This is a genomic window from uncultured Abiotrophia sp. (assembly GCF_938010525.1).
Lineage (GTDB): Bacteria > Bacillota > Bacilli > Lactobacillales > Aerococcaceae > Abiotrophia.
Genome location: NZ_CALLVK010000020.1, coordinates 57,147 through 172,489 on the forward strand (window position 1 = coordinate 57,147; position 115,343 = coordinate 172,489).

The window sequence follows — 115,343 nt, forward strand, 5'->3', positions numbered from 1 at the left end:
TATAAAGGCAATAAGGTCGCCCTCTATAAACTTCTTGATTTTCAAGATTGTCTACCCAGTTCGACTTAACCCGAACTGGGCCTGAAATGTTGAAAAGCAAGATAACAACAGCCCGCCCTCCAGTCTCCTAGCAAGCCTCCCTTTTCTTTCCTTGAAGGTCCTGAATCTTCAAGGTATAATGATAGAGACACTGATAGAAAGGGATCGCCTACTATGATTCTACTACAAGCCAATGACCTGGCTCGGCGCTTTGCCGATGACACCCTCTATGAAGGGGTCTCCTTCAATATCCAAACACAAGACCGTATTGCCCTAGTGGGCCGTAATGGGGCCGGCAAGTCCACCCTGATTAAGCAAATCATGGGCGAGGAGCCAATCTCGGACGGTTCCATCACCAAGGCCAAGGGCCTAAAAATCGGCTACCTGGCCCAACATGTTCGGACCGAATGGAACGACAGCCTGTCCATCTGGGATACTATGCTAGCAGTCTTCCAGGAGACTTTGGCCCTGCGCCAGACAGCTGAAGAAGCCGCCATGCGACTAGCTGAGCTGTCTCATGACACCCAAGCGCCAGCCTACCAGGCTGCCTTGGAGCGTTACGATCAACTCCAGGAGGCCCTAACCCAACGCAATGCCTATGCCATTGAGTCCGATATCCGGACGGTCTTACACGGTTTTCGTTTCTACGAAGCCGACTACGCCACGCCGGTCAGCCAATTGTCTGGGGGACAGCGGACCCGCCTGGCCCTGGCCCGCATCCTACTCATGGACTATGACCTGCTGATTCTGGACGAGCCGACCAACCACTTAGACATGACCACCCTAGCCTGGCTAGAAACTTACCTGACTGGCTACAAGGGCGCCCTCCTCCTGGTTTCCCACGACCGTTATTTCCTAGATAAGGTGGTCAACCAGGTCCTGGAACTGCGCCATCATCGTCTCCACACCTACAAGGGTAATTACAGCTACTATGTGGAAGAGAAGGCCCTGCGTCTGGCGGCTGAAGAGAAGGCCTATGCCGCTCAACAAGCCACCATTCAAAAACTGGAAGACTTCGTCCAACGTAACCTAGTTCGGGCTTCAACAACCAAACGGGCCCAAAGTCGCCGCAAGCAGTTGGAGAAAATGGACCGCCTAGAAAAGCCTAAGCAAGACAAGCAGGCACCCCGCATCCAGTTCCTGGCAGCTAAGGACTCTGGTGAAGATGTCCTCGCCGTCGACCATTTGGCGGTGGGCTATGAAGCCATGCCTGTCGCCCAGGACCTCAACCTCCAGGTCCGGCGCCAAGAAGCCATCGCCCTAGTGGGGCCTAACGGGGTCGGCAAGACCACCCTGCTCAAGACCCTAATTGGCCAACTGCCTGCCCTGGCAGGGACCTATCGCTTTGGCGCGGGCGTCCAAATCGGCTACTACGACCAGAACCTGGTCTTGCCTGACGAGAATTTGACCGTCTTAGAAACTCTCTGGCAGGCCCATGACACCACCGACGAGAAGGTCATTCGGACCATTTTAGGTAGCTTCCTCTTCTCGGGCGATGACGTCCTCAAGAAGGTCTCCATGCTGAGTGGGGGCGAGAAGGCCCGGCTCAGTCTAGCCCTGCTAGCCACCGAGCACGACAACACCCTGATTCTGGACGAACCGACCAACCACTTGGATATCGACAGCAAGGAAGTTCTAGAAGATGCCTTGATTGCCTTCGATGGCACTCTACTCTTCGTCTCCCACGACCGCTATTTCATCAATCGATTGGCGACGCAAGTAGTTGAAGTCACCCCACAAGGCGTCAAGATTTACCTAGGCGACTATGACTACTATCAAGAGAAGAAGGCCGAAGAAGCCTTAATTGCCCAGAGCCAAGCTAGCCAGGCAAGCACTGAACCTAAGGCGACCAATTCAGCTAATCCGGCCCAACAAGACTATCAAGCCATGAAAGAAGCCAAGCGTCAACGCCGCCGCTTGGAAGAAGCCGTGGATCAGGCAGACTCTAGCCACGCTCAATGGGAGGCTCGCATCGCCCAACTCCACGCCCAGATGGAGACGGCTGCCTTGGCCAATGACCAGAGCCAGCTAGCCCAGCTCCACCAAGACCTGCAAGAGGCTGAAACTGCCCAACTTGAGGCCTTAGAAGCCTGGGAAAGCGCCAGCCTGGCCTTGGAAGACTTTCTAGCCTAGGTTTAGCATTTGCCCAATATATCATATATGATATATCGGGCAATCAAAAAGGCACAGAGACTTAAATCTCAGTGCTTTTTTTCATTGGCTTAAATCGATTTAGTGACCCTTAGTGCGCAAACTTTGGCCCCCAAGAAGAAAAAATAGCCCAGCTTATAAGAATAAGCCAGGCTTAGCATTGAGGGTCAGTGGACTAAATCTTTTTTGTAAATACAGCGGATAGGCGGCCGCCCCAATCATGGCCGCATTGTCCCCACAGAGGGATAGAGGCGGAATCAGAACTTCAAGCTCAGGATAGCGACTGGCCAATTCTTGACTAAGACGTTGGCGGAGCCCAGAGTTAGCGGCCACACCCCCGGCCAGAATAAATTGCTTAACTGGATATTGCGCCAAAGCCTTGAGGGTCTTACCTACCAAGACATCGACAACCGCATTCTGGAAGCTAGTGGCCAAATCAGCTGTCACTAGCTCCTGGCCCCTTTGCTTGGCATTATGAACCAGGTTCATGACCGCACTCTTCATACCACTGAAGCTGAAGTCCAAGTTATCTTCTTGCAGCATGGCCCGTGGCACCGGATAGGTGTCCTGACCCTGATGGGCCAAGGCGTCCACATGCTTGCCGGCCGGATAAGACAGGCCCAGCAAGCGCCCGACCTTGTCATAGGCTTCGCCGACCGCATCATCCTGGGTCTCCCCTACAACTTGATAAGTGGAATGCTCAGGCATATAAACCAACTCGGTATGGCCACCCGAAGCAATCAGGGCCAGCAGAGGAAAGGCTAGTGGCTGGCCGATTTGACTGGCATAGATATGACCGGCCAAATGATTGACCGCAATCAAAGGCTTGTCGTGGACCAAGGCCAAGGTCTTAGCAGCTGTAATCCCGACTAGGAGAGCGCCGACTAGGCCCGGTCCCTGGGTGACTGCAATGGCATCAATGTCCTGCCAAGTGACGCCTGCTTGTTCTAAGGCCAGACGGGTGACCTGACTAATTTGTTCCACATGATGGCGGCTGGCGACCTCTGGCACCACCCCGCCAAAGCGGATATGGCTTTGGACCTGGGAAGCCACTACATTGGCTAAGATGGTCTGGCCGTCTTCGACGATGGCCACACTGGTCTCATCGCAAGACGATTCAAAGGCCAGAATCCGAACTGCTTGACTCATGAAGGCTCCCCCTCCTTTTCTGGTCGACTTAGTAATTTTTGCATAATGACCGCATCATCCACCGGATCTTGATAGTAATGTGGCCGAACGATTAAGGTTTCAAAGCCGGCCTGCTGGTAGAGGCCCAGGGCCGCTGCATTAGCCTGGCGCACTTCCAAGAAAACATGGCGGATGCCCCGATGGGCTAGTTGATTTAAGACGAAGTCTAGGAGTTGACGACCTAGTCCTTGGCCCCGTAAGTCGGGTTGGATATAGACTAGGTTGAGAGTGGCTTCATCCAAGACATGGTGTAATCCGACATAGCCCAAGACCTGATCATGGTCTAGCAACAGGTAATACTCGGCCTGGTCCAGTTGGAAGTCGTCCCGACTCTGAGCTTCATTCCAGTGCAAGGCCTGATTGCCTTCAATAATAACCTGACGGAAGGCCTCGGGTAGCTGGGCGCCGGTGAAGGGCACCACCTGATAATGTTTGCTGTCCATGCCGACACCTCCTATTGCTGACAGTCGTAGACCATGAAGAGGGCGTCCTCCTGCATGGTGTGGTAGTAGTTGGGCACTAGGCGTTCAATTTCAAAGCCTAGCCCCTGGTAAAGGGTTTGAGCAGCCTGGTTGGTCGCCCGGACCTCTAAGGTCACGCGCGGGCTACCAATTTGGCTGACGCAACGACACCAGCGTTGCACCAAGCGACGGGCATAGCCCTGGCGCCGAAAGCGAGGGTGGATGAAGAGATGGCTGATGTGGGCGGTCTTTTGCTGGCAACGGCCAGAAATCAGGCCCTGGATATGGCCATCAATTTCTAACACCCAGTAGATGGCATAGAGATTATAACGGAAGTCGGTCCGGAAATCCTTGAGGGTCCAGGCCAGAAAACCGTCGTAGCAGAGTTCTTCCAAGGCCACTAGCTCAGGCAAATCCTCTTCGACTAATGGCCGTAGATAGGCCCCTGCGCCCAAGGGTTGGGGCGGGAACTGGCTGATGTCAAGCGCCGCATGACGCTTAGGTGGCGTCTGACTCGCTTGCTCAGGCTTGTGGCCTAGCACCCGCTCCTGCCAGAACTCACGAATAATAGTGGATAAGTGCTGCATGGTCGACACTGGTGCCTCCTTCTTTGGCTAGCCATTCCTGTTCCGCTAGGGTCAAATGGCCATAGACAGGCTCCAAGAGGGCCGGCTCTGCCACCCGCTCATGGGCGACTTGCTGGAACTTGTCGGTATGAGGATAGGCGGTCCAACCTTCCAGGGTCTTGAGGCTGACATCTGGCAAGGCCTGGCCAAAGGCCTCAGCAAATGGCGCCAGATTCTGGCCAATCATCACGACCTGGGCTCCGGCCTGCAAATGCTGGCGGGCTTTACTAGTCAGCCAAGTCTGCCAATCGGCATGGCAATCCCCTGCCACCGCCACCAGCCCTTGGTCTGTCTGCTGATAGAGGGCCGTGTAGGCTGACAAGCGGCGGGCATCCATGAGGGGAATAATGTAGTCCCCTACAGGAACGCTGGCTTGCGCTGCTAGCAGGGCTAGGGAAGACATCTGATAGAGGGCCAGATCCAGACTGTCCGCCCAGGTTTTAGCCAGAGTCACCCCAATCCGCACGCCGGTATAAGATCCGGGTCCTACCCCCACATAGAGGCTATCCACGGCTTGGCGGTCCACATTGCAATCCTCCAGCAATTGGGCCACAACCGGCACCAAACGCTCCCCATGCTGTTTGCCAGCCGCTAAGCTGGTATGTCCTAGCACCCGGTCCGCATCATCTATGACTGTCACTGACAGTGCCTCCGTCGCCGTATCTAATGCAAGCTTGGCCATGCCGCTCGCCTCCTTCTCTGAATTTATCACCTATCTATTTTAACACAATGTGACCAGCAACTGAAGAGGCCAACTGGACTCTGTGCTGTCTTTCTAACATTCTTACCCTCCCCCTCTTAGTCGACTTCTAGGACCTGAGACCTGTTCTTAGACGATAAAGCTTATTGTTGTTCTAGTCTTCCTCTGGTATAATGAAATTAATTATTGAAGCCATAGAACGAATTTAAAGTGACGTTAAAAACACCTTGAAGGCTCCCACGATAAAAACAAAATTTTAAGTTTATTGGGATGCTAGCTAAGATACCCTTATGTTTACTTTCTATTTACGGTTTATCATGATTGAGTCTTCCAGTAGTTTTTAGTTATCAGGCAATACTACCGCAAGTTACACGGTGCCTATAGATGAAATATGTAGTTTTACTAGTCGATAGAGGATAACGCATAACAATATAACAATTTGAGAAACGGAGAACTCTGAAGGAGGGCGTATAATGTTTAAGCAAACTCGAAAGATGGTTACCATCAGCCTTTTAATATTATTCGCCATTATCTGCTTTCCTCTTTATCAATACCATCAGACTCAACAAGAGATTGAGGTAGAAATCAATCGCACCATGCATAGTCCCGCTGTACACGCGGAGATTGAAGGTTTCTTGCTCAAAGAAGACAAGCAAGCCCTAACCAGTAAAGGAAAAATCCAATCCTACGAGATTGACTACTCCTCTGCCAGACCAAATCCTATGGGCGGAATCATGTTTACAGTCTATATTAATGGAGACCGAGAGATCTATCTAAAATTCGCCCTATCGAAACACACGAATAGGGAGGACTCTTCTCAATCCTCTGAAGATATATTTAGCTATAGCGTATCCATCTCAGAAAAATTCCAACAGTTAGTAGGCAAATAATAAGAAAAAGCGCTGGAGCCCTCAGGCTACCAACGCTTTTTTTATCTACTTTATCAATAGACTGGCTTATTTTACTTGTGCTGCTAAGGCATCGTGAACAAATTGTACTTCGGTCCCGATAATGACTTGCACGTTCTTTTTGTTGAGGACACGCGTTGCAACAGCACCGGTAGATTTGATCTTAGCTTCGTCAACCTTGCTAGTGTCAGCTAGGGTTAAACGTAAGCGAGTAGCACAGTGGTCAGTTGCTTCAATGTTGTCCTTGCCACCTAAACCTTCAATTAATAAAGGAATGTTGAAGTCGCTAGCTTTAACGGTCATGTTAGGATCATTTTCAGTAGACTCGTCATCTTCACGACCTGGTGTAGTGAAGTTGAATTTCTTGATTAAGAAGTCGAAGACCAAGAAGTAAACAACGAACATTACCACACCTAAGACAATCAAGAGCCAAGGATTGTTAGCCATTGGCAAGCGGCTAGTTAAGATAAAGTCAATCAAACCAGCACTGAAGTTGAAGCCTGCAGTAGCATGTAACAAGGCTGCAATTGTCAAGGATACCCCTGTTAAGACTGCGTGCACCAAGTAAAGAACAGGTGCTAAGAACATGAAGGCGAATTCAAGTGGCTCGGTAATCCCGGTTAAGAAGGAAGCCAAAACAGCTGCTACTAAGAGGGCTGCTACAGCTTTTTTCTTGCTGTCTTTGGCATTGCGGTACATTGCCAGAGCGGCCCCTGGTAAACCAAACATCATGACTGGGAAGAAACCAGCTTGGTACATACCAGTTTGACCTAGAACCCCAGTGTTACCCCAGAAGTTCCCGATATCGTTAATCCCAGCTACGTCGAACCAGAATACAGCGTTGAGGGCATGGTGTAAACCAACTGGAATCAAGAGACGGTTGAAGAAACCATAGATACCAGCACCGATAGCACCCAAGCCAACAAATGACTTACCAAAGGCAACTAAAGCACTGAAGACTGCTGGCCATACGAAGAGCAAGACAAGGGCAGCAAGTGATGCTACAAGACCTGCCATGATTGGCGCAGAACGACGACCGCTGAAGAAACCTAGAGCGGTTGGTAATTTAACATCTTTGAAACGGTTGTACATTTCCCCACCGATGATCCCTGATAAGATCCCGATGAAGGCGTTAGTGCTCTTAGAGAAAGCCAAAGCCACTTCTTCTGGTTTTACCCCTTGTAATTGAGCCACAACATCCTTAGATAGGATAGTCGTGATAATTAAGAAGGCTACCAAACCACTGAGACCGGCTGCCCCGTTCTTGTCTTTGGCTAAACCAACAGCCAAACCAACGGCGAATAAGAGTGGAATTTTGTCGATTAAGACTAAACCTGCTTGAATCAAGAAGACTGCAACTGGGTTGGTCCCGGTTTGGCCTGGAACACCTAAACCAGCAGGGCTAATCCAGTAACCAATCCCCATTAAAATGGAAGCCACTGGTAAAATGGCAACAGGTAGCATCAATGAGCGACCCATTTTTTGTAAATATGACATCATTGTTTTTTCCTACTTTCTATCTATCTTAATACTGATTGTCCCATACGGAAATAAGTATGCCGCTTCCCTCTAATTGCTAGCGACAAGGCCAGAATATTCTCAGGATCTGGCATGCGTCCGTAGGAACCATCGCCAATGTGATGAATATCTGTACCCACGCGTTTGTTGGCTAGCGCAAATTCGCGAATGGTCCCACTATCGGCACTTTCCTGACTGGTGCCAATGGTTGAGATAACTAAACCGCCCAAGTCCTTGACCTGATCGGCAATCCGCGCCACCTGGTCTTCTCTGACTCCTGGCACGGTCCCCACACTTGGAATCAAGACGCCATCTGCACCTGCTGCCATATAGGCTAACAAATGCGCTTCAGAGACCACCTTCTCGCCGGTCCCGGCACTGTGCATCTTACCTGCAAAGACCAGTCCCTTGAAATGCTGCTTAGCTAGCCGCACCGTGGCTTCAATGGCCTGATGACTAACCCCTGTCGAAGGGTTACCCGTCAAGACCAAGAAATCAAATCCCTCTCGGTTAGCGGCTTGGAAGTTCTCTACGGTGGCACGTCGGCCCTCCGGTAGGTCAATCCAATCTTCTAGCGCTTCAGCACTTGGGTCAACCGGTTCTAAATTCAAGCCCATAGGTCTACCGGTTAATTCCTTGAGGTAGGCAATGGGCGCGTCCATTGCGGGCAAACTATGGATAAATTTGGTGGATAGATCATATTCATTCAATAATAGCATATCCGCACTAAATGCCCGCATCATCTCCGCATTGCTTACCCCTTCAATTAGCGGCGCCTTAGTGACCACTGTTTCCGCCAAGATAATCCGGCCTTCACTGGCCTTAATGGCTTGTTTTAGTTGCGCGGCTGTCAAAGTTTTGACCTCACTGGCTGTGCAAGACAACAAACGTTTATGAGCCATGCTTCTCCTCCTTTCCAGATATTTTTGAAACGTATTCTAGGATACGTCATGCCTTCATTATAGTCCTGAAACCCCTTAATGTAAAGCCTTTCTTCCCTAAATTCAGCATATCACTAATTGAGATAAATTTCAGCTTAATTTTGACTATCATTCTTAAAGGCAACACTTGGGCGATAAAACTATAAGCTATCTAATCCGCACTATTATGACACTTTTTTGTCTAGTCCAATTACAAAAATAAGGTTAGGACAAAATCCTAACCTTATGGGCTTATTGATTAAATTGACTTTGATAGAGCTCGTAGTAGAAACCCTTGGCTGCCAAGAGGCTGTCGTGATTGCCTTGTTCTACAATCTGGCCGTCACGTAAGACCAGAATCTTATCGGCTTCCTGAATGGTCGACAGACGATGGGCAATGACGAAGCTGGTCCGGCCCTCCATCAGACGGCTCATGGCCTTCTGAATGAGGAGCTCCAGACGGGTATCCACTGACGAGGTGGCCTCGTCCAGAATCAGAATCTTAGGATCTGCCAGCAAGGCCCGGGCGATTGTCAGCAGTTGCTTCTGACCCAAGGAAATATTGCTGGATTCCTGGTTCATCTTCATATTGTAACCACCCGGCAAGGTCCGAATAAAGTGGTCCACGTTGGCGGCCTTAGCTGCTTCCACGATTTGTTCATCCGTGGCATCTAAGTTACCGAAACGTAGATTGTCCTTAATGGTCCCTTCATAGAGCCAGGCATCCTGGAGCACCATGCCAAACTGCTGGCGCAATTCCTGACGTGGCAAGTCCCGGATATCCAAGCCATCCACTAGAATGGCCCCCTGGGTCACGTCATAGAAACGCATAAGTAAGTTAATCAGGGTTGTCTTACCGGCGCCCGTTGGCCCGACAATGGCAATCATTTGGCCGGGTTCAACTTCTAGGTTGAAGTTACGAATCAGAGGCTTATCTTCCTGGTAGTGGAAGGCCACGTCCTGGAAGCTGACCCGTCCGGTCAACGGCCCTGCCAAATGAGCCTTAGCACTCACCACTTCTTCGGGCGCATCCATCAATTCTATAATCCGGTCCAGGGAAGACTTAGCTGACTGCAAGGCACCTGTCAGCTGGGTAATCGTCTGAATCGGTTGGTTGACCTGCCAGACATACTGGACGAAGGCTTGCAGGTTCCCGATAGTCAGCACCCCTTGCAAGACGGCCAAGCCCCCCAGCAGCGCTAGGAGCAAGTAGGTCATATGAGAGATGAAGCCTACCAGCGGCATGACCATCGAAGACACCATGGTCGCCTTAAAGCCTACTTGTTGTAGGTTGCGGGTAATGTCATAAAATTCCTTGGCGGATTGTTCTTCCCGGCCATAGAGCTTGATGACATTGAAACCCGTTAGGTTCTCCTGGACAAAGCCATAGAGGCGACCTAAGGCGTCGGCCTGGCCCTTGAAATAAGGCTGAGATAGAACCAGGACCTTCTTAGCCACCCAATAAGACAGCGGCATGGAGATGATGACAACCAAGGCCAAGCTTGCGTTAAGCCAAATCATCATGGCAATCACCAAACCAAGGGTGAAGACGGCATTGACAATTTGGAGCAGGCTCTGCTGCAAGGCATTAGAAACGGACTCCACATCACCGGTCATACGGCCCAAGAGGTCACCAAATTGATGTTGGTCCACATAGGAGACCGGCAGGCGGTTGAGCTTCTGATTCATGGCCTGACGCAGATCCCGAGTAGTCCCTTGGACAGCATTGGTGATGGCCACGTTGGCGAGATAAGCAGACACCTGATAGGTCAAACCACGGAAGAAATAGATGACCAGAATCCAGCCAATATAGGGGTAATTGAGGCTAGCGCCCGGCACCTTTTGCAGGATAGCCACGCTACCCCGCGAGATTTCTGTCAGGGCCAAACCCAAAATGAAGGGTTCCAAGACGGAGGCAATGTCGCTCACAATGGTCAAGAGGATTGCCCAGAAATAAGACAAGCCATAAGGCTTCATATAAGGCAGGAGGCGCTTGATACTGGATACTTTTTTATTCATCTTACATGGCCTCCTCATCTAAACTGGCTTGCTTAAGCTGAGAATTGGCGATATCACGATAAATCTCGTTGCTAGCCATTAATTCTTGGTGGGTCCCGCGACCCACGATTTCGCCCTTGTTGAGGACGATGATTTGGTCAGCATTCATAATGGTCCCCACGCGCTGAGCCACAATTAAGACGGCGGCCTCTTGGGTCACTTCCTTGAGCCGCTTACGCAGTTGGGCGTCAGTCTTATAGTCCAGGGCCGAGAAGGAATCGTCGAAGATATAGATATCAGGACGCTTGACTACGGCACGGGCAATAGACAAGCGTTGCTTCTGGCCCCCAGACAAGTTGCTGCCACCCTCTTCCAGGAAGGCTTCATAGCGTTCAGACCGGCTATGAATAAATTCCCGCGCCTGGGAGATATCGCTGGCCTTCTCCAACTCGCCTTCGCTGGCATTCCATTTACCATAGCGCAAGTTCTCGCCGATAGTCCCGGTAAAGAGCAGGGACTTCTGCGGGATAAAACCAATCTTCTGGCGCAAGGCCTTGAGGTTGTAGTCGCGGACATCGACGCCATCCACCAGGATTTTTCCTAGGGTGACATCATAGAAGCGCGGAATGAGTTGCACCAGAGAGGACTTACCACTCCCGGTCGACCCGATAAAGGCGATGGTCTGGCCAGGCTTAACTTCAAAGCTAATATTATGAAGAACCGGGCTCTCCGTCTCACCTGGATAGGCAAAGGTCACATTCTCGAAGCTTAGATAACCTCGCGTTTCCGTCTCGGTCACCCCGTTTGGATTGGGGTCAATAGAAATGGGTAGATCCATGACTTCCTGCAGCCGGGCTGCCGATACGGCCGTCCGCGGATACATCATGAAGAGGTTGGCGAAGAGCATGAAGGAGAAGAGGGCATGGAAGGCATACTCTACAAAGGCTACCAGGTTCCCCACTTGGAGCGAACCCTGAGCGATTGGCTCCAAGGCAAACCACACAATGGCCACAATCATCCAAATCAAGATATGGACGAAGAGTGGGTTGGCCCAGCCCATTAATTTGAAGAGACGGGCTGAGGTCTCGGTATAGGATTGGTTTTGCTCATCAAAGCGTTTCTCTTGGAAATCCTCGCGCGCAAAGGCCCGAATGACCCGCAAACCGGATAGGTTCTCGCGGGCATACTGGTTAATCTTATCTAAGGTCTTCTGTTGTTGCTTAGACAGGGGTGTTGACTTTCTGGCCAAGAACCAGATGGAAATGGCTAGCGGTGGCACCGCCAATAAAATCAACCAAGCCAGGGACGGGCTGGTTACCAGAATCATGACCATGGAAGATGCTATCATAAAGGGGGTAATCATCCCCAGACGCAGACTTTGGTCGGCAAACTGCATGAGCGCGAAGGCATCCGAAGTTATCCGGGTTACCAAACTGGAAATCCCAATCTGCTCATATTCATGGTGGGAAAACTGCTGGATTTTGTCATAAAGATCATTACGCATCTCCCGAATCATCTCGGTAGTCAGCTTGCTGGCGGTGTAGGAGAGCAGGATGCGCCCTGCCACCCCGGCCAGAATCACTAGGAACATGATGACAGACCAGTAATAGAGACGGCTGACATCGTGAGGTAGGATGGCTTCGTCTACCATCCGAGCTAGGATGGTCGGCAGGCCCAAGTTAACTAAGACAAAGAAGAAAGCCCCTAAGAAATCTAGAAACAAGAGCTTGGGATGCTTGCGTAAATAACGCCAAATGTACTGCATATAGAACCTCCTTTTTGTTATTGATTGATTAAAATTCAAAAAATAGAGGCATCGACCGACCGGTCCTGCCTCCATTTATCTTCTTAATCCGCTTCTTATAAAGCTTTCTTAGCTTGTTCTACTAAAGCAGTGAATGCTGCTGCGTCGTGAACTGCTAAGTCAGCCAACATTTTACGGTTCACTTCAACGCCAGCTTTCTTCAAGCCGTTCATTAAGACGCTGTAGCTGATCCCGTTCATACGAGCTGCCGCGTTGATACGGGTAATCCATAAACGACGGAAGTCACGTTTTTTCTGACGACGGTCACGGTAAGCATACATGTAAGATTTCATTACTTGTTGCTTAGCGGTCTTGAATAAGAGATGTTTGGCACCGTAGTAACCTTTAGCTAATTTTAATGTACGTTTACGACGTTGACGGGTAACGTATCCACCTTTAACACGTGGCATAGTAAATTCCTCCTTGGTTCTTCTCTAGTATTATAATTGCGAAATTTGTTGTTTAATACGTTTGTAGTCTGAATTAGATACTAAGTCAGCTTGACGTAATTGACGACGTTGTTTCTTAGTTTTACCATGGAAACGGTGGCTAGTGAAAGCGTGTGAACGTTTCAATTTACCTGAACCAGTCTTCTTAACGCGTTTTGCTAAACCGCGGTGTGTTTTTTGTTTTGGCATGGGAATTCCTCCTATAAAAAGATTAGTCTTGTTGCGCCGCTTGGGCTAATGGGGCTAGCACGATGAACATGCTGCGACCTTCCATTTTTGGTCGAGCTTCAACCGTTGACACATGGCTTGTGTCATCAATGAAGTCTTCCAATACGTCTTGACCCAATTCCTTGTGGGTGATGGCCCGCCCGCGGAAACGAATGCTGGCTTTGACCTTGTCACCATGTTCGAGGAACTTGATGGCCTGGCGTAATTTGGTTTGGTAATCATGGTCTTCGATACCAGGAGAAAGACGAACTTCTTTGACGGTTACGATCTTCTGATTCTTCCGTTGTTCCTTTTCCTTCTTCTGCATCTCATAACGGTATTTACCGTAGTCCATAATCCGAGCAACAGGTGGCTTGGCATTTGGTGAGACAAGTACTAGGTCAAGTCCGAAAGATTCTGCAATAGTGAGCGCATCATTAAGTGATTTGACTCCGATTTGTTCACCATTGTCTCCAATCACACGTAATTCACGTGCGCGGATATCTTCGTTAATGATCATTTCTTTAACGATGGTAGTCCACCTCCAGTTAGATTTCGAGCCTTACAAGAAAAAAAACTAGCTTGTGTACACAAACTAGCCGCTACTTATCCCCGCGCCGAGACGCAAAGGAAACTCTCTATCGGCCAAGCACCTAAGGGGATTGGCGAGAAACGGCTGGTTTCTACTTGTTTTACTCAACTACGATAGTATAGCACAGCTTAGACCGGGATGCAAGGGGAAATTTTTTGTTTTTTCCGGCCTCTTAGTTAGGTTGTGGGGCGTTGGAGCGTGGCTTTTCGGAGCTTTTGGCCAGGTTGCTGTACTTTTCTGAGGAGCTAGTGGTCCACTGGCTCATGACTTTTCGAGACTTTTGCCGTTTTTCTGCCCTTTCCATGAAGCCAGTGGTCCACTCTTCAAAGTGGACCACTGGCTCACGGCTTTTCGGGGCTTTAGACCCCTTTTCGGCGATTTCCCAGGGAGCTAGTGGTCCACTCGACGGAGTGGACCACTGGCTCACACCTTTTCCTAGCTTTTGCCCCATTTTCGGCACTTTCCCAGGAAGATAGTGGTCCACTCGACGGAGTGGACCACTGGCTCCGGCGATTTCCGATTAAGTCCTTATAATTGTGTAAAAAGCCAGGTAATCTCTGGTACAATGTAGTTGTCGGAAAACATTGAAAGAGGAGATTACCATGACTTACCTTAATATTAACCTAAAACTTGAAGAATTAACAGAGGCAGTTTTAAACAGTGACATGAACACGCTCATGAAGTCGCTGGCTATTACCGTCTTTAATGCCTAGATGGAAGAAGAAGTCCACACTATATCTTGCGAAACTTTGGCCTAGTTTTGGCTGTCAAAGTTGCCTTGTCTAGACCGGACATTGGCACAGTTTAGGCTAGCTGTTTTGGCTATAGAGCAGGCGCCAACCAAGTTAGCACCCTAACACCTCAAGACCCAGGCAGAAACACTATATATAGTTGTGGAACAAATTTATAAACACTATATATAGTGTAAAGTCTATTGACTTTACACCTAGACTAGGGTAGCATAGGCTTTGAGGTGATAAGTATGAATCCACAAATTAGAGCGGCCCAAGATATTCAAGCTGTAGTTGACCGCCTGCACCAACAGGAGTCAAGTATTGTTAACGAGAATGCCAATAAAGACAGCCAAGTCTACAACACCCAACGAGACTTGACTGCCAGGCATCGTTGCTAAAGCCATCGGCATTGGCATGTTGCCGGAAGCAGTCGCCCTAGCCCATTTGAACGGCGACTTGCACTATCATGATTTAGACTACCATCCCTACCAGCCTATGACCAACTGCTGCCTGATTGATTTCAAAACCATGTTCAAGCTAGGCTTCAAGATTGGTAATGCAGAAGTCGATTCCCCTAAATCCATTCAGACCGCCACCGCCCAAATGGCGCAGATCATTGCCAACGTGGCGTCTAGCCAGTACGGGGGCTGTAGCGCCGACCGCATTGACGAGGTGCTGGCGCCTTACGCCCAGCTCAACTACGAGAAGCATCTCAAGCTGGCGGAAGATTGGATCCCCGACACCACCCAACACCATGACTTTGCTACGGCTCGGACTAAGAAAGATATCTATGACGCCATGCAGAGTCTGGAGTACGAGATCAACACCCTCTACACTTCCCAAGGTCAGACGCCCTTTACCACCTTGGGCTTCGGCCTGGGGACTTCCTGGATTGAACGCGAAATTCAGCGCGCCATCCTTAAGGTTCGTCTGGGCGGTATCGGCAAAGAGAAAAGAACGGCTATCTTTCCTAAGCTAGTCTTCTCCCTTAAACGTGGCGTCAACCTAGCACCCAAAGACCCCAACTACGACATCAAGGAGCTAGCCGTCCGTTGCGCCACCAAGCGCATGTATCCCGACGTCCTCATGTATGACAAGCTAGTCGAACTGACCGGCAGCTTCAAGGCGCCTATGGGCTGTCGCTCCTTCCTGCAAGGTTGGTGGGACGAGCACGGTCAGGAAATCAACGCTGGCCGTATGAACCTGGGCGTGGTGACCCTTAACCTGCCCCGGATTGCCCTCGAGAGCCAAACTCTGGATGAGTTCTGGCAGCACTTAGAAGCCAAATTAGAGATAGCCCGTCAGGCCCTCTGCTACCGCATCGAGCGGGTCAAGGAGGCCAAGCCTTACAATGCGCCAATCCTCTATCAACACGGGGCTTTCGGTCGCAAGTTGAGTCGCGACGGCAAGGTCGATGACCTCTTCCGCGACAAACGGGCCACCATCTCCCTGGGCTACATCGGCCTCTATGAAGTGGCTACCCGCTTCTTCGGTCCCGACTGGGAGACGGATCAAGAAGCCAAAGCCTTTACAATCGACATTGTCAAAAAGCTCTACCAACACACCCAAGACTGGGGCAATCAATACGGCTACCACTTCTCCGTCTACGCGACGCCAAGTGAGAGTCTGACCGATCGCTTCTGTCGCCTGGATCTAGAGCGCTTTGGCTCGGTGCCCGATATCACTGACAAGGGCTACTATATGAATAGCTTCCACTACGATGTCCGCAAGAAGCCGACGCCTTTTGAGAAGATTGATTTTGAAGCGGCCTATCCGCCTTATTCTTCAGGCGGCTTCATCCACTACTGCGAGTACCCTAATATGGTTCAGAATCCTAAGGCTCTGGAAGCCGTCTGGGACTTTGCTTATGACCGGGTCGGCTATCTGGGCACCAATACACCGATTGATAAATGTTTTGAATGTGGCTACGAAGGGGACTTTAACCCGACCGAACGGGGCTTCGAGTGTCCTTACTGTAAGAACCGCAATCCCGAGACCTGCGACGTGGTCAAGCGGACCTGTGGTTACCTGGGCAACCCTCAGGCTAGACCCATGGTAGCGGGCCGCCACAAGGAAATCGTGGCCCGGCAGAAGCACTTGACCATCCGCATTAAGACCTCCGACAAAGACCAGGACCCAGCTGACGACAAGGAGGTCTAGTCATGGCCATTCCTGAGACGACTACCAAGGTGGCCGACTACAAGCCCTATAACTTCGTGGACGGCGAAGGCGTTCGTTGTAGCCTCTATGTCAGTGGCTGCCACTTCGCCTGCCCGGGTTGCTACAACAAGGTGGCCCAGAACTTCAACTACGGCACCCCCTACACGGAGGAACTCAAGGAAAGAATCCTGTCCGACCTAGGCGCCAGCTACTGTCAAGGCCTGACCCTACTGGGCGGCGAACCCTTTCTCCATACGGCGGTGCTGATTGACCTCTGCCAGGAAGTCAGACGACGATATGGCCGCAGCAAGGATATCTGGTCCTGGACAGGCTATGACTGGGAGGAACTCATGCAGGAGACGGCGGACAAGTTGGAACTCCTGTCCTATGTCGATATTCTGGTCGACGGTCGTTTCATTCAAGAACAGTTAGACCTAACCCTGCAGTTCCGGGGCAGCCGCAACCAGCGCATCATCGACGTCCCCAAATCTCTGGCAACTGGTCAGGTCGTCATCTGGGATAAGTTAATCCGCTAAATACTAGACGATTTTTTGAAAGCACCCCATAAGTTGGATTTTGATTGTCCAACTTATGGGGTGCTTTTCATTTGATTGATTCTTTCTCAAGTCCTTATCTTCCATTGTAGAAACTGAGATTTTTTAACCCTTAATATTATAGTTTAACGCAGAGCGTCGCGATATAGTCATTCCCATAACGTGATAGTCTATTTCTTTTATCACATGATTCATAAAAATCGATCATAGCGAGACCATTTTTAAGTTGTCCTCTAATCTGACTTTCTAAGGTATGGCTAAATTCATAGCCATATGCTGGATCTATGGTTATTTTGCCTTCCGCTTCAAGCTCTTTTGAATTAAAAGGTAGTGTAAACTTCAAAAGTAATTCCTCATCGGGCTTGTCCCATACAATGTCGGCATCATACATGTAGATCCAAGGATTCATAAATCCGACCATTAAGAGTCCACCCTTTTTCAATACTCGAGCGGCTTCTTTATACATATTTTCTAAATCTTCTATATAGACATTTGAAACCGGGTTAAAAATAATATCAAAAGTTTCATCCTCAAACGGAAATGGTTTGGTCATATCGCCTTGAAGCGTCTTGATTTTTAAGCCTTCTCTTTCAGCAACCATCTCGTCTCTTTCTAATTGTGATTTAGAAAAATCCATGATGGTGACATCATACCCTTTTATAGCAAAAACTGGACCCTGCTGGCCACCACCACAAGCTAAACCTAATATCTTTTTTCCCTTGGCTTTTTCAAACCATTCTGTCGGAACTTTTTTCCCAACAGTTAAGGCAACAGAAATTGGATTATGTCTAGCTTCTTCTAGTTCTTCATGTGTCAATGGCTCAGTATAGGCATTTTTTACATTATTCCATCGATCTTCATTTAATTTTATATAATTGTTCATCTTATGATCTCCTCGTTATTTTGTGCTATTTCGACTTAAGCATTAGATCCTTTTCCCCTGTCTATAGATCACTCATGTTCAGTTCATATTATGCAACCTAGGCCAGTAGTCCATCGCTTTTTTAATTATCTTATCGGTGTTGGGCGTTAAGCCAGTGGAAGACATCTTGATAGGGCTGGCCGGCCACTTGGACCTGGGCTCTGCCACCACCGCTGGCATTATCGACCTCAAAGCCGCTCAAGCCCGGGCTTTGGCGAATGACTTCCGGATCTTGCACGCCCTGGACCTGCTGATTGAAGAAGGGAATCCAGGAGAAATGGCCAGAATAGCGCATATTAGGCAGGTCTTGGCCTTGCACCGATTGGAAGAGGGACAGCCAGATATTCTGCCCACCCGCATCGACTAGGTCCTTGTAAATCGGCAAGACATAGGCATTGGCTGGCACGGTCGGATCATCCAAGCTATGGACAAACCAAATGGCTTGATCCTTGAGGGCAGCCACCTTGTCCTGGTCGAACCATACTTTTTGGGTTGGCACATAGGTTTGAATACTGCCCCGTTTCTTAGGGTCTTTGATCAGATAGTGACCGTTGTCTAGACGCTGGAATTCATAGTAGGAATAGGCTGTTGCCTGGGGCACCAAGCCGGCAAAGTAGTTCGGATAGTGCAGGGCCATGTTGAGGGTCATATAGCCCCCGTTGGAGCAGCCCATGAGATGGACCCGATGCGGGTCAATCTGGGGATGGCTGGCCACATAGTCGCCAATGACCTGCATGAGGGACTCGGTATAGCGGGAATGGCCCGCCCCTGGCCCATTCAACCCATCACCCTCGTCCATCCAGTAGGTCGGCGTCTGCACCGCCAGGACGTAGGCGCCCTTAAGAGCGGGCTGGTCGGTCGCCGTAAAAATCTCTTGAACTTGCGGTCGACTGAGGGCGGTCACCTCATTGCCTAGCAGGGTAATACGAGGATCCTCGCCTCCTTCGGCTTGGCCATGCAGCCAAATCAAAAGCGGAAACTTGGCCTGGGACTGGTCCTTGGCGGCAGCCGGCTCAAAGGCTCCATAGTGCAGAGTCTGGCTCTCCTCTTGGCCAGTCAGGGGATTGGTCACCCCGTCTACATGGACTTGCTCAAATTGATAGCCCGCCAAGTCCGGCAGCTCCAGATGGGGCAGGGCGTCATAGTCCGTCAAGCGAATTTGGGCCGACTTGCCCTCTTGGGTCGTCGCCTGCACTGGCCCTACCGCGATGAGATAGCTAGCCTGCCATTGACTAATCAACCGTTCCTGGTTGTAGCCAAAGAGACTACCTAAATCCCAAGAGTCCACCACCAAGTCCAAGGCCAGCCATTGACTGGCTTGTCCCTCTGGCAAGGCCTGGCCCTGCTCATCAGCTAGATAGAGGGCACTCACTTGGCGCCCTTTACCCTGGGTGGTGACCTCTAGCTGGGCATCACGGTCCACTGCCGTCACGGCTTGACTGAGCTGAAGGACAATTTTGTTAACGGCCGGGCCAAACTCATAGCCCTGGGCCTGAATCTTGGCTTGGACCACCTGCACCTGGTCCGAATCTACCTGGGCTCGCGCCACTTGGCTGGTCCACCAGCCCCTAAAGACTAATAAGGCGCCCAGGCAACCCACTAGCAAGGACCACCAGTATTTGGCTTTCTTCATGACGACAACCTCCCTTTTGACTCCTATTCTAGCAGAAAAGCTCGAACCGCGCAAAAGCCCCCTTACCAGCCAGTAAGGGGGCTTGATTCTTGATTTAGTCTACTTTGGCTGCCAATTGCAAGGCCAGGCCGATGACATGGTGCATGTCATAGTAGCGGTAGTGGCCCAAACGGCCGGCGAAGGTCACCTGTGGCAGGGACTTAGCCAAGTCAGTATAGGCCTGATAGAGCTTGGTATTGCGCTCATCATTAATTGGGTAGTAAGGCTCATCCCCTCGTGACCAGTTGGCTGGATATTCACGCGTTACCACGGTTTGTGGCTGAGTGCCGTACTCGAAGTGTTTGTGCTCAATAATCCGGGTATAAGGCGTCTCGCGGTCGGTATAGTTAACCACCGCATTACCCTGATAGTTGGCCTGGTCCAAGACCTCGGTCTCGAAGCGCAAGCTACGGTATTCCAATTCACCCAACTCATAGTCGAAGAACTGGTCGATCATACCCGTGTAGAAAACTTTAGGAAAGGCCGCCAAATAGTGGTCCTTATCCGCGAAGAAGTCTGTCTCTAGGCGCACTTCAATGTTAGGATGATCCAACATCTTCTCCACAATCTGGGTGTAGCCCCCGATTGGGATACCTTGGTAACGGTCATTGAAGTAGTTGTTGTCATAGGTCATGCGGACTGGCAAGCGGCGAATGATGAAGGCTGGCAATTCAGTGGCTGCCTTGCCCCATTGCTTCTCGGTATAGCCCTTAATCAGTTTCTCGTAGATATCGCGACCCACTAGGGACAGGGCTTGTTCTTCCAAGTTGCTTGGCGTCTTGCCTGCTACTTCGGCCCGCTGTTCTTCAATTTTGGCGGCCGCTTCTTCCGGCGTCACCACACCCCAGAGCTTGTTGAAGGTGTTCATATTGAAGGGCAGGTTGTAGATTTCCCCATGATAATTAGCGATTGGGGTATTGATATACTGGTTGAATTCCGCAAATTGATTGACGTAATCCCAAACGGCCTTGTCGTTAGTATGGAAAATGTGGGCGCCAAATTTGTGGACTTGAATGCCCGCGATTTCTTCCGTATAGATATTGCCCGCCACGTGGTCGCGCTTCTCAATAACTAGGACGCGCTTGCCTTTCTTGGCAATTTCGTGGGCAAAGGTAGCGCCAAAGAGGCCGGCGCCTACCACTAGATAATCATATGTTTGTGTCATAAGTTTCTCCTTTTCTTCTTGAAAGCGAACCTATTGGCCGAGTACTTGCTTAATTTGAGCTTGACGCTCAGCCAAGCTAGCCTCATCCACTTGCATCATATAGAGTTCAGCGCCCGGCATAGCATAAGATGGCAAGCCAGTTGAACCGTGGCCAGTCAGGGCGACTGAGGTAACTGTGTAAGCTTGACCGCTCTCAAGTTGCTCGTTGACCAGTTCCATGACCTTAGCCAGTGGCAGATTGGTTTGCACCGACTGGCTCATGCGGTCCATGACTTCTTGGGCTTGGAGCAGGGTCTGGCGACTGCCTAATTTCTTAATCAGGGCCGTAATAACCTTCTCATGGTTCTTGCCGCGGTCATTATCCCCACCTGAAAGGGAGTAGCGTTCACGCACGAAGCCTAGGGCTTGGTCGGCATTAAGGTGAAGTTCACCAACCGGGAAATCGTATTTGCCGTAGAGGGAGGTAAAGGCTTGGTCGTTGTAGACATCAATGCCCCCTACCGTATCGATGATATTGAGGAAGGAGGTAAAGTTGAGGCGGACATAATAGTCGATTGGCGTGTCGTAGAGACGGGCCAAGGTATGCATGGAAGCCTCCACGCCATAGATCCCCGAGTGAGTCAACTTGTCCTTCTGGTCTGCCCCGCCATCCGCAATCGGCACATAGGCGTCACGTGGCGTAGTGGTCAGAAGAATCTGGTGAGTCTTAGGGTTGATAGTGGCGATAACGTTGACGTCTGACCGAGAGACGGAGCTGACTGGCCCGAAGGTATCAATCCCTGAAATGTAGAGGTTGAAAGGCTGGTTCTCAGCTGGCGTCTGGCTGGTCTGCTGGGTTTCCGTCGCTGGCTTAGCCGGCTCTTCGGCTACTTCGGTCACATGATTGTACTGATAGAGCTTCTTGATCTTGCTGCTGAAGTCGCTAGCCATGCCTTCTAAGAGGGACTCATAGCCTGAGTTGAGGACCATGGCTTGAGCCTTGCCGTCCAGGAGTTGTTGGTAGGCCGCTAGGTAAGATGGCACTTCCTCAACGGTCACACTTACCTGGCGTTTGGCCTTGAGGTCGTCGACTAGGGCTTGGACATTTTCGCGATCTTGGCCCAGCGGCGCTAGGACCACTTTGCCGTCTAAGGCCGACACATCTGCCACGCCACCTTCTGCTAGGGTAGCCAGGCTCATGGTCAGTTCCTTCTTCTGGGTATTGGTATTGAGTTTGTTGAAGAAATTGACGGTGGCATTCATTTGGTAGGCGCCGTAGCTAGCCCCCAAAATGACGATCGTGGCTAGGATCAGGGTGGTTTTGCCCAGACGCTTGAGGCCGTTAAGCAGAATCAGGAGCAGTAAGACTGCGCCCAAGCCGCCCAAGACCCAGAGATGGTAGCCGCGCCCGGCCAGAATCTTGTAGGTTAAGAGGAAATAGGCAACCAAGCCACTGGCTACCGCTGCCAAAATAATAAAGAGCCAGTTAATCCGCCAGAGCACTGACTTAGTCCGCCCATGGCCATGGCGGGAGTGACCGTGACGCCGGCCCTTTGAGTGATGTGATGCTGTCATTGTTAAGTTCCTTCCATAAATTGGATATCATTTCGTCGTTACTTTTTGCACTAAAAGTTATTATAGCAAAGATTCCGCCCCGGCAAAAGCCCCTAAGGGGCTTTTTTTCTAGCTAGAGGTCCAGGTTTTTGGCCTTTCCATTCTAGCTAGTGGTCCACTCGAAAAAGTGGTTCACTGGCTCATGACTTCCTCCCTGTTTCCCGCACTTTTCCTAGCTTGCCAACCGAGCTAGTGGTCCACTCGAAAAAGTGGTCCACTGGCTCTCGACTTTTTCCCCGGTTTCAGCCTTTTCCGGCCTTTCCAACCGAGCTAGTGGTCCACTCGAAAGAGTGGTCCACTGGCTCTCGACTTTTTCCACGGTTTCGCCCTTTTTCCATGCTTTCCATCCCAGCTAGTGGTCCACTCGATGGAGTGGACCACTAGCTCTCGGATTGGACCACGTTTTCTGCCTTTTTCCCAGCCCCCCACATAGCCAATGGCCCACTCAAAGGAGTGGGCCATTGGCGCAAACTATATTAGCGATGAATATCGGTATCTTCCTGGGTCCACTGGGTTTCTAGGTGGCTGACATAGCGGAAGTCTTTGGTATAGAGTTGCATGCGCTGGCGAATAATCTCGTACCAGTCGGCACCCTCGGTGACCGCGTAGCGATTGTAGTCGGCCATAGGCACCGTTTCGTAGAACTCGGCATTCTCGGCACCCGTAATGTAGATTGGCATGAACTTGGGATCCGTGACCGTCACTTGGCCGTCCTCGCCGCGTTTGAACGTCACCTCGGTGATGCCCCCTTGCTTATTAGCCGGGTAAATTTGGCCCGACATGAAGCTAGCCTGGGAGTAGATGGCAAAGGTCTGCTTGCCGTTAAACCACTGCATAGGTTGCAAGACATGCGGGTGGCCGCCCAAAATCAATTTGACGCCAGCATCGCTCAGGGCTTGGAAGACTTGCTCCTGAGTTGGATCTGGAGTAGTGTCATATTCCTGACCTAGCTGCAAAGTCACCACCACAGCATCGACCTTGTCTTTGAGGGCTTTGACATCTTCTACCATCTGAGGCAGGTCTACCAGGTTAATCAAATAAGGCTGGTCTTCTGGCACGGGCACGCCGTTGGTGCCGTAGGAATAGGTCAGAATCCCTATCTTAATGCCATTCTTCTCGATAATGCGCGGGGTATCGTGATCCTCCTGGCTCTCAAAGCTCCCCACATAAGGCATCTTGGCCTCTTTGAGGTTAGCAATAGAGGCTAGCGCCCCACGCGCCGAATAGTCCAAGGTATGGTTAGTCCCGTTGGTCACCATGTCCACACCGATGGCCTGAAGGGCCTTGAGAATCTGCTTAGGTGCATTGAAGGAAGGGTAACCAGTCACCGGATACTGAGGGTTGGCCACAATAACTTCCATATTAGCCAAAGTCACGTCAGCATAGGACATGTATGGAGCAATCTGCGCCAGCATTGGGTAGAAATCATAGGCGCCCCCTGGATTTTCCCAGCTGATGCCGTCCTTGTGGAGCCGATCGACCGCTGATTTGTAGAAAGGATTCTTAACGCTGGCCATCTCGCTGACAAATTCATGCAATAAGACATCGCCAACTGAGCGCAACTTGAGCTCTCCCTCTTTGCCTTCAAAAGGCGTTTCTTGATCCTTAGCCTTCAGACCTACCAGAGGCTCTGCCAAGACCAGAGGCTTGGACTCACTTGAGGAGCTCTCGCTGACCACTGACTCCGATTCTATGTTCTGCAAATGATCATGGGGCTGGCCCGCCAGGAGGCCAATCATGGCGAAACCGGACACCAGGAAGAGAACAAAGGCAAGCGCAATAAGTTGCGGACGATACTTACTTAAAAACTCTGATTTCATAAACAAGACCCCTTTGTAGGAAGATAAGTGCTATAATTACAGAAATAAGACATTTATATTACATATTTTACATCCGCCCGGTCAACCCCGTCAAGCCATTCCCCTAAAAATATTAGAAAATTTACTTGAATTTTCGTCCTTCACCCGCAAAAGCAAAAAAACGGCAGAAGCCTAAGCCTCTACCGCTATCATTTTTTCCTAAGCCTTACCGAAGTAAGCCTGAATGCCTTGAACCAGACCCTTAATGAGCTTGTCCTGGTAGGCAGGTTGATTAAGTTTCTTGAACTCCTCGGCGTTATCCATGAAGCCTAGCTCCACCAAAACAGCTGGCATGTCCGTCTTACGAGTCACATGCAGGTTCTGAGGACGTGCCCCTTGGTCACGGCCGCCTGTCATCTTAACCATTTCGCGTTGCAGAAGTTGAGCCAGACGCTTCCCTTCTGTAATCTTGCTTTCTGGGTGATAAGGCATGGACATGAAGCCTTCTTCCTCAATGCTGTGATCGTGGAAGAGGGACACAATCCCCTGCACCTTGCCAGACAGAGCCGCCGGCATAGCGTTGTGGTGAACGCTGACGAAGATATCCGGCATGAGTCGGTTAGGCTCAAGCTCGCGTTGGCCTAGCGGAATTTCCTTGTCGTCCACGCGCGACTCATAGACCTCATAGCCTAGACGGCGGAGTCGGTCAGCCAGTGGCCGGGTAATGTCTAAGTTCATGTCCTTCTCGGCACGACCAAAGGCCACCGCCCCGGTCTCGGCACCACCATGACCTGCGTCAATGTAGACGGTCCGCTTGCCCATTGGTACTTCCACTAAGTCAGAACGTTTAGCATAAGCAAAGACCTTGTTATTGCGAATCAGCGCCACTTCAGCGTTCTTAGAGCCTGGTAGACTCGCCACGCCAAAGCGTTGGCCGAAGTAGTCCTTAACCGGCACGGTCTGGCGCTTGCCATTGGCGTCTAGGACTTGAAGGGTGGTGCCAATGCCGCGAACCTTGACTTCGTGGTTAACTAGACGCTCTTGGTATTGCAGCTGGAGACGACCACCTGGCGCGGTCAGCAAAAGGTTACCTCCTTGTTGGCTGAGGCTCCGGTCACCATGCCAGATGACTTCACTAGCATTGCCTACGCCACCTACTACTTGATAGACTTGTCCCTTGCGTATTTGGCTGGCGTCGAAGAAGAGTTCGAAGAGTCGCGGATTTTGAGTGGCTTTCACTTGGACATTGACTTTATGACGGCCATCCTGAGATAGGACTTGGGCACTCACTTCCTTAGCTGGCGCCGCTTCTCGATAGCCGGCCGCATCATAAGCCCCGTAAGACAAGTGAGCCAAAATCTTGGCTACCCCGTCTACTAGAGAGAAGTCATAGAAAGAAGTCGAAATCCCCTTGTCAACTGGCTTAGCAGGAGCCGCCTTCTTAACTAGGAAGCGTTGCTTGGCTACCATGGCGGTCAAGTCCCCTGACTCTTGCTTGTAGCTATTGTCGCCTGCCCAGAGGGCTTCTTCCTTATTAGCCACACTAATCAGCACCCGGTAGGTTTGGTCGGCCTTAAGCGCCGTCCGATCAAAGTCTAGGTTGAAGAGTCGTGGATTTTGGCTAGCCCGCACCCGCAGGTCGACTTGATGCTGACCCTTAGTGGCTTCTAAGCGAGCCTTGATGACAGCTTGCGGCGCCACCTCGCGGTAACCCGTCGCATCATAAGTCCCGTAGGCAATATGGGCTAGGATAGTCCCCACCATATCAGTCGCCGAAAACTCATAGAAAGAAGTGGAAATCCCCTTTTGCACTGGGGCTGCCTTACGTAGGCTGACGCGTGCGCCTTGGGCATTGAGTTCTAAGCCGGCCACTGCCTGCTTATACTGGCGGTCGCCATACCAGAGTTGCTCCTGGTTATCAGCTACCTTAATCATCACCCGGTAAGCCATATCGGCCGCAAGGGCTTTGGAATCGAAGCTGAGCTCGAAGAGCCGTGGGTTCTGGCTTGCCTTAACTTCTAGAGGCACATGGCCTTGGCCAGTGGCGGACTGGAGTTGCGCACTAATCTGGCTCTTAGGGGCCACCTTACGGTAGCCAGCCTCATCGTAATCCCCGTAGGCAATATGAGCGAGGAAGGTCCCACGCCCGGCTGATTCGGTAAACTGATAGAAAGAAGTCGAGATGCCTTGGTCAACCGGCTTAACTGGCGGCTGGCTATTAGCCTTAGGGGCTAAATCCAGGGCAGGAACTGCAGGCAAGGTCGCCGGCTCTGACTCATCAGCTTGAAGCAAATCGGAACTAGCTTCTTTGGCACTAGATTCCTGATTTTGGGACGCCGACGTCTCCTGGGCTGCTTCTTGGCCTGCTGCAGCGGGGGCCACTGCTGGGGCCGATTCTTGTAGGGGGTCCTGGACTTCATGACTGGTAGGTGCTACTGGACTGACTGATTCAGCATGCACCTGATCCAAAATCATGACAGAACCTAAGGCAACGACCACTAAGGCCGCTAAACCATGTTTCTTCATTTTGGTGATTCCTCCTAAAAAATACACATTTGTGGCTTGTAAATCCTTGTCTATCATACAAGTAAGCCATTCAAAAAGCAATAGATTTTTGCTGGATTGGCACCAAGAAACCAAAATTTCATCTTCTAGTTAAGCCAGTGTTATTGAATGTCATCACATGGTGATAGACGTCATAGCCCCGGCCTATTAAAAAATCCTTCGCGACTAGCCATAGCCACGAGGGATTTTTGAAATTTGTTTATGGTAGAGCACGTATTTTGGCTGACTTCTACCCTATCTATTAGTGTAAACACTAATAGATAGGAAGCCTTAATTAAGCCTTGCGTCTTTTTAAGAAGCTTAGGGCCATCTGGCCTAGATAGCTGACAAACTGCTCGCGACTGAACCAGAGAATAGCCAGATAAATCAGAACCCCCTGTTTTCAAGCTTTAAACTAATCATTTAAGGAAGACAAGAATTGTTGTAGGGCATCACGCCAAGTAGGTATAGTAAAACCTAATCGCTTGGCCTTTTGCAAGCTCATTACGGAATGTTTAGGGCGATAGGCTTTTTGCGGAAATTCATCCGAAGTCACTGGCAAAACCTCAACATCCGTGTCTTTCAAAATTTCTCTAGCAAATTCATACCAAGTACAAGCATCATCATTGGATAAATGGTAGATGCCATATGGCGATTGATTTTGAAGTAGGAAAACCACAAACTCTGCCAGTGTCCGAGTCCAAGTCGGACGGCCATACTGATCATTAACAATTGTTAACTGCGGACGTTCCTTAGCTAGGCGTCTCATAGTGTAAACAAAATTATGCCCATATTTCCCAAAAACCCATGAAGTTCGGATAATGTAGTAATTCGAGAGCAAATCTCGAACAACCTCTTCGCCTTGCAACTTAGCTTTACCGTATTCATTCATGGGATTAGTAGGTGAATCCACCAAGTACTCACCGTCCGCTAAATTACCGTCAAACACATAGTCCGTACTGATATAAACTAACGGAATTCCTAATTCTTTAGCTGCAGTGGCTAAATAGCGAGTGCCGTCGACATTAACCTTATAACTTAATTCCCGGCCTTCATCTTCTGCCTTGTCCACAGCAGTATAGGCTGCACAATGAATAATATGGCTAGGTTGTACTCGACGAAGTGTCTCAAATACTTGTTTTTGATTAGTAATATCCAAGTTATCTAGCGTTGTGGCCTCATATTTCAGCCCCATATCATCAAGCAAATAACATAATTCTGTTCCTAGCTGACCATTTGCACCTGTGATTAAGTACATTGTTTCTACCCCTTACTGCCCATTCTTGGCATAATTCGCTTCAACTTCTTCTTTCTGACCTTGCCACCACTCTTGATTCTCTCGATACCATGAAATAGTATCTTCTAACCCGGCTCGGAAATCAGTGAATTGAGGCGTCCAACCTAATTCATCTCTCAACTTACTTGCGTCAATAGCATATCGCAAATCATGGCCTGCTCGGTCATTGACATGCTCATAAGCATCTTTAGGTTGTCCCATCAATTCCAAGATAAGTTCAATCACTGTCTTGTTGTCTTCTTCTCCGTCAGCGCCAATCAAGTAGGTTTCCCCTATCTTACCTTTAGTTAGAATCGTCCAAACCGCAGAAGAGTGATCTTCTGTATGAATCCAGTCACGAACATTCTTACCTTGGCCATAAAGTTTTGGCTTAATCCCACTTAAGATATTGGTAATCTGGCGAGGAATAAATTTCTCAATGTGCTGATATGGTCCATAATTATTGGAGCAATTTGATAAGGTTGCTTTCAGGCCAAAGGAGCGCACCCAAGCCTTCACCAGCAAATCAGACCCCGCCTTAGTAGAAGAGTATGGGCTTGAAGGATTGTATGGTGTTTTATCTGTAAATTTTTCGCCTTCCCCTTCACCGTGACCTGGGAGATCTTCTCTAAGAGGTAAATCTCCATAGACTTCATCGGTTGAAACGTGGTGAAAACGAACATCATATTTGCGACAAGCTTCAATTAAAGTATATGTCCCTATCAGGTTAGTATGTACAAAAGGGTAGGGGTCCTTTAACGAGTTGTCATTATGAGACTCTGCTGCGTAATGAACTACTGCATCTGCGTCTTTTACTATTTTATCTACTAACTCTGCATCTGCAATGTCTCCTACTATCAATTCACATCGATTTTCTGGTAGGCCAGCCAAATTGGCCCGATTACCTGCGTAAGTTAGCTTGTCAAGTACGGTTACTTTAACATCTGGATGGTGGTTAATCACGTAATGTACAAAATTTGAGCCAATAAATCCGGCACCACCCGTTACTATAATATGTTGCATATATACCTCCACTAGTAAATCTTGACTATTTGCTTCTGGGTTGTTGACTGTCCCAATGCCCCAAACACCAATTCTGATAACCCGTCGACTAGACGCAAGAATTAGATTTCTCCATAGACAAAATCATTCAGTTTTTCGAATTCTTTAAATGTTGGATGTTTAGCATCCTTTTCAGATGTAATGGCCTGACTCAAATCCATTTGCCAATCAATTCCTAGTTCAGGATCATCAAAGGCAATACCCGCATCCGCATCTGCCTGATAATAGTTATCACACTTATATAGGAAGTTAACATTAGGCGTTAAGGTCGCAAATCCATGCGCGAAGCCTCTAGGTACCAATAACTGACGGTGATTATGTTCAGATAGAATAAAGCTTTCCCATTGGCCGTATGTTGGGCTTCCCTTGCGTAAGTCCACTATGACATCTAAAACTGCCCCAGTCACAACTCGAATTAGCTTGGTCTGTGCAGCTTGTCCCTTTTGGAAGTGTAATCCTCTCACGACACCTGCCTGAGCAGACAAGGAGTGATTATCTTGGACAAATTCATGATGAATGCCCAATTCATTGAATTTAGTTTGAGAATAACTCTCCATGAAAAAGCCTCGATGATCTCCATATACATCCGGCTCGATAATTTTCACATCTGCTAATTTTGCCTCTCTTACTAACATTGGCTCTCTCCTTACATTTTTTCTTGAGCAATACGTAATAGGTACTGCCCATAGCTGTTCTTCTTCAATGGCTGGGCGAGCTCTAACAATTGCTCACGGCTAATATAACCCATACGATAAGCAATTTCCTCTAAACAGGCTACTTTTAAATTCTGCCGTTTTTCGATAGTTTCAATGAAAGTGCTAGCTTCCAGTAGGGATTCATGAGTCCCTGTATCCAACCAGGCATAGCCACGGCCAAGTAGCTCTACATTTAGTTGTCCCTTAGTTAAGTAAGCTTTATTGACATCGGTAATTTCTAGTTCACCACGCGCAGATGGCTGAATATTCTTTGCAATGTCCACCACCTGATTATCATAGAAATATAACCCCGTTACCGCATAGTGTGACTTAGGAACTTGTGGCTTTTCCTCAATTGAAATAACACGCATGTCTCGATCAAATTCTACAACGCCAAAGCGTTCAGGGTCGTTGACATGGTAACCAAAAACTGTGGCACCTTGCTCGCGTTTAGCCGCACGTTGCAACATCTTAGATAAACCGCCACCATAATAGATGTTATCTCCCAGAATCAGGCAGACTGAATCATCACCAATAAAGTCTTCACCAATCAAGAAGGCCTGCGCTAATCCATCCGGACTTGGTTGGACTTTATATTGGATAGATAAACCTAAGTCACTCCCATCTCCAAATAATTGTTCAAAACGCTCAGTGTCAGTAGGTGTTGAAATAATTAAAATCTCACGAATCCCAGCTAGCATTAAGATTGACATAGGATAGTAAATCATAGGTTTGTCATAGATAGGCATTAACTGCTTCGAAACAGTTTTAGTGAGCGGGTATAGTCGAGTGCCACTTCCCCCTGCTAGAATAATTCCTTTCATTTGAGTCCTCCTCCTACTCAGGTTAGTTGTCAATAACAACCTACACTTTAGCTTTCTTTAAAAATCTTAGAATGTTCTCTTCTCGCAAAACTATTAAAACAACCAAGTAAACGCCAAAGAACAGACTAGCACTAAGTACTAAGTTAACAAGTGGAGCAAAATGCAACGTTCCTATGATTAAACACATAGTTGCTGAGGCACTGACCACCGATAAAACAATATTTCGGATAACAACATATGAGATTTGTCCTCTTAGATATTCCTTTGAATAATAGTATTGGATTGCCATCTGAGTAGCTTCAGCAACTAGTGTAGCAATAGCCGCTCCAACTATACCATATGGTGGCATTAGAAGGGCATTGAGTATTAGATTTACACAAGCACCTACGCTAACTGCTATCATAAATAACTTATCCTTATTATGCGGGATTAGAATTTGATTCCCTGTAATATTAGAGAACCCCGAAATGATGAGTATCGGCATCAGTATTTGCATACATGTAGTGGCATCAACATAGTTATCGCCGCCCAGTAAAAGTACACTATCTCTCGCCATAAATATAAAATAAACGGATAAAGGGACTGCTATTAGCAAAATAAGGGCTGAAGACTCACTCAAAATCTTGTTAAATTGGTGCGACTCTTTCTTGCTTAAATGATAAGTTAAGCGCGGTAAAAGTACAGCACTAGCTGAAGTAATCAACATCAGCAATAACCACTTCATTTTTGATGCTACTGAGTAAAGTCCTACTGCAACATCACCACTTATGAACCCTAACATTACTGCATCTAGATTCGTATATACATTGACAGCGAGCATTGAAGCAAACAAATAGAGCATCGGCTTGATGTGTGGTCTAAATGTTAGCCCCTTCGTAGGAACAAAAGAAATAAACTTGCGACTATAAAAAACATTCAATATATTAGAGCCTAGTGATGAAAACAAGGTTATCCCCGCATATAGAATATAGTCACTCGGTTTTCTCACTAGTATAAAAATCAATACCAAAGAAATAACTTTGAACAGAATTGAGCGCTTCGTAATATAATCATACTGCTCTAACCCACTATACAGCCAGTTTAAAGAAAATGCGGATGTAACTATTGAAATAGCCGTTATGAGCACAAGTCCTATTTCACTTTGAAACTTATCAACAAATAGTACTGAAACTAATAATAAACTAGCGACTAATATAGCCATAAGCACGTTTATCAATGTTAATTCTTGTACAACTTTGGTTAACTTCGACTTGTCTTCTCTAACAGACGCAACCACTCTAATTCCATATGTAGAAATTCCTAAAGTCGCGATTAATATTGCATAATTACCTATTGATGAATAGAAATTTACAACTCCCATTCCACTAGGGTTTAAGATTCGAGACACATAGGGAAAGGTAACCAAGGGGAAAATAATATTTGACAGAGTCAGTATTACATTAAAAATAATATTGTACTGTATCGACGCTTTCTTCACTTCTTACTTCCACCCTTTTATTGCGTACCCTAAACGTTTTAGTCCATAAACAAAACTTGTATACATTTTAGGGATGCATTTTACTCTATCAAACGGCTTATAGGCATAGTCTACCCATAGAAAATCACGTTTATCTTTAATTTTTCTCTTTATAGATATCTTATGCGGCTTTTTTACAATTTCTCCGAAATTTTCGGTTGATTTGTTTCGGATTTCCTCGCGTAGGGGCAATAGCTGCGGAAGAAACTTACATTCTTTCTTCAATGCCATTCGCAATAACAATTCTTCTAACTCGTAAGGAAGCCATTTTGTATACTGATAAGCATCTACTAATTCACAAAATCCTTTTACCAAAGCCTCTTGATAGTTTAATACCAATCTATACAATTGTAGATGCTCTTCTTTCATGTCAAGTACTGGTTCTATCATATCATCCTCTAGGCGATGATATGATAGTGTTGGTCCGTGATCAGCGACAAAGATATCTTCGTAAAACTCAAAATTTCTGCTCAGTAAAGAATAGCCCTTCGATTTTACCGGGTAATCAGTAAATAACATTCCATACTTCTGGTTTTTATTCTTTACTGGATATGCATTCAACATTAATCCTAAGTAATAACCGTAAATTATTTTATCAGGTAATGCTCGTTGGATGTTATCTTGAATGCTACCCTTCCAACCTATATCGACAAGATAAATCGATTCTTCATCTCCTACGAGGCCTTCAATATAGCTCCGGAAATCTTCCCCTTGCTTTCTCTCTAATTCATATCTATAAATGAACGTTGGATTTTGACGTAATTTGGACAATAGTTCACCGTCACTCGTTACAATACTTTCTGATGTAGCATGTAAATCCTCGAAAATTTGTGCAATTTCTTTTGTTTCAAAATTGAGATTTAAAAGGAAGTTATTCAAGGATATATGTTGATACTGCCTAAAAATTGTCTCGAAACTTTCTTCCTTGGCACTTAAAAATGAAGGATATAATGTTGACCTCCTAGATACATAAAAATATACGGACTCAATCAATAATTCATTAGACACCGAGGCTTGATAAATATCGAATAGTCTTTTAAGTAGCTGCCCTTCCCTTGCACAGAATAATACTTTTTTTGCCCCTTGGGCTACTAAATGACAATGTAGTTTTGAAACAAAGAATAAAATATCAGCTAAATATCCATTAAATGGTTCACCGTCTGGATTTTTAAACAATATTTGTTGATACTTTTTAAATAATCCAGAGTAATCTATCATAGAATGAGGATCCTCATATGGCCGCCAAATTGCTTTTATTCCCATGTTACGCGGTACTTTAACGTCTGATTGCTCATTATCTCCAAGCATCGTTAATTCATCATAGGAAAGATCTAATTGTTGGCACACATACTGATACAGTCTTCCTGTAGATTTTCTACAACCTGTTGAGCTAGAAACGAAAATCTGAGAAAAATATTGACCGATATCTAACGAAGTCATGATATTTCGTAAAAAGTTATAATCCGCATAGAAATCTGAGATGACTATCAGTACTTTTCCCTCTCGATAGAGTTTCTCTACCAATGCTATAGTTTCAGAATCTATTGTGAGATGCGCTAATTCAGCCTGAAGTTCTATTGACTTAGCAGCGTCTACCCACTCATTTTTCAAGTCTATATCTTCCAACTCATTCGGCAGTAACCGCGAGTACGTGTCTCCTAGTAGAGAATCATACGGCATTTCTTCGCCACTCTGCTGTTTAAATCGAAATTCTACTTCTTTCCGGCAATCATATATTTGAGATGGCGATACTCTGTACTTCATGTAAGCAGCCACTTCTTTAGCCCATTCATATAGTACGACCTCAGGATGACAGTCTCGATGAACAAGCGTATCAAAAAAATCGAAAGCCACAATCCTAGTATTTATTACCATATTTCCTGCATTTGTCATGCCGAGACTCCTTCCAAATCAAATCTCACTTAATATTCGTGCGATTTGTGCACAAGCAGTTCCATCTCCATATGGGTTACTAGCAAGTGTCATTTTTCTATACTCCTCATTATCTTCTAGCAAAGATTTAAATGCAGTATATATCGCTTCTTCATCAGTGCCAACTAACTTAAGTGTACCTGCATCAACGCCTTCAGGTCTCTCAGTTGTATCTCTAAGTACTAATACAGGGATACCTAAAGATGGTGCTTCCTCTTGTACACCACCCGAATCAGTAAGAATGAGGTAACTATTTGCCATGAAATTATGAAAATCAATAACTTCTAATGGCTCAATAATTTTCATGCGACTATTTTCACCAAATATCTCATTAGCAAGTGCCCTTACTTTAGGATTCTTATGTATAGGGTAAACAACTCTTACATCTTCATGTTCTTCCAACACACGTTTTATAGCACTAAACATATGTCTCATAGGTTCGCCTAAGTTCTCTCTTCGATGAGCAGTTAACATGACTAATTTACTATCCCCTACCCAAAATTGGATGAGAATATGCTTCAGTAACAGTAGTTTTTAATGCATCAATCACGGTGTTCCCTGTAACATATATTTTCCCAGTTCCTGGGCCCTCTTGTTCAAGGTTCTTTTTGGCTACTTCAGTTGGTGCAAAATTATAATCTGCAATAATCGAAACCGCTTGTCTATTAAACTCTTCTGGGTAAGGGCTCTGAAGATTGTAAGTTCTTAGACCGGCCTCTACATGTCCTACTTTAATACCCAAATAAAAAGCGGCTAAAGCAGTTGCAAATGTAGTGGAAGTATCCCCATGTACAAGAACTATGTCTGGTTGTTCTTTTTCAAGGATATTTTTAATACCCTCTAATATGCTAGTAGTAATACTAAATAAGGTCTGGTTTTGTTTCATAATCGCTAAATCATAATCAGGAACCACATTAAACGTCTTCAGTACTTGTTCTAACATTTCTTTATGTTGCCCCGTAACACACACAACCGTCTTAAATTCCTCATGTTGATTCAATTCCTTAACTAGAGGGCACATTTTAATAGCTTCTGGTCTAGTTCCAAAAATAAGCATAATCTTTTTCATTTTACATTACACCCCTACACACCATATTTAATCTTACTTTGATCCGAAACATATAAATGGAAATCTTTTATCTATTCTGTTAAACACTCCATCAAAATAGTATCGATATTTCTTTAGATTTTTTTCCTTACCCATGCAGAAGCGTACCGTCGTCCTGAGTAGTAAGTATATTAAAAATCGATAATAACCTAATCTTGTTCTACTATTTCTTTTAACAAAAACTACACGATTACGTTCCATCAAGTATTCCTGTAATCCTGAGACAGCTTTGATAGATACAGAACCTTTATGATATATATATGTATTGGTTAAACAGATATTTTTATAGCCTGCAACTTTTGCTTTGTAACACCATTCCGTCTCTTCAAAAAATAAGAAGTAAGCCTCTGGAATATATCCTATTGTTTCCACTACTTTAACAGGGAAAACCATGCAAGCTCCACCTATATAATCACTCTCAACTATAGGGGGTAATTCATTTAAGAATTTCCCATTATTTTTTAAATTAACATACCCCTTAGATACATAGATATCTCCCCCTGTTGATTGAACGCGGTGGCTACGATCATAATCCAATAAAGTTGGACTAACAAAGACGGTTTCTTTATGACTTTCCAAATAACCAATACAAATGTCTAAAAAATCTTCTGTAATTATCGTATCATTATTTAGAACACATATATATTCATATCCTTCTTTTTTTGCATATTGAATACCTAGATTATTACCGTACGCATAGCCCCTATTTTGATTTGATTGAATAAAAGTTACTCCATTCAACTTATTTTGCATAATAGATATACTATCATTATTAGAGTTATTATCAACAATAACAATATCATATTTAGCCGGGTCAATGGCCATTTGTAAGCTGCTTACACATTCAATAGTATCCTCATAATTATTGTAATTTAAAATTACTATACAGATCGTCTTCAATACTACACCCTTTGCTTTTTAAAACTAACACCCTCAACATATCTTTGTTCAAGGAAAAATAAGATGGCGAGAATAATCGATAATGAAAAACTCCTTTGAATACCATATGCATTTAACGAAACTGCCGTCAACACAATATAGCTTGCCAATCCAATAAGCAAAGCTTTTTCAATCCGATCTTCTTCTTGGTTATACTTTCTATAAATTTGAATTGTTTTCCACACAAGATAACCATACATGAATATAGATACAAGTCCGAATTGGAAGAACAGTTCAAACATCCCTAAATCATCTAGGTACATTCTAGTATCCCAATGCCCATATAGCACAGCATAACTCCGTGGATTCGTCGCCGTTAATATGCCTAACCCACTCTTCCAATTACCGTCAGATAGGAGGCCTAGGTAGTAATTTAACTCCCAGTAGCGATAGCCTATCCCCATATCTGATGCTCTAGAATTTTGCATAAAGAATCGATATCCATATATAGACACCACGAAAACACTCACAATAATAGCAGTGTAGGTTACAAGTTTTTTTAGCGTTATCTTTGAATCTATATGGACTGCTAAGTACATAAAAAATACTGATACCAAAATCGAAAAGGCTAACACCCTAGTTTGGTTAACCATTAAAATGTAAAGCAAAATATAAAAAGTAGAAACAAGGTATTTCGCTTTTTTTAACTTGAAATATAAATATACAGAGATTAAGACTCCTACCATGATCAGGGGGGTTCCATCTATTCGGATAGATGAATCATTACGATACCATAAATCACCAAATTCACGTAATATAGTCGGGAAAATCTCAATACGTGCTAATGTATACATTGCCCAGGTTAGCGTTCTGAACAAGAGAGAAATGTTCAAAATAGTAAGAACATTCCCTAATGCTTTAATCATGTTATAATCTTTTGCTTTAAAAATATAAAGCACTGGAAAATACAGGAAAATCCATACATATTGTCGCAAGGCATAAAACATATTTTTCAGGCTATAATGATATAGGTTATATGCCCGAAAAGCCCCAAAAATTATACACAGTATCAAAGCGCCTAAATAGAAAAAGCTAGATTTAGAAAGCCGTGATTTATTTAAGGCTACCACAGGAATAGACAAGGCAAGAATGCACAATGATAAAATTGTCATATAATTACGCACAGTATCTAGACTAAGGAAGAAGACCTCTGGTAACCCCACCGCGAAAGCTACTAGAAGATAGTACCCCCACTCAATGACATCAAACTTACTACTTAGTTTCATTTACCTCCCCTTCCTAACTATAATTTTTTAATTAAGTCTACCAGTTGTTTTACCCTGCTTTTCCAGGTATTATGCTTTAAAAAAGTAATTCGTTTATCAAAAGAATACTTAATACCATCTGATAATTGAATATTGCGTATTGCCTCAACAAACTCATCTTTTGTGTTATAAAAGTATACGAAGTCCTCAAAGCGCTCTACTTCATCATATCGTATGCTTATAATATTTTTATTAAAGTTGATATACTCATACAATTTAACGGGATCTACTGCTTCTACGATATCATTAAGCTGAAAAGGCATGATTAGAGCATTAGCATCTTTTATAAAGTTATACAATTTAGTATGCTCTACGCTTCCAAAATATTTGATTCTTGGATGCTCTAATACAGAAACCTTACTTTGCGGGCCAATGATCCAATACTCTATATTTGGTAACTGCTCAAGACTATACCGCAAGGCATCAAAATCAAACCAATGACTAATCGTTCCGATATAAGCAAGTGAGAACTTTTCCTTTTTATCAGTCTCTGACTCTAACACATTATCCAAAACTTCACCATTATACCCATTACGCACAACACTAATCCTCTTAGATAATCCATCTAGTTGGTAGTTCTGGGTAAGATTAGCTTTTAACTTGTCGCTCGATACTACGATTAAATCAGCTCGATTTACTAGTTCTCTTTCAAATTCAATGAGTTGCTTCCGTTCCATGTTATCTTCAATAAATGCACTATGATAATCCATGCAATCATAGGCTATTTTCCCCGCATAACTAGATGGCACGCCTGCAATATGTTCTGGGTTTGTAACATATACCAAATCAGGTTTAGTTAGTCTGATTAGAAGGTTAATCCAGCACTTTATGATCCAATCATTAATCCGTTTTAGTGTCTTCTGCTTATTGATGAAAGGAATCGTGTATATTCTAGATAGCTTATAGTTATGTGCTTGGTTATCTGCTGTTAAACCTTTACGATTGTATTTATAGCGATATAAAATCGACACCTCAAAACTACTTGATAACCCTTCAGCTATAAACTGAGGACGTTGCTTAATCCAATTCCAATCCACATTCATAAGATACAGTATCTTTTTCATTCAGCACTCTCTTTCTATCTTATAAACTAATCAATTCGTATATTGTCTATATAATTTAGTTAACAAAAGTAACTTTCGACTAATATTTTTCACTGGTTTTCCCCAATCAACCTTAGCCATTTGGACATGGTACAAAGCAAACCACCCTCCTCTTTTTATGATTAACTCTACTTGTATCAATAATTTTTGTTGATTTTGAGTGAGGGGTAAGCTTCTCATTCTATTAATAGTCACTAAAGTTTGATTGTATGTAAGTGCATGATCCTTTGCTAGAGAATCAATTCTGCTGATTCTTTTCAAAATGCGCTTCAACTTAAAATCATAAGCATGTTGGCTCGTTACATTTGTCCCATAACGTCGATAACTCATCATTGGTCTAGGTAGGTAGTAAACTTGACCTAATAGAGCAGCAAACTTCGTATAGTAATTATCGTGTGAGACATATTTAGCTTCTGGCTCTTCCGGTGATAAGGGCAAAGCCAATTCAAATAAGCAACGATTGAAGAAACTATTGCATCCATGGACCTTATGAGCGAAGAAGGTTGAGATAGCATTAGTATAGGCAATGCCTAAATTAGCCTCAAGGCTGTTAGATATTACCTGTCCATCACCATCAATAATTCTCATATCCCCATAAACAAGTAGCGGTTCATTTAATCCCTTGTCTGAACAAAAGTCCATATAAACTTCTAACTTATCTTTATCCCACACATCGTCTTGGTCAGCAAACATATAATAATCATAAGCCTTGAGTTGCTTGCAATAAGCTACTAGCCCCCAAAAATTAGGATACGCGCCATGATAGTCGGTCTGGTTCTGAACAACTTGAATACGAGCATCTTTTTCTGCATAGGCATTAAGAATAGCTAAAGTTTGATCACTTGAACCATCATCTCTTACCACTAATTGCCAATTACTATAACTTTGTTGGGAAATACTCTCTATCTGCTGGATCAAAAATTCTTCCCCGTTATAAGTTGTCATCATGATAAGAATAGTCGGATTAGCGATTGCCATCAATATAGCTCCTTCAATTGGTTAATGGTATGTTCTAGGCCAACTTGCGGACTTAAAAGACATCTCCAACCTAAATCCATTAGTTTCTGACCGTCTAAAGTCGAATTCTGCATAGGGTTAGCTACTTTACGATCAAGGTTATTAGGTAATTCAAATACTAACTCAACACCCGTCTTTTGAGTAATTAAGCTTGTAAATTCCCTAATAGACAAATTAGCATCACTATGCGCAATATTATAAGCTTCATTGGCGTGACCATTTATAAGTACTGTCAACAAAGCAGCGGAACAATCCAAGGCATGGCAATAAGACCGTAGTTGACTACCATCGCTCTTCATCACAATATCCTTTCCTTTCAAAGCTTCAAAGATGAAAGATGAAGAGATACGAGCATCATTAGGTCGCGCACTCGGACCGTATATATAGCCAGGGCGAACAATGTTTATTTCTAGCCCATATTGCTGTCCGTAAGAAATACACAAAGTTTCTGTCGCACGCTTAGAAGAGGCATAGGAAGAACGTACATTCAGTAAATCCACAAAACCATAGTCATCCTCAGCAATCGCTCGATTTCCTTTTACTTGACCGTATACTTCACTCGATGAGACATAGAGAAGACGCTTGGTTCCTACTTTTCTCGCAAATTCTAAGAGTTGGTGCATGCCCTCAAAGTTAGCCAACATGGTATCAACAGGTGCTTCTACATAGAGTCTAGGATTAGCATTACTAGCAGCGTGAATAATATAATCTACCGGTTCATGAAAACCTAGTGTTTGAGTAGCATCATATGAGACGAAATTAACCATAGAATGATCTAAATAATGGCCAAATCGGCGCTTAAGTGTGGCTTCATGTCGTCCAGCCAAATAAAGAGTCATGCCAAAATCATCCTGCTCATTTAAATAGAGAAGATGATCTACTAGGGCAGAAGCAATCAAACCACTTGCCCCTGTAATTAAGAACGTCTTGCCCTTAAGTAGCTCTAGATTAGCAATTCCTTTTAATGTCAGAGCTAAATCTTCGCGATAAGATATATTATCCAATAAAATCATGGGTTATCCTTTCAACCAGTCATCAGCTTTTGACTTAAGTAGGGCTTTGAAAATCTCTAAATCCTCCAGGGTAGTAATCTTTAAGTTTTTCTCAGACCCTAATGAAAAATAAGTCGGATTCCCAAACAATTGCATGAGTTGACAAGAAGCCGCCACCTCAGAAATCCCTTTCTCTAAGGCTTGATTGTGTAAATCCAAAATAGCATCTAAGTCATAGACATGTGGTGTCTGTGTCCGTCTTAAAACATCCCGATTAAGAGATTCAGTAGACTGTGTTCCCTCTACTGATTCGAGAACAAAAACAACTTCTGTACATGGAATAGCAGCAACGGCATTACCATATTCTTTATAGGTTACTAGCGCATCGCTTATTATCTCATTACTTACAAGCGGGCGGTTACCGTCATGAATTACTACAGTAACTGCTTGATTCGGACGTTGCTTTTTAATTTCATTCAATCCATTGTAGATTGATAACTGCCCAGAAGCTCCTCCGTTGACTATGTACTTGAGCTTTGTAATATTAAACTGACGAGCATAGGAGCGTAGCATCTCCTCCCAACCTTTAAGGATGACCACACAAATCTCATCAATCTCAGGATGATATTGGAATTTCTCTAGCGTATGAATGATGATTGGCTTGTTATCTACATGAATAAATTGCTTAGGTATATCTTGCTTGATACGGCTCCCTACACCAGAAGCCGTTAATATGGCGATATTCATCACTTTACTCCTTTAATCGTGATATTCTAATTCTAAGAATAAATGCTTTTCTCTCTGATTAACTGGGGGTAGTTCCAAGTAATTTTCGCCATAAAAAAGGCGCAGATAAGTCTCTGCCCAAATAGGCACCTTGAAGCTCGTATCTTCAAAAGCTTGATCTTTAAACACACACATGTTTTCGCGTAGATAAATTTCCCCAGTAAAATGTTTGCGTCCTGTTGGAATAGCTACATACTTACTCTTGTTATTTCGACACCAGGCATTAACTTTAGTAGCCCACTTTATCCAGTATCGATTCGGAATGAGCTTGAAAAAGCGCCCCACGGCTAGCTTGAGTCCCGAGTAATTAAGTGGCCGGCCTTCTAGTTCGAAAATTTCCTTAGGTAATTCCTGCATTTGAATTTCTCTGATAGATGATAAGGCAAAGGATAGTGCCAAACTTACGTATTTTTGAATAAAACGTAAGACGGGATTATTAAAGGTATTTTCTATGATATAGAGATCTATCGAGATTCCACAGTCTTCTGAATTCCAATCATATTTTCGCCGCGCTACAGTATGCTTTTTCCGGATTTGCGTTACAAGCAAGCCTAACTCAGGGTGCATAGTTGGAGTCTGTAAGTAGTACTTATCTCCCAGAGCCTGATCAAAAATGTCAAGCAACTTGTTATAGCTTGCTCGTGGGATGTTCAGATCGATATCGTCATCCCAAGGGATGAAACCCTGATGTCGGATAGCACCTAGAATACTCCCTCCACTTAAGGAATACTCAATCCCGTAATTCTCAAAAGCCTGTGCCACATCCTTACCAATCTTAAGCAATTCTGCCTGATACCGTTGCAGTTGCTGGTCGTCTAGAATAATAATATCCTCTTTACGAAACTGATACTGACTCATACTTATTGTCCTCTCAATAATAGGCTTTCATAACGATCCACAATATAATCCCAGGTAAAACTTGTTGTCACTCGTTGTTTGGCCTTATCAGCTAGCTGATTAATGTCTTCTGGAGACAATTCTTCTGCTTCTTGAATGACCTCTTGTAAGTTATCTTTTGGCCAGTATAAAGCACCTTCTTCAGCTACTTCACGGTTAAACCCAACATCTAACAATAAGTTGAGATGGGTCGAACCGAGTGCCTCTAATAGAGATGGATTTGTACCGCCTACTTCATGGCCGTGGAAATAGGCAAAAGCTTGTTCTCGAATATACTTTAATAATTCCTGATCATAAACCGTACCAACAAATTTAACGCGTGGGTCTCGGTCAAACCCAGTTTGAGCCTTTAGTTGCTCATAAAACTTATTAGTTTCAACATTAGTAATTAACACAAAGTCTTTTTTAGACCTTGACTGCATAAAACCACGTAGCATCGCTTCGTAGTTGTTTTCTGGAACAAAACGTCCCACTACTAAGTAGTAGTTTTTTTCTTTGACTCCTTTAGCTTGGTACCAGTCTCTCACCTGTTGATCGTGTTCCTTTAATTGTGATGGCGTCAGATCAGTACCATAAGCAATGTAGGTGGTTTTTGGGTGAAATGCTTGGTATTCTTTCTCAATATAGGACTGGATATTCAAACTATCACATACCAATAAATCCGCATGTTTAACCATCAGTTTTTCCGAAAATTTCCAATATTTGCGGACCGGCAAGCTCCATTTCTTTCTTAGCCATTCATGGCCATCAGGATTTACATAGAGCAAGCCACCGAGAGCATGAATTTTCTTTTTTAGTCTTCCAATAAAAGGTCCGATTCTGCAAGCTAGGACATAAAAAATAGGTCGCTCATAGCCTTTATTTTTGGCTATTTTAATAGCCATCTCCAAGGCCTTGACATCATAATAGATAGCTCGAGCCGGTCCAACATTTGGGACTTTAACATTAAAACAATGGGCACCGTTATATTCAAATTCTTCTGCATCAATCTCTGATTTCCGAGAATTTTCATCCATACAGGCCACATGATATATGAGCTCTTTACTCTTTCTATATTCAGTTAATTTTTCAACAAAAGTCTCGAACCCACCATATTTGGCTGGGATTCCTTTTGACCCGATAATAAATACATGTTGTTCAGCGACCATAATTCTATCCTCCTATTTATACACTAAGAAAGAGATTCACCCTCTCTTTGAGAATCTGAATCCCTTCCCGGATAGCGCTGATTATTTGGTTTTGTTTAGATAAAAATCACAGGGATTCACTCTCCCCCTTGAATACCGAACACAATAGCCAACCTATCCTAGCTTACTCTGCCTTCTTACCATAATTGCCATAGTTCCCGTAAGAACCATAGGCACCATAGTGACTTGCCTTAAGGTCTACCTTGTTGAGGATAACCCCTAAGAATTTAGCTCCTGTATGTTCTAGGAGTTCCTGAATTTTCTTAACCGCACGGCGCTTAATCGCACCCGCTTCAACCACTAAAATGCTGGCGTCACATTGATGAGCCACGATAGAGGCATCGGTGACTAAGCCCAATGGTGGCGTATCAACAATCACATAATCATAGTGATGACGGCAAACATCAATCAGCTCTTGGAAGGAATCCCCCTGTAAGAGGGCCGTTGGGTTAGGTGGCACTGGGCCAGACAAAATCATGTGTAAGTTAGGCTCCGTAGTCCCGAAGACAATCTCCTTAACAGTTGCTTCACCTGCTAAATAGTGGGTCAATCCCACCACCTTGGAGCGAATCTTCATTCGACCGACGAAGACGGAATTACGAGTGTCTGCGTCGATAAGTATGGTGCGCTTACCTAACGCTGCAAGTGAAGAAGCAATATTCATAGCCACAGTAGACTTACCTTCATTATCCTTGGTTGAGGTAATGGCAATCACCTTAATATCCTTACCTGAGAAGAGAATATTGGTCCGAATGGCGTTGTAATATTCTTCTGTCTCTGCAGAAATGAGTTTTTTATTTAATCGTGGTTCAACTTGTTCCATAGGACACACACCTTTCTACTTGAGCTTAACTTGAGGGACAACCCCCAAGAGGACCATACCTAAGCCGTCTTCCACGTCTTCCGCATAACGCACGCGGTCGTCTAAGAGTTCTCGCACCACGATATAACCTGCTGATAAGAGGAAGCCTAAGGCTGCCGCCAAGAGGGTGTTACGGCGAGTTTTTGGTGAGGATTTAATATTAGTTGGTTTAGCTTCCTCCAAGGTGGTCACATCGTTAACCTTGGTGACGCGTTTAATTTGTTCAGAAGCCACTTCACGGACCCGGTTAGCCAGGTTGCTGGCTTTTTGTGGGTCGCGGTCAGAGACAGAGATGGATAGAATCCGCGTATCGCGAGGAGAATCTACCTTAACCACACGTTTGAGTTGGCTTGGAGTCATGCTGAGGTTCTCAGAATTGATGACTTCCGACATAACGGTGTCAGATAGGATAATTTCTTTATAGTCCTTAACTAGGAAGTTACCTAACTGTAAGTCCTGGGTGGTTACTGCCTTGTCTTCGGTCTGGTTAACCACATAGACACGGGTAGTCGATTGGAAGGTTGGTCGAATGACAACCAAGTTAACCAATAGGGTCGCAACTGCCAACACAACCGTGACAAAGACAATAATAAACTTAGCCGCCCAGAGCTTGCGCAAGAGGGCCATCAGATCAATTTCAACAAATTCTTGCTTTTTAGTTTCCATGGGGGTATGAACTTCCTTTTCCTATTATTTTTTCAGGCTTGCTGACAAAGAGTTGGTGGGCATAGTCGGTTCCATATTTTTTGGCTACAAAGGCATAGGCTTCAGCCATATGATAAGGACGGCTTTCTACGTGATGAGCATCACTGGCAATGATGTCGATTAAGTCGGCATCTAAGAGTTGGCGTGCTCGCTTCTTGAGTACCTTGTAACGGTCAAAGAGCCCCATTGGCAAGAGACTAGCAGCATTGACTTGGATTAGACAGCCTAGTCTTCTCATTTCTTGGACTCGTTCCGGATGCTTGTGGAAGGCGTCATAACGCTCAATGTGCGCAATGACCACATCATAAGCCAAGCCTTGAATGGCTCGAATGGCACGTACAATTTCCCGGTAAGGGAGCCCATAATCGAATTCCACCAAGACATAATCACTGCCGGCTAAAGTCAAGATTTGCCCCTGCTCCAGCCGGTCAAGCATACTATTAGAATAGAAGACTTCTGTTCCTAAATGCACAGTCAGATCTGGCGCTACTTCTCGGGCAATGGTTTGAAGGTCCTGGAAATGCTTGTCAATCGTGGAGCGACTAGCCTCGAAGCGCCCTTTGCGTTGGTGAGGTGTCGCGATGAGGGTCTTAATACCTTGGTCATAAGCTTGATGCAAAAGTGCCCGCGCCTCATCCAAGGACTGAGCCCCGTCATCCACGCCATAAAGCACATGGGAATGTATATCTATCATGCTTATGCCACCTTATCCTCTCACTCAATATCATTGGCGCCCTAGGGCGTCAAATTTGTCCAACCTATTGTAACATAGCCGCTATTAAAAGTATATAGACCTGTAAAAGTTAATCGGTTTCTTCTATACATTTTGCTCAATTATGTTAAAACTGAAAGTAAATCCGCTAATTACTCTCCCTTATACTCCTACTAAAAGGCTTGATAAATTAACGATTCAGCCACCTTCAATTAGTATAAGAACTTCTTCTAGCTTCTATAAGCTAGCTTTAAAATTTTTTGTCTCCTCTGATATTAATCCTCTATATAATCAGATTCTGATGACAACTTTTGTGCCACCACCACGCTCTTAACTAAGTTGCTTGTGCTAAGGCCTAGCAGTCAACATACCAATTACCTAGTCGACTCTAGCTAGCGGAAGTTCCCTTGTTAAGCTAACACACAAACAAAGCGAAAGGCAGGGGATAGACCCCTACCTTTTAAGTTGACTTTATGCTATTGTGCCTCGCGTTCTTTCTTCAAACCTAGGCCGACCATGAGGCTACCTAGACCGGCCATGACCGCTGCCCAAAGACTGAGTGGGGCTTGGCTCTCACCGGTTGCGGGCAGTTGGCCTGCTGGCGCTTGGGCCACATCGCCGCCAAAACCACCAAAACCGGCCCGCGCCACAGACAGAGGATCAATTCGGTCTGGCGCTTGGTTTTCTTGCTCAGGTTCAGACTGAGGCGCTTGATCTGGCTTGGCCTTGATCCGCAAGATAGTCGCCGTTAATGGTTGCAAGGTGACGGATTCCGCATCATAGGCTACCCCTACCAGATCCGTCAGGACTTGGGTCCCGGCACGGGCCCCGTCCACCAAGGCTTCCGCCTTATCTAAACCAGGGAAGCGCTCAGGGTTGAAGCGTAGCTTACGCACCTTATTATCTGCATTGACTACCACCAGGTAGCGGTCGCCATTAGAGTCCACCGCCTGATAGGCAATGACATTATCGCTATCCGCAATGTCTGGCGACGTCATCATGGTCACTTGGTCGGCGATTTCCTTAGCCGTTCCTTTGCGGAAAGCATCAGTAGACTTACGTAAGGCAATCAAGCCGCGAGTATAGGCTAGCGTCGCTTGGTTGTGAGGATATTGGCCATCTTCCGCAACCTTACTCCAATCAAAGCGGTTAATGATGTCGGAAGAATCATAGGAATCGTGAACAAAGTATGGATAGTCGAATGGCTTGCCCTGCTCATCGACTAAGAGATGGGTCTTATAAGGCGCCTTGTCGTCATCCACCTTATTCTTGTAGGCAGGGTCCAACAATTGCTTGGTCCGCCCCATTTCCTGACCGGAATGGATAAATGGCGTCCCTTGGGAGGTCAGAATCATGAGGTTGCCCAGATGAATGCGTTGATGAATCTCAGCCGCATGGGTCTTAGGATCCTTCTTAATAGATTGGGCGATAATATCATGCAAGGTCAAGTTGTCGTGGGCAGCAATGTATTGAATGACATCGCCCGGTGCATCCGCAATAAAGTTACTTGGGTTGGCAATAATATTATTGAAGATTTGGTAGACATTGCGTGGTCCGCCTGTCAAGAAGCGCGGTTGCCCTTCAGATGGGTAGCCGGACTTGAGCTCGTTACGGATTTCATCGGAGAAGACCGCCACACCGTCAGTCGACCGCATCCAGTCTTGGTCGGCCGCTTGAACAGGATCCCCTTCGTCCCCGACAAAGGTCCGCCAACCTTCCCCAAGCATGAAGACCTTAGGATTGAGGGCGCTGGCTGCCCGGTAAGCCTGGGCAATGGCTTCAGCATCATGGTCCCCCATCATGTCGAAGCGGAAGCCGTCCACCTTGAAGGTGTCGGTCCAGTATTTAATAGAGTCCACCAGGACCCGACGCGCCATCTTATGGGTAGTCCCTAGACGACCGCCCCCGAAGCTTTCGCGTGGGCTACCATCAGCATTCATGAAGTGGTAGTAGCCTGGCTCAATGTCTTCAAATATATGAGTCTTAGCCGTGTGGTTGTAGACCACGTCCATGATAACCCCCATGCCTTGGTCGTGGATAGCCTTGATTAATTGTTTGAATTCTTCAATACGGGCTTGCGGCTTGCTTGGGTCGCTAGCATACATACCGCTGAGACTGAAGTAGGATTGTGGGTCATAACCCCAGTTGTAGTTATTGTTTTGGGTACTTGGTTGGAGCTCACGCTGAGCACGCGCACTCTCATTAGCAAAGTAGTAACTCATGACTGGCAAGAGCTGGATATGGGTCACACCCAATTGCTTGAGGTAGCTGAGGCGTTCAGCAAAGGCTGAGAAGGTCCCAAATGGTGACTTGAGCTGGCCTTCTAACTTAGGATCAGAGGTGAAGTCACGCACATGGGCTTCATAGATGACCGCATCTTCGCGTTTCTTGAAGCCTGGAATATTAGCATAAGATAATTTTGGCCCAATCTTATTTGGATCCACGATGGCAGCCTTGGCTACTTTTTCCTTGGCAGTGGCTTGGTCCCATTTGGCTAAGGACTTAGCATAAGGGTCTAAGACCAGAACGGATTGGCCACCCCGGTCCACTTGATAGTGGTAGAAGTAGCCGTCCAGATTCTTGGCTGGCGTGTTTTGGCCATCCAAGGTCACCGTCCACAGGCCCGTGCTAGCATCCTTAGATAAAGGCACACGCGCCACCACTTGGTCCGGATTATCCTTATCATAGAGGACAGCGGTCACGGCGTCCGCGCTTGGCGCCCAGAGACGCATAAGGGCGGAACCGTCTGCCTGTAGGGTGGAGCCTAACTCGCCCTGATAATTATAGAGAGAGTCAGTTAGCTTCCAACCGGTCTGACTGTTGACGGTCTCGTCATGATAGGTCAGCTTAAGCGGCGTCCGGCTGACATCCTCTTCAGTAGTCAAAATCAGGCGCTTGTTAGTTGCATCGACTTCAATCTTAGTGACTTTGACCGGCTGACCGGTATTCGTTGTAACCGCCAAATCTTGCTGGACTTTGGCTAGGTCCAACTGATCCACTGCCGTAAAGTTAGCTAGGACTTGGTGTGGCGCCGTCACTTCGGCGCGGGTAATGCGTTCAGATAAGGTCTTAAATGGCGTCGTGTAGACCGTGTCTTCCTCATCATGCAGGTAGACTTGCTCATGGTTGGCGCGGTCGCTGAAGCTCATGTCTTTGGTTTGTTTTGAAGTTGCTTTGTTCACGAGTAAGAAATGAATGTCCTTTCCAAGTTCTGTAATAGGTAAATCTAAGTAGCGACCAAAAGGCCCGCTTTGGTTAAAGTCTAAGGCGCCCTTAGGCCAGTCGCTAGATGGGTGCTCCACATCCTTACCCCAGACCCAGAGACCCCAGTTGTCATACTGGCCGTCAGCCCGGTGATAGTGGACGCGCAGGCGATTCTTGTTGGCTGGAATTGGCTCTTCCACGCTAGCTTGGTAATTCTCATCCAGCCAGGCTTGTTTCATTTGCGGGTTGGTGATGGCCAGGCTTAAGTCCTCGGTAAACTTCTTGCTGCCATCGTTGACGTTGTTGAGCAAGTAGTTGATGGCGGTCGCCTGAGGTGTCACCGGCACATCTAAGTAGTAGCCATAAGCCGTCTTCTTGTCTTCCGAGAAGCGCATAGCTCCGGTTGGCCAGTTGTCGGACGGCGCTTGAACCCCACTGCCCCAGACCCAGGCGCCAATCTCGCTAATATTGTCGCTTGGCAACTTAGCAAAATGCATACGGAAATGCCCCGCCGGAATCTCCGGCGCTTGGTTGGTTGGCGCCACCTGCGGCGCTGCTGCTGGTGTAGCTGTAGGGCTGGCACCTACCTCAGGGGTGGCTGGTTTGGCGGTGTCGGCTGGGGTGGCGCTGTCAGTTGGCTTGGTGCTGTCGGCCGGGTTAGTGCTGTCAGTTGGCTTGGTACGGTCCGCTGGGTTAGTGCCATCACTTGCTTGAGTGCCGTCCGCCGCTTGGCTGGCAGCAACTGGTTTATTGCCATCAGCTTGGCCGGCTGAAGCGGCTTGGTCAGCTGGCTTGGCGCTATCAGCCTGCCCAGCGTCTGATTGAGCCGCTGGCGCTACATCAGTTGCCGGCACCGCTTTGTCTCCCGTGTCAGAGCTTGGGGCTGGCGCTAACTGGCTGCTAGCTGCCTCTTCTTGAGCCTGACTAGCAGCTAAGACCTGGGCACTGCCAGGCAGGAAGTATAGAGTTGTCGCTACTAGGACAGAAGCCACTCCCACACTGAGTTTCTTAATGCCATAACGCTCTTGGCGTCGGACTTGAGTTGATTGCATATCTTTCATAGTTCGATATCCCTCCTGCAATATAATGCGCTTTCATTATTTTATTATAGCATGCTCCACCCTTCTTTGCTCCTAGCCAGGTCATTTTGTTAACGCTAACAAACTTTCTTCCGACCAAAGAGGACACCGCCAGTCCATTGTTCTGCCTATCAATGGACTGGCCTCACAAAAAACACCCCTAAAGGCCCTTTTTGACAGAAAAAGCTCGCAGCTAGTCCATCGTTCCTCCTATCAATGGACTGGCTCATGCCTCCCCTCTGATTTGGGCCCTTTTCCGGGTTCCTAGCCGAGCTAGTGGTCCACTCTCTAAAGTGGTCCACTGGCTCGCGACTTTTCCATCGGTTTCGGCCTGTTTTCCCGTTTCCACCCCAGCTAGTGGTCCACTCTCAAAAGTAGGCCACTAGCTCGCGGCTTTCCCCTCGGTTCTGCCCTTTTTCCCCGTTTCCTACCCAGCTAGTGGTCCACTCTCCAGAGTAGACCACTAGCTCGAGGCTTTCGCCTCAGTTCTGCCCTTTTTCTCAGTTTCCACCCCAGCCAGTGGTCCACTCTCCAGAGTAGACCACTAGCTCGCGACTTTCGCCTCAGTTCGGGCACTTTTCCCCGGTTCCAACCCAGCCAGTGGTCCACTCCAAAGAGTGGACCACTGGCTCAGGGATTCTGCCTTGTATGTCACCTTTTCCCCACACCAAAAAGCCCCTGTCCTCAGGACAGGGGCTATACCATCTAAGCTTCTGGCGCTAGGTGGGATTTGATAACCATGAGTTCGCTATCTTCGACGGCTTCCAGGGAGTGTACTTCGTGAGGAGCCATGCGAATGATGACGCCAGGATAGATTTCGGCTGTTTCCTTCTCATCAGAGAAAAGGATTCGTCCTTTGACCGGGACGACGACCACCGTATAAGGGACGTGGTGCTGGCCAATGGCTTGACCGGCAGGTAGTACCAGGTGGGTGACTGTCTGGCTAGGCGTCTCCACCAAATGCTCAAAACGCTCAATGTCTGTGCGACCGTGATAAACTTTCATACTTCAAACTCCTCTCTAGTTCATAGTTCTATTATAGCACAGCTTCTATCGATAAAAGGCATTAAACAGCTTACCCCAACATTATCTCTAAGCAAAAACCGCACCTCTTGCATCGTGGCAAGCAGGTGCGGTTCATGTCAATGCTTAATTTTGTCCAGCAGCTTATTATCCCTCACTTGTAAAATAAGCCTACCCCAGTCCAAGAGTCCCTAATCTCTCGAGCCAAGCCTCCTCAAATGCAGAGCCCTCGCTCTGCACGCGCACCTGATACTGATGACAAAAATCTAGCATCTCCTTGTATATATGACGATCCGTTGAAAAACGCCTTAAGCGTCTTAGTAGCCCTATCCATAAATAGCAGCTACCTGACCATGGATGGGTGAAAATCCATTCAGCCATCGAATCCTTGACTTGAGGCACTTGAGCAAGCCTCTTCGTCATCCCTCTTACTTAGAAGGAAATCCTATGAAACTATATATTCGACAAGGAATCAGTACCCCCATACTCGACTTCCTTGTTGAGGAGTTTTATCAGGTTGCAAAGGCATTATAGCATGTCTTAAGTCGCTTGAAAAGAGTATAGACTCATTTTTTGTAGAGTTATGCACTTTTTTGATAATCGACGATTGCACTAAAGTTTTGGATGTTTTTTCGAAACAAATTAGAACAAAGTTATCAGTCATATCACCTACCTATATTCCTTGTAAAATAAAGATTATCCTATTTTCGAACTAGAGCTCTATCCAGGCTAACATACTTAACAATATTGAAAATTTCTTTTCACCATTCAATATTCGAAATTTGTATGTATACATAGACAATTGTATAGACTTTAATCCGATTTGTCGCGAAGTTTCACTCACGGCTCTCAATCGTGTCCGAACGCAAAAAAGAGACCCGGCTATCGCCCGGCCCCTTTGTCTTCAAGTTTGTCTTTAACGCCCGCTACCATGCTACGACCAAAGCCCTTAATATGAGCTAGAAGGCCTAATAGGCTGTCCAAATAAGTATCATCACCGCGCACCGCCAACATGACGGTCTCGCTCCCCATGTAAGCAGCCAGGAAAATCAGGAGGCTATAGACCAGATTGAGGACTTGCACACCTGTTCCTACCTCATGCTGCCAGTAACCCCAGACTTCTTGGACGGCATAAAGAGCGAGGATTAAAAGCAAATACCAGACTGCCTTCTGCCATTCAGGCGTGAAACGTGATTTGCGGCGCAACAAAAGATAGCCCGCTACACCCGTTAAGATAATATTTATAGTCACTAGTAAGAAGTTCAACATCTTACTCCCTCCTTGCATCCTAACTTTCTCTACTTCTAGTATAGAAAGTTTAGGCTTCCTAGGCAAGAAAAACTTTGGGCCAAGGCCAAAAATCAGTCTCTAGACCGAGCTGTTGTCCGATTTAAAACTACTTGTAGCTTTTTTCATAATCTCCCCCTATTTTGATGCGTGCTAGTTGCCTTTTTATGCAAAATTGCTATAATGATGATAGTATACTTGCGCACAAGGAGCAACAACATGAAAAAGGCAAAACTCATCTCCCACATTATTCTTATTCTATTAGCTATCGGGACAGTAGATGTCCTAGCCAACTTCAGTGGCTTAGATCTCCTGACCCATCTCGATTCCTGGGTTGGTCGGCGCCCCGACCATATCTCGGCGCCTAATGAGTCTAGCCGCGAGTCGTCTAAGGACTCCTCCTCTAGCGACAACTCTAAGGAATCGTCTGAATCCAAATCGGAAAGCTCCTCTTCTAGCTCTTCGTCTTCCTCTAGTTCGTCCTCATCTGAGTCTTCATCATCCAGCCAATCCTCCGAGTCCCGGCCAGGAACCCAAGACAACGATGACCAAGACTCCCCAACCAGTCCAAACACCCGTCAAAATGACGACTACACCGCGCCAGCCACACCGGCTACCCCGGCGCCAAGCCCAGACCCAGTCACTCCGCCAACACCTGCGGACCCAGTGGTCGAACCCCAGCCAGACCCAACACCTGACCCAGCTCCACCAGCCGATGGCGGCGGAGCAGTTGATGGTGCGGGGGAATAAGTAGATAGAAAAAATCCCAATCCATAATGGATTGGAATTTTTTGTTATTATATGTCTCTTTACTTAGGGCTAATTTTTAGCCTTCTCCTTATAGTCTTTGACAGATTTCTGGTAGAATTCTAAATCTCTCATGACCAGAATATTGAAGCGAAGATCCTTACTCTCCTTGTCGCCGAAAGTTCTGATTGCCACGCCGACCTTATCATTTTGGATGAGAACAAAACTGCCTTTTCCTACTTGAGGATCAGCCAACAGTTTCTTAAGCTCGCTCGTCTCTTCAAGGTTGAGCACTTTTAGGTAGGCAAGTAAAGCTTCCTTAGTTCCCAAGGTCAGGCTGTAGCCTAGCGTCTTGCAATCCGGACTCGCAATAAAACCTTCCTGATCTTCGCTAATCTTATAGTACTTGACAGACCTGCCGTCTTCTAATGTAATCTCTTCGGCATCTTGGAGGTGTGTGTTCTTAATTAAGTCCATATAATTCTTATAAGAAGCTTCCGCATCATCGTTAATCAAGCTCTCTACCTTAGTAAAGTAGTCAGTATATAAGTTAACTAGTAAATCTAAGTTTTGACTTGCTCGCTCTGGGTCAGCTGGCCGACTCACCTTTACAAAAAAGGCTAAATCACGATAAATCCGGATACCAAACTTCCCTTCGAAGGCAAATACTTGGACGATTGCCTTGTCATTCTTAAGGATTAGGACGCGCCCCTGGAATTTGTCAGGACTTGTCAGCATCGACTCTAACTCACTAGTTGGCTCAATAGCTAAAGCTGCCAAATAGCCTTTAATAGCCTCGGCAGGAAGTTGACCAAAAGCATAACCAAGTGTTTGCCCCGTGGTGCTACCAAAAAAGACAGCCTTATTATCCTCATTATCTCCTGTTCGATAATACAAATAGTCAATCTGAGATGACCAAATCGATTTAGTAGCTGGGAAGCGCTCCGTGGCCTTGATAAAGTCCATGTATTGATTATAAGACTTCTCCACATCGTCGGTAATTAAGCCCTCTACTTGCGTAAAGTAGTCCTTGTATTCCTCAGCTGTTTGTAGGCCAGATTCCGCTCTGACAAGACTAGGCACCATGAGCACGAGGGTGAATATGGCGAGCAGTAGTTTTTTCATTGGGTCACTTCCTTTATGGGGATTCCTTTTTCTATTATAACACGAAAGTATCGGGAACAATAACCTGCTGTCACAGGCACTTCCGAATAGCCTGTGCCAGACCCTCAGGATTCTCCCAAGCCATTGAATGACCCGCATTCGGCACTACTTCAATTTTCACACCCTGCTCTTGCAACTTCTCAAAATCAGGGTCGGGTAGTGTTTGTTCGCCGAAAATAAAATACTTAGGAAAGTCAAATTGATACAAGAGCTGTCTCCAAGAGACTTGTCCTCCTTGAACCGCATTTCGAGATATTTCGAATGCCGCCTTTGGCAGCCAATTTCTTAAAGTTGCTAGCCAAGTTGTATAACCTGCTTGTTGGTAGTAGACCAGCTTCTTGGCGAATTCCTGCTCCAAGTTGGTCTGATCCAGACTCGCAATATCAAAACTGGCTGCCCCATCTGAACTTGGGTCTAGATTCGATTCAGTCAGTATCAGCTTCTTGACGCGCTTGCTAATCAAATTACATAATTCGATAGCGACAGCGCCGCCTAAACTATGGCCGAAAACAATCACTTGATCTAGCTTCAAATCTTCCACAAACTCACTTAAATATTGAGCATGAGCCTTAACACTGTATTCAAAATCCAAGGGCTTATCGCTGTAACCCGCGCCCAACAAATCAATCAGAATGATTCGCTGGCTAGGCCCCAGCATAGCGGCTACTTCAATATAGTCGAAAGAACTGGCGCAGCCTAAACCATGTATGAATAGGATTGGTGTCCCCTTGCCATAGAGATCATGGTAACGAATTTTGTCATTTCTTCCTCTAATTTGGTACTCTCTCATTTCTAGCTCACCCATTCCAATTTGATCCATTACTTGACACAAAAGCCTCCCACCAAAAAGGATAGAAGACTTGTTGTATCATTCAGTTAAATTACTTTGCTTGCGATTATTTACACTCAATATGAGACTTGAAATATTTCTCTTGAAATCTAACAGCTTCTTCAATTTCTTCTACTGTAAATTTTGTTCCTATTGGAGCAACAACCCATTTTTCTTCAACGTCATCGTCCCTTTTGATAACTGCAATTAATTCTCCCTCATATTCATCTACTGCTTTATCAACGCCAAGTACATACACATCTTGTTCTTCTCCATCAGGAGCGATTATTCCTTCAACATAACCATAATTGATTGGATAAATATGTTCCGGATAATCAGGGTGAGAACTCCCTAGTGGACGATCTATTTTAACTTTTAAAACTTTGCCAATCATATTATCTCCTCCACAAATTCAGGGTTGTCACCCGCTATTTCCACAAAAGCCTCCCACCAAAATGATGGAAGGATTTCTTAAAATTCACCTAAATTCTACAACTCCCTTTTGAACCTACTTTTGGGGCTTTTTACTATCAAATCTGTCTGTCTTTCCAACTCTTTAAAATAGAAATCGTATCACCATCTAGGGAAATAATACGTTTGCCATCACTTGTTTTGGTATAGGCATTTCTTTGCCAGTTTTTCCTTGATTTTAGAATAAGCATATGATGAACACGCATACGCTTTTTATCGAAATCAATATCATTCCACCAAAGTGCCATTCCTTCATTTACTCGAATACCTGTCATGAAAAAAGTCCAAAGCATAACGAAATTAAGATGTTCATAAAAATCATCAAGACAGATTTGAGCAATAACACGCTCAAATTCTACTTTAGTCCAGTATGGAACGATAGCCTTTCCTTTCGGAATAGCTTTGGCTTTCTTAGAGATATTAGTTTCCAAATAACCCATTTCTACAGCATAATCAAGAGACTTTCTAAACATACCAAAGATTAGACTAGCGTAGGATTGAGAGTAGCCAGAACCATTTTCGTCTTCGCTTGACAGTAACCATATCCGATAGTTTTGAATATCTTCAATAGTCAAACCACGTAGTGTCTTGTTATAAAATCGTTCGGCTATCTTTTCAAGATTTTTGATTCTGACAGCATAAGTACTTTCTTCCACATACGATTTATAATATGGTATATAACAATCTAAAATAAACTGCTTAACAGTCATATTGTAATTAGCGTAAGTATGAGCTTTGTGATACTCTCGTTTTACCCGAGTCAATTCTAAATACGCCTCTCTGGCAGTAGAAAAAGGCTTACCGTTGCTATCTTTTCTACTTTTCTTTCTAATACGTTTACCACTGATTCTATCAATACCTAGCTCTGTTTCATAGAAATATTTTCCTTTCGTATCAACAAACACACCGCTATAACGTGTTTTTGCCATTTGTTATTCCTCATCTAGTTTTACACCGATAAGGTTTTCTACCCTTTCCCGTGGGACTAGTCCAAGTCTACGGTTATTGTAGAATGGTATACCTTTATTATACACCAAATCCTGCTTTACCGCTTGAATAATACTAATTGCAGTATGTTTCTTATATCCTAGTTTTATCAAGTCGTCTTTGTAGAACAATCTCTTCTGCCGTACGTGCAACAGGAATACCGAGGTAGTGTATTGCTGGATAGACCGTGGTGAAAAAATTAATTCGTATTCTGTTTTTCCTTGTTTAAACAAGGGCTCGTAGAAGGGCTTATATGAAATCATCGTTCTCATCTCTTTTCTAAATAGATAATTTCATTTTATCGTTTTTAATATATTGACTATGCTCAATAGATTGACTATAATTAAAGGGAGATTTATCGATTGGGGGATTTTAAATTGAAACTTAAAGATTTACATACCAAGCCCTCTCCATTCAATAATGTTCAAGAATATATATCAGACAAAGAAAAAGCAATAAAATTTAGTTTCTTATTGCAAGGAAAAGAGCCTGATCGTTCTGATTTGATAAAATTAATATATAAAGACATTTTTGAATGGTATGATGATAAAGAACATAGTGGCGATACTCTTATAACATATCGTACAGCAATTTTACGAAAATTTTATGGAAAATCATATAGTAAGTTATCAAGAGATAAACAACTCGAGATTCTTGGTATTATAAAATCATATACTGAACATAACGATGATTTTCCTTTCGAATTTGAACTTGAAGAAGAGGAAGTTTATCAGATTTGTAACAATTATCAAATAGGAAATTTTGGAATTTTTCCAAAAAAAGGAGGAATAAATCCTAAAAGAGCACAGTCTCCATATAATGATTATTTTGACCTTGCTTTATTAGTAATATGGGATTTATATGATGGTACATTGACTCTAGACGATGAGTCTGACGATAAGTCTAATGTTAAGTCTAATGTTAAGTTTTTTAAACAAGCAATTTTAGATAAGAAAGAATATTTTGACCAATTTAAAGATTTTGAGACATTTCTATCTGAGAACTTCCTAACTGTATTTTTTGATGATAAAGGATATTTAATTAGATTATCTGAAATTGATAATTTTGAGGAATATGTAAAAATTAGTAATCAGATTATTTATAATAGAGGACTTGCCATTCTAACCTACCTTCAATCGAGGTATGATGATAATAGTGAAGTGCCCGCCCAACAACTTGAAGAAAAGAAAATAGTTCCTAAACCAACTACCCAAGAGAGGCACATCGAACTCTGGAAATTGCAGAAGAAGAAATAGATAAAATTTCTAAACTTGATGAACATTTTGAAGATAATTTAAATACAAAAAGCTCTCTTAGTACATATTCACACTAAGAGAGCTTTTTGTAGTCTACTTGCCAAGTTTGGCGGGGATATTGGCGGGGTACCTTTTCTAAAAAGATAAATTTATACCATTCTAACTTCTAGGAACCCTATAGAAGCGGTGTAAAACATTCATTTTTACTTTCTATATTATTCCCACTCAATGGTCGCTGGTGGTTTACTTGTAATATCATAGACCACGCGGTTAACATGGGCTACTTCGTTAACAATACGAGCACTGATGACTTGCAACACTTCCCACGGTAGGCGGGCGAAGTCGCTGGTCATCCCGTCGATAGAGGTGACGGCACGAATCCCAACGGTATAGTCGTAGGTCCGGCCATCCCCCATAACCCCAACAGACTTGAAGCCTGGGAGCACGGTGAAGTATTGCCATACATCACGTTCTAGGCCATGGTTGGCAATCTCTTCGCGCAGAATGGCATCTGATTCACGGACGATTTCGAGTTTTTCTTCGGTGATTTCGCCAATAACCCGAATCCCGAGACCTGGGCCTGGGAATGGTTGGCGCCATACCAAGCTGTCTGGCATCCCCAGCGCTGTCCCCAAGGCACGTACTTCGTCCTTGAAGAGGGTGTTGAGAGGCTCAATCAACTCGAACTGCATGTCTTCTGGCAGACCACCCACGTTGTGGTGAGACTTGATGGTCTCAGCTGTCTTGGTCCCAGACTCAATAATGTCGGTGTAGAGGGTCCCTTGGGCTAGGAAGTCTACCCCTTCTAACTTGGCTGCTTCGTCATCGAAGACATAGACGAATTCGTTTCCGATAATTTTACGTTTTTGTTCAGGGTCGCTCACTCCGGCTAACTTGGACAAGAAGCGGTCCTTGGCATTAACCCGGATGATGTTAAGACCGAATTTACCAGCTAGGCTATCCATAACTTGGTCACCCTCGCCTTTACGCAAGAGGCCGTGGTCGACGAAGATACAGGTTAATTGGTCGCCGATGGCTTTCTGTAGGAGCACCCCTACGACGCTAGAGTCTACCCCACCGGACAAGCCAAGCAAGACCTTGCGGTCACCGACTTGTTGACGAATTTTGGCTACTTCAATCTCGATGAAGTCTTCCATTGACCAGTCGCCTTTGGCCCCACAGATATTGAAGGCAAAGTTGCGGAGCAAGTCATTCCCGTGCTCAGAGTGACGCACTTCTGGGTGGAACTGGACGCCGTAGATTTGACGGGCTGGGTTCTCGAAGGCCGCCACTGGGCAATGATCGTTAGAGGCCGTCACGCTGAAGCCTTCAGGCACTTGCACGATTAGGTCACCATGGCTCATCCAAACCTTCTCATGGCTATCTAAGCCAGCAAAGAGGCCTGTTTCACGTTGGTGAACATCTAACATGGAGCGACCATATTCGCGCTTGTTAGCAGATTCGACTTTACCGCCTAAAAGATGGGTCGTCAACTGCATGCCATAGCAAATCCCTAAGATCGGAATCCCCAATTCGAAGATGGCGGGGTCAATGGTGAAGGCACCCTCAGCATAGACGCTATGTGGTCCCCCTGAGAAGATAATCCCCTTGACATTGCCTTCGGCTTGAATGTCGGCTGCACTGGTATCATTGGGTAATAATTCACTGAAGACCCCAAACTCCCGAATGCGACGGGTAATCAACTGGTTATACTGACTCCCAAAATCCAACACAATAATTTTCTCTAACGATGCCTGTGTTTTCATGCTTTGCTCCTTTACTTGATCTTGTTATTGCCTATTGTACCAAAACCCCGTCCCGGTGTCATTAAATGTCGATGAGAGTTAGACTGTCTGCCCCAACCCTATATATAACAAAAAAAGGAGGGTTACCCCTCCTCGGTGATGCGGCCAAGAAGACTCGAACTTCCACGGGGATACCCCCACTGCCCCCTCAAGACAGCGCGTCTGCCATTCCGCCATGACCGCAAAATCACTACTCGATTATTATAGCATCTTGGACTAAGCATGGCAAGCAATTTTTTCAGAATTTTATTGCTGGCCTCCTTGCCCCAAATAGAAAAGAGGCTGAGACAAAAGTCTCAACCTCTCATATCTAAACTAGGCTTGATCTTCAGGGCGTTTGGTTGCGACGAGGCCTAATCCGGCGAGTAAGGATAGGGCAGCTGCGCTGAAGAGTAATGTTTGATCACTTTCACCAGTAGCTGGCAATTGTCCCTTACCCTCACTTGGCGTTAATTGAGCAGCCTGAGCCACCAATGGTCCGCCAGCTTGTTGACTTGGATTGGCTGGTTGACTTGGGGTAGTTGGCTGGCTAGAAGTAGATGGTTGACTTGGCGTTACCTGACGCTTACCGAAACTTACTGCATAGAGCGAGAAGTGGTTAACCGTCAAAGCCACGCGTCCATCATTCATCATCTCAAATGGCACTTCATTGACGATTTCTTTGGTGTCGCTGGTCAAGTAGTAGGCCTTGGTTACGGCCTTGTCCACTGGGAAGATAACCTTAGCATCACCTTTGACAGGGACTTCCTTGCCGTCTTTGTTGAGGAAGCTGATTTCATAGGCTTGGTGCTCGTCTTCGCCTAGGGCTGCCAACTTCTCTTTGAGCGGCACAACAGATACTGCCACGATGCTTGGATCCAAGTGTTTGGTTGGAATCTTAACCGAAACGCGCGTATCGCCGTCATTATCCTCGAAGGTCGCTTCGGTCTTGTCCACATTAAGGGTTACCTTAACCCCTTGGGTTTCATAGAGTGGCAACTTAGTGCCTGGTTGATCTGGTTGACTTGGTTGGCCTGGCTGACCTGGTTGGCCTGGCTGGCCTGGTTGGCCTGGCTGACTTGGCTGACCTGGCTGACTTGGCTGACCTGGCTGACTTGGTTGACTTGGTTGGCTTGGTTGGCTTGGCTGACCTGGCTGACCTGGTTGACCCGGTTGACTTGGTTGGCCTGGCTGACTTGGCTCAGGTGCCTTGATTTGCTTGAGGTAATCAACCAGACGATCCAAGGCCGCCTTAGTTATCAGATTATCTTGGCTCAAGCCTTGATAATATGCTTCTACAGCAGTGGCTGCTTGACGAGCCACCTCACTATCAATGCCTTTAACGCGTGCAAGTTCCGCTTGATAAGCTGTCATATCCAATGGCGTATCCACTACTTCTGGCAAGACAAAGCGCAATTCAGCCGCTGATTGGAAGGCTCCGCCATCCCCATAGGACTCCGTCCCAGTAATGGTAGCTTTCTTAATCTTGATTGGTTTATCGAACGGAATAACCTTGGTTGCGGCATCATTTGCCCAACCATCAAATTCAAAACGATGTTCCTTACCCGTCTCGTCTACCAAGACTAGGTTCCCTTTTTTGAGGCGACCGTTAGCGCCATCTTGACGTGGGACATACTCAAATCGAGTCACTTCCAGTGGTTGCTTAAAGGTTACCGTCCCAGACTCGCCGATAGCACGTCGATCCCATGGTGTATGCCATAATGTCCCCGTATCCCCGTCAAAGGCATACCAGAACTCTTCCCCTTCGTGGGCTGGTGCTTCCACTGATTCGATATCATCCCATCCTGGGCTAGTCCGTTTGACTTGTAGAGCTTCCTTAGCAGCTTGCACGGCAGCTACCAGTTTGTTTGCATCTTCAACACTAATGTCATCTTCTGCTTCGGTCAACGCTAAAATGGCATTCTTGTAGGCTTCTAGGCTAGCAGGAGTGTAGTTGCCATTGACCACTGGCGTATTTTCCTTGTAGGCTTCGTCCACAATTAACTTACCGGTTAAGTTAACTTCTTCAATCTGAAGATTATCCATCATGAAGTCCTTATAACCGCGAAAATCCACGGCGCTACCGGTCTCACCCTTATTATCGGAAGCTTTGTTGGTAGAGTAGATCCCTATCCAAGTATTGCCAGAATCCGATGCTTGTACAATAAAGCTAGCCTTACCTGGCTTATCGGATCCTTCCCAGGTATTACGCAAAGCATGCATCTTAAGCTTGCTGCGACGTGTATATTCGCCATCCCCTTCAACAAAAGCATAGGCATCATGAGACCCCGCTTCATAGTCGAAGGTGACACGATAGGTCTTGCCAGCTTCGAAGCGGAAGTTTTGTGGAATAGTTTGATAGACAAGTCGATCCCGTCCGGTTAACCCATTAGTCTTGAGGGACCAGTTACCCTCAATAACATCGTTAATTTTCTTGCCGTTCCAGCCCCGTTGGGTATAAGGGTCATGGCGTTCTGACAAGTGAGTACGGTTATCAGAAACACCCTCTACGTTCCCCACAACAAATGGGAAGATTCCCTGTGGTACTTCTTCAAAATCTTGTTTGAAGGTGCCCGGAGTCGTATCATGACCACCGCTATACATATTGGACTGATTCTCGAAAATTCGAATTTCATCGAAGTAGGTAGCATCCTGATCAGCATCGCGCCCTAAGGTCAGAGTCACATTGCTGACATCGAATCCTGTTGTAAAGAAGACATACATATTTTGGAAGTAACTGCTATTGTCCACCGTCGCATTCTTAGCTGAGGTGTTATGGGCATGTGCTTGGACGTAGTTCTTAGCAATAGATTTATAGGTATAGTTGCTGATGGTCTGATTACCGGATTTAATGGTGATATCTGCCTTGGCATTACTACGGTTATCCACCCCAACATAGACAGCATAGCGGGTGTTAGGCTTCAGGTCGGTGAGTTTCTGCGTTAGGGTCACCCGTTCCTTGTTGCCTTCAATCCGCAGCATTTCATTAGCCCCTTGAGACTTAACGATTTGCGCGTGTTGACTATCCCCTGTCTTGGTCCAGTGATCTAGGGTGCCACTGTTGAAACCTTGGTCATAGAGGTGGAGGCCTTCGCTCCAGGTCATGGTCCGTTTACCTTGGGCTACTTTGTAGAGCACATAAGGTTGATTAGCGAGCGCATCAATGGTAATGCGACCTTGGCTATCGACAGCTAGTTCTACTTGTTCCTGTTTACCTTGGTCAGTCAACTTGTAGAGATAGACCTTATCACCGCGCCAAGCTTCTGGCAGGGTCCAGGTGGTTTGCCCAGCTGTCTTGGAGAAGAAGTACATCTTCTCTTTGTCGCCAGTCAAGGCCTTACCGTTAGCATCCCAGTTCCATGGGGTTAGGTAGGCACCGGCATTTTCAATCACGCGACCGTTAAGGGTGACCGTACGTTGACGGTAGCCCGCATCATTTGGATCGTTCGATAGACGCTTGATGACAATTTGGTCGCCGGCTTCATTAGCCAAATGCACTTCCATTTCTGGAGTCCAATTATAGGTTTGGCCATTATCGGTCATTTGGACAGGGTGGCCGTTGACCCACTTGGTTACCTTGTAGTGTTGGAAGAATTTGGTCATGACATCGTGTTCGAAGAGGTTGGTAATATAACCTTCATAGTCGCTCCGGCCTTGCCAACCCTCGAAGTCCTTCATGTCGTAACCACCCAGGAGTGGATAGTTGGCTGCCCCGCCATAACGTGGATAATCCCCTACCCAGGCATCTTTCTGGTGGTTGCGGATGAAACGAGCAATATTGGAGTTAATCCCCTTGTTGGTATAACCACCATAGGTTAGGTCAGCTGCCCAGTGTTGGAAGGTTGAATCATATTCACCCCCGTGGCCCCACTCAATGGTGAAGCGCCAACCTTGGCTATTGATTTCCTTAGCAATCACGTGGGTAGCCCAAGCGCCGTTGTCCCCGGACTGGCCGTTGCCCCATACGTCTAGGTAAATAAAGTCGAGGCCCTCACCCAAGGTTTCTTTGAGGTCTTTCCACCGTTTGAGACGGTTATGAGCTAAGTCGTAAGCCGCATCAATGTTAATCCCTTGGTCTAGCCAGTTCCAACCATAGCTATAGGTGCCGTCTTCGCGTTTGCGCAGAATCGCTTCGCTGAAGTACTTAGATTCTGGATAGGTTTCAGAAGCATTGACGTGAATCCCTAGTTTAGCCCCGTATTGCTTGGATTTTTCAATCAGGGTCTTAAAGTCTTTGACGCCCCCAATACGACGCCCAATATCAGCATAGTTGAGGTGGCCAGAGTCGTGCCCTTCACTGCCGTAACCCTTAAGCAAGACAGATTGACCTAGGCCATCCGTATGCAGATTGACTTTCTTAATCCCGTCTAGGGTCATGAGGAATGGGTTTTGCGCATGAGAACCGAAGTTCATGGCAATCCGGTAAGCTACCAAATCCGGCACACTTTCAGAGCCCTTAGGATTATTCATAATCTTGCGGAAGGCGATGGCCCCATCCTGCCAGTCTACTTGTTTGTCCTTATTAAGGTCTTGGGCAAAGACCACCTTGCTACTTGGCAATTCGAGGGTATATTCAGGATAAACCAGTTTGCCATAGGCCCGTTGATAGTAGTAAGGCGAGCTTTGAATCCCGATATAGTTAACGCCTGCTACGCGTTGCTTGAAGGCGGTCAGACGCGTGAAGTCTTCAGAACCACCGCCGTAGCTAAATTGAGAGTTGCTCCAAACCCCGGCTGCGACTTTGTCAGAAGAGACAAAGCCATACATAAAGCCATAGGCGAAGTCATCCATCTTACCTGGCACTAGGTCCACATGGCTATCACCTGCCCGGTGGGTATTATTGGACATCCAAGAACCATCGAACTTAGCTCCAGTTTGATTAGAGCCAACAGAAACTAGGGTGTTCCCTGGGAATTCAATCGTCGAAATCAATTTACGAGGATTGTCGATTTCCTTGCCCATGGTCACCAAGTTCTTGTTTTCCACCTTGGTCACATCAAAGTGCAGTTCATTGCCTACTACCTTGAGTTGGACGGTAATAACCGCATCAATAAAGGCTTCAGGATTCTTAACTGTCAGCGTGTACTCAGCAGTCGCTTGGTCCACCTTGCGGTAAGTCACTTGGGGCTTAACATCAGTCCCGTTAATGCTGAGCTTATCTAGTTTTTGCACTTGCCCGGTCATGGTATAGCCGCCGAATTGATAGTGCTTGATGCGTGGGAAGAGGGTATCAATTTCAGCATCTAAGACGTCTGAGCGAATGTGGTCGTAGACGACATCTTGGTCGTTGGCTGCTAGGCCTGGATCTACTGCTCCATTATCTGGTTGACTTGGCTTGAGGTTAGACTGGTCGTCTGCCTGCACAGCCACACTAGTCCGTTCATTGCCCCAGGTTGCTGCCTTAAGATAAATCTTATTTTGTCCTTCTAAGGCCGTCTTCACTTCTTCTGGCACTAGTAAGGTATCAAAGAGGCTCTTACCATTGTTAGTGGCATTGAGCTGGCCATCCTTCTTGTATGTGATGGAGAGATTGTTGACCTCTCCTGCTTTAGGGGCTGCTACCCGGCCTTTTTGATACCAGGTGCTAGCCTTAGGCGATTTATATTCCCAGAACCAACCATCGCGGTCGTAACCAACGAAGATATGGTTGGCAGGGTCCTTATACTTGAGGAAAACCCCGAAGCGGGATTGTTTTTCTGTTGATAGGTCCTTGAAGGTCAAGTTGACACTGGCATTGCCATCCTGATCCACTTCCAGTCCCTTTTTCTCAAAGAGGGCAGGGTTCTGGCCGTTATCATTCTGAGCAGTAGAAGCCAGTTTATTATAACGTACACCACCTTCTTCCACGACTTCGACGGTCCCCTTACGGCTGCCGGTCGCAGTCCAGTCTGGTGCTACTGCTTTGTCTTCAGTCGCCGCAGGACTCGGATTAGGGCTGGTCTCCTCAGTGGCAGCAGGACTTGGGGTCTCTGTCGCTGGGCTAGCCGCTTCTGATGGAGTCTCTGCCGCTGCAGGAGTGGCTGTTGCTGTAGGGGTAGCTTCCGCACTTGCAGCTGGCTCAACCACATCAACGGCTCCCGCCGGAACAGGCTCTACCTCACTGGTGGCTGGGGTGTCGGAGACAGCTTCTTGGGCCGATACGCTTGGACTTTGGCCTAAGAGAAAGGCCCCAATAATGACGGAGCAAGTCCCAACACTGAGCTTACGAATGGAAAAACGACACTTCTTATCAAACAAGTTTTGAATCGAATTTCGCATGATAATCCTCCTTATAAAATATAATAGTTTCTTACCCCTCTATTATATTGTATCCCCTTACAAAATGAATTATAAATTCTTGCTGAATCATTTAGATTTCTTGCGATATTTGTCTTTTAATTACGTTCCTTATGTCGGTAAAGCTTGTTGTCTAGCAATCCCCATAATTTCTTAAATTTCCCTGTCTATACAGGCCTCGGGCACAAAAAAGAGGCTGATTAATCAGCCTCTTGAATATTAATGATGTCTACGTGCTAAGTCTTGGAAAGGCAAGCCCCGGTCTTGGGCCCAGTTACGCAAGTCTCCTGTCAGAATCAGGTCAGTGGCCTGAAGTTCTTGCCAGTCACGCGCACCTAGAAGCAAATAGAGTTGGCGCAATTGCTCCTGCCAAGCTCTGACCCCTTCAATGGTCGCTTCAAGACCCTTATTTTCCAGATAGTGTAGGAAGTAACCGGCTAGGCCTACAGCTCTAGCTCCCATGGCAAGGGATTTGATAATATCAACGGGTTGATGAATACCGCCACTAGCCAAAATCTCCAACTCGACAGGTGCTACTCGTGCTTCCAAGAGCGACTCTGCCGTCGTCTGGCCATATTGATAGAGGGCTTGGAATTGAGGTGTCTCGTGTCGTTGGTCTTCAATCTGGATGAAATTAGTTCCACCCCGACCGCTGACATCCACCGTCTTCACGCCGACTTCAGCCAAGCATCTTAAGGTTTGTTGACTCATACCGAATCCTACTTCCTTAATGATAACCGGGCAATCCAGGCCATTCACTAAGCGCTCAATTTGCTTTAACCATTGGCTGAAGTCGCGGTCCCCCTCAGGCATGACCACTTCTTGGGGCCGGTTGAGGTGGATTTGCAAGGCATTGGCACCCATGGCCTCCAAGACTCGCTGAGCCGACTCTAGGCTGTGATGGGCCCCCAGATTAGCTAGGATAAACCCATCTGGATTGACCTGGCGCATAACTTGATAGCTAGTCGCCACTGTCGGATCCTTGACCATGGCACTAGCCGAACCAGCCGCTAGTGCTAGCCCCGTCTCCCGCGCCACGATAGCCAGTTGCTCATTGTATTGGCCGGTTAACTTGGAACCACCCGTCATGGCATTGATGTAAAAAGGAAAGGCGTGTACGTGCCCTGCCCATTGAGTAGTCAGGTCAATCTCATCTTGAGACAGGAGCGCCAAGGGATGGTGGACAAAGCGTAGTTGATCGAAGCAACTAGCAGTTTGAACCCCAGCCTGTTGGGCCAAGGCTAAGTGAAGATGATCGGCCTTACGATGAGCCACTAAGTTTTCTTCTTGCATTAATTTCCTGCCTCCTCAGAGGGCCTTTGAGGCGCCCCTATCTCTAGTTCGACTAAGGTGATGCCGGCTGCCTGCCAAGCTGCCGCCAACTCTTTCTTGAGTCCTTGGCCTTGTCCGACCGCAATCCCGCAGTCTCCCCCTCCAGCCCCCGAGGATTTGGCCTCGAATTGATAGGCTTGAGCAATCGTCACCAGCTCTCGTAAGGCTGGTGTCTCAATAGAGAGGGTATTGTTTTTTTCAATTTGTAGTAGTAAATGTCGATAGTCAGCCAGACGCGATTGAATGACTAAGTTGTCGCCAGTCTCAAAAGCTGCCTTGATGGCCTGGACTGTCTCCTTGGCCGAGCTGAGAAAGGTCTGATAGGCGGCACCAGACCGGTCCTGCCACTGGTCAATTAAGTTGTCGGTAGAAGCTGGCACGCCAGTCCAGCCTACTAAGACCTCTAAATCCGCTGGCGCATACATAGGCTGGATGACCAGACTAGGCCAGTCTTGACTCAGTAGGGATAAGATAGAATAGTTTGCTAGGGCTTCTTGTAGCCAAACCCGGTCTGGGGCCACATAGTAGAGCCAGCCGCCATAGGCATTGACCGCTAAATCAGCCAGACTCCCCTTAGAACCTAGGCGCATCATAGCCATAGCAGCCAATTTATAGTGCATGAGTGGCGACTTAGCTACCAAGCCATAGAAAGCTAACAAAGCTTGAATAACTGACACCGTCACTGCCCCACTAGAGCCAAAGCCATATTTACGACCATTGTCTGCTAGTAGCTGACTGTCGATACTTAGGCAATAGTCTTGTAAAGGGCGCCCCACTTCCTCTACTAAGTCTTCCACTACTTGCATAGCGGCTAGAACATAGCGCCACTGAGCCGAATCAACCTCATAGAGATTTGCCCGTTCATAGTGCCAGTCTTCTAAGCCTGGCAGATTAGACTGGAGCAGACCTCGTCCTGGCCAGGGGCTGATGCCCACTTGGCAATGCAAATACTGGCTAACTGCGAAGAGCAGGGCCGGTTGGTCTGGGGCCAAGACAGCATACTCGCCTGCCAGAAAGAGTTTGCCGGGTGCCCAGCCCTGATTAGTCCCAAAATTCAATTCAGGCGCCAGATTAAAAAGCTCTAAAAGCTGGTCCATTGCTTCCATGGGTTGCCTCCTTCTTAGTCATTAATAGGGTAAGGTGCGGGACCAGGATAGGCCACCGCCAATTGCTTGGAGTCAAATTCGGTCATAAAACGATTGCGAATAGCCTCTGCTTGACTTGCTGGACAGAGAACCTTGACATTAGGGCCCGCGTCCATGGTGAAATAGGCGGTGAATCCTTCTTGCCGTAGTTGTCGTACCAAGTCCATGGCCTTAAGCGAATCCGCCTCCCAATAGCTAAAGCTTGGATTGGCCGCAATCATGGTCGCATGCATCTTCATAGCATTGTGTTCAGCTATTTGGCCTACACGGTCTAAGTCATGGGCTAGAATGGCAGGTTGAATAGCAGCCAAATCCTTGGCCACTTCATCAGGCCACAAGGCATAAAAAGGCGATGTCTCCATGGTCAGGGCCATGCCTTGGCGGCTAGAGATCTTCTTGGTTCCTTTGTTGACCATAACAACTAGCATAGCCAAATCCCAGTCAGCTGCCTCAAAAGGCTCAGCATAAGAAGAGTTGCTGTCCTCTCCCTGACCCGCATGCCAAATAACGAAGCCACCAAAGAGACTACGGCTAGCAGAACCTGAACCTTGACGGGCTAAAATGGATAGTTGACGTTGAGATAAGTCCAAACCTAAGGCGGCATTGGTCGCACAGGCCAAGGCTGCGTAGGCAGAGGCCGATGAAGCCAAGCCAGCTGCCGTCGGCACATGATTGGTGCTGGTCACCAGGGCCCGGCAATCGGTCTGGGCAAGCGCCCGAAAACGGTCTAGGAAGGCTGAGACTTTGACTACTTGGCTAGCCTCTTGCTCCTGGCCATCGAGAATAAAACGGTCATGGGCTAGCTGGGCATCAAAAGTCACTTGAGTATCGGTGTAGAAAGCATCTAAGGTCAGTGACAGCGAACTTGTCACCGGCAGGAAGAGGGCTTGGTCACGTTTGCCCCAATACTTAATCAGGGCGATATTGGTATGAGCGCGATAGGTAGCGCTCCCTTTTGGTGGATTTGGCTGAATCATAGGGCTCCTCCTCCTTTTAAATGGCCATGGTCCAAGTACGGCCAGCACCTGCCTGACGCATGGCCTGGCTGATGGCCTCGGCCTGCTGGGCCTGGCTGGCTAGGGCAATGACACAGCCGCCCAAGCCCCCACCCGTTAACTTAGCACCTAAAGCGCCAGCTAACCAGGCGGATTTGACAATATGATCTAGCTCAGGGGTCGAAACCTTGAGCTGGTTGAGATAATAGTGGTTGTAAGTCATTAGACGACCCAAGGCCACCAAATCTCCTTGGCGGATTGCCTGTTGGGCTTGAATGGTGCATTCCCCAATGGCTGCCATGGTCTTCATGACCTGGTCAGGTCGGTCTTGCGCTAGCTGAGCTACTTGAGCGACAGCAAGCTTGGTTTGGCCTGCCTGGCCGCTATCGGCAATCACCAGATAGCCTCCTAAATTCATTTGGAAGGCTTGTGGCGTTAGGCCCTTGCGATAGAGGGCCGGCTGTGTGGTCGAGGTCATCAAGGTATCCAGTCCACTTGGCGCACCATGAGCCAAGACTTCAGCCTTGTTGACCATGTAGTGCAGCACTTCCTGAGTCAGACTGACCCCATAGTAATCGGCCAAAGCCCGAACCAAGGCAACCGCCACAGCGGCTGACGACCCCATGCCTCTTTCCTGAGGTATGTCGCTATCAATACGGATATGGATGGCCGAGGCCCAATTTTTAGGCGAACAGTGCTCCTGAGCCAAACTGATAGCAGCCTGAACATTTTGTAGTTCTTGTGGTGCATCTGCCAAAGGCCCCTTGTAGTAGCGGCAGGACAAATAGTCTGCCTGGTGTTGGGTGGGTGTTACCCGGACACGGATGGCCACAGCTGGTACTGGCAGGGCAATAGCAGGGTAATCGTAGACAACGGCATGCTCCCCCATAAGGATGACTTTACCGTGGGCGGTCCCCATACCTACTGGGCTCTCCGCTACTTGGCTTTTTATATTTAATTCTTTATGTTGATTTTCTAGCATCTTTTTAGGCACAAAAAGGTCCCCTTTACGAGTCAATTCGTCATGTTCTATTGTAGCGCATCCCAGGAAAAAGTGGGATTTTTAGGGAAAGTTTTAAGCAATCTTAAACTTTCTTAGATTCTGTGGTAAAATAAGCCTAAGCATCCCCGTCAGGAGGTATCTCATGTCATTGGAAATGTTCACGCGCTACGCGCCCCAAGAGTGGCAAAAGCTCCACCAAGAGGGCCAACCCATACCCCAGGTCCATGAATTGGCTCGACTAGTCTCACTTAATGACCGCCTGTCTCAGGCAGACGTGGCCACCATCTATGCCCCTATGATTCATTATTTGGATATGATGATGACCTATCAACAAGCCTATCAGTCCGCCAAATATCAATTTCTGCAGGGCCAAAACCATCCCTCGCTCCAATCCCACCAGCCTTTTGTCATTGGGATTTCAGGGAGTGTGGCGGTCGGCAAGAGTACGACGGCCCGGGTCTTGCATGAGCTACTGAGCCGGACCTATCAAGAGCGTAAAGTCGCCCTGATGACAACTGACGGCTTTCTCTATCCTAACGCTGAATTAATTCGGCGTGGCATCCTAGGCCGCAAGGGTTTCCCAGATTCCTATGATATGCCTCGCCTCCTAGACTTCATGCAGCGTATCAAGACGTGTAAAGGGCCAGTTAGCTACCCTGTTTATTCCCACCAGGTCTATGATGTCTTAGTTGGGCAAGACGCCGTCATGGAAGATCCCGACATTCTGATTGTGGAAGGGATTAATGTCTTGCAACTGCCACAGAACCAGAAACTCTATGTCAGTGATTTCTTCGATGTCTCCATCTATATCGACGCTAATCCTGTCCATATTCAACGTTGGTACATGGAACGTTTCGAGCTCTTGCTGGACTTGGCCAAACAAGATCCTCATAACTACTACTTCGAGCTGTCCCAAAAACCACGCGAACAAGCCCGGCAGTATGCTAACGAGGCTTGGCAGACCATCAACCTAGTTAACTTAATTCAAAATATCGCCCCTACACGTGAGCGTGCAGATCTGATTTTACATAAGGCCTCCAACCATTTGGTAGATAGCATTTATGTCCGGAATTACTAGAACTTCAACTAAACAAAAAAGTCGCCATAAGCTAAACTTTGGCGACTTTTTATTTAAGTAATAGATTTAGAAATCTGCCGGCAACTTAGGCACAATCCCTAAGCCCTTGGTGCCATCACCCGTATGGGTACCGATTACGGGACCAATATTGGTATAGCTAAGGGGCATACCAGGATAGGCTTCCTTCATCATCTCATCTAATACCTTCAAATCTTCTGGTGCACCCGCTTGGCCAATGCCGACATGCACGCCCTGAGGGTAGCGTGTTTTCCATTCTGCCACTAGCTCCACCATGCGACGGTAAACCTTCTTGGTCGTGCGGATTTTCTCAGAAACGGCAATCTTACCTTCTTCAAAATGAAGCAGGGGACGAATCTGTAAGATATTACCCAAGATGGCACTGGAAGCCGACAGGCGGCCACCCTTAACCAAGTTATTGAGATCTCCTACCATGAGATAGACATCCGAATGACGAGCCGACCATTCTAGGCGACGCCCCACTTCCTCTGCTGACAAACCTTGGTCAATCCAGCCTAAGGTTTCCTTGACTAAGATTTCCATGACCATGCAGGATGAGCCAGAGTCTACCGCATAAGCGTGCAATTTATCCTCATACTCGCTCAAGAGCATACGGGCAGTTTGATAGGTTCCGCTGATTTCACTGGAGAGGTGAATAGCATAAACCGTATCATAGCCGGTAGCCACTAATTGGTCCAAGAGGGCCAAGTAATCCCCTGGTTGGGGTTGAGAAGTTGTCGGCAATTGGCTTTCAGACTTGAGGCGGGTGTAAAATTCATTTAATAATTGCGGGTCCGATGTATCCTTCATGACTGAGCCATTACTGAAATTAACCGACAAGGCAACTTGATAGACGTCTGGATGTTGGGCTAAGGCCTCTGATAAGTAGGCAGTAGAGTCAACAATCACAGCTGCTTTCATCAACATTCCTCCTTAATTCAAAAATACGCTCCAGAGGGATTATATCAAATATCGCGCCAAATGTCTTGCTATGTGGTAGAATAATGTGGAAAGGAGGCGCCCCAATGAACTATCTGACCATTGATCAAGCCAGTGTCCACGAAATCGAAATAAAGAAGTCCCGCTTCCTCTGCTACCTCAATCCGCTCCAGGATCCAGCCGATTTCCCACCAATCCTTGCTGCCTTGCGCAAGGAACATTACAAGGCTGCGCATCATTGTAGCGCCTATATTATCGGCCCTGATTCCCTGACCCAGAAAATGAGTGATGATGGTGAACCTGCAGGTACGGCCGGCGTTCCTATGCTAGAGGTTCTCAAGCAACGTCAGTTAACTAACCTAGCCGCCGTGGTAGTCCGCTATTTTGGCGGGATTAAGCTAGGGGCTGGGGGCCTCATTCGTGCCTATTCCAGTGCAGTCAGTGAAGCCTTGAATCAGGCTACTATTGTCGCTAACGTCAACCAGTTGCTCATTGCTTTAGAGCTGGGCTATAACCAAGTCGATTCCTTCCAGTATTTTCTGGACCATAGTGACTTGGATGTCACGGTTATGGACACCGAGTATGCCGGCCAAGTCACCTATACTTTGGCTATCTATCAAGACCAAGCTGCGACCCTAGAAGCCCAACTACGCGACCGTTTCAATGGCCAAATAGGCTGGCTAGAACTAGGCGAGGAAACCCTCAATGTCCCCGTCAAACAAGTAGCCGACAAAGATTAAGACATATGCAAAAGACCCGAGACAAGTGTCTCGGGTCTTTGTGTCCTCTAAAACTTTTCGAAGAAGCTCTGCAACCAGTTAACTAAGGTGCCCTGCTTGAGGTTATCAGGCAAGACCTGGTTGACAACCGCCACATGCTGTTCAAAAGACCGGTTCATAATTTTCTGGATTTCTCTCAGGCGCATATCGCGTCCTTGGCGTTCTGCCGTGGCAATTTGCTTGAGGACCTCGATATAACTGTAAGCCAGACTCAAAGTCAAACCAGAGGCAATGGCTCCCGTCACCGCGCCACCCGTTACTGTCCCCAAACCAGGCAGGATCTTGAAGACAGATGATACCACGAGTTTACCTATCAAAGTCGTGCCACCGGTCCCACCTAAGCCCATGACTAGGCTAATTAACTGGGATTTCTCTAGCGACACCCCGAAGATGGCCGATAGATGGGCCAACATGGTAATCTGCATGGGAACTAGGAGCGTTGCGTCCGCTACTGGAATTGGCATAAAGCCTACCCCAAAGGCAGTCGTCACATAGGTTTGCGCCCAACGTCTAGCCTCTTTGACCTTTCTTGCCAAATCGACCTGTTGGGCGTTGATAAAAGCCCGGTGAACTGACTCCGGCACTAAACTTAGACTCAATTCCAAGAGCTCATTCAATCCATGAGGCGGAATCAGAGCCTGTTTAGGTAGGCTATAAGCCTTGGCCAGAATGGGCACAATTCCCTTAACTGGCAGGGCCATTGCCTGTAAGTGATTAAGAAATTCCTGGTTACCTGGATCCAATTGTTGGGTCAAGACCAGAATAACCGGCACATACTGGGCCAAGGTCTTGATGATTTCTATTTCCATGGCTTCAATTCTAGCCATGGTCGAATTCAAGCAGTAGTAGACCACGTGAATTTTATCGCGCGGGTCGCCTTGACGCTTCTCAATCAGGAGATCCGACAAACTAGCTAAGACCTCCCGCTGGGATTCAGCTGTCAACTCCAGCCCCTTGGTATCATAGAGGGTCAGAGGCACGCCTTCCTTAGTAATGCGCACGAGTTGTTGAGTAATGGGTAGCCCGGCCCCTGTGCTTGCCAAATTTTCCCGGAAAAGGGCATTAATGAGCGTGGATTTACCACTCCCAGTTTTACCTGCTACTAGGACATTGAGGGGCTGCATCTTGTCAACTTCAGTCTGGGTTTTATTGAGTAACTCATCCACCAGCTGGGTGTTGACCCGACGCTTGAAAAGTTGATTTAGTTGGCGCATAGGCCACCTCCTGGACTGACATTAGTCGTTGTTGCGACTAGATAGAATAATCAAACGGAGCAATTGTAAGGCCGTAGCACTGGCTGCCGCCACATAGGTTAAGGCTGCTGCATTAAGCACCTTGCGGGCAGCTGGCATTTCTTCTGGGGCCAAAAGTTGGTTTTGTTCCAAAATTTTAAGTGCCCGCGCACTCGCATCGAATTCCACTGGCAGGGTCACCACTTGGAAGACTAGGACCAGGGAGAAGAGAATAATCCCGAATTGGACCAAGCCCATCAATTGGAAGATAAAGCCGGCAATAATAACTGGCATGGCCGCTGCTGAACCAATTTGGGTCACAGGCACTAAGGCATTACGCAAACGGAGCGGGAAGTAGTTCTCAGCGTCTTGAACTGCGTGGCCACATTCGTGGGCAGCAACCGCAACCGCTGCAACCGAAGTCTCCATATCGGTCGCATCAGACAGACGCAAGACCTTGTGGCGGGAGTCATAGTGGTCAGTCAAATCACCTGAAACATGTTCGACTTGAACATTGTTAATTAGAGTTTGTTGCAGAATAGCTTGCGCCACTTGGCGACCAGTCGTGCCCTTGCTAGTTTCCCATTCACTGTATTTACTGAAGGTGGATTTTACTTTCCATTGGGCATAACCAGCAAAAGCCATCCCGATAATGATTAAGAAGTAAGTTGGGTCAAATAAATATCTCATGGATATCCCTCCATTATTTTCAAGTTATACCTTATTATATCAAGTTTAAGGACCCTTGGCATCTTTTAGGCTAAGCCCTTTGGGAAAACTTAAGAAATCTTGCCTTTAAGCCTTATCCCTCAAGTCATGACAAATGTCACATCATGTCATGACAGGAGCTACTACTAGCCTCCGATTGCTTGGCCTATAATAAAACTATCAACAGCAAGGAGGGAACTATTATGAGTCTCATTAATGTAAAAGGTGTCGGCAAGACCATCAAAGGTCGCCCCATCTTACAAGATATCAACTTCTCAATTGAGGCCGGTGAATGCATCGCCCTCATTGGTCCTAACGGGGCCGGCAAGACCACTTTGATTGAACTCTTACTTCATGACAAAATCCTCAGCCAAGGGACCATCACTATTAAGGGTATGGCCGTAGGAAACCGCAAACTCAAAAGCACTATCGGCCTCCTTCCTCAGACTAACGAGCTCCCTAAGAACCTCAAGGTAAAAGAATTAATCAGCTTCTTCCAATCCATCTATGACTACCCCTTGACCCAGGAAGAAATTCAAGACATTTTGTGTTTCAGTCCTAGTCAATACAATCAGATGACCCAATCCTTATCCGGCGGTCAGCGTCGTCTTCTGGGCTTTGCTTTGACCTTGATTGGCCGTCCTTCCGTTCTCATACTAGACGAACCGACAGCTGCCATGGATACTTCGACCCGCCAACAGTTCTGGGAAATTATCCGTCGAATCAAAGAAACCGGGACTACCATTCTCTACTCTTCTCACTACATTGAAGAAGTCGAACATACAGCCGAACGGATTCTGGTTCTCCACCAAGGCAAGCTTATTCGTGACACGACCCCTCACCGTATGCGGTCAGAAGAATTAACCCAATTCTTTACCGTCCCAGTCCGCTTCCAAGAAGTCTTGTCCAAACGCCAAGACATTATGGACCTAACCGAAAGTAGTGATAGTCTGACCTTCCATACTAAGAATGGTGCTGAAGTATGGGCTGCCCTTAGCCAAGCGGGTTGTGACTTCAGTGAATTAGAAGTCGCGCGCCGCACCTTACTCAATAGTATTTTCGAAACCACCCGAGACGACCAAGAAAGCGAGGTAAAATAAAATGAAAAACTTACGCGCCCTCATCAAGGTAGAGACCTACTTTACATTACGCAATTGGCAAAGTTTAGTCATGGCCATCGGCATGCCCTTAGCTTTCTACCTTCTCTTCTCTGGTATCTATCAAGCGGAGATGCCTTATAGCTACAGAGTCTTCATGATGATTTCCATGACGGCTTCTTCTCTTCTAAGCTTCAACGTTTTCGCCCTACCCTATAATTTAACTGCAGACAAGCACACCAATTGGCGGCGTTTTCTTCACCATTCACCGGTGTCTGTGGTACAATATTACTTAGTAAAAGCCTTACGCTTTGCCTTTCTCTATTCCCTCGCCATCGGCGTGGTCTTCAGCTTTGGTGGCTTAGTTCGTCAAATTACCCTGCCGGTTGGTGACTATTTCATGGTCATTCTTATTCTCTTGGTCGGGATGATTCCCTTCTCCTTTATTGGGGCTCTCATTTCCTACTTACCAAGTGAAGAAACCATCTCCATGGTTGGGAACATCGCCTTTATGGCCATGTCACTCTTAGGTGGCCTCTGGATGCCTTTAATGTTTTTCCCTCAATGGATGCAAAACCTAGCCAAATGGATTCCTAGCTACCACTTAATGCAAATCATCCAAAACTGGTATAGTAACCGCGTCTGGGCATGGGATTCCATTCTAGCACTGATTGCCTATGGAATCTGCTTCTTAATCCTGATTGCCTTGGTGCACCGTAAAATTGAAGTAAAATAAGTACTTTAGAAGGAGGGACCAACGTGTTCCAACGTCTGAAAATTGCTATGAAACAGACTCACATCATGTTCTATATCAGTCTGGTCTTCATTCTATTCCCCGTTATTGAATCCATCAATCAGTCCCCCATCAATTGGGGGATTTTGGGCTTGACCTTTATCTTTTTAGTTTCCTATCTCTCCCTCTTATGGAGCCAAGACCAACGAATTGTCACCCTTAGTTGGATTTATGCGGCAGGCTATATCTGTTACTGTGCCCTTTCCCTCAATCCTAACTTTATTTGGTTCCTCTTTTATTTGGGCAATGTCATGGCCTATTGTTTTCCTCGTTCTTCCCTCTGGTCTTGGCGTTGGTTAAGTATTTATGGTATCGCCCTAGGCATCTATGTCTATCACACTTGGCGGGGCTTGGATTCCATTGAGTTATTCTATCTGGGCCTGCTAATTGGCTTCATCATCCTCTTTTCCATCGGGCAACGCTTCGGTCGATTGCGAGAGCTCATGCAGGAAAGAGAAGAAGCTAAAAATAAGCAAATCAACTTACTTTTAGCTGAAAATGAACGTCATCGAATCCGGCGTGACCTCCATGATAACCTAGGCCATCTCTTCGCCACCTTAGCTGTTAAGAGTGAATTAGCCACTAGCCTGATGGCACGTCAAAAATATGAGGCTGCCCAAGAACATGTTAAGGATATTCACAACCTGACTCAGGAAGCTATGCATCAGGTACGGGCTATCATCAACGACTTAGACCACCACGACTTGGCTAACGAACTCATCCGGCTGCAAGAAATGTTAGAAATATCTGGTATCCAGGTGGTCATTGACAATCAGCTAGCCAGCCTATCCTTGACACAGGACCAATCCTCCACCCTAGCTTTGTGCTTGCTAGAAGCCTGCAACAACATCATCAAGCACGCCCAAGCCAAGCATGTCCTAATCCGCCTCTGGCAGAACGATAATTTCCTTTACGCCTTTGTAGAAGACGACGGACAAGGTTTTGGCCCCGTGCAGGAAGGTGAACTCCACACCATCTTGGACCGCCTGCAAATTCAAGGTGGACAGCTAAACATCCTCAGTCGTCGCCAACCTACCCAAGTCCAACTTAAAATGCCCTACGAGAAAGGATAGGTGATTCCATGCGCCTCTTAATTGCAGAAGATCAAGCCATGCTTCGAGATGCCCTCTGTCAACTCCTAGAGCTGGAAGACCAAGTAGAAATCGTTCGCCCAGCCAAAAATGGCCAGGAGGCCATGGAAATTTTAGATAGCCAGACCGTCGATATCGCCCTCTTAGACATTGAAATGCCCTATGCCAGTGGTTTAGACGTGCTAGAGTGGGCTAAGACCCATCACCCTGAGGTCAAGATCCTCATCTTCACCACCTTCAAACGTCCCGGCTACTTCGAACGCGCTCTCAAAGCCGATGTCGATGCCTTCGTCCTCAAGGAACGCCCTGTCCACGCCCTCATGGCAACACTCGAAAATATCTTGGCAGGCAAGAAAGAATATGCGCCTGAGCTCGTTGATAGCCTCTTCACTCATCACAATCCCTTAACTCCACAAGAGCGCCAGCTCATGGCAGGCGTTAGAGAGGGCCTCTCCAACAAGGAATTAGCCCAGGAGCTCCACCTATCAGAAGGCACTGTTCGTAACTACATGTCTACCATTCTGCAAAAACTAAGCGCTAAAAACCGGGCGGATGCCATCCGTATCTGCCAAGAAAATGGTTGGTATTAAAATTTCGCAAAGAAAAAAAGACTGAGAAGTGGATGCTTCTCAGTCTTTTACTTTATCTTAGTCTTCTAAGTCCACGTTGTGGTATACACGTTGAACGTCGTCATTGTCTTCTAAGACTTCAATCAAACGCTCAAATTTAGCTAGGTCGTCCCCTGTTAAGGTCACTTCGTTTTGTGGCAAGAGGTCTAATTCTGCCACTTCAAACTCGCTAATCCCCATGGCTTCCAAAGCTGATTGGATGGCGTGGAAGTCATTTGGTTCCCCGTAAACGACAACAGAATCTCCTTCTTGTGTCACTTCGCGAACGTCGACATCGGCTTCTAACAAGCCCATCATGATTTCGTCAGCATCTTGGCCGGCAATAACGAAGACAGCTGTCGCGTCGAAGAGGTAGCTAACAGACCCGCTGACACCCATGTTCCCGCCGTTCTTACCATAGGCCGCCCGCACATCACTGGCAGTCCGGTTAACGTTGTTAGTCAAAGCATCCACGATAATCATGGAACCGTTTGGCCCAAAACCTTCGTAGCGGAGCTCTTGGAAGCTTTCATCGCCGCCACCTTTGGCTTTTTCGATAGCGCGGTCAATGACATGCTTAGGCACATTGTAGGTCTTAGCACGGTCAATGACAAATTTCAATTTTTGGTTACTATGGGGATCTGGATCGCCTTGTTTAGCAGCTACGTAAATTTCAATCCCGAATTTTGCGTAGACCTTACTGTTATTGGCATCCAACTTGGCTTTTTTTTCTTTGATGTTGGCCCATTTACGTCCCATTATTTCACATCACTTTCTCTTAAGATATTACTATTATAAGGCTAAGCCCCCGCCATGGCAAGGTCTGACACTCATTTACCTTACCCGCAGACCAGGCTATAATCAGAGGCTCCTAATAGCCCCCAACCTTACGAATGACTTTATAGACTTGGTTCGAAACCCAACGTCCCACCCGGGTATTAGCAGTCGTTAAACGCCCGAAAAAAGCATAACGCAAGACTTTGAAAGCCTCAGGATTACGTTCTTTTAGGAAATTCCAGAGATCTTGGCGCTTGGCCAAAGCTTCTGGCGTCCCAATACGATTGAGCAAGGCACTTGAAATGCTAGTGACAATCTCCAAGTGCTTAAGTAAATACTGGCGAATGCTAGGATGTAGCGGCTGGCTGAAGTCAACCGCTTCAATCAAGAGTCGGTTGACCTTAAGTTGCTGGTCAATCCGCCCCATCATGACCCGCTCATTGACCGACTGGTCATCGCGGCCAATCAGGTAACGATAGAAATCGACATCCAGATAATAGAGACGCCGAACATGCTGAATCGGTTGATAGACAAAGACATTATCTACATAGAAGGTATGTTCTGGCAAGTTAAGACCACAATCTCTCAGGAGTTGGGTCCGATAAATCAACGAGTGCATCATGAGATACTCGCCTACTGAGAAAGGCTTGACCTCGTCCCAGCCAAAGAACTGATTAATGGGCAGATTACGCTCGTAGCGGACCGTTCGCTTAGCGCCCTCCTCTCCCTGTTCATAAACATAATTAGTCAGGAGGACATCCACTTGGGTCTTCTCTGCTTCAAAGCGCTCCAAGGTCGCCATGACCGTAGTCAAAGCCGACTCATCCACCCAGTCATCAGAGTCTACCACCTTAAAATATTGGCCCGTCGCATGGGCTAGACCAGTATTGACTGCCCCACCATGACCTTTGTTAGCCTGATGAATGGCCTTAACTTGGTCTGGATAGCGGCGTTGATAGTCTTGAGCAATGGTCAAGGTTTCATCCTTAGAGCCATCATCAATGACCAAAATTTCAATCTGGTCGCCTGCCTGCAAGAGGGACTCAATAGCCCGCCCCATATAATCTGCGGAATTATATGAGGGGATTGCCACAGTTAGTAATTTCATTAAGTATTCTACCTTTCTAGTCGAAACATTGAAGTCAATGGCGCCTAGCCTTGGGCAGGCTTCTTGAAGAGGCGTTTGAGGCCAATACGGCCTTTTTTCTTATCTAAGACAGTGACTTCAACTTCCAAGATATCCCCCACAGCTACCGCTTCTGAAGGATGCTTGATGAATTTCTTGGATAGTTTGGAAATATGAATCAGGCCATCTTGCTTGACCCCGATATCTACAAAGGCACCGAAATCGACCACGTTGCGGACCACACCTTGTAGTTGCATCCCCACTTCCAGATCGTCTAAGGACATAACATCTTCCCGCAAAATCGGCGCAGGACCGGCATCCCGAATATCATGCAGGGGATGCTTGAGACCTTCAATAATATCTACAATGGTTGCCTGACCTACTTCTAGCTCCTGAGCTAGTTGGGCTGGTTTAAGGGCACTTAAGGCCTCCACAGCATGATCAGAGCCAATGGAGTCTAAGGCTAAACCAGCACGGTCCAGAATCATACGCGCTACCGCGTAACTCTCTGGGTGAATACCGGTCTGATCAAGTGGATTCTTCCCTCCGACAATCCGGAGGAAGCCAATAGCTTGCTCATAGGTTTTAGGACCTAGGCGTTTGACATCCTTAATTTGACGGCGGTCTTCAAAGCGACCTAACTCATCACGAAGGCTAATCAAGTTTTTAGCGGTCGTCGCGGTCAAACCCGACACGTGTTGCAAGAGGGAAACACTGGCTGTATTCACATCCACACCTACTCGGTTAACAGTGGTATTGACCACAAAGTCTAGTTCCTCGGTCAATTGCTTTTGAGCCACGTCGTGCTGATACTGACCCACACCAATGGACTTAGGATCAATCTTAATCAATTCAGCCAAAGGGTCTTGCAGACGGCGAGCAATGGAAACCGCGCTCCGCTCTTCTACCTGATAATCCGGAAATTCTTGACGGGCTAGTTCACTAGCTGAATAGACAGAAGCCCCCGCCTCGTTAACAATCATATATTTAACTGGTTGGTCCAAGGTCTTGATGACTTGAGCTACGAACTGCTCAGATTCCCGACTGGCGGTCCCATTCCCAATAGCAATGACTTCGACCCCGTGTGCTTTAATCAAGTCTGCCAATTGGCCGCTGGCCGCTTGACGTTGGCGTTCACCTGCTGGTTTATGAGGGTAAATAACACCTTTATCTAAGACCTTACCGGTTTGGTTAACGACCGCTAGCTTACAGCCTGTACGGTAGGCAGGGTCCAAGCCCAGCACTGTCCGTCCCTTAAGAGGTGGCGTCAGGAGCAAATGTTTGAGGTTGTCACCAAAGACTTGGATGGCTTGCTTATCTGCCCGCTCAGTCGCTTCATTACGAAGTTCCCGTTCAATGGCTGGAAAGATGAAACGTTTGTATGCATCTCGAATAGCCGCCTGCCCTAAGACACGCTTAGCTTCTGGGAGATTTTCAGCTAGGACATGCCGCTCCAAATAATTGAAGATTGGCGCTTCATCCACCTCAATAGATACGCTGATAACCTCTTCCTTCTCAGCTCGGTTGAGAGCTAAGGTCCGGTGCGCTGGTAGGTCGCTAAGTTTATTTTCGAAGTCATAATACATCGCATAGACTTGGTTAGGGTCCGCCTCTTCCTTCTTGAGCTTGGTCTTGAGGATGGCATTATAACGCATGTATTTGCGGATAAATTCGCGGTAGGCAGCATTGTCTGACACCCATTGGGCCAGAATTTCATGGGCACCGGCTAGAGCAGCTGCCACATCAGTAACTTCTTCGTTAAGATAGCCAGCAGCAGTCTCTTCGACGTCCCCTGCCTGCTCATTCAACAACCATTGAGCCAAAGGTTCCAGGCCTTGTTCAATAGCCACCATGGCCTTAGTACGACGCTTCTGCTTATAAGGTCGATAGAGATCTTCCACTTGTTGCAAGGTGCTAGCCGCTTCGATTTGCCCAGCTAATTCTGGAGTCAGTTTTTCTTGCTCATCAATCAGACGCTTAACTTCTTCCTTACGCTCGGCCAATTGCGTGACATAACGATAGCGGGTCTCAATCTCGTGGATTTGGACTTCATCTAGGGCGCCTGTTTTTTCCTTACGATAGCGCGCAATAAAAGGAATGGTGTTGCCTTCGGCCAAGAGCTCTAAGACGACACTGACCTTATCAACCGGCAACTTAAGTTCCTTTGCTACCTCTTGTACTTCATGTGTTAATGTTACTGTCATGATTTAATCGTCCACCTTTGGTGCGTCCGAAGGAACGCAGAATGTTTCGAGAAGGGTCTCGTGATTGATTCGGACAGCCAATAGATGGCCACCGTATACTGCACCGCCATCAATGCCAATCAAATCACCCTCACGATGCCAAACATGATGAGTCTGTCCATCGTCATTGAGCCGGCCAATTGGGGTGTGGCCGAAGATAATTGGCCGCCCAGTCTTATTAGGCAGCGTATGGAAGGGTTCGCGAATCCAGACAAAATCGCGACGCGAAGAATCTTTCCACTGGTCGACTTCCGGATTAACCCCAGCATGTGCAATGATGAAGTTGCCAAATTCTGTATAGAGGGGCAGGCTCTCCAACCAGGCTTGTAGCCACGGCTGAGTCTCCTTCAAGCAGTCAGACAGCAGCTGGCCCGATTGGTCTTCTAGCCTACTAGGCGTCGTCTCTAAAAATTCTGAGATGGTGGTCAAACCACCGTTACGTTTATAGCGGCCAAAGTATTTTTCTGGGTCCGTCAAGATCTCCAATAACATATCCTCATGGTTACCACAGAGACAGATAGCGCCATGACTGGCTTGAAGCTCCCTTACTTTTTCGACTGTAGCCTTAGACTTAGGTCCCCGGTCAATTAAGTCTCCCACAAAGATTAATTGTTGATCTTCTGGGCGCCAATGGATCAATAGTTCTTCCAAAAGATGGTACATACCATGGATATCCCCGATAACAAATGCTTCCTGCTTAGTCAAGGTCGTCGCCTCCTTCTCATTCAATCTTATATATTATAGCATAAAAGCCTTTAAAACACGATATCTAGCCCTGAAGCTCCTCGTTTATCAGACATTTTGTTACGAATTCTGCACATTTTCATTCTGCCTATTCTTGCAGTGTTCAAAAACACGAACATTTAATTTTTTTTGAAGACAAATCCTCTTAGAACTAGTTCTATCTGCCACTGTCTATGCTATACTCAATTCTGTTCTATTAATCCAAACACTAGGAGGCTATTATTTTGGAACGTTTGTTCAAATTACGTGACCATGGAACGACCGTGGTAACTGAATTTATTGCAGGGATTACCACCTTCCTTGCCATGGCATATATTGTCTTTGTCAACCCGTCTATTCTGTCTCAAACCGGCATGCCTAGCCAAGCTGTCTTCCTAGCTACCCTCTTTGCGGCAGCTACCTCTACACTGGTCATGGGCCTTTTCGCTAATGTCCCTTATGCCTTGGCTCCAGGTATGGGCCTCAATGCCTTTTTCACCTTCACCGTCTGCTTCGGTCTAGGTTTCACCTGGCAAGAAGCCTTAGCCATGGTTTTCCTGTGCGGTGTTTTCAACATCCTGATTACCGTCACTAAAATCCGCAAGCTCTTGATCGTTTCCATCCCAGAATCCCTACAACATGCTATTTCTGCTGGGATTGGGGTCTTCATCGCCTATATCGGGGTCAAGAATGCAGGCTTCTTAAACTTTACAGCCTCCGGTTCTAGCATCCTTTCTGTTAATGGCGGCCCAGCTAGTGCTACTCAATATACTGGCGGGGTTACCAATATCGTAGCTGATTCCGGTATCGTCCCATCCTTGGTCAACTTCACTCAGCCATCTGCAATTCTCGCTTTGATTGGCTTAGCTATCACCATTATCCTCATGGTCCGTCAAGTCAAAGGCGCCCTTCTCTTAGGGATTGTAATCACTACCGCCTTAGCCTTTCCAATGGGCCTAATTGACCTATCAAGTGCCAACCTAGCACAAAATTCTCTTGGTAATGCTTTTGGGGAACTAGGTCAAACCTTCTTAGTTATCTTCCGTCCAGAAGGTCTTCCAGCCCTCTTTTCAGACTGGAGCCGCCTTCCATTAGTGTTAATGACCATCTTCGCCTTCAGTCTTTCTGATGTCTTCGATACCATCGGGACCTTCGTAGGAACTGGTCGTCGGACTGGCATCTTCTCCGCTGAAGACGAATTAGCCCTACAAAACAGCTCAGGATTCAGCTCAAAAATGGATAAAGCTCTCTTCGGAGATTCAATCGGGACTTTGATTGGTGCCCTCTTCGGGACATCTAACACGACCACCTATGTGGAATCTGCCGCTGGGATTGGAGTTGGTGGCCGAACAGGTCTTACTTCTGTCGTCACCGCCTTACTATTCCTAGCGACCATGTTTATTGCACCTTTTGTTAGCCTAGTACCGACTGTTGCCACTGCGCCTGCCCTTATCATTGTCGGGGTCCTCATGATGGCTTCCTTCAGCGATCTCAACTGGACTGATTTCGCCGAGGCAGTGCCAGCTTTCTTCTCTTCCATTTTTATGGGCTTCTCCTACTCTATCTCTTACGGTATTGCAGCAGGCTTTATCACCTACGCTATCGTGAAAGTAACGCAAGGCAAGGCCAAGGAAATCCACGCTCTCTTGTGGGTCTCCATCGCCCTCTTTGTCCTTAACTTCATTATTTTAGCCCTTATTTAAGGGCATCTCATCACTAGCAGAGACTCTGTCTCTGCTTTTTTCTTGCCATAAAAAAACTGAGGCCCTAGGCCTCAGTTGCTTATGCTTATTGTAACCAAGTAAAGTGCTGGTAATGGCTGTTGATTTGCTCCCAATCTTCAGGACCAAAATGAGCCAGGGCCTCTTTCATCAAAGTGGCTAAATCAGTCGTCGACAAGGTCTTCATTTGATCGCTTGAGAACATATGATAGTCGCCCCCGCCACAGGCCCGATATTGGGTTAGAGCTAGGGTATAAGTGGCATCCAAATCCAGTTCTTGACCCTTACGCTCATCCACGATACTTACCACACGTTGACCAACTGGTTGAGTCAAATCTACTGTAGTCATCAAGCCACTGAATACATCAAAGTTATAGTGCTTAGGTTTAGGCGCAATGTAACTTGGATTAATGGCCTTACGCCCACTCTGATCTAGCACCAGATAGTTGAGATCAAACTCTAAGGCATCCTTGATGGTCTGACCACTTACCTCAACAGTCGCAATCAGATTATAGTAAGGATAACTAGCTAGCAGAATTTCATTGGTGATAGGGCCACGAAAATCTTTAAAGGCCTCATTAACTAAAGCGATGGCGCTAAAATCGGCCCCTGTTTCCCGCAATTGCAATTGATTAAGGAACTCAATATAAGGATGTCCATAGACGCGCGCTTCAAAAACATCATTTGTGACAGGTAAAAGAGGTGCCTCTCCTAGGACTTGATTCAACCAAGCCGCCCCTTGGCTAAGCTCTGGTTCCATGACCTCTTGCACCGCCTGGCTGGGACTAGTTTGACTGGTTTCGTGCAAGCTAGCTTGCCCAGAAATAACCCGATGGTCTTGATCCAAGTCTAAAGTAACTTCCGCTACATACTGGCCAGCAAAGCCTGGTTGCACTACCCAGGTCTGTCCAACTTGTTGGCAAATCACACGGTGTTGGTGCCCTGTTAAGAGCACATCTAGGCCTGGAATTCCTTGCAGCATCTCAGCCCCACGGTTTTCGCCTGTTAAAGCTTCAAGGGGTTCAAAGCTATCCAAATCCCGTTCAAAACCACCATGATAAGCTAAGATAAGAACGTCCACCTGAGGTCTGATAAGCTCAGCGTATTCCTTGGCAACCTCATAGGCATTGAGGAAGGCTAGTCCTTCATAGTGCGCCGGCAATTCCCAGTGGGGAATGTATTCTGTTGTCACCCCAATAATCCCAATCCGGATGCCGTCACGTTCAGTAATGACGTAAGGTTGGCCGAGTGCTGGTTGGCCCGTTTCCCGCCAGACAATGTTGGCACATAAAATCGGTGCCTCTAGCTGATTCAAAATATTATCACGATAGTCTTGGCCAAAGTTGAATTCGTGATTACCAATTAATTGATAATCGTAGCCAATTTTATTCATAGCCCGAGCAAAGACGCTACCGTCGCCCGCTTCCTGCTTGCAGTAAGTGGCGAAGGAAGAACCCTGTATAAAGTCTCCTAAATCAATCGTTAGAACAGGATGATTAGCTTTTTCTTTCAATTTTTCAATAGTTGCTGCTGTGTTGAGCAATGAGCGCTCAGCATTTTCTGGAGCTTTGAGCCAGAAACCATGTGTGTCGCTGGTCATCAAGATGGATAATTGCCGCATAGTACGCCTCCTTAGTCTTAGCCTTCCTATTATACAGCATCCCGCCAAGCCTCTCAAGTAGCCTAATAAAGTCAAAATAAAAAAGGAAAAGACCAAGAGGTCTCCAGCCCCTCAAGGTCTTTTCCCAAGTCAGTCAAGAAAACGAGCGATGCCTTACCCCCACGTAAGGTCGCACCATTTTCCGGCAGTGCACTCCTTGCATTGCCTAAGTCTATCATACAGCACTTGATTGGCAATGAAAAGGCTTATAGGTGGTCTGTAGATGAAGCTTAACACTTCTGACATCTGGCCTTTATTTGATTGCAAATATTACACTCTTGTAACATTTGCCTAGACCAATCCTAGGCAAGAGCCTCAATTTGATCTAATAAATGATCTACGTAGCCGATTGCTGAACGCAAGGCACCAGCATCCGCCATAGATACGCCGGCATGTTCGGCCAAGGCCAAAGGCCCCATGGTACCACCAGCTTTAAGAACTTCTAGCCATTTGTTGATTGTAGTTTGATCACCAGCAGCAATCTTCTGCCCTACAGCCGTCCCAATGGTCAAACCAGCTGAGTAGGTGTAAGGATAGAGGGCCATGAAGTAGTGCGGCTGACGCATCCAAGTCAACTCTGCGCCTGGATTAATTTCCAGGGCATCACCCCAGAATTCTTTAAGGGTCTCTAAGAAGAATTGGTTGAGACTGTCGGTATTGAGGAATTCATCACGGTCTACCGCTTCTAGCACCTTGCGTTGGAAGTGTGCTTCCAAGAGGTGGGTGACCATGTTGTGGAAGTAGGTCCGAGCAATAAACTCAGCAATCAAGGTCCGTTTTTGCGCGGCTTCTAAAGGTTGGCTGAGCAAATATTGACACATAATCACTTCATTAGCCGTTGAAGGCGCCTCGATAAAGTAAAGGCTGGCTTCTGGTGTAATAGGCGATACATGCTGGTTGGTTAACTGGAAGTGCCCCGCATGACCCAATTCATGAGCCAAAACAAGAACTTCGCTGAGTAAGCCTGTCCAGTTAAGCAGAATATAGGATGGGCCATCGGCTACCGTCGCACAGAATCCTCCGGTTGATTTGGTCTGGTTCATTGGATAGTCAATCCAACGCTCATCGAAAGCGCGCCGCACAACTTCTTGATAGTCAGGGCCAAGGACCTTGAAGGTATCTTCTACCATGGCACGGGATGCCTCTATACTGATGGTTTCAGCAGGTTCTTTAGAGAATGGCATCTTAATATCTGCCAAAGAGACTTTATCCAAGCCCTGCTCAGCTGCCAACAAGCGCGCGTAGCGTCGCATCACTGGCGCAAACTCTGACATGATAACATCAATTTGGCGGTTATAGGCTTCGCGGCTCACGTCTTGCTTAAAGAGTTCGTAATCAATGATTGAGTCAAAACCGCGCAACTTAGCTTCCTTCTTGCTCGTTTGCACATAGTTGAGGTAGTTAGCTGCTGCCGTGTGTTGATAGCGCGCCAAGCCATCATGGAAAGACTTCCATGAAGCATGACGTAATTCATAGTCGCTAGCCCCCTCGTAGTCCCCCTCAAATTTGACGAAACTATTTGGATAGGTCTTACCCGACACTTGGAAATCGTCGAAGGTCAAGTCCTGGAACTTGAGGGTTCCATAGAGAGAATATTGGTTGTAGAGCGAGCTCTGGAAACTAGATAAGAGCTCTTCAACCTCCTTAGAAAGGACGCTAGGTTTTAAACGCAAGACTTCATTGAGGTAGCCCGCATAGCGCTTGCCCTTGTCAGATTGACTAAACTCTCTCAGGTAGGCTTCATCCAAGGCTGATAACTCTGGTGCTAGAAAGGCAAGCTTAGCCCCTACTAATTCGAAGAGTTGATCTAAGCCCACCGCATTGGCTTCATTCTGAGCATCTAGTTTATCGGTCTCATAGGCTAGTGAACCATAATGAGAGACCCAGGAAATGGCCACTTGAATAGCCTCATAGTCGGCTAAGGCCTTTTCTAATTGTTGCGCTTGACCCAGAGTGCCCGCATAGTTAGCTTCAAATTCCGTCACCTGTTTCTTCAAGCCCTCTACGGCCACTTCATAGGCCGCCTGGTCTTGATACAAGAGACTTAAATCCCAGGTCTCTGCCAGAGGCAGTTCCTGTCTTAAAGGTAATGACATCTTACTTTCCTCCTTGTTCTGCACGTAATTCAGTGATAAAGTGTTCAATGCGCTCAAAGGCTTGTTTGAGTTCATCGATTGAGTAGGCATAAGATACCCGTACGAAGCCTTCGCCCGACTGGCCAAAAGCTGAGCCCGGCACAACCGCCACCTTGTGCTCTCGAATCAGACGGGTGGCAAACTCTTCTGAACTTAAGCCAAATTGACTAATATTCGGGAAGATGTAGAAGGCGCCAAAAGGCTCAAAGCATGGAATGCCTAAGCGTTTGAGCTCCGCCATCAAATAGCGTCGACGTTGATTATAGCTGTCACGCATCATTTCCACATCACTAGCCCCATTCTTAAGAGCCATGGTGCCCGCATACTGGCTCATAGTTGGCGCAGCCATAATAGCAAACTGGTGAATTTTCACCATCTGAGCCAGAATTTCTTCAGGGCCACAACAATAGCCCAAGCGCCAGCCGGTCATGGCATAGGCCTTAGAAAAGCCATTGATATAAATAGTCCGTTCAACCATACCCGGCAAATCAATGAGGGAATAGTGCTTCTTGCCGGTATAAGAAAGCTCGCTATAGATTTCATCTGTAATAACCAAAAGATCGTGGCGTACAATCACTTCAGCGATTGCTTCCAAATCTTCCTTGGACATCACTGCCCCGGTCGGGTTATTGGGGAAGGATAAAATTAAGGCCTTAGACTTAGGTGTAATCGCAGCCTCTAACTCCTCCGCCGTCAATCGAAAATCATTAGCTTCCTTAAGCGGAATAGGTACTGGCACGCCATCCGCTAGGGTAATACATGGTAAGTAGGAGACATAGCAAGGTTCATGATAAATCACTTCGTCCCCAGGTTCTAAACAAGCCCGCAAGGCCAAGTCAATGGCCTCAGATCCCCCGATTGTGACTAAGACCTGAGTGGCCGGATTGTATTGGACCGCGTGATTGCGCGCGATGTAATTAGAAATCTCAGTTCGTAATTCCATCAGCCCACGGTTAGCTGTATAGAAAGTCCGGCCTTTCTGAAGGGTGTAAATCCCCTCTTCGCGCACATGCCAAGGAGTATCAAAATCGGGTTCTCCCACCCCTAGCGAAATGACATCTTCAATCTCATTGGCAATATCGAAGAATTTGCGAATCCCAGAGGGTTGAATGGCTTGAACTTTCTGGTTGATAAAACGATGACTCATGGAGTGACCACCATCCGTTTGTGTTTGTCATCCTTGACGAACATGGTGCCGTGGTCTTTGTATTTCGTTAAGATAATATGAGTCGCTGTTGACTGAACTTCTTCAATCACAGACAAACGGCTAGAAACAAAGAGGGCAATTTCCTTCATCGGCGCCTTCTTAAGTTCAACCAAGAAGTCAAAGCCCCCAGACATAAGGTAGAGGGAGTCTACCTCTGGGAAAAGATAGATTTTCTCTGCAATTCGGTCAAAACCTTGGCCACGCTGTGGGTTAACCTTCAATTCGATAATGGCAGACACACTTTGATCGTCGGTCTTGTCCCAGTTAATTAGGGTATGATAACCGACAATAATACGGTCGGCTTCAAGTTCTGCAATGGTTTTGATGACTTCTTCTTCGCTATAACCTAGACGAACAGCCAATTCAGCTGGTGAAATTCTACTGTTACTTTCTAATACTTTTAAAATCGCTTGGCGTTGATTCATGGTGAAACCTCCTACTAGACTTGTGGCCAGTCTCTGCTGACGCACCTTATTCCTATTATAGCACAAAGCAAGGCCAAGACGAAAGGCCGGAGGTCAGTGCCAAGCAAGTCAAATCTGCGCTAGAATAAAGAAAAAGCCGAGCGACCTCTTAAGGCTACTCAGCAAGTCATATTTAGAGAATTAATCCCCAACTTTGATTCGGTCGGTAAGATCTCCTGATTGACTAAAATCAATCGGATAATCTAGGCTAGGTTGCGGCATCTGGTAGCCCAGATAGGTCACAGCAAAGTCCTTGAGCCGGGCGCCAATTTCACGAAATTCACGTTTGAATCGGGTTGAAGCTGCCTCTTCAGCCGCCAGCCCTACCGCCTGTAGGCCTAAGCCACGTGCCAACATAAGCGCACGAGAGAGATGATAGCCCTGGGTGACGATAATAACTCGTTCCTGTCCCAAAACGTGTTTGAGTCGATAGAGGCTATCATAAGTCGAGTAGCCCGCATGGTCTAAATAAATCCGTTGACTGGCAACCCCATGCTGAACCAGATAGTCCTTCATGACTGCCACTTCATTATAATATTGATTGGTGTGGTCGCCACTCATGATGAGGGCCTTATTTGGAAAGGTCTCAGCTAGCGTAAGAGCCGAATTTAACCGTCCTGCCAAGACCTTACTTGGTTCCTTATTGTCGATAATTCCAGCCCCCAGCACCAGAATAGGCACCTGGTCGTCGGCCCAATCGGAGGCTTGGATCTCTTGAGGAGTCTTAGTTTGGAATTGGGCGCTCGCAATTACCCAAAGGTTAAGAACTAGAACTAATAAGAGTCCTAAGCTTGCTAGGCCAAGAATTGCTTTAAAAATTGATAGAATCATTTTCACGCGCCTCCCTCCTTCTCAAATATCTCAGCTTTTATAGTATAACAGTATCCTGAAGAGAAGTCTAAAATTGTCAGTCCTGTTGCGAAATTTAACCCAGCTGTTATCCATTTGTCACGGACTCTGCCGATTAACTATGGTAGACTATAGAAGATTACCCCGAGGGCTCCAGCCCCAAACTATCAAATATCCCATAGAAAGAGGAAACCCCATGAAATTACGCCATATCTTTTTATTTTTGCTGGCCATTGTCTTAGGTGCCGGCGCCACGATTCTCTATCTCAAACTCCAAGAACCTGTACGCAAGAACAATCAGACTCAAGAATCGAGTTCTAGCCAGTTAATCAGCCAATCTTCTTCTAGTAAGCCTGAATCTAGCAGTAGCGTCTCTTCCTCTTCAGAGCCACCCCAGTCTTTCCTGAATGAGAGTATTCCAGAAGACGCTAGCTACAAGAAAACGGTCTTACCTGCCGAAATGGACGGTAACGAACTCAACAAGAAAATCAACGAATTCTACCAAGCCAACTACTCAGCAGAAGAGAAGGCTGCTAGCCAACAAGCACTTAGCCAACAAGAATTAGCAGATTTGCAAAACTACTTGGATCAAGCTGGCAATGTCAGTGGTTTGGAAACTAAGGTCGATCAAATCGCGGTTAAGTTAGGCAACCAAACCAGTTACGTCGTTCGTTTAGTTGTGCCAATGACTCGCCAAGAAGCCAACAGTCGCGTCAAGGATAGCGATATCGAACTCATGAACCAAGCCTTATCCTATGTCGGCAATCGCCTAGTCTTGGTAGCCTACTATGATCAAGCTAAGCAAGCGGTGGTGCCTGTCAGCCTATCTAACAGCTCCCGTCCCGCTCTCTTCTACTACAACGTCCAACCTTAAAGTAAATCGAAGGCCATCTATCACTTGGGATAGGTGGCCTTTATTTGCTTGGAAAAGGCTAATTTTCAGCTGAGTCTCGAACCGTGTCAATGCCTAAAACTACTGCCAGAACTAATACCGGATGAATCGTCTCATCATAGATTTCAATCTCGAAGGTATCGGACCAGGTCATAATCTTGCTCCGAATGGTCGCGATAATTTCTCCATCTGCATCATAAAGACTACAGCCCTTAAGCCAAGAAATACCATCCACTGTCCAACCTAGACCTTGAATCGATAAACGGGTACTTAAGATACTGAAGCGCTCTTGAATGGTCGCCACTGCTTGGCCGCCAATACTAATCGTTAGGCGTTGGAAGAAGAGACGCCACATAGCCTGAGTCACCGTCGCTAAGGCTGTTCCTGTCTTGGCATCTAGAATGGTCATCTGGCGACGAAGCCAGGGCATACGACCTCGAACTTGATAGACTACATTCCCTGCTTCATCATAAATCTCAAAGTTTTGGCGAATAGACATAAAATGTTGTTCCATATAGAATTTCATCATATTCTCTCCCTTACTTGTGATAGGCGTGCCCCTTCATAATCCGAAAAGCCCGGTAAATCTGCTCGACTAGGACCAAGCGCATGAGTTGATGAGGTAAAGTAATCCGTCCAAAGCTGACCCGCCATTGGGCTTTTTGTTTGAGTCGCTCCGCTAGGCCTAGGGAACCACCGATAATAAAGCTTACCCTACTTTGACCATGTAGGGCCATGCGGTCCAAACGCTGGGCTAAATCTTCAGAAGAGATTAGATCTCCTTCAATGGCGAGGACAATGACCTGACGGCCAGCATCTAATCGAGCCTCTATGCGCTCTGCTTCCTTATCTAAAACTTGTTCGATTTCGAGGGGGGACATTTTCTCTGCGGTCGCTTCATCGGCCACTTCAACGATAGAAAGGTTGGCATAGGCGCCAAGTCGCTTGGTATATTCAGCAATCCCTTGTTTGAGATATTTCTCCTTGAGTTTGCCGACACAGATAATTTCAATTTGCATCCTAATTCCTCCTACCATTATCATAGCATTTTTTGATGATTTTTTGTATGATAATAAGGAATTGAATTAGAATCGAGGTTCTCGCTATGCAAGATCTATTCTCCCCGAGCAAATGGACCGCAACCCAGAAGCTAACCGTTAGCTTTCTGGTGGTTATTTTGACCGGGAGCTTTCTCCTCTGGTTGCCTATTTCCAACCAGCCAGGAACACATCAATCTTATTTAGACCATCTTTTTACTGCCGTCTCTATGGTTTGTGTGACGGGTTTGACCGTCCTATCCATTAAGGACACCTATACGGTCTTTGGCCAAATTGTCGGTATTGTCCTTATGCAGATTGGGGGCTTAGGGCTCATCACCCTGATTTCTGTCAGTCTCTTCTACCTGAAGCGACGCATTTCGCTCAAGGACCAAACCACCTTGCAGATGGCCCTTAACCGTAATACCAACGACAATTACAAGGACTTTCTCTTTAATGCCTATCGCTTCACCTTCGCAGTAGAAGCCATTGGCGCCCTAGTTCTGATGACGGACTTCATCCCACGCTATGGTTGGGCAAAAGGCGCCTTCAATGCAGTCTTTGTCGCTGTTTCTGCTTTCTGTAATGCTGGTTTTGACAACTTAGGTAGCAACAGTCTCCAAGACTTCGTCCTCAATCCGACAGTTAACTTTACGGTTGCCCTACTCATTATTGCGGGAGGGATTGGTTTCACCGTCTGGGCCGAGCTGAGGGAAAGGCTGAGTCACTACTTCCATTCTCGTCCGCGACTTTTGCGTTTGAGTTTCCGCCGCTTGAGTTCCCACTCCCGCCTGGCACTTATTGCGACTGCTTCCTTGCTTTTAGGTGGGGCCTTTATTACCTGGTTATCAGAACTCAGACATAGCTCAACTATCGGTAACTATAATATCTTCCAACAGTGGATGATTTCTTTCTTCCAGTCTGCTGCCTTCCGTACGGCCGGCTTCTCGACATTGAACTATGAAGCGACCCATCCCTTCACTAACCTAGTTTATATGATTCTCATGCTGATTGGGGGAGCACCTGGCGGTACAGCCGGTGGGATTAAGGTCACCACGGCAGCCATCATGTTCTTACTCTTCCGTTCTGAGCTAAAGGGCCACACTGAAGTGACCTTCCATAAACGAGTTATTCCAGCCAGCTCCGTTAAGCAGGCAATGACCATCATCCTCTTTTTCTTCACGGTCTTAATGATTGGCTACTCACTCTTACTCTTGGAGCATCCAGATTTGAATCCTTACCATCTCCTCTTCGAGGCCATTTCTGCTATGGCCACTGTGGGTTCTTCAGCAGGGATTACCTCACAGCTTACGACTTGGGGACGTATCATTATTATGGGGATGATGTTCTTGGGCCGGGTAGGTCCCTTTACCGTCTTCCTCAGCTTGCTCCAACGTGACCGCAAAGAAATTCACTATGCCGATACTGACATATTAATCGGCTAATCAGAAAGGATCTGTTCACTTATGAAACCAAAACTCAATACCCGGATTATTGGCGTCTTAGGCCTGGGGGTCTTTGGCCGAACCGTTGCAAAAGAACTTAGCAAATATGATGTTGACGTCATCGCCATCGACAATCGACAAGCCAATGTCCAAGACGTAGCGGACTATGTTACTAAAGCAGCCGTAGGCGACATTACCGATTATGACTTCTTGAAAAACATCGGTGTTAAGGAATGCGACATTGTCATTATCGCGACCGGTACTAACCTGGAAAGCTCTGTACTCGCGGCTATGCACTGTAAAAAATTAGGCGTCCCTCGAATCGTGGGTAAGGCACGTAGCTTAACCTTTGAAGAGGTCCTCTATGAAGTAGGCGTCCATGTAGTGGTCTCTCCTGAACGTGACTCCGGTGTACGTTTAGCCTCTAAGATTCTCCGTAATAAGATTGACGAAGTACTACGATTAGACGATGATACCTCGATTGTCGAATTTACGGCGCCTGACGCATGGGTAGGCAAAACCGTCTTAGAATTAGACTTGCGTCGCAAGTACGAACTTAACCTGATTGGTATGCGGGAAGAAAAAGGTGAGAAGTTAAATTCTTCTATTGCCATCAACCACCCAATTGAAGCCAACACTATTTTAGTCGCGATGGCTAATTCTCATGTTTTCGAGAAATATGACTACTTAGGCTACTTTAACGACTAAACCTACTATCATAAAAAGCCATGGTTTGAAACCATGGCTTTTTTGTCTAGAGACGGCGACGGCGCATGAGGATGAGGCCGATGGCTGCAAGCACCAATAGTGCTCCTACTAGCAAGAATGGCAGGCGGTCCACTTCACCTGTGTTTGGCAGGCCTTTCTTATTTTCTCTCTTGCTTTCTTTCTTAACCTCTACCTTACTTGAGCTTTGACTTTCTTTTGATTCAGATTTAGACTCAGAAGACTTAGATTCGTTAGGTTTTGAAGACTCGTTCGGCTTGGATTCACTTGGATTAGAAGCTGAGGATTGGGAAGACTCAGCTGGTTTGGATTCTGCTGGCTTAGACTCTGAAGCTTGTGATGCCTCTGCCGGTTTCGATTCTGCTGGCTTAGACTCTGAAGCTTGCGATGTCTCAGCTGGTTTGGATTCTGTTGGCTTAGATTCTGAAGTTTGTGCGCTCTCTGCTGGCTTTTGTTCAGGCTTAGGCGCTGGCAATGAAATAACGGGTAGTACTTGTTTATCAGATTCATCTTCCAGTGGTAACTGCGCCAAGTAGCTATCGAATTTTTTCTTGAGCGCCGCAAAGTTTTGAATGGTTTGGCTGGCATCATAAACGCTAGCGGTCACCATACCTTCAGATGTTTCGCGTTCTTTGGTTGGTTTATATTCCTTAACACCCGCCATACCGTCTTTTTCAAGACCTTGTTCTACTAGCCACTTATGAGCTGCAGAGACAGCTTGATCACGGTTACCCTCTACCAAAAAGTAGAAAACAAGCCCTTCTGTATTATCTTGGGCATTGATCAGAACATAGCGCACAATGCTGTGCTCCTTAGCTTGCGCTACTTGGCTGGCCTCTGCCTCATTATTTGACGCGGTAGCTTGTGCGGTGACCGGATAGCTTCCTAAAACACCGGCTACCAAACCCAAAACTAAAATTCCTTTCGACCACTTTTTCATGGTGAATCGCTTCCTTTCCTTTTGTTACACTTATTGTAACTCTGTTACAGGAGTATTACAAGTGAATCTTTGTTTTTTATCATTTATTTCCCGGATAATTCATAAATTCGCCACATTTCCCTTATTAACGGTTCCATTTCAGCACACTAAATATTACAAAAGTATTACAAAGATAAAAAAGCCCCTATTTTCATAGGGGCTCAAAGCTTTTATTTAACCTTGGGTCAAACGTTTGCGAATGTAACTAGAGCTATACTCAACAATCAGGATAAAGGCAATCAGACCAATCAAAATGGCTCCTACTTCATCCCATTTGTAACCGTTAATAGCAAAGGTCAACGGTGCCCCAATCCCGCCGGCTCCAACAACCCCTAAAATCGTGGCGTCACGTAGGTTCATATCGAAGCGGAAAATCAGGGTGGAAATTAAACTAGACCAAAGTTGGGGAATAATCCCACAGCGAATTTTCTGGAAGGTGGAACAACCAGCCGCATCCAAGGCCTCTAGTATGGAATCATCTAAATCGTCAATGGTTTCCGAGAAAAGTTTGGAAATCATCCCAATCGAAGTGACCGATAGGGTCATGACCCCAGCGAAAGCACCTGGACCAGTTACACGAATAAACATGAGCCCATAAACGAAACTTGGAATAGTCCGAACCGCCATCACAAAAAGGCGTGTGATGACCGTAATGGGCATTGGCATGACTTTACCTGAAGCCAGAAAGGCCAAAGGGATAGAGAAAACAGCTCCTACAATGGTTCCCATAAAAGCAATGGCTGCTGTTTCTAGGAGTAGGTGGAGTACACCACTCTCCCCTAAACCAAGTAAGGTTTCCAGGTTAGGATGGAAAATCCCGCTAATAATATTGAAGGCAATAGTTGGGCCCTTTTCAGAAATATCAATAGAACCCAAGGCCGACCAGGACCAGACAATAAGTACTACTAAACCTAGCACCCATAAGGCCTTAAAATACTTGTCCGAGCTACGCGATTCATACATTTCATTAATCTTATCAATCATGGCGCGGACCTCCTAAGTTAGTTTAGAGCGCAAGTAGCGACTGGTATACTCGATAATCAGGACCGTCACATAGAGAGCAACTAGAATCATGCCCAAATTCGTGTACTCACGCCAAGCGATTTTCTCATTCAAGATGACCCCAATCCCACCGGCGCCAACCCATCCCAGAATGGCCGCATGGCGGACATTCCCTTCAAATGTATAGAGTGAAGAGGCCAGATAGGATGGTAAGACTTGAGGCAGAATGGCTCCCATAAAACTATAGACACGGTTAGCCCCCAGGGCTTCCATGGCTTCAAAAGGTTTCATATCGACCGTTTCAATCATCTCATAGAGTTGCTTAGCCATAAAGGAGAAGGTGAAGATGGCAATAGCCACCGTCCCGGCAAAGGTCCCAATCCCAAAGATCAGGGTTAAAACACTGGCATAAATCAAGGTTGGCACTGTTCGAATCAAACTTAGGACTAATTTCATAGAGCCGGTTACCCAACGATTGACAACCATGTTGTAAGAAGCAATCACAGCGGCTGGGATAGCCAGCAAGGCTCCAATGACAGATCCTAAGATAGACATTTTAATGGTGTCTAAGAGTGGTCCTTGAACGGATGACCAGTAATCCCAGTTAGGTGGATACATCCGCCCTAAAATAACAAAGAACTGATTTCCTCGCTTGAGCAAGGTCGACATCTTGAAGCCAGTTAGCTCTATAGAATAATAGAAAGCTAGGACAACCAAGATGAGATAAAGCCAGGTTAGAGAAGGTTTTTTGCTGATGGTTTTACCGTTTGGGAGGGTACGGGTTCGTGGCCCCCACAAACGATGCCAGAATGCATTCATCATCATATCCCCCTATTCAATCGCTTGGCCCTTGTAAATCACATCCAAAATTTCAGGAGTGACTTGGTCAGAGGGACCATCATAGACAACTTCCCCATCACGAATACCAATGATCCGCTCGCAGTATTCCAGCGCTAATTCCACATGGTGAATATTGAGTAAAATCGAAATCTTGTCATCGCGATTAATCGCTTGGAAATCTTCCATTACGGCTTTGGCAGTCACAGGGTCTAAGGCTGCAACCGGCTCATCGGCTAGAATAATCTCTGGATTCTGCGCCAGAGTACGTGCTAGGGCCACCCGTTGTTGCTGCCCCCCGGAGAGTTGATCTACCCGAGTGTAGGCTTTTTCTAGGATGCCTACGCGGTCCAAGGCGGTCAGCGCTCGAATTTCTTCTTCTTTCTTATAGTAACCAATGAGAACCCGCCAAAAAGGAATATCTGGTACAAAGGCATTCATCACATTGCTGATGACAGATGCCCGCGTTACTAGGTTGAAAGACTGGAAGATCATGCCAATTTTACGGCGAAAACGACGTAGACTTTGGCCTTTCAATTGACTAACGTTGGTCCCATTAACGGTTAGCTCCCCTTCACTAATAGGATGCATACAGTTGATGGTCCGGATTAGGGTAGATTTCCCCGCCCCAGATAAACCAATAATCCCAACAAACTCACCTTGTTCTATGGTCAAGTTGACATTCTTCAGAGCCGTCACCCCATTGGGATAGCGCTTGGAGACATTCTTGAACTCTATCATGTGTAATCCTCTCTTCTCATTATAATGGCAGACAAGAAGCAATCCTTAGAAATACTTCTGTTGTCTGTGCTCTCTTATCACAAAAAGAGCAGAGCCTCACCGAGACTCTGCCGTCTTGAGCGTCATGCGGACTAGTTGCCCTTAATTAATTTTTGCGCTTCGCGCTCTTTGTTGTAGTCTTCGTCTTTGGCTTCTTTATAACCGGTGTGGTTGTAAATCTTGATGACTTTCTTACCTTCTTCGGTCTTAGCAATATCCATCAAGGCTTTCTTGATTGCTTCGTTCAATTCAGGTGAAACAGTTGTGGAAGTCTTGCTAGCAGATACAGTATCGTTGACGATGTCTGGCGTTACGCCGATAACGTTAGTTGCTTCCCAGATAGGTGCTGAAGCGCCCATTTCTTTTTGCCACTTGTCAACGTTGTCGCGACGTAGGTCAGCATAACCAACAACAATATCCACTTGTTCAGCAGCCAAACGGGTCATGGCATTGGTATAAGAATCAGATTGTACCACGTTAGCTAAATCGGTAATCTTCTTGCCAAAGTTTTCTTTGAGCCAGAGGGTTGGATAAATGTAGCCAGATGCTGATGAAGATGAGAGAACAGTCCATTTAGCAGAGTTGAGGTCGTCCCAAGTTAACTTCTCACCCTTATTGACTTTCTCAGCTAATTCCTTACCTTTGGCAGATGGGCCAGCTAACACCAAGCCTTTGTAGAAAGTTACTTGCTCATCAGTAGGTTCGGTTGCTTTCTTGTCATTCCAGTCTTTTGGCTCAGCAGAGTTTTTGTTAAGCCCTTGACGAGTAGCAGTTAAGAGAACTTCCACATCATCAGAAAAGAGTACATAAGTCCCTGAAGGGATAAAACCATAGTCAAGAGTCCCTGATGCTAATCCTTCCCCTACAGCTTCAAAGTTAGTCCCTACTGTGATTTCCACGTTCTCAACTTCAAAACCATTTTTAGCAAGTTCGTCTTTCAATAATTGCTTGAGTGGCTCGGTTGATGTTACGATTTCATCTGGGTTACGTGACGGTACGAAACCAATCTTGATGGTATCGATTTTTTCTGCTGCTTTAGCAGTAAACGGTGCGGTTAATCCGGCCACGAAGGTCGCGATTAAGGTGAAGATGGCAAAAAGCTTCAGGCTTTTTTTCATTTTAAGGATCCCTCCAACAAAAATAATAGATTCTACCCAAATTATAGCAAAACCCTTTCTTCCGGCAAGAAAAAAATTATCAAAAGTGCCTTTTCGCTGGTTTTATTTTTCAAATGTTCGTGTTTTTTGGACCTGGCTTGAGCCATCATAAAAAGCCCACGCCTCCTTGCCGGAGGTGTGGGCGAGCATTATTGACTACTAACGTTGGCCTGGGAATGGTAGGCGCGGCGTTTGGCCTTCTTGACCTTCTTGGCCATTCTCTTGCTCTTGACCTTGTTGGCCTTGTTGATATTGTTGGAGATTATTGTTGCTTTGTTGCTCAGGTTGGGCACCAAGCGTTACTTGGACTTTGGTTTCCTTTCCTTCTCTGAGGACGGTTAGCTCTACTTTGTCACCTACATTATAGGCATAGAGCTCCCGACGTAATTCCAAGATATTCTTGATTTCCTTATCGCCAATTTTAGTGATAACGTCATATTTCTTGAGGCCTGCCGTTTCAGCTGGTGAGCCTTTGACCGTATCGGTTACCACGACCCCATCCGTTTGGTCGGACTTGAGTTTGAGAATTTCGGTCTTAGACCGGCTAGTGATATTAGCCAAGTCATTTTGGCTAATTCCAATGAAAGGCCGGGTAACTTTGCCGTCTTTTTCTAGCTGCGCAATGACGCGTTGAACTTCCTTAGACGGAATGGCGAACCCCATCCCTTCGACGTCTACATTCGAGAACTTACTTGAGTTAATACCCACTAGGTCGCCATCCTTATTGAGTAGCGCACCACCGGAGTTACCAGGGTTGATCGCTGCTGAGGTTTGAATGAGCGTGGTCTCAATATCGGCTTGACCGTCCTTGTTGAGGTCCATTGGCACAATCCGTGATTGACCAGAAATAATCCCTTGAGTCACAGAGTTAGAGAACTTGCTACCTAGAGGTGACCCAATAGCAATGGCGATACTCCCTACCTTGGTTGCGTCAGAGTCGGCAAACTTAATGGCCGATTTGACATTCTTAGACGAAATTTTGACAACGGCTAAGTCAGACACCGCATCGCGGCCAACTAATTCGCCATCTTCTGTGGTTCCATCAGCTAATTTAACCTTTAGAGAGTTCGCATTCTCCACCACATGGTTATTGGTTACTAAATAGGCAGAATCCCCGTCAATCTTATAGATAACACCACTACCCTCACCTGCTAATTTTTGGGAGGCACTCGGATCTTCCAAGTCTACTTGGTTTTCGCCACCCGTTCCATAGCCATATAAATTATTTTGTTGGCTTTCTTTCTGGTAGTTTTGGATCGATACGACAGAGTCTTTGGCCTTCTCAACAGCCTTCATAATGGTTTCTTCAAATTCACTGGCTGTTCCTTGGGCTTGGACCGTATTCGTCTGATTTTGAGCTGCCGTCGGTGTCACAACATTTTGCAAGGACAAGCCACTTAAGATAAGTGCGCCCCCTGTTAAAGAACCTACGGCTAATTTAATGATTTTTCTGTTTTTCATCGATCTTCCTCTTTTCTCTCCTATGAGTTTATTGTTTTTCTTGATGCTTCTATCCTAACACCGACATGTGAAAAGAATTTGAAAATTATATTACAAAGCAGGTATTTAATTGGTAAAGAATCCAGATTTTAAGACGCATTTCACGGCAATTTCATTCACATTTTGATTGCTAGACCCCGCTAGTTTCTACATAGGCTTATTCACAGAAACAAAAAAGACTAGGAGCCAGCTCCCAGTCTAATCTTGATGACTAGCATTCATGAATCTTACCACATTTTGGACAGCGCCCTCGCATGCGATTAGCTAAATCAATGAATTTGCAAACCAATTGGCTATCCAAAGAATAGATCACATGCTTACCTTCCTTCTCTGAGCGAATAATCCCATGCTTGCGCAAAGTAATCAGATGGTGAGAAGTCGTCGCTACAGTTGCATCAATTAAGCGTGAGATTTCATAGACACAGAGGCGTTCATAGACCGTCAAGACATGCATAATCTTCACTCGGTTGAGATCACCCAAAACCTTGAATAAGGCTGCCTGTGCGGCCAGTTGATCTGGATCCATGACTTCCTTGAGTCGCTCACATTCCGTGCTAATCACTTGTTCTTCTAGACATTCATATTCTGCCATGTCTTCCCTCCTTATAGGCCATGCATCATCATGACAGCCACACAGTTATTAATGATATGTACACAGATGGCATATTCAAGCCGTCTGGTTTTCAAATAAGTCAGACCCAGTATTAAGCCCATACCAGCATAGAGGCCCCATTCTAACGCATTAGCTGGCTGATGTAGGAGACCAAAAATGACACTGGATATTGCCAGACCTAGCCAAGGTAGCTGGGGCAGTAGATACTTCATCAGTAAGCCCCTGAAGAGAATTTCTTCGACAATAGGCCCCAGTATGGCCAAGGCCAAAAAGGTTAAGAGGAAGGGGGCACCCTGTGTCGATACTTGCAAGGCCGCCTGATTCTGAGTGGTCTCAAAGGCTGGGTTGTAAGCAATCAGGACTTGGTCATAAATTGTCAGGTAGCCATACATAATCCCGTAAATAGCAAAACCTCCGACTAGGAGCTTCCATTTATTGAGTGTCCAATCAAAGAGCTTAAAGCCCCAAATAGAGACCCCTAGGATTAAGACCACTAAAGCTATGGCCTCCAGAATGACAAAAGCCCAAGGATGTATATAGACCAAGTCACTTAAATCGGCACCTACTAAGTCATAGGAGTCGAGCCCTGATTGAGCCAGACCATACTGTATCAATCCCCACTCGGCCAAAATTTGGCTGGCCAGATAGGCTCCCATCAGCAAAAGCACCTTCCACCAGCTGCCCTTAACAGGGTCTTGCCAGGCTTGGTTCATTCTTTGCCACATGTGCCTTCATCTCCTCTTGCTTAGTTAATCAATTTTTCCAGTTGGATAAGACCTTGGAACCAGTCTGCACCTAAGACTTCGTTGAATTGTTCTTGACTTAAGACTGCTTCCCCTGTCGGCTCCGTCAAGTGAGTAGCTTTCAAATCTAAATGGTACTCCAAAGCCAACTTGCCTTGAATCAGACCAACTGTGATTTTCTTATTGGCATAATCCAAGGTGATGGTCCCATCGTAATCATCGGAGAACAAATCAAAAGTATCCTTGAGTCTTGGGAAGTCAGCTTGATGCTTCTTCATAATAGCCGTCCACTGCTTGCCAGCCCCATCCGATAATTCATAGCTTAACACTTGGCCGTCTTTCTTACTTGGTTGGGGTTGACTCGCTAGCCATTCCGTCAAAACCGCTTGATAGAAGGCCTGCCAATCTTGGCTGATTTGATAACTAGTTTGGGCCTGTTCTGTAGAATCTAAGGCTACAAATTTATCTTTGAGTGCGGTGGTCTTGCTTTCATCCAGATGAGCTAATTTATCTAGGGCCGTATCCTTCACAGCCTCCGCTTGACTATTAGCCACTTGCTTGGCAAAGCCCATCAAATCTTCAACTGCCTGCCAAGCAGCCGTCACTTTGCCCTCTGATAGTTTCATCATGGCAGTAAAAGGCAGGGCGTGCGAATCTGTTTGATGCAAGTAACGCATGTCACCAGAATTGATGGTAACCAAGGTTTTCCCCTTAGGCTGGCCATTATCACGGCCATCGATTAAGGCCACATTCATGACTACGCGCGCCTGGTCGTGATAGAGAGCAGTTAGGATTGTTTCTGGCTGGTCTAATTTAATCTCTGGTAAGTCTTTATTGGGATCCTCTTGCTGACTAGAGGACTTACTAGAGTTGGAACTTTCACTCGTCGGCTGACTTGATTGTTCTGAGCCAAACTGGGTCACAGGCGATAAATCTTGGCGTTCTTGCGCACCAATCTGGGAAAGGGCCTGTGGCACCACTAAGAGTTGGTTGGCTAAGATTAGGGCAAGGGCACATTTTTTAAGTGATAATTTCATAGGCTTTGACTCCTTTATTGTGGGGAAAGAGTAGCGTTAGCGCTGGTTTAAATAGGCTTTGACATCTGGGCCGACAAAGACCTGTCCTTGATCCGTCAACAGAATAGGACGCTTGACTAACATGCCATCGGTCGCCAGAAGCTCGAATTGTTGGTCCGAGCTTAAGTCATCCCAACGGTCTTTAAGGCCCATGCCACGGTAAAGCTGGCCGCTAGTATTAACTAGCTTCTTGGTCGAGCTGAGACCAGCCTGCTGGTACCATGTTTTTAACTCTTGAGCGCTAGGACGATCCACATTAATCTCGCGATAGTGATAAGTAAGGCCTTGGGCCTCAAGTAGTCGCTCTACCTCCCGGCAGGTCGAACATTTTTTTAGACCGATTAACTCCATGGTTTTCCTCCTAGCTCTACTTGGTTAAGTAACATTCAAGTAGGTATTTGATATTCTTCACCTCCTCATTCTACCACAAAAACCTAAGAAAAACTAAGGATATTCGCTAGACGCAAAAAGACACCCCTTCCTCACGGAGAGGAGAGGGTGTCTGGTATTCACTTACTTAATCTAAGACAGACAAGCGCTTAGTCCACGGTGTTGCGGTGCGCGCTAAGACTTGGTTAAGGGCTTCAATATTGGCCTTACCTTGCGATTCTAGCCAGTCACGGCAAGCTTGCTCACCTTCTGAGGCGAAGATTGGCACAGCATCCTTCCAAGTTGCACGACCACAGAGTACCCCATTGAATTCAGCACCTGCTTCTTTGGCGAAGTCCAGGGTTTCTTGGAAGAGTTGCGCAGAGACACCTGCACTGAGGTAGATATATGGCAGATGGGTTGCCTCGCTTTGTTCTTTAAAGAGTTTGAGCGCTTCTTGACGGCTATAGAGCACTTGATCTTCAGCAAAACCTTCTACGTACTTCATATTAACGGGTACTTCTACCTTCAAGACATCAACATGGTAACGTTTGTGGGAGAAAATCTTCATGGCTTCCAACACTTTATGAGGTTTTACTTTAGCAAATTCCGCCCCCTTCTCATCATTGAGGGTCGCATCATAGGAGACAATTTCTAAGAAGAAAGGAATATCTTCCGCCTCACACTCAGATCCGATTCGTTCAACGAAGGCGTGTTTGCGTTCATTAATCGCTTCATCTTCATCCGCATCATAGTAGAGCAGGAACTTAACCGCATCTGCCCCTTGTTCTTTGAGGCGGTAAGCAGACCATTCAGGCAACAAGTCTGGCAAACGACCAGGTTCAGAGGCATCATAGCCTGTTTCTTCATAGGCTAAGAGCAAGCCCGCGGCGATTGAACGACGTGCAGCCGCAGGTAAGCCATACTCTGGATCTAAGAGAATTGACGATGCGTATGGTGTCAATTCCTCGGAAATGGCAATCTTAAAGTCTTCAACAGCGCGTTGCACATCTTCAACGCCACCACCTGAAGCAATCATCTTACGCAAGGAACCACGTTGGTCAATGGCTAAGGCAGAGATAACCCCTGCTTCAGTCGATAGTTCTTGTAATTTTTCATATTTAGCTTTTGATACTTGTCTCATCATTGTTCTCTCCTTTTATGAGGCTTGTTTTAGGCTTGGTAGCGGAGCTCGCCGTCTAAATAAGTCGCTTCTAATTCTAATTGATCGCTAACTACGATGAAGTCAGCTTCATACCCAGGGGCAATTCGGCCACAGACCGAATCAATGCCAACCGATTGCGCAGGTGTTAGAGAGGCCATGCGCAGAGCTTCTGCGGGGCTTACTAGACCCCAATCCACAACATTTTTAACCCCTTGTTTGAGCTCTAAGATAGAGCCCGCTAAGTTGCCGGTGTCCTTGAGACGGGCAGTCCCATCTTTGACCACTACTTCAAATTCCCCTAGGCGAGACTGACCCTCGCCCATACCACCAGCCCGCATACAGTCTGTAATTAGGACGGTTTCCTTAGGACCTCTGGCACGAGTCACCACACGAGCTGCCGCCGGATGAACATGGTGGCCATCACAAATCATTTCAGCAAAGACCTTGTCTAAGCTCAAAGCCGCCCCTACCATACCTGGGTTGCGGTGGTGAAGACCGCTCATACCGTTGTAGATATGTACAAAGATATTGGCGCCGGCATCAACTGCTGCAGCCGCTTCTTCATAGGTTGCGTCGGAATGAGCCAAGGCCGTATAGACGCCTTTGGACTTGGCGAATTCAATGAATTCCTTGACACCCTTACGTTCAGGAGCAATGGCAATCTTATTGACTAAGCCATGTGACAGTTCGTGCCATTTGGCGAGTTTTTCAACGGATGGGTCGCTCATGTATTTAGGGTTTTGCGCCCCTTTGTATTTTTCAGTGAAGAAAGGACCTTCTAGGAAAATACCACGAATCTTAGCTCCGGTCACCTCTTGATAGTGATTCCCAATCGTTTCGCAGACATCATTCAACAACTCGGCAGAAGAGGTCAAGGTGGTTGGCAACCAAGAGGTCACCCCACAGGATAGGAGACCTTCGGAAATCACCTTAATGCCTTCAAAGTCATTATCCATGACGTCATGAGACTTGTAACCATGAATGTGGGTGTCCACAAAACCTGGGGCAACAATGGACTGGCTATAGTCTTTGATTGGGGCATCTTGTGGCTCTTCCATCAGGATGGGACCAAACTTCCCGTCTTCAATGGTCAAATAGGCCTTATCAATGACTTGGTCATCGAGCACAATTTGCTTAGCATAAACATAGTATTTCATACGCTTCTTCCTTTCTTATCTAGGCGTAAGGATGAATGGTGACACCCTTCACGACACGGTTGACTGTGCCACTTGGCGATGGAGTGTCTGGTTTGTTGTGGACATGAACAGAGGCCAGCAGAGCCAAAACCTGACCAACTACTAAATATGGGAAGGCCAGATAGGCATCCGGTAATTGACTGTGAGCCAAATCGAAATCAAAAACCTCTACCCCAGGCGCAGCCTCGGTTCCCACTTGAATGGCTACAACGGCTTGGGCAATCTGATCACCGGCCAATTCAGCTAGGATATCTTGGTCATAGAGACGGGTGTAGGCTTGGTTGGAAACAAAGACTAGGGCCAAGGCCTCAGAATTTACAAAGGATTTAGGCCCGTGACGGAAGCCCATGCTAGAATCATAAACGGTTGCCAATTGCCCCGCCGTTAACTCTAGGATCTTCAATTGGGTTTCACGACCCAGGCCTTCAAAGCCACCCGATCCCAGATAGATGACACGCTGTGGATTCTTAGCTATCAAGGCATGAAGCTGACCTTCGCGAGCCAAGACTGTCTCAGCCATTTTGGCAATCTGGTCAACATAAGCCGCCTTATCGGCATCAGAAGCTGGGTCAAAAACTAGCAAGGCGGTAAGCATCATGCAGGAGAAACTCCCTGTCATGGCAAAACCTGCATCATTGGAGCGGCTTGGCTGCAAGAGCACTAGGTTGTGGTCATCCCCTTGCGCGGCTTTGGCTAAATGCCCTTCTGGCGCACAGGTAATGGTTAATTGATAGAAATCCTTGACCATGGACTGGCCCAGTTGGACTGCCGCCACGCTCTCTGGCGAGTTACCACTACGGGCAAAGGACACCAAGAGGGTTGGCAAATCTGCTTGGAAGACGGTCGCCGGATTGGAGACAATGGTCGTCGTCGGCTCGTGACGGAAGTTAAGTCGAGACACGTCGTTAACTTGACGTAAATAATTTGTAATGGCTTGTCCAACATAAGCAGATGACCCTGCTCCTGTAAAAATCACTTCTAGGCGCCCATAAGACTCTAACAAGGTACCTACAAAGCCCTTAATTTCTTCCTGACGGTCAAGATACAATTGATAGGTTTCGCGCCAGATAGAAGGTTGTTGCTTGATCTCTCGCGTTGTAATTTCAGCACCTAGTGCCTCTAACGCGGCTTTGTCTAATTCAAACATGGCCTAACTCCTCTACTGATTTTTCATTATATTTATATTTTACTCTGTAAGGGCTTTTCTTTCAATATGCGTTTCGACCAAAATTAAACTGAAACTTGTCTTAAGTAACAAAAATAAAAATTTTTGTCTGTACATGAAGCGCTACCATGTTTTTTGTGGTACACTAAGGTTAGATTAATTCATTGCAATTTTTGGAGGTATTATTCCATGGAAATACTTGTTTATGATCAGTTCGATACGGCATCCGATAAGGCCTTTGACTTTTTCGTCCAGGCGCTGGCAACTGGTCCCAAAACCTTTGGCTTAGCAACTGGTTCGACTCCCGAAGCGCTCTACCAACGTTTAGTAGAGTCCGATTTAGATTTTAGTCAATCAGTTTCTGTCAACTTGGACGAATACTATGGCTTGTCTAGCGACCATCCAAAGAGCTATCACTACTTTATGCAGCAACATCTCTTCCAGCACAAGCCTTTCAAACATTCCTATCTGCCTGACGGGGACCAAACTGATAGCGACTATGAAATCAAACGCTATAATCAAGTCCTAGCAGACAACCCCATTGATTTACAAATCTTGGGGATTGGCTCTAATGGTCATATTGGCTTTAATGAGCCAGGGGCACCATTCGATGGCTTGACCCAACTAGTCGATTTGACTCCATCCACTATTGAGGCTAACAAACGTTTCTTCGATCGAGTCGAAGACGTGCCGACTCAAGCTTACAGTATGGGGATTGCTTCCATCATGGCCGCTAAGAAAATCATCCTCATGGCTTACGGCGAAAAGAAAGCTGATGCTATTTACGGACTGGTTGAAGGGCCTGTGACCCCTGATCTGCCAGCCAGTATCCTCCAGCGTCACCCTGATGTGACCCTCCTCTTGGACAAGGCGGCTGCAGCTAAACTTCATCTCTAAGAGAAATTTCCCATTATATCATATATGATATAATGGGATTTTTTATTAGGCTTAAAATCAGAGCAAGAGGGCTAGACTCCGGTGTCTAGCCCTCTTGCTGAGGCTCCCCTATTTAAAAGACTTGAATATCCTGGGCAGGCATCACTAAGAAGCCAGCCCCAATAATTCCGTTATCTCCCCCCAGGTCTGTGACCCGAATGTGAGGCAGAATATGCATTTGTTCTTTGTGGGCATAACGCTCTAGGACCGCCTTAATCCGCTCCACATAGAATGGATTCTTGACTGCCACGCTACCGCCAATGACAATTTCTTTAGGATCTAGGAGGCAGATCATAGCGAAGAGTCCAATGGCCACCCCCATGGCACTTTGGTCTACTAATTCATTGGCAATTTGTTCCCCTTTGAGGGCACGAGCGAAGACTTGGGCCACCGTAATCCGATCATCCAGATAGAGGGCGCGAGCCATGGCCTCAATCCCAGGGCCAGCGCAAACACTTTCCAAAGGACGCAGGCCAGTAGAGGAGGGCACTGGCAAGAAGCCAATTTCACCTGAGAAACCATCACCGCGAATAATCTGATGGTTGACGATATTAGTGCAGGCAATCCCGGTTGAGACCGTCAAATAGCCGAACACATCCAGCGGCCCCATGCCAGCCAAGCGATATTCCGCATAGGCAGCCGCCTTGACGTCATTCTCAATGGCGATTGGTACTTGCGCATAGCGGTCCGCCAGGCGCGCTACCACCGGAAACTTCTCCCAAGGGATATTATTTTGGAAGATAGCTACCCCGTTTAGGCTATCCACCTTGCCTGGTATCCCTAAGCCGATACCGGTCAAATCCGATACATCCACCCCTGCCTCTGCTAGGCAGGCGTCAATGACACCTACTACGCATGCTAACATGGCCTCACTGGAAGAGGTATCGCTGGGCACTTGAACACGGTGAGTGATATGTCCCTGCTCATCAATGATAGCCGCCGCTACCTTAGTTCCGCCGATATCCACACCCATTGCTTTTCTCATTTTCCTTCCTCCTCTCCTTTGGTAGAGCCATCCGGCCTTTAATCGCGTTTAGGATGGTTAAAGTCGTAGTTATAGTCAAAGAGCACCGCTAGTAAACCTGCCAAAGCTAAGAGCATGCCCAAAAGATTCTCTCGGCTAACCGTTGTTTGAAGGTGAATGATAAAGCCAACGCAGACCAAGGCAACCAGAAGACGAATGAGAACACGAATTTTATGAGACATCTAAATCTCCTCCCATCGAATTTCGCTCGCAGCCAAGGAAACTTCATGGCTAATTCCTTGACCATCATAGACAGTCGTTACTTGTGGCTCAGCGGTATTATTTACAACTGCATACTTGCCCTTAGCTGGGTAGGCATGAACCTCAACAGCTGGGTTGCTACTATGCCATTTATTAAAGTCAGCTTCCTTATGTGCCGCATAGTAGAGGGCACGCATGAGTAAACGCGTATTGTCAATGCTGTAAGGTAAGCCAGCTAGGTAGACCCCACGACCTTGACCATAATCGTGTGCTGCCATATGAACTTCGCCATTGCTGTATTCTAAAATTTCTGTCTCTTCACTTAGGGCATAGAGGTTATGCATGGACTCCCCGAAATCTGGCACCTGACCAGTCACTAAATCTGCCGTAATAAAGTGACTGCCTTGGGCTTGAGTGAAGTATTTGTCGGTCGATAGGGAGAAGCCTAACTCCTTATCCACCCCAAGAATTTCAGCTAATTGGAAGAAACGACCATTTTGAAGATGGGCACTTGGTTCGCCAACGCCAACCAAACCGCCGCCTTGGTAGACGAAGCGACGAATGGCACTTAACAATTCTGGGCGTGCCCAATGTTGGCCACCACTAAAGGCGGTTCCGGCATCGCCTGCGTTAATTAAGACGTCCACATCTGCCGGCACGCCGTCAGCAATCACCTGGTCAAAACTCAAGAAGACTACCTCAACCGCCGCACCACTGAGGGCTTCTAGAATCCCTAAATAGGAGTAGATTTGCTTATAGTGCAAGGCATGCGCCACCATGTGCGTTTGCCAGGTACGAAGTGCTCCCCAAGCATTGAGAATCCCTACTTTTAGCCCCACATAAGGCTTGGTGTCTTTGACAATGGCGTAGATATCCCGGAATTCATCCGCCACTTCTTCGATATAGGAAACAAATTTAGGGAATTTATAGGCAAGGCTGAGATAACCCCCATAACCAATCCGGTCAACCGGCTTACGCATAATGGCCCGGCGTGCTGTCAGCCAATTCTCGTTAGCTTCAATGGTCGGATCATTTCCTTCATAGAAGGTATCTGGGAAGAAGTATGGCAGGAAGCGACCTTCGGTATATTTAACATGTGGAATATCGGCAATCATCCGCAAGGTAGCCCCGCCTCCGACTGATCCAACTACTGCGTCCAAGCCAATATCTTTGAAATAAGGGCCATAAGGTTCGGTCCCAATCCAGTTATCGCCTAGGAACATCATGGCTTCTTTGCCTGCTTCATGTACGATATCCACTAACTTCTTGGCTTCTTGAGCCACAAAGTGGCTTTGGAAATCGACATAGTCTAAGTAGGCCTTAGAAGGCACGCGGAAAGCCGTGTTATAGTAACCTTGATCAACAAAGTCTTCCGGTCTCAGACGATAACCTTTGGCTTCTTGGAAGGCTAGGATGGCGGCTGGTGAGACAGAAGCTCCATAACCAAACCAGTCGACAAATTTCTCTTTGGCCTTGTCATTGAAGACGAGGGTGAAATGGTAGAAGAAGGTGGTAAAGCGGACCACATCCGTCTTAGGATTTTCCTGGCACCAACGTCTGAGGTAGTCTGACATGAAGCGGTTGGAATGTGGCTGACGCACATCAAAAGGAATATCATGAGCCACTGAGTCGCCCCAATTATTAGTGATATGGTTATACATTTGAGTTGGGTCCCAAATCTTATAAACTAAGAAGGAAACCGTATATTCATGGAAGGGCTCTGCCCCTTCCACAAGCACTAGGTCCCGCTCTTGATCCACCTGCCACTGGCTGCTTGGGACTACTTGGCCAGTGGTGCGGTTAATGACTTCCCACCACTCCTTAGGATCATGGTGATAGTCAGGTACTACTTGTTCCCGATAGTAGCCCTGCATGAAATCAATGGCTAAGCTTTCTTTGCTTGCGGTATGGAAGGGCGACATCAAATAGAGTTGTTGGCACTCTTCCATATGGTCTTTGATAAAATCATTATGATTTCGAGCTACAAAATAGGTTGTATAGATAGAAGCATCTAAATCTTTGACGGCTTCTTCTAACTTGGTCCCATCGGAATCGCGGATGGCATCAGCTCCCCATCGATCTAATAATTCTTGAGTTTGCGCAAGGAAATTGCGCTCACTTGGTAAAGTAAGTCTGCCTTTTGATTTGGCCATTTACTACATCTCCTTCGTCTTCTAAGTCTCAATATCAAGGCTTGGCTTATTCCTTGGAGCCGCCCGCTGTCATCCCCTCGGTCAGACGCTTCTGAACGAAAATATAGAGGATGAGGGTTGGCAACATGACCATGACCATGCCGGCGTAAAGTTGACCATATTGTTGGGCCGCATTTTGCGCTGCCATTAAGTTCATCAAACCTACCGGCAGGGTCCGTAACTCTTGTTTATTCATCAGGGTAAAGGAAATGATGTACTCATTCCAGAAGCCTAGGAAGTTAAAGAGAATAACCGTGATAATACTTGGCTTAGCCATAGGAATCATAATCCGCATCATGGTCGTGAAATGATTAGCTCCATCAATCGAAGCCGCTTCTTCAAAAGTTGACGGCAAGGTCATGAAGTAGCTAGACAAGAGATAGATGGTAAATGGCAGAGAGGTTGCCGCATAGACCAAGGCTAGGATGAAGCGGTTGTTTAAGAGCTCTGGCATCATGGCAAAGCCTTTTTTTGCATCGACCAACATCAAGAAGATAGGTACTACAATGTAGTTAACGTTGATGAAGAGTCCACCCTTAAAGAGTTGACGTAAAAGGCCACGGCCTGGGAACTCAAAACGCGCTAGAACATAAGCGGCTGGCAAGGCCAAGGCTAAGAGAAGCGCCAAAGCCATAGCCGTTACGACTACCGAGTTGAAGACATAAGCTCCCATGCTAGCCCGGTTCCAGGCATCGACAAAGTTCTGCCAGTAGAGTCCCATTGGCAAGGACCAAGGCGAACGGTAGAATTCTGAATTTTCCTTAAGTGAGGCCAGAAAGACCCAACCCACTGGCACAATAATCGAAATAGCCAGGAGCGACAGCACTAAGTAGATAAAAATCTTGTATAAACGATTCGTTGAACGACTCATTTGACTGGCTCCTTTCTAGTATTCAAGAATGTCCCGCTTGGTTACGGCACTAACGACCGCTGACAAGACGAAGGAGAAGATGAAAATAACAACCCCAATGGCCATCCCGTAGCCATAGGATGAGTTGGTATAGGCTTGCCCATACATGTAGGATAAGACTACCGAAGATGCTCCGTTTGGCCCTTCGCTGGTCATGGTTTGGACCAAGAGGAAGCTGAGGTTGATGGTAGAAATAATGAAGAAGGTCAAGGTAGTCCGAATGTTATTCCAGACTAGTGGCAGGGTCACGGCGAAGAACTGCTTAACCTTACCCGCCCCATCCAAATCTGCTGCTTCATAGAAGGAAGTTGGGATATTGGCCATTGATGCCATGTACATGACCATGTAATAACCAATAGCCTGCCATACTAAAGCACCAATCAAGGCATAGAGCACCAACTGCTTGTCCCCCAACCAAAGAATCGGTGGAGCCTGCTCCCCTCTAAAGATTGCCAAGAAAGAATTTAACATCCCGTTGTTAGGGTCATAGATGGCGGAGAAAATACCGGAAATAACAACGATGGATAAGATATTTGGAATATAGAAAATTACCCGGAAGAAGTTTTGTCCCTTAATTTTCTCTGTCGATAGAATGGAAGCGAAGAGAATGGCAATGGCTAGGGTAATAATGGTCACCAGCACAATTAAGACAATGGTATTTTGGAAGGCTCGAATAAATTTAGTGTCGTTGAAAAGTTTGATAAAGTTATCGAAATACACGAAAGTCTTTTTGGCTGAGAATCCACCCCACTTGTAGAGGGACATGCGAAAGACTTGAAATGTCGGATACAACATGAAGAGGGCGAACAAGAGGGTCGCAGGTATCACGCAAATCAAGGCAAAGCGGGTTTTGGATGCTTTTGAATTCATGATAAGTACTCCTTTCTAAATCGCCGTGCTGGCGTCTCTTATAAGTATGACCCTGGCTCATAAGAGGCATCAACACGTGCGTTATCAATAAAAGTCCCACTCCCACCAAGGCGGAAGTGGGCACTATGTCAATGCTTAAGCTAGCATTAGTGGCTGATGCTGTCGTGGAATTGTTTCATTACTTCTACGACGTTAGATTGCCAATCTTTCACGCTGAGGTCACCAGATACTACAGAGTTGAATGCTTCGTAAAGTGTTGCCTTGAGGTCTACCCCTTCGATGGCTTCAGCAGATACGAAACCACCTAAACCTGGTAATACGCCTTCGTCATAGATTTTATAGAAGACTTGTTTTTCAGCTGGTAACTTGCTAATCAAACCTTTAACTGGTTGAACAGCCCCGTGTTTAGCGAAGATTTCAGCTGCCTTGTCAGAGTAGAGGAAGGCAATGAATTCTTTGGCTGCTTTTTGTTGTTTAGCTTCTTTTGGAATCCAGATATGTTCCAAGAAGGTATAAGCGTATTGTTTGCCACCTTCTTTGAGGGTTGGCACAGCCGCCATGCCCCATTCGAAGCCGTCAGCACGTGGTGCATCTTTCATTTCGTCCACAACCCAGCTACCATTTGGCATGAAGAGGGCTTTGTTGTCTAGGACTGCTTGTTGGTTCTTAGTGAAGCCGTCTTTGTTAGCATTAGCCACAGTAGTTGCTTCAGTGTTCTTAGCTAACTCACCTAAAGTTTCGAAGACCTTGGTTAACTCAGCGCCAGACCAAACTTCTGGATCGTAGTTCATGGCTTTGTTGAAGAGCTCTGCCCCACCAGCGGAGTAGATTACGCTAGAGAAGAAGGTGTCTAAATAGCCAGCCGTTGGATAGGTGAAGAGGGCAATGTTTTCTTTCTTAGCTTCTTCAGCTAATTTCCACATTTGATCCCAAGTCTTAGGTACTTCCCAGCCTTTTGCTTTGAAGAGCGCCTTGTTGTAGAAGAGACCAGTTGGAGAGTAGAACATTGGCATTAAGTAAGTTTTGCCATCGTTATATGGGTTAGTTGATGTAGAATCAGTAAAGCCTGGTAAGAGTTTTTCCTTAACTGTCTTGTCTTCACCTGGAACCTTCAAA

General features: G+C 46.4%; 96 protein-coding genes, 1 tRNA gene and 3 pseudogenes (1 of these 100 only partly in view). 17 read left to right on the forward strand and 83 right to left on the reverse strand.

Annotated elements, in window-relative coordinates; translation table 11 throughout:
• Positions 1 to 213: 213 nt before the first annotated feature.
• Positions 214 to 2,172, forward strand: a complete 1,959-nt coding sequence (locus Q0339_RS04145; RefSeq protein WP_298077543.1) for an ABC-F family ATP-binding cassette domain-containing protein — start codon at positions 214 to 216, stop codon at positions 2,170 to 2,172.
• A 153-nt stretch (positions 2,173 to 2,325) separates the two neighbouring features.
• On the opposite strand, the gene tsaD is transcribed toward Q0339_RS04145, so the two are convergent.
• From tsaD to tsaB, 4 genes are read right to left on the reverse strand one after another with little or no spacing between them, the layout of a single operon-like run.
• Positions 2,326 to 3,339, reverse strand: a complete 1,014-nt coding sequence (gene tsaD / locus Q0339_RS04150; protein WP_298077544.1) for a tRNA (adenosine(37)-N6)-threonylcarbamoyltransferase complex transferase subunit TsaD — start codon at positions 3,337 to 3,339, stop codon at positions 2,326 to 2,328.
• The gene (rimI, locus tag Q0339_RS04155; protein WP_298077546.1) at positions 3,336 to 3,821 is read right to left on the reverse strand and encodes a ribosomal protein S18-alanine N-acetyltransferase; all 486 of its coding nucleotides are present in this window, start codon (positions 3,819 to 3,821) and stop codon (positions 3,336 to 3,338) included. The genes tsaD and rimI (Q0339_RS04155) overlap by 4 nt, the downstream gene beginning before the upstream one ends.
• 11 nt (positions 3,822 to 3,832) lie before the next feature.
• Positions 3,833 to 4,426 (reverse strand): ribosomal protein S18-alanine N-acetyltransferase, encoded by a 594-nt coding sequence (rimI, locus tag Q0339_RS04160; RefSeq protein ID WP_298077651.1) that lies wholly within the window; start codon positions 4,424 to 4,426, stop codon positions 3,833 to 3,835.
• Positions 4,398 to 5,147 carry a tRNA (adenosine(37)-N6)-threonylcarbamoyltransferase complex dimerization subunit type 1 TsaB gene (tsaB, locus tag Q0339_RS04165; RefSeq protein WP_298077547.1) on the reverse strand — a complete coding sequence of 250 codons (750 nt, stop codon included), beginning with the start codon at positions 5,145 to 5,147 and terminating at the stop codon, positions 4,398 to 4,400. The genes rimI (Q0339_RS04160) and tsaB overlap by 29 nt, the downstream gene beginning before the upstream one ends.
• Positions 5,148 to 5,638: 491 nt before the next feature.
• Between tsaB and Q0339_RS04170 the strand changes: the two genes are divergently transcribed.
• Positions 5,639 to 6,055, forward strand: coding sequence for a DUF1310 family protein (locus tag Q0339_RS04170; protein ID WP_298077548.1), 417 nt, complete (start codon positions 5,639 to 5,641; stop codon positions 6,053 to 6,055).
• Positions 6,056 to 6,121: 66 nt separating this feature from the next.
• Here Q0339_RS04170 and nagE read toward each other — a convergent pair whose 3' ends face one another.
• The 7 genes from nagE to infC all read right to left on the reverse strand — a co-directional run bounded on the left by nagE (position 6,122) and on the right by infC (position 13,489).
• A complete protein-coding gene (gene nagE / locus Q0339_RS04175; protein ID WP_298077549.1) occupies positions 6,122 to 7,570 on the reverse strand; it encodes an N-acetylglucosamine-specific PTS transporter subunit IIBC in 1,449 nt (482 codons plus the stop codon).
• 23 nt (positions 7,571 to 7,593) lie between these two features.
• Entirely contained in the window at positions 7,594 to 8,493 is a 900-nt protein-coding gene (locus Q0339_RS04180) for a haloacid dehalogenase-like hydrolase (protein WP_298077551.1), read from the reverse strand.
• 270 nt (positions 8,494 to 8,763) lie between these two features.
• Positions 8,764 to 10,530: an ABC transporter ATP-binding protein gene (locus tag Q0339_RS04185; protein WP_298077552.1), complete on the reverse strand. Its 1,767-nt coding sequence runs from the start codon at positions 10,528 to 10,530 to the stop codon at positions 8,764 to 8,766.
• A 1-nt stretch (position 10,531) separates the two neighbouring features.
• A complete protein-coding gene (locus Q0339_RS04190; RefSeq protein WP_298077553.1) occupies positions 10,532 to 12,274 on the reverse strand; it encodes an ABC transporter ATP-binding protein in 1,743 nt (580 codons plus the stop codon).
• 95 nt (positions 12,275 to 12,369) lie between these two features.
• Positions 12,370 to 12,723 carry a 50S ribosomal protein L20 gene (gene rplT, locus Q0339_RS04195; protein ID WP_023392342.1) on the reverse strand — a complete coding sequence of 118 codons (354 nt, stop codon included), beginning with the start codon at positions 12,721 to 12,723 and terminating at the stop codon, positions 12,370 to 12,372.
• Positions 12,724 to 12,753: 30 nt separating this feature from the next.
• The gene (gene rpmI / locus Q0339_RS04200; RefSeq protein ID WP_023392343.1) at positions 12,754 to 12,951 is read right to left on the reverse strand and encodes a 50S ribosomal protein L35; all 198 of its coding nucleotides are present in this window, start codon (positions 12,949 to 12,951) and stop codon (positions 12,754 to 12,756) included.
• A 22-nt stretch (positions 12,952 to 12,973) separates the two neighbouring features.
• Positions 12,974 to 13,489, reverse strand: a complete 516-nt coding sequence (gene infC / locus Q0339_RS04205; RefSeq protein ID WP_023392344.1) for a translation initiation factor IF-3 — start codon at positions 13,487 to 13,489, stop codon at positions 12,974 to 12,976.
• A gap of 1,096 nt (positions 13,490 to 14,585) precedes the next feature.
• Here infC and nrdD point away from each other — a divergent pair.
• Positions 14,586 to 16,455: pseudogene (nrdD, locus tag Q0339_RS04210) on the forward strand (anaerobic ribonucleoside-triphosphate reductase); the annotation flags it as partial.
• Positions 16,456 to 16,457: 2 nt separating this feature from the next.
• Complete coding sequence (nrdG, locus tag Q0339_RS04215; RefSeq protein WP_298077554.1) at positions 16,458 to 16,991, forward strand: anaerobic ribonucleoside-triphosphate reductase activating protein; 534 nt, start codon at positions 16,458 to 16,460, stop codon at positions 16,989 to 16,991.
• Between the two features lie 136 nt (positions 16,992 to 17,127).
• On the opposite strand, the gene Q0339_RS04220 is transcribed toward nrdG, so the two are convergent.
• From Q0339_RS04220 to Q0339_RS04350, 27 genes and pseudogenes are all read right to left on the reverse strand, one after another.
• A complete protein-coding gene (locus Q0339_RS04220) occupies positions 17,128 to 17,892 on the reverse strand; it encodes a class I SAM-dependent methyltransferase (RefSeq protein ID WP_298077555.1) in 765 nt (254 codons plus the stop codon).
• Between the two features lie 130 nt (positions 17,893 to 18,022).
• Entirely contained in the window at positions 18,023 to 19,564 is a 1,542-nt protein-coding gene (locus Q0339_RS04225) for a prolyl oligopeptidase family serine peptidase (protein WP_298077556.1), read from the reverse strand.
• 94 nt (positions 19,565 to 19,658) lie between these two features.
• On the reverse strand, positions 19,659 to 20,768 hold the full coding sequence (glf, locus tag Q0339_RS04230) for a UDP-galactopyranose mutase (protein ID WP_298077557.1): 1,110 nt from the start codon (positions 20,766 to 20,768) through the stop codon (positions 19,659 to 19,661).
• 30 nt (positions 20,769 to 20,798) lie between these two features.
• The gene (locus Q0339_RS04235) at positions 20,799 to 22,322 is read right to left on the reverse strand and encodes an LCP family protein (RefSeq protein WP_298077558.1); all 1,524 of its coding nucleotides are present in this window, start codon (positions 22,320 to 22,322) and stop codon (positions 20,799 to 20,801) included.
• A 515-nt stretch (positions 22,323 to 22,837) separates the two neighbouring features.
• The gene (locus Q0339_RS04240; protein WP_298077559.1) at positions 22,838 to 24,181 is read right to left on the reverse strand and encodes a CapA family protein; all 1,344 of its coding nucleotides are present in this window, start codon (positions 24,179 to 24,181) and stop codon (positions 22,838 to 22,840) included.
• Between the two features lie 198 nt (positions 24,182 to 24,379).
• Positions 24,380 to 26,686: an N-acetylmuramoyl-L-alanine amidase gene (locus Q0339_RS04245; RefSeq protein WP_298077561.1), complete on the reverse strand. Its 2,307-nt coding sequence runs from the start codon at positions 26,684 to 26,686 to the stop codon at positions 24,380 to 24,382.
• A 433-nt stretch (positions 26,687 to 27,119) separates the two neighbouring features.
• Positions 27,120 to 27,962: a dTDP-4-dehydrorhamnose reductase gene (gene rfbD / locus Q0339_RS04250; protein WP_298077563.1), complete on the reverse strand. Its 843-nt coding sequence runs from the start codon at positions 27,960 to 27,962 to the stop codon at positions 27,120 to 27,122.
• Positions 27,963 to 27,974: 12 nt separating this feature from the next.
• Positions 27,975 to 29,003 (reverse strand): dTDP-glucose 4,6-dehydratase, encoded by a 1,029-nt coding sequence (gene rfbB, locus Q0339_RS04255; protein WP_298077564.1) that lies wholly within the window; start codon positions 29,001 to 29,003, stop codon positions 27,975 to 27,977.
• 101 nt (positions 29,004 to 29,104) lie between these two features.
• Entirely contained in the window at positions 29,105 to 29,677 is a 573-nt protein-coding gene (rfbC, locus tag Q0339_RS04260; protein ID WP_298077566.1) for a dTDP-4-dehydrorhamnose 3,5-epimerase, read from the reverse strand.
• An 11-nt stretch (positions 29,678 to 29,688) separates the two neighbouring features.
• Positions 29,689 to 30,561 carry a glucose-1-phosphate thymidylyltransferase RfbA gene (rfbA, locus tag Q0339_RS04265; RefSeq protein ID WP_298077568.1) on the reverse strand — a complete coding sequence of 291 codons (873 nt, stop codon included), beginning with the start codon at positions 30,559 to 30,561 and terminating at the stop codon, positions 29,689 to 29,691.
• 40 nt (positions 30,562 to 30,601) lie between these two features.
• Positions 30,602 to 32,038, reverse strand: a complete 1,437-nt coding sequence (locus Q0339_RS04270; protein ID WP_298077569.1) for a flippase — start codon at positions 32,036 to 32,038, stop codon at positions 30,602 to 30,604.
• Positions 32,039 to 32,041: 3 nt separating this feature from the next.
• Positions 32,042 to 33,970 carry an HAD family hydrolase gene (locus tag Q0339_RS04275; RefSeq protein ID WP_298077570.1) on the reverse strand — a complete coding sequence of 643 codons (1,929 nt, stop codon included), beginning with the start codon at positions 33,968 to 33,970 and terminating at the stop codon, positions 32,042 to 32,044.
• Positions 33,971 to 33,988: 18 nt separating this feature from the next.
• Positions 33,989 to 35,078, reverse strand: a pseudogene (gene wecB, locus Q0339_RS04280) (UDP-N-acetylglucosamine 2-epimerase (non-hydrolyzing)).
• A 33-nt stretch (positions 35,079 to 35,111) separates the two neighbouring features.
• Positions 35,112 to 36,017 (reverse strand): glycosyltransferase family 2 protein, encoded by a 906-nt coding sequence (locus Q0339_RS04285; RefSeq protein ID WP_298077571.1) that lies wholly within the window; start codon positions 36,015 to 36,017, stop codon positions 35,112 to 35,114.
• Between the two features lie 2 nt (positions 36,018 to 36,019).
• Complete coding sequence (locus Q0339_RS04290) at positions 36,020 to 37,282, reverse strand: polymerase (RefSeq protein WP_298077572.1); 1,263 nt, start codon at positions 37,280 to 37,282, stop codon at positions 36,020 to 36,022.
• A 17-nt stretch (positions 37,283 to 37,299) separates the two neighbouring features.
• A complete protein-coding gene (locus Q0339_RS04295) occupies positions 37,300 to 38,385 on the reverse strand; it encodes a glycosyltransferase (RefSeq protein ID WP_298077575.1) in 1,086 nt (361 codons plus the stop codon).
• 30 nt (positions 38,386 to 38,415) lie between these two features.
• Positions 38,416 to 39,402, reverse strand: coding sequence for a glycosyltransferase family 2 protein (locus Q0339_RS04300; RefSeq protein WP_298077576.1), 987 nt, complete (start codon positions 39,400 to 39,402; stop codon positions 38,416 to 38,418).
• On the reverse strand, positions 39,402 to 40,454 hold the full coding sequence (locus Q0339_RS04305; protein WP_298077577.1) for an NAD-dependent epimerase/dehydratase family protein: 1,053 nt from the start codon (positions 40,452 to 40,454) through the stop codon (positions 39,402 to 39,404). The genes Q0339_RS04300 and Q0339_RS04305 overlap by 1 nt, the downstream gene beginning before the upstream one ends.
• Positions 40,455 to 40,457: 3 nt before the next feature.
• Positions 40,458 to 41,180, reverse strand: coding sequence for an IspD/TarI family cytidylyltransferase (locus Q0339_RS04310; RefSeq protein WP_298077578.1), 723 nt, complete (start codon positions 41,178 to 41,180; stop codon positions 40,458 to 40,460).
• Between the two features lie 12 nt (positions 41,181 to 41,192).
• Positions 41,193 to 42,077 (reverse strand): LicD family protein, encoded by an 885-nt coding sequence (locus Q0339_RS04315; protein WP_298077579.1) that lies wholly within the window; start codon positions 42,075 to 42,077, stop codon positions 41,193 to 41,195.
• 2 nt (positions 42,078 to 42,079) lie between these two features.
• The gene (cps2T, locus tag Q0339_RS04320; RefSeq protein ID WP_298077580.1) at positions 42,080 to 43,264 is read right to left on the reverse strand and encodes a beta 1-4 rhamnosyltransferase Cps2T; all 1,185 of its coding nucleotides are present in this window, start codon (positions 43,262 to 43,264) and stop codon (positions 42,080 to 42,082) included.
• A gap of 163 nt (positions 43,265 to 43,427) precedes the next feature.
• On the reverse strand, positions 43,428 to 44,126 hold the full coding sequence (locus Q0339_RS04325; protein WP_298077581.1) for a polysaccharide biosynthesis tyrosine autokinase: 699 nt from the start codon (positions 44,124 to 44,126) through the stop codon (positions 43,428 to 43,430).
• Between the two features lie 15 nt (positions 44,127 to 44,141).
• Positions 44,142 to 44,831, reverse strand: a complete 690-nt coding sequence (locus tag Q0339_RS04330) for a Wzz/FepE/Etk N-terminal domain-containing protein (RefSeq protein WP_298077582.1) — start codon at positions 44,829 to 44,831, stop codon at positions 44,142 to 44,144.
• Positions 44,821 to 45,564 (reverse strand): CpsB/CapC family capsule biosynthesis tyrosine phosphatase, encoded by a 744-nt coding sequence (locus Q0339_RS04335; RefSeq protein WP_298077583.1) that lies wholly within the window; start codon positions 45,562 to 45,564, stop codon positions 44,821 to 44,823. The genes Q0339_RS04330 and Q0339_RS04335 overlap by 11 nt, the downstream gene beginning before the upstream one ends.
• A gap of 494 nt (positions 45,565 to 46,058) precedes the next feature.
• Positions 46,059 to 49,847: a pullulanase gene (locus Q0339_RS04340; protein ID WP_298077584.1), complete on the reverse strand. Its 3,789-nt coding sequence runs from the start codon at positions 49,845 to 49,847 to the stop codon at positions 46,059 to 46,061.
• 723 nt (positions 49,848 to 50,570) lie between these two features.
• Entirely contained in the window at positions 50,571 to 50,870 is a 300-nt protein-coding gene (locus tag Q0339_RS04345) for a cupin (protein ID WP_268443667.1), read from the reverse strand.
• A 900-nt stretch (positions 50,871 to 51,770) separates the two neighbouring features.
• The gene (locus tag Q0339_RS04350) at positions 51,771 to 52,157 is read right to left on the reverse strand and encodes a hypothetical protein (RefSeq protein WP_298077586.1); all 387 of its coding nucleotides are present in this window, start codon (positions 52,155 to 52,157) and stop codon (positions 51,771 to 51,773) included.
• Between the two features lie 237 nt (positions 52,158 to 52,394).
• Here Q0339_RS04350 and Q0339_RS04355 point away from each other — a divergent pair, with 237 nt between their 5' ends.
• Positions 52,395 to 52,925: a hypothetical protein gene (locus tag Q0339_RS04355; protein ID WP_298077588.1), complete on the forward strand. Its 531-nt coding sequence runs from the start codon at positions 52,395 to 52,397 to the stop codon at positions 52,923 to 52,925.
• Between the two features lie 69 nt (positions 52,926 to 52,994).
• Here Q0339_RS04355 and Q0339_RS04360 read toward each other — a convergent pair whose 3' ends face one another.
• From Q0339_RS04360 to Q0339_RS04380, 5 genes and pseudogenes are all read right to left on the reverse strand, one after another.
• Positions 52,995 to 54,047 (reverse strand): hypothetical protein, encoded by a 1,053-nt coding sequence (locus tag Q0339_RS04360; RefSeq protein WP_298077589.1) that lies wholly within the window; start codon positions 54,045 to 54,047, stop codon positions 52,995 to 52,997.
• A 70-nt stretch (positions 54,048 to 54,117) separates the two neighbouring features.
• A complete protein-coding gene (locus Q0339_RS04365; RefSeq protein ID WP_298077590.1) occupies positions 54,118 to 54,906 on the reverse strand; it encodes an alpha/beta hydrolase in 789 nt (262 codons plus the stop codon).
• A 76-nt stretch (positions 54,907 to 54,982) separates the two neighbouring features.
• Positions 54,983 to 55,309: an inorganic diphosphatase gene (locus Q0339_RS04370; protein WP_298077591.1), complete on the reverse strand. Its 327-nt coding sequence runs from the start codon at positions 55,307 to 55,309 to the stop codon at positions 54,983 to 54,985.
• A gap of 142 nt (positions 55,310 to 55,451) precedes the next feature.
• Positions 55,452 to 56,315 (reverse strand): annotated as a pseudogene (locus Q0339_RS04375) (phage integrase SAM-like domain-containing protein); the annotation flags it as partial.
• A gap of 3 nt (positions 56,316 to 56,318) precedes the next feature.
• Positions 56,319 to 56,504, reverse strand: coding sequence for a DUF3173 family protein (locus Q0339_RS04380; protein WP_298077652.1), 186 nt, complete (start codon positions 56,502 to 56,504; stop codon positions 56,319 to 56,321).
• Positions 56,505 to 56,750: 246 nt separating this feature from the next.
• On the opposite strand from Q0339_RS04380, the gene Q0339_RS04385 reads away from it, so the two are divergent.
• Complete coding sequence (locus Q0339_RS04385) at positions 56,751 to 57,629, forward strand: hypothetical protein (protein ID WP_298077592.1); 879 nt, start codon at positions 56,751 to 56,753, stop codon at positions 57,627 to 57,629.
• A gap of 215 nt (positions 57,630 to 57,844) precedes the next feature.
• On the opposite strand, the gene guaA is transcribed toward Q0339_RS04385, so the two are convergent.
• The 7 genes from guaA to mvk all read right to left on the reverse strand — a co-directional run bounded on the left by guaA (position 57,845) and on the right by mvk (position 70,143).
• Entirely contained in the window at positions 57,845 to 59,395 is a 1,551-nt protein-coding gene (guaA, locus tag Q0339_RS04390; protein WP_298077593.1) for a glutamine-hydrolyzing GMP synthase, read from the reverse strand.
• Positions 59,396 to 59,534: 139 nt separating this feature from the next.
• Positions 59,535 to 59,617 (reverse strand) — tRNA-Leu (locus tag Q0339_RS04395).
• 132 nt (positions 59,618 to 59,749) lie between these two features.
• A complete protein-coding gene (locus tag Q0339_RS04400; protein WP_298077594.1) occupies positions 59,750 to 65,671 on the reverse strand; it encodes an endo-alpha-N-acetylgalactosaminidase family protein in 5,922 nt (1,973 codons plus the stop codon).
• Between the two features lie 237 nt (positions 65,672 to 65,908).
• Entirely contained in the window at positions 65,909 to 66,982 is a 1,074-nt protein-coding gene (fni, locus tag Q0339_RS04405) for a type 2 isopentenyl-diphosphate Delta-isomerase (protein WP_298077595.1), read from the reverse strand.
• Positions 66,982 to 68,127, reverse strand: a complete 1,146-nt coding sequence (locus Q0339_RS04410; RefSeq protein ID WP_298077597.1) for a phosphomevalonate kinase — start codon at positions 68,125 to 68,127, stop codon at positions 66,982 to 66,984. The genes fni and Q0339_RS04410 overlap by 1 nt, the downstream gene beginning before the upstream one ends.
• 14 nt (positions 68,128 to 68,141) lie before the next feature.
• Complete coding sequence (gene mvaD, locus Q0339_RS04415; RefSeq protein ID WP_298077599.1) at positions 68,142 to 69,143, reverse strand: diphosphomevalonate decarboxylase; 1,002 nt, start codon at positions 69,141 to 69,143, stop codon at positions 68,142 to 68,144.
• Between the two features lie 16 nt (positions 69,144 to 69,159).
• A complete protein-coding gene (mvk, locus tag Q0339_RS04420) occupies positions 69,160 to 70,143 on the reverse strand; it encodes a mevalonate kinase (protein WP_298077601.1) in 984 nt (327 codons plus the stop codon).
• 163 nt (positions 70,144 to 70,306) lie between these two features.
• Between mvk and coaA the strand changes: the two genes are divergently transcribed.
• Positions 70,307 to 71,242 (forward strand): type I pantothenate kinase, encoded by a 936-nt coding sequence (coaA, locus tag Q0339_RS04425; protein ID WP_298077602.1) that lies wholly within the window; start codon positions 70,307 to 70,309, stop codon positions 71,240 to 71,242.
• A 66-nt stretch (positions 71,243 to 71,308) separates the two neighbouring features.
• On the opposite strand, the gene Q0339_RS04430 is transcribed toward coaA, so the two are convergent.
• The gene (locus Q0339_RS04430) at positions 71,309 to 72,181 is read right to left on the reverse strand and encodes a DegV family protein (RefSeq protein ID WP_298077604.1); all 873 of its coding nucleotides are present in this window, start codon (positions 72,179 to 72,181) and stop codon (positions 71,309 to 71,311) included.
• A gap of 104 nt (positions 72,182 to 72,285) precedes the next feature.
• Here Q0339_RS04430 and Q0339_RS04435 point away from each other — a divergent pair, with 104 nt between their 5' ends.
• Positions 72,286 to 72,939: a YigZ family protein gene (locus Q0339_RS04435; protein ID WP_298077605.1), complete on the forward strand. Its 654-nt coding sequence runs from the start codon at positions 72,286 to 72,288 to the stop codon at positions 72,937 to 72,939.
• 47 nt (positions 72,940 to 72,986) lie between these two features.
• Here Q0339_RS04435 and Q0339_RS04440 read toward each other — a convergent pair whose 3' ends face one another.
• Entirely contained in the window at positions 72,987 to 74,192 is a 1,206-nt protein-coding gene (locus tag Q0339_RS04440) for a GTPase (protein ID WP_298077607.1), read from the reverse strand.
• Between the two features lie 21 nt (positions 74,193 to 74,213).
• Entirely contained in the window at positions 74,214 to 74,900 is a 687-nt protein-coding gene (locus tag Q0339_RS04445; protein WP_298077608.1) for a zinc metallopeptidase, read from the reverse strand.
• A 221-nt stretch (positions 74,901 to 75,121) separates the two neighbouring features.
• Here Q0339_RS04445 and Q0339_RS04450 point away from each other — a divergent pair, with 221 nt between their 5' ends.
• Genes Q0339_RS04450 through Q0339_RS04465 form a run of 4 tightly spaced genes read left to right on the forward strand, consistent with a single transcriptional unit; the run spans position 75,122 to position 78,489 of the window.
• Positions 75,122 to 76,018, forward strand: a complete 897-nt coding sequence (locus Q0339_RS04450; protein WP_298077609.1) for an ABC transporter ATP-binding protein — start codon at positions 75,122 to 75,124, stop codon at positions 76,016 to 76,018.
• Between the two features lies 1 nt (position 76,019).
• Positions 76,020 to 76,751 carry an ABC transporter permease gene (locus tag Q0339_RS04455; protein WP_298077610.1) on the forward strand — a complete coding sequence of 244 codons (732 nt, stop codon included), beginning with the start codon at positions 76,020 to 76,022 and terminating at the stop codon, positions 76,749 to 76,751.
• A gap of 23 nt (positions 76,752 to 76,774) precedes the next feature.
• Entirely contained in the window at positions 76,775 to 77,881 is a 1,107-nt protein-coding gene (locus Q0339_RS04460; protein ID WP_298077611.1) for a sensor histidine kinase, read from the forward strand.
• An 8-nt stretch (positions 77,882 to 77,889) separates the two neighbouring features.
• Positions 77,890 to 78,489, forward strand: coding sequence for a response regulator transcription factor (locus Q0339_RS04465; RefSeq protein WP_298077612.1), 600 nt, complete (start codon positions 77,890 to 77,892; stop codon positions 78,487 to 78,489).
• Positions 78,490 to 78,546: 57 nt separating this feature from the next.
• On the opposite strand, the gene Q0339_RS04470 is transcribed toward Q0339_RS04465, so the two are convergent.
• The 4 genes from Q0339_RS04470 to Q0339_RS04485 form a co-directional block, all read right to left on the reverse strand.
• Entirely contained in the window at positions 78,547 to 79,266 is a 720-nt protein-coding gene (locus tag Q0339_RS04470) for a YebC/PmpR family DNA-binding transcriptional regulator (RefSeq protein WP_298077613.1), read from the reverse strand.
• Positions 79,267 to 79,378: 112 nt separating this feature from the next.
• Complete coding sequence (locus Q0339_RS04475) at positions 79,379 to 80,392, reverse strand: glycosyltransferase family 2 protein (protein WP_298077614.1); 1,014 nt, start codon at positions 80,390 to 80,392, stop codon at positions 79,379 to 79,381.
• 44 nt (positions 80,393 to 80,436) lie between these two features.
• Complete coding sequence (locus tag Q0339_RS04480; protein ID WP_298077615.1) at positions 80,437 to 82,614, reverse strand: Tex family protein; 2,178 nt, start codon at positions 82,612 to 82,614, stop codon at positions 80,437 to 80,439.
• A gap of 3 nt (positions 82,615 to 82,617) precedes the next feature.
• A complete protein-coding gene (locus Q0339_RS04485) occupies positions 82,618 to 83,358 on the reverse strand; it encodes a metallophosphoesterase (RefSeq protein ID WP_298077616.1) in 741 nt (246 codons plus the stop codon).
• 263 nt (positions 83,359 to 83,621) lie between these two features.
• Between Q0339_RS04485 and Q0339_RS04490 the strand changes: the two genes are divergently transcribed.
• Positions 83,622 to 85,079: an NCS2 family permease gene (locus Q0339_RS04490; RefSeq protein WP_298077617.1), complete on the forward strand. Its 1,458-nt coding sequence runs from the start codon at positions 83,622 to 83,624 to the stop codon at positions 85,077 to 85,079.
• Positions 85,080 to 85,164: 85 nt separating this feature from the next.
• On the opposite strand, the gene Q0339_RS04495 is transcribed toward Q0339_RS04490, so the two are convergent.
• The 5 genes from Q0339_RS04495 to Q0339_RS04515 all read right to left on the reverse strand — a co-directional run bounded on the left by Q0339_RS04495 (position 85,165) and on the right by Q0339_RS04515 (position 91,394).
• Complete coding sequence (locus Q0339_RS04495; protein WP_298077618.1) at positions 85,165 to 86,718, reverse strand: bifunctional UDP-sugar hydrolase/5'-nucleotidase; 1,554 nt, start codon at positions 86,716 to 86,718, stop codon at positions 85,165 to 85,167.
• Between the two features lie 341 nt (positions 86,719 to 87,059).
• A complete protein-coding gene (gene pepF, locus Q0339_RS04500) occupies positions 87,060 to 88,853 on the reverse strand; it encodes an oligoendopeptidase F (RefSeq protein ID WP_298077620.1) in 1,794 nt (597 codons plus the stop codon).
• Position 88,854: 1 nt separating this feature from the next.
• Complete coding sequence (locus tag Q0339_RS04505) at positions 88,855 to 90,039, reverse strand: aminotransferase class I/II-fold pyridoxal phosphate-dependent enzyme (RefSeq protein WP_298077622.1); 1,185 nt, start codon at positions 90,037 to 90,039, stop codon at positions 88,855 to 88,857.
• Positions 90,036 to 90,524, reverse strand: a complete 489-nt coding sequence (locus tag Q0339_RS04510; protein WP_023392238.1) for an Lrp/AsnC family transcriptional regulator — start codon at positions 90,522 to 90,524, stop codon at positions 90,036 to 90,038. Before Q0339_RS04510 ends, Q0339_RS04505 begins: the two co-directional genes overlap by 4 nt.
• Before the next feature lie 180 nt (positions 90,525 to 90,704).
• The gene (locus Q0339_RS04515) at positions 90,705 to 91,394 is read right to left on the reverse strand and encodes a YdcF family protein (RefSeq protein ID WP_298077653.1); all 690 of its coding nucleotides are present in this window, start codon (positions 91,392 to 91,394) and stop codon (positions 90,705 to 90,707) included.
• A gap of 214 nt (positions 91,395 to 91,608) precedes the next feature.
• Between Q0339_RS04515 and Q0339_RS04520 the strand changes: the two genes are divergently transcribed.
• Positions 91,609 to 92,286 (forward strand): hypothetical protein, encoded by a 678-nt coding sequence (locus tag Q0339_RS04520; protein ID WP_298077623.1) that lies wholly within the window; start codon positions 91,609 to 91,611, stop codon positions 92,284 to 92,286.
• 58 nt (positions 92,287 to 92,344) lie between these two features.
• Here Q0339_RS04520 and Q0339_RS04525 read toward each other — a convergent pair whose 3' ends face one another.
• Both Q0339_RS04525 and rlmH read right to left on the reverse strand, forming a co-directional pair.
• Positions 92,345 to 92,833 carry an LURP-one-related family protein gene (locus Q0339_RS04525; RefSeq protein ID WP_298077624.1) on the reverse strand — a complete coding sequence of 163 codons (489 nt, stop codon included), beginning with the start codon at positions 92,831 to 92,833 and terminating at the stop codon, positions 92,345 to 92,347.
• Positions 92,834 to 92,843: 10 nt separating this feature from the next.
• Positions 92,844 to 93,323 carry a 23S rRNA (pseudouridine(1915)-N(3))-methyltransferase RlmH gene (gene rlmH / locus Q0339_RS04530; protein WP_298077626.1) on the reverse strand — a complete coding sequence of 160 codons (480 nt, stop codon included), beginning with the start codon at positions 93,321 to 93,323 and terminating at the stop codon, positions 92,844 to 92,846.
• An 86-nt stretch (positions 93,324 to 93,409) separates the two neighbouring features.
• On the opposite strand from rlmH, the gene Q0339_RS04535 reads away from it, so the two are divergent.
• Both Q0339_RS04535 and Q0339_RS04540 read left to right on the forward strand, forming a co-directional pair.
• Positions 93,410 to 94,786 carry a potassium transporter TrkG gene (locus Q0339_RS04535; RefSeq protein WP_298077628.1) on the forward strand — a complete coding sequence of 459 codons (1,377 nt, stop codon included), beginning with the start codon at positions 93,410 to 93,412 and terminating at the stop codon, positions 94,784 to 94,786.
• 21 nt (positions 94,787 to 94,807) lie between these two features.
• Positions 94,808 to 95,494 carry a TrkA family potassium uptake protein gene (locus Q0339_RS04540; RefSeq protein ID WP_023392244.1) on the forward strand — a complete coding sequence of 229 codons (687 nt, stop codon included), beginning with the start codon at positions 94,808 to 94,810 and terminating at the stop codon, positions 95,492 to 95,494.
• Between the two features lie 46 nt (positions 95,495 to 95,540).
• Here the strand turns inward: Q0339_RS04540 and Q0339_RS04545 are convergent, their stop codons facing one another.
• The 13 genes from Q0339_RS04545 to Q0339_RS04605 all read right to left on the reverse strand — a co-directional run bounded on the left by Q0339_RS04545 (position 95,541) and on the right by Q0339_RS04605 (position 108,076).
• Positions 95,541 to 96,452, reverse strand: a complete 912-nt coding sequence (locus Q0339_RS04545; RefSeq protein ID WP_298077629.1) for an LPXTG cell wall anchor domain-containing protein — start codon at positions 96,450 to 96,452, stop codon at positions 95,541 to 95,543.
• 213 nt (positions 96,453 to 96,665) lie between these two features.
• Positions 96,666 to 97,475 (reverse strand): phosphonate ABC transporter, permease protein PhnE, encoded by an 810-nt coding sequence (gene phnE / locus Q0339_RS04550; protein ID WP_298077630.1) that lies wholly within the window; start codon positions 97,473 to 97,475, stop codon positions 96,666 to 96,668.
• A 12-nt stretch (positions 97,476 to 97,487) separates the two neighbouring features.
• Positions 97,488 to 98,318, reverse strand: coding sequence for a phosphonate ABC transporter, permease protein PhnE (gene phnE / locus Q0339_RS04555; protein ID WP_298077631.1), 831 nt, complete (start codon positions 98,316 to 98,318; stop codon positions 97,488 to 97,490).
• Positions 98,319 to 98,324: 6 nt separating this feature from the next.
• Complete coding sequence (phnC, locus tag Q0339_RS04560; protein WP_298077632.1) at positions 98,325 to 99,071, reverse strand: phosphonate ABC transporter ATP-binding protein; 747 nt, start codon at positions 99,069 to 99,071, stop codon at positions 98,325 to 98,327.
• 131 nt (positions 99,072 to 99,202) lie between these two features.
• Complete coding sequence (locus tag Q0339_RS04565) at positions 99,203 to 100,228, reverse strand: PhnD/SsuA/transferrin family substrate-binding protein (RefSeq protein WP_298077633.1); 1,026 nt, start codon at positions 100,226 to 100,228, stop codon at positions 99,203 to 99,205.
• A gap of 198 nt (positions 100,229 to 100,426) precedes the next feature.
• Positions 100,427 to 101,728, reverse strand: coding sequence for a trypsin-like peptidase domain-containing protein (locus tag Q0339_RS04570; protein ID WP_298077634.1), 1,302 nt, complete (start codon positions 101,726 to 101,728; stop codon positions 100,427 to 100,429).
• Positions 101,729 to 101,978: 250 nt separating this feature from the next.
• Positions 101,979 to 102,359 (reverse strand): metalloregulator ArsR/SmtB family transcription factor, encoded by a 381-nt coding sequence (locus tag Q0339_RS04575; protein ID WP_298077635.1) that lies wholly within the window; start codon positions 102,357 to 102,359, stop codon positions 101,979 to 101,981.
• 11 nt (positions 102,360 to 102,370) lie between these two features.
• A complete protein-coding gene (locus Q0339_RS04580) occupies positions 102,371 to 103,105 on the reverse strand; it encodes a type II CAAX endopeptidase family protein (protein WP_298077636.1) in 735 nt (244 codons plus the stop codon).
• Between the two features lie 20 nt (positions 103,106 to 103,125).
• Positions 103,126 to 104,160 (reverse strand): hypothetical protein, encoded by a 1,035-nt coding sequence (locus Q0339_RS04585; RefSeq protein WP_298077637.1) that lies wholly within the window; start codon positions 104,158 to 104,160, stop codon positions 103,126 to 103,128.
• A gap of 36 nt (positions 104,161 to 104,196) precedes the next feature.
• Positions 104,197 to 104,550 carry a Spx/MgsR family RNA polymerase-binding regulatory protein gene (locus tag Q0339_RS04590; protein WP_035364786.1) on the reverse strand — a complete coding sequence of 118 codons (354 nt, stop codon included), beginning with the start codon at positions 104,548 to 104,550 and terminating at the stop codon, positions 104,197 to 104,199.
• Positions 104,551 to 104,716: 166 nt separating this feature from the next.
• Entirely contained in the window at positions 104,717 to 105,712 is a 996-nt protein-coding gene (lacD, locus tag Q0339_RS04595) for a tagatose-bisphosphate aldolase (RefSeq protein WP_298077655.1), read from the reverse strand.
• Between the two features lie 29 nt (positions 105,713 to 105,741).
• Positions 105,742 to 106,890 carry an N-acetylglucosamine-6-phosphate deacetylase gene (gene nagA, locus Q0339_RS04600; protein ID WP_298077639.1) on the reverse strand — a complete coding sequence of 383 codons (1,149 nt, stop codon included), beginning with the start codon at positions 106,888 to 106,890 and terminating at the stop codon, positions 105,742 to 105,744.
• A gap of 19 nt (positions 106,891 to 106,909) precedes the next feature.
• On the reverse strand, positions 106,910 to 108,076 hold the full coding sequence (locus Q0339_RS04605) for an SIS domain-containing protein (protein WP_298077641.1): 1,167 nt from the start codon (positions 108,074 to 108,076) through the stop codon (positions 106,910 to 106,912).
• Between the two features lie 207 nt (positions 108,077 to 108,283).
• Here Q0339_RS04605 and Q0339_RS04610 point away from each other — a divergent pair, with 207 nt between their 5' ends.
• Positions 108,284 to 108,991, forward strand: coding sequence for a glucosamine-6-phosphate deaminase (locus tag Q0339_RS04610; RefSeq protein WP_298077642.1), 708 nt, complete (start codon positions 108,284 to 108,286; stop codon positions 108,989 to 108,991).
• Between the two features lie 112 nt (positions 108,992 to 109,103).
• On the opposite strand, the gene Q0339_RS04615 is transcribed toward Q0339_RS04610, so the two are convergent.
• From Q0339_RS04615 to Q0339_RS04640, 6 genes are all read right to left on the reverse strand, one after another.
• Positions 109,104 to 110,015, reverse strand: a complete 912-nt coding sequence (locus Q0339_RS04615) for an ROK family protein (protein ID WP_298077643.1) — start codon at positions 110,013 to 110,015, stop codon at positions 109,104 to 109,106.
• A 38-nt stretch (positions 110,016 to 110,053) separates the two neighbouring features.
• Positions 110,054 to 110,236 (reverse strand): hypothetical protein, encoded by a 183-nt coding sequence (locus Q0339_RS04620; protein ID WP_070755150.1) that lies wholly within the window; start codon positions 110,234 to 110,236, stop codon positions 110,054 to 110,056.
• Entirely contained in the window at positions 110,237 to 112,408 is a 2,172-nt protein-coding gene (gene gnpA / locus Q0339_RS04625; RefSeq protein WP_298077644.1) for a 1,3-beta-galactosyl-N-acetylhexosamine phosphorylase, read from the reverse strand.
• Positions 112,409 to 112,454: 46 nt separating this feature from the next.
• The gene (locus Q0339_RS04630) at positions 112,455 to 113,318 is read right to left on the reverse strand and encodes a carbohydrate ABC transporter permease (RefSeq protein ID WP_070755148.1); all 864 of its coding nucleotides are present in this window, start codon (positions 113,316 to 113,318) and stop codon (positions 112,455 to 112,457) included.
• Positions 113,319 to 113,333: 15 nt separating this feature from the next.
• Entirely contained in the window at positions 113,334 to 114,227 is an 894-nt protein-coding gene (locus tag Q0339_RS04635) for a sugar ABC transporter permease (RefSeq protein ID WP_298077645.1), read from the reverse strand.
• Positions 114,228 to 114,373: 146 nt separating this feature from the next.
• On the reverse strand, positions 114,374 to 115,343 hold the 3' portion of the coding sequence (locus Q0339_RS04640) for a carbohydrate ABC transporter substrate-binding protein (RefSeq protein WP_298077646.1). Its footprint extends 344 nt past the window's final position; only the last 970 of its 1,314 coding nucleotides appear in the window; its start codon lies beyond the right edge, outside the window; the stop codon is at positions 114,374 to 114,376.

Bases quoted from the DNA above. Each gene is read 5' to 3' on its own strand.
- Q0339_RS04145 (WP_298077543.1), top strand. From the start codon at position 214: ATGATTCTACTACAAGCCAATGACCTGGCTCGGCGCTTTGCCGATGAC.
- tsaD (WP_298077544.1), bottom strand. From the start codon at position 3,339: ATGAGTCAAGCAGTTCGGATTCTGGCCTTTGAATCGTCTTGCGATGAG.
- rimI (WP_298077546.1), bottom strand. From the start codon at position 3,821: ATGGACAGCAAACATTATCAGGTGGTGCCCTTCACCGGCGCCCAGCTA.
- rimI (WP_298077651.1), bottom strand. From the start codon at position 4,426: ATGCAGCACTTATCCACTATTATTCGTGAGTTCTGGCAGGAGCGGGTG.
- tsaB (WP_298077547.1), bottom strand. From the start codon at position 5,147: ATGGCCAAGCTTGCATTAGATACGGCGACGGAGGCACTGTCAGTGACA.
- Q0339_RS04170 (WP_298077548.1), top strand. From the start codon at position 5,639: ATGTTTAAGCAAACTCGAAAGATGGTTACCATCAGCCTTTTAATATTA.
- nagE (WP_298077549.1), bottom strand. From the start codon at position 7,570: ATGTCATATTTACAAAAAATGGGTCGCTCATTGATGCTACCTGTTGCC.
- Q0339_RS04180 (WP_298077551.1), bottom strand. From the start codon at position 8,493: ATGGCTCATAAACGTTTGTTGTCTTGCACAGCCAGTGAGGTCAAAACT.
- Q0339_RS04185 (WP_298077552.1), bottom strand. From the start codon at position 10,530: ATGAATAAAAAAGTATCCAGTATCAAGCGCCTCCTGCCTTATATGAAG.
- Q0339_RS04190 (WP_298077553.1), bottom strand. From the start codon at position 12,274: ATGCAGTACATTTGGCGTTATTTACGCAAGCATCCCAAGCTCTTGTTT.
- rplT (WP_023392342.1), bottom strand. From the start codon at position 12,723: ATGCCACGTGTTAAAGGTGGATACGTTACCCGTCAACGTCGTAAACGT.
- rpmI (WP_023392343.1), bottom strand. From the start codon at position 12,951: ATGCCAAAACAAAAAACACACCGCGGTTTAGCAAAACGCGTTAAGAAG.
- infC (WP_023392344.1), bottom strand. From the start codon at position 13,489: ATGATCATTAACGAAGATATCCGCGCACGTGAATTACGTGTGATTGGA.
- nrdG (WP_298077554.1), top strand. From the start codon at position 16,458: ATGGCCATTCCTGAGACGACTACCAAGGTGGCCGACTACAAGCCCTAT.
- Q0339_RS04220 (WP_298077555.1), bottom strand. From the start codon at position 17,892: ATGAACAATTATATAAAATTAAATGAAGATCGATGGAATAATGTAAAA.
- Q0339_RS04225 (WP_298077556.1), bottom strand. From the start codon at position 19,564: ATGAAGAAAGCCAAATACTGGTGGTCCTTGCTAGTGGGTTGCCTGGGC.
- glf (WP_298077557.1), bottom strand. From the start codon at position 20,768: ATGACACAAACATATGATTATCTAGTGGTAGGCGCCGGCCTCTTTGGC.
- Q0339_RS04235 (WP_298077558.1), bottom strand. From the start codon at position 22,322: ATGACAGCATCACATCACTCAAAGGGCCGGCGTCACGGTCACTCCCGC.
- Q0339_RS04240 (WP_298077559.1), bottom strand. From the start codon at position 24,181: ATGAAATCAGAGTTTTTAAGTAAGTATCGTCCGCAACTTATTGCGCTT.
- Q0339_RS04245 (WP_298077561.1), bottom strand. From the start codon at position 26,686: ATGAAGAAACATGGTTTAGCGGCCTTAGTGGTCGTTGCCTTAGGTTCT.
- rfbD (WP_298077563.1), bottom strand. From the start codon at position 27,962: ATGTACTTAATCACAGGTGCAAATGGTCAGCTAGGAACAGAATTATGT.
- rfbB (WP_298077564.1), bottom strand. From the start codon at position 29,003: ATGCAACATATTATAGTAACGGGTGGTGCCGGATTTATTGGCTCAAAT.
- rfbC (WP_298077566.1), bottom strand. From the start codon at position 29,677: ATGTTAGTAAGAGAGGCAAAATTAGCAGATGTGAAAATTATCGAGCCG.
- rfbA (WP_298077568.1), bottom strand. From the start codon at position 30,561: ATGAAAGGAATTATTCTAGCAGGGGGAAGTGGCACTCGACTATACCCG.
- Q0339_RS04275 (WP_298077570.1), bottom strand. From the start codon at position 33,970: ATGACAAATGCAGGAAATATGGTAATAAATACTAGGATTGTGGCTTTC.
- Q0339_RS04290 (WP_298077572.1), bottom strand. From the start codon at position 37,282: ATGAAACTAAGTAGTAAGTTTGATGTCATTGAGTGGGGGTACTATCTT.
- Q0339_RS04295 (WP_298077575.1), bottom strand. From the start codon at position 38,385: ATGAAAAAGATACTGTATCTTATGAATGTGGATTGGAATTGGATTAAG.
- Q0339_RS04300 (WP_298077576.1), bottom strand. From the start codon at position 39,402: ATGGCAATCGCTAATCCGACTATTCTTATCATGATGACAACTTATAAC.
- Q0339_RS04305 (WP_298077577.1), bottom strand. From the start codon at position 40,454: ATGATTTTATTGGATAATATATCTTATCGCGAAGATTTAGCTCTGACA.
- Q0339_RS04310 (WP_298077578.1), bottom strand. From the start codon at position 41,180: ATGAATATCGCCATATTAACGGCTTCTGGTGTAGGGAGCCGTATCAAG.
- Q0339_RS04315 (WP_298077579.1), bottom strand. From the start codon at position 42,077: ATGAGTCAGTATCAGTTTCGTAAAGAGGATATTATTATTCTAGACGAC.
- cps2T (WP_298077580.1), bottom strand. From the start codon at position 43,264: ATGGTCGCTGAACAACATGTATTTATTATCGGGTCAAAAGGAATCCCA.
- Q0339_RS04325 (WP_298077581.1), bottom strand. From the start codon at position 44,126: ATGGAACAAGTTGAACCACGATTAAATAAAAAACTCATTTCTGCAGAG.
- Q0339_RS04330 (WP_298077582.1), bottom strand. From the start codon at position 44,831: ATGGAAACTAAAAAGCAAGAATTTGTTGAAATTGATCTGATGGCCCTC.
- Q0339_RS04335 (WP_298077583.1), bottom strand. From the start codon at position 45,564: ATGATAGATATACATTCCCATGTGCTTTATGGCGTGGATGACGGGGCT.
- Q0339_RS04340 (WP_298077584.1), bottom strand. From the start codon at position 49,847: ATGAAAGATATGCAATCAACTCAAGTCCGACGCCAAGAGCGTTATGGC.
- Q0339_RS04345 (WP_268443667.1), bottom strand. From the start codon at position 50,870: ATGAAAGTTTATCACGGTCGCACAGACATTGAGCGTTTTGAGCATTTG.
- Q0339_RS04350 (WP_298077586.1), bottom strand. From the start codon at position 52,157: ATGTTGAACTTCTTACTAGTGACTATAAATATTATCTTAACGGGTGTA.
- Q0339_RS04355 (WP_298077588.1), top strand. From the start codon at position 52,395: ATGAAAAAGGCAAAACTCATCTCCCACATTATTCTTATTCTATTAGCT.
- Q0339_RS04360 (WP_298077589.1), bottom strand. From the start codon at position 54,047: ATGAAAAAACTACTGCTCGCCATATTCACCCTCGTGCTCATGGTGCCT.
- Q0339_RS04365 (WP_298077590.1), bottom strand. From the start codon at position 54,906: ATGGATCAAATTGGAATGGGTGAGCTAGAAATGAGAGAGTACCAAATT.
- Q0339_RS04370 (WP_298077591.1), bottom strand. From the start codon at position 55,309: ATGATTGGCAAAGTTTTAAAAGTTAAAATAGATCGTCCACTAGGGAGT.
- guaA (WP_298077593.1), bottom strand. From the start codon at position 59,395: ATGAAAACACAGGCATCGTTAGAGAAAATTATTGTGTTGGATTTTGGG.
- Q0339_RS04400 (WP_298077594.1), bottom strand. From the start codon at position 65,671: ATGCGAAATTCGATTCAAAACTTGTTTGATAAGAAGTGTCGTTTTTCC.
- fni (WP_298077595.1), bottom strand. From the start codon at position 66,982: ATGCAAGAAGAAAACTTAGTGGCTCATCGTAAGGCCGATCATCTTCAC.
- Q0339_RS04410 (WP_298077597.1), bottom strand. From the start codon at position 68,127: ATGGAAGCAATGGACCAGCTTTTAGAGCTTTTTAATCTGGCGCCTGAA.
- mvaD (WP_298077599.1), bottom strand. From the start codon at position 69,143: ATGATTCAGCCAAATCCACCAAAAGGGAGCGCTACCTATCGCGCTCAT.
- mvk (WP_298077601.1), bottom strand. From the start codon at position 70,143: ATGCTAGAAAATCAACATAAAGAATTAAATATAAAAAGCCAAGTAGCG.
- coaA (WP_298077602.1), top strand. From the start codon at position 70,307: ATGTCATTGGAAATGTTCACGCGCTACGCGCCCCAAGAGTGGCAAAAG.
- Q0339_RS04430 (WP_298077604.1), bottom strand. From the start codon at position 72,181: ATGAAAGCAGCTGTGATTGTTGACTCTACTGCCTACTTATCAGAGGCC.
- Q0339_RS04435 (WP_298077605.1), top strand. From the start codon at position 72,286: ATGAACTATCTGACCATTGATCAAGCCAGTGTCCACGAAATCGAAATA.
- Q0339_RS04440 (WP_298077607.1), bottom strand. From the start codon at position 74,192: ATGCGCCAACTAAATCAACTTTTCAAGCGTCGGGTCAACACCCAGCTG.
- Q0339_RS04445 (WP_298077608.1), bottom strand. From the start codon at position 74,900: ATGAGATATTTATTTGACCCAACTTACTTCTTAATCATTATCGGGATG.
- Q0339_RS04450 (WP_298077609.1), top strand. From the start codon at position 75,122: ATGAGTCTCATTAATGTAAAAGGTGTCGGCAAGACCATCAAAGGTCGC.
- Q0339_RS04455 (WP_298077610.1), top strand. From the start codon at position 76,020: ATGAAAAACTTACGCGCCCTCATCAAGGTAGAGACCTACTTTACATTA.
- Q0339_RS04465 (WP_298077612.1), top strand. From the start codon at position 77,890: ATGCGCCTCTTAATTGCAGAAGATCAAGCCATGCTTCGAGATGCCCTC.
- Q0339_RS04470 (WP_298077613.1), bottom strand. From the start codon at position 79,266: ATGGGACGTAAATGGGCCAACATCAAAGAAAAAAAAGCCAAGTTGGAT.
- Q0339_RS04475 (WP_298077614.1), bottom strand. From the start codon at position 80,392: ATGAAATTACTAACTGTGGCAATCCCCTCATATAATTCCGCAGATTAT.
- Q0339_RS04480 (WP_298077615.1), bottom strand. From the start codon at position 82,614: ATGACAGTAACATTAACACATGAAGTACAAGAGGTAGCAAAGGAACTT.
- Q0339_RS04495 (WP_298077618.1), bottom strand. From the start codon at position 86,718: ATGCGGCAATTATCCATCTTGATGACCAGCGACACACATGGTTTCTGG.
- pepF (WP_298077620.1), bottom strand. From the start codon at position 88,853: ATGTCATTACCTTTAAGACAGGAACTGCCTCTGGCAGAGACCTGGGAT.
- Q0339_RS04505 (WP_298077622.1), bottom strand. From the start codon at position 90,039: ATGAGTCATCGTTTTATCAACCAGAAAGTTCAAGCCATTCAACCCTCT.
- Q0339_RS04510 (WP_023392238.1), bottom strand. From the start codon at position 90,524: ATGAATCAACGCCAAGCGATTTTAAAAGTATTAGAAAGTAACAGTAGA.
- Q0339_RS04515 (WP_298077653.1), bottom strand. From the start codon at position 91,394: ATGATTCTATCAATTTTTAAAGCAATTCTTGGCCTAGCAAGCTTAGGA.
- Q0339_RS04520 (WP_298077623.1), top strand. From the start codon at position 91,609: ATGAAATTACGCCATATCTTTTTATTTTTGCTGGCCATTGTCTTAGGT.
- Q0339_RS04525 (WP_298077624.1), bottom strand. From the start codon at position 92,833: ATGATGAAATTCTATATGGAACAACATTTTATGTCTATTCGCCAAAAC.
- rlmH (WP_298077626.1), bottom strand. From the start codon at position 93,323: ATGCAAATTGAAATTATCTGTGTCGGCAAACTCAAGGAGAAATATCTC.
- Q0339_RS04535 (WP_298077628.1), top strand. From the start codon at position 93,410: ATGCAAGATCTATTCTCCCCGAGCAAATGGACCGCAACCCAGAAGCTA.
- Q0339_RS04540 (WP_023392244.1), top strand. From the start codon at position 94,808: ATGAAACCAAAACTCAATACCCGGATTATTGGCGTCTTAGGCCTGGGG.
- Q0339_RS04545 (WP_298077629.1), bottom strand. From the start codon at position 96,452: ATGAAAAAGTGGTCGAAAGGAATTTTAGTTTTGGGTTTGGTAGCCGGT.
- phnE (WP_298077630.1), bottom strand. From the start codon at position 97,475: ATGATTGATAAGATTAATGAAATGTATGAATCGCGTAGCTCGGACAAG.
- phnE (WP_298077631.1), bottom strand. From the start codon at position 98,318: ATGATGATGAATGCATTCTGGCATCGTTTGTGGGGGCCACGAACCCGT.
- phnC (WP_298077632.1), bottom strand. From the start codon at position 99,071: ATGATAGAGTTCAAGAATGTCTCCAAGCGCTATCCCAATGGGGTGACG.
- Q0339_RS04565 (WP_298077633.1), bottom strand. From the start codon at position 100,228: ATGAAAAAAAGCCTGAAGCTTTTTGCCATCTTCACCTTAATCGCGACC.
- Q0339_RS04570 (WP_298077634.1), bottom strand. From the start codon at position 101,728: ATGAAAAACAGAAAAATCATTAAATTAGCCGTAGGTTCTTTAACAGGG.
- Q0339_RS04575 (WP_298077635.1), bottom strand. From the start codon at position 102,359: ATGGCAGAATATGAATGTCTAGAAGAACAAGTGATTAGCACGGAATGT.
- Q0339_RS04580 (WP_298077636.1), bottom strand. From the start codon at position 103,105: ATGTGGCAAAGAATGAACCAAGCCTGGCAAGACCCTGTTAAGGGCAGC.
- Q0339_RS04585 (WP_298077637.1), bottom strand. From the start codon at position 104,160: ATGAAATTATCACTTAAAAAATGTGCCCTTGCCCTAATCTTAGCCAAC.
- Q0339_RS04590 (WP_035364786.1), bottom strand. From the start codon at position 104,550: ATGGAGTTAATCGGTCTAAAAAAATGTTCGACCTGCCGGGAGGTAGAG.
- lacD (WP_298077655.1), bottom strand. From the start codon at position 105,712: ATGAGACAAGTATCAAAAGCTAAATATGAAAAATTACAAGAACTATCG.
- nagA (WP_298077639.1), bottom strand. From the start codon at position 106,890: ATGAAATACTATGTTTATGCTAAGCAAATTGTGCTCGATGACCAAGTC.
- Q0339_RS04605 (WP_298077641.1), bottom strand. From the start codon at position 108,076: ATGTTTGAATTAGACAAAGCCGCGTTAGAGGCACTAGGTGCTGAAATT.
- Q0339_RS04610 (WP_298077642.1), top strand. From the start codon at position 108,284: ATGGAAATACTTGTTTATGATCAGTTCGATACGGCATCCGATAAGGCC.
- Q0339_RS04615 (WP_298077643.1), bottom strand. From the start codon at position 110,015: ATGAGAAAAGCAATGGGTGTGGATATCGGCGGAACTAAGGTAGCGGCG.
- Q0339_RS04620 (WP_070755150.1), bottom strand. From the start codon at position 110,236: ATGTCTCATAAAATTCGTGTTCTCATTCGTCTTCTGGTTGCCTTGGTC.
- gnpA (WP_298077644.1), bottom strand. From the start codon at position 112,408: ATGGCCAAATCAAAAGGCAGACTTACTTTACCAAGTGAGCGCAATTTC.
- Q0339_RS04630 (WP_070755148.1), bottom strand. From the start codon at position 113,318: ATGAGTCGTTCAACGAATCGTTTATACAAGATTTTTATCTACTTAGTG.
- Q0339_RS04635 (WP_298077645.1), bottom strand. From the start codon at position 114,227: ATGAATTCAAAAGCATCCAAAACCCGCTTTGCCTTGATTTGCGTGATA.